Raw genomic sequence first — 115,343 nt, 5'->3', positions numbered from 1 at the left:
AGTGCCATATTGTATCTTTGCAAACTTAGAAAAACATATGCCCTCCATAGCCGAAATAAGCCCCAAAGAAAATATCATCATCAAAGGTGCAAAGCTGCACAATCTTAAAAATATTGATGTTGTCATCCCAAGAAACAAACTGGTCGTAATTACAGGATTATCCGGTTCCGGAAAATCGAGTTTGGCCTTTGACACCTTATATGCCGAGGGTCAGCGGCGTTATGTAGAAAGTCTATCGTCCTACGCACGACAGTTTTTAGGGAAATTGGACAAACCAAAAGTTGATTATATTAAAGGTATAGCACCGGCTATTGCTATAGAACAAAAAGTAAACTCTACCAATCCGCGCTCAACGGTAGGTACGACCACTGAGATATATGATTATATGAAGTTGCTTTATGCGCGCATCGGAAAGACCTTCTCACCCATTTCCGGAAAAGAGGTGAAAAAAGATACGGTTACGGATGTTGTAGCGCATATTAAATCTTTTGAGGAAAATACAAAACTGTTGCTTCTGGCGCCAATTAGCATTAGAAAAGATAGGGATGCTATAAAATCTTTACAATTATTTGCCAAACAGGGTTACGCACGTATCAAATATCAAGGCAAGGTAATTCGGATAGATCAAGCACCCGAAGACATTGGAAAGGAGTTCGATTTGGTTATTGATAGAATCATCACCAAAAATGACGAGGACTTTTATAATCGTTTGGCAAACGCAGTTGATACGGCGTTTTTTGAAGGCAAAGGACAGTGTATTATAGAATCGTTAGATAATAATCGGCAGACTCTTTTTAGTAACCAATTTGAGTTGGACGGCATGCAATTTTTGGAGCCCAACGTTCATCTGTTCAGTTTCAATAACCCATACGGAGCCTGTCCGAAATGTGAGGGATATGGGGATGTAATAGGTATTGATGAGGACTTGGTGGTTCCCAACACTGCATTGTCTATTTATGAAAATGCAGTTTTTCCTTGGCGAGGCGAGAGCATGAGCTGGTATCGTGATCAATTGGTGAATTCTGCCTATAAATTTGATTTCCCCATACATAAGCCTTGGTACGAGCTTAGCGAAGCACAACAAAAATTGGTTTGGGACGGGAACGACCATTTCATTGGACTTCATAAGTTCTTTGGAACATTGGAAGAAAAAAGTTATAAAATCCAGAATAGGGTGATGCTTTCAAGATATAGGGGCAAGACCAAATGCAATATTTGTAACGGCAAGCGTTTGCGACCGGAAACAGATTACGTAAAAGTGGGTGGAACCTCCATATCGGAATTAGTAGGATTATCCATAGAAAAGTTGATTATTTTCTTTGGACAATTGGAATTGAGCAAAAATGACGCGCACATCGCCAACCGTCTACTAAAAGAAATCAATACCCGCTTGGGCTTTTTGGATAAAGTTGGATTGAATTATTTAACCCTAAACCGGAAGTCCAACTCCTTGTCTGGAGGAGAAAGTCAGCGTATAAATCTAGCAACATCTTTGGGAAGTAGTCTGGTAGGTTCCATGTACATATTGGACGAACCTAGTATTGGGCTGCACCCTAAGGACACAGAAAATCTGATTGAAGTATTAATATCCTTAAGGAATCTGGGTAATACGGTAATCGTGGTGGAACATGATGAGGACATTATGAAAGCGGCCGACGTGGTTATTGATATAGGTCCAGAAGCCGGTACCCATGGCGGCGAGGTAGTTGCACAAGGCACCCTGTCGGAAATTTTAAAATCGACCTCCCTAACGGCTAGTTATCTTAACGGGACCTTGGAAATAGAAGTTCCAAAGGACAGAAGAACGTCTAAAAACCATATTGAAATAAAAGGTGCAAGGGAACACAACCTAAAGAATATCAATGTGACTTTTCCTCTGGACATGCTCACCGTAGTCACGGGAGTTTCCGGTAGTGGTAAGAGTACATTGGTCAAGAAGCTTTTGTACCCTATTATCTTAAAAGAAGTCGGTGGTTATGGCGAAAAGGCAGGGCAATTTACATCGGTATCGGGTAAATACAGCCATATTAAACATGTAGAATTCGTAGACCAAAATCCGATTGGCCGTTCTTCCCGGTCCAACCCTGTGACCTATATAAAGGCTTATGATGACATCCGTAACCTATATGCCAGCCAAAAACTGAGTAAGATTCGAAACTACCAAGCCAAACATTTTTCTTTTAACGTTGACGGTGGTCGTTGTGAAAAATGTAAAGGAGAAGGAGAAATTACGGTAGAGATGCAGTTCATGGCAGATGTACATTTGGAATGTGACACCTGCGGTGGAAAGCGTTTTAAGAAAGATGTCTTGGAAGTTACCTTCAACAATTGCAATATTGATGATGTCCTTAACATGACCATCGATGATGCCATTGCCTTCTTTGAAGCTGGGGAACAGAAAAAAATTGTAGGGAAACTAAAACCGCTACAAGATGTCGGTTTAGGCTACGTTACTTTAGGCCAGTCTTCCTCTACCCTTTCCGGCGGTGAAGCGCAGCGTATAAAGCTAGCCTCCTTTTTGGTGAAAGGGACTACCAAGGACAAGGCACTTTTTATTTTTGATGAACCCACTACTGGGCTTCATTTTCACGATATCCAAAAATTGTTAAAGTCTTTCAATGCCCTCATCAAAAAGGGACATTCCATTGTAGTAATTGAGCACAATATTGAATTGATCAAATGTGCCGATTACATTATTGACCTTGGTCCTGGTGGTGGCGAAAACGGCGGGCAATTATTGGCGGAAGGTACACCGGAAGAAGTTATTAAAAGTGAGAAATCTTTTACAGCGAAGTATCTCAAAGAGAAGTTGTGATTAGGTTTGAAACTTCATTTTATATCAAAAAAATGAAATGTAAAATATTTTAATTAATTGACTATCAGTTAATTATATAAATACTTCACTTTTTGGCACGCTGTTTGGTATTAGGTAAGGGAATGTAAATAGTTGCATTCGGAATCCACCTGCCGGTTGGTAGGTTTAAAACCTTATATCATGAGAAAATTAGTACTCCTTTTTACGGCGATGATTTTAGGCACTACAGGTGTCTTTGCCACAGGTACAAGCGAAGATAAGGTTGCAACACGCAATGCTTATAGATACAACGACTCATTTATTTTTGTTGAAAATGGCATTACGTTTTCAGTATATCCCGATGGTGAGTTTGATTTTTATATAGATAATCGTATTTCGGCCAGCCGAAACGGAGTGACTTTCAATTCAGGTTTTGATTATAGCCCGTATGCTCAGTACGATGATTATGGAGCTGTAATACAGGTGGAGAATGTTCCTATCTTTTACGACTTCTACGGTCGTGTAGAACAAATTGGAGATGTGAACATCAATTATAGAAATGGAAGAGTCCGAAGAGTTGGTGGCATGTACGTCTACTATAATAATAGGGGATTTTATGACTATCATACCGGTTACATCAATATATATAATAGAAATTATGTGTATCGTCCGTTTCATAGATGGTTCGCTCGACCAGCATTAGGATTTTGCTTGGTATTGAACAGACCTTACAGAAGGTTTTATTCTCCAATCAGGTATACATACTATAACCCTTATAGAAATAATTTCAGAAGGGCATATGTGCAAATTGGTAGGGAGCATAGGTACAATAAAGTACGTAGGGAAAGAGCCAATATTTACAGGAACGATAGAAGAGTTGCTGTAAGAGACAACTCTTATCGAAGCAATAGAAGTGTTGCCAAGCGAGGCAACAATTATAAAACGAACCGGAGCCTAAGCAAACGAGGTGATGTTCCTAGAACTGGAAGAAGTGTCGCATCTAACAACACCGTTCGTTCCAATAGGAACAACAATGTAGGCAGAACTTCAACCGTGAAGCGAAGTACCACAACGGTTAAAAGAGGAAACAACAGTAGTGTTCGAGGAAACAACAGTGGTGTTCGTGGAAATAAAGGTAGGACGGTTAGCAAAAGAGAGGTGACGCGTACGCCTAGAAGCACAACGGTAAAGAGAACGGCCACTACCTATAAGAAGCCTACTAATAGAAATACAAATGTTCGTAGTAGTCAAGGTAGAACGCAGCGAGCTGTTTCTAATACAAGAACGCAAAGGAGTTCGATTAGTAAAAAGGCTACTTCAACTCCAAGTAGATCTAGGTCTACAGTTAGTAGAAGCACAAGTTCTAGATCGGTGAGCAAAGCGCCATCTAGAAGTAGCAGAAATAATTCAAGGTCGGCTACCACGAGAAGTAGTAGAAGACAATAAAAATAGTTTTTAGGTTGGTTAGTTGTTTAGCCCCGTAGCCGGATTCGTCCACTACGGGGCTTTTTTTTATCACCCATAAATCTAATTATTAAACGGGGGCATATTTGTTAGGTCTTAGAAGAAAAAGAGGCCTTGCTTGCTTCGAACAATTTTCTGAATTTCTTTGGGAGTTCGTGTTCAATATGCATATTTACCTCTGTGAAAGGATGCTTAAATTGTAAAGAAGTAGCGTTAAGATAAAGCCCTTTACCCTTCAAAATTAATTTGGGATTGTTATATTTTGCATCACCTAGAATTGGATTTCCTAGCGCTGCTAAGTGTTTTCGCAACTGATGTCTTCTTCCGGTCTTAGGATTCAGTTCTACCAAATTCAAATAACCAAAGCGTTCAGAAATTAAGGTTTGTAAAACCTTAAACTCAGAAATAGCTGATTTGCCGTCAATGGATAGGGAAACCTTTCCTTTAGATTCCATTTTACCAATAGTAACGGCATGATACGTTTTGTAAATCAGTTTATTTTCAAAAAGCTGATTCAGGGCAACAATACTAGCTCTTGTCTTACCAACCAATACTAATCCTGTGGTGGGATAATCTAACCGATGAACTGGTTTAGGTGCCGCCCAATCAGATTGGTCGCTCTTTTTTAAGTTCTGTGCCAGGGCGTTCGCCACTGTTTTGAATCTATTTCCGCTTACTAGAATCCCAGCTGTTTTATTGATTATTGCCAGGTAATCATCTTCGTAGACAACTTCCAATGCTAAATCAAGATTTTTAGAAGAAATGATTTCATTTGGTGGTTTATATTCGATTCGTTCCTCACCGTGGATGTGGGTAGCTGTAGTTCCAATTTTCCCATTTACTAAAATCAACTCTTTTTTTAAAGCCTTTTTTAAAGCGGATTTTGTACAAATTGCATTAAAAACCCCTACCCCATATTCCTGAAGGCGAATAGGAGCTTCTTGCGGTAAAGCGATATGGACTTCGGTAGGAATTATTTTTTATTCTTTAAAAATTTGGAGAGCACTCCATAAACATCTTCAGATATTTTGAATCGATACAAAATACCTACGTACATGGCAACCATGAGGATACTCTTGAAAAGAATATTCAATAGGGGATGAAAAGAGAATTGAAAACTATAGAAAAGCGCACCGACCAGCAACATAAGGGCAAAAACCTTTAAAGTTTCGTTCGTAAAGGGTGAAATATGAAATTTAGATCGGACATAATAAATCTTAAGGGTGTTGTAAATAGCAAAAGCTGAAAAACTGGCAATGGCAGCTCCTTTTAGCCCGTATGCAGGTATTAGCCATAAATTAAGACCTACGGCCATTGCAGCCAATAAAACTCCGAAAAATAATATGGAGCGATAATAATCCGAGTTGTAAAGGATAGAATTATTATTTCCTAATAACGCATCGTAAACTTTGGCTAATCCTATCCAGAATACAATCATAAATCCACCGGTGTATCCTTTTGGAAGTAGTTGATATAAATCTTCCAGATTCAGAACTATCAATAAAAAAAGAAGACCAGAGATAATGAAAAGCGTTAAGGAGCTTTTTTGGTACAGACTTTTCAATCCAACGGTATCATTATGATTTAAATACTCGGCCGTCATGGGGTAAGTAATCTGATGCATGGCCCTGGATGGTACTGCTATGGTAGAAGCAATAAACCCTGCGACGGCATAGTAGGCTACATTTTCCAGTTGTAGATAGTTATTAAGCATAACTTTGTCCACTTCCATTAAAACTATAGCCGTTGAACCCCCTAAAATAATAAGTGCGCTATACTTTAAAATTTCTACCCAATTTTCGGGTGGCTTAAATTTTAATTTGGGCATCCGTAACCGATAGGCATAAATTTTCATAATCAGCGTTCTCAATAAATAAAATCCCACCAAGGCATTGATGAAAAATTTAATATCTATGAGCTCCATCCATAGCAAGACCAACAAAACCGACTGCCCTACCCTGCAAAAAAGTTCTTTCATGAAATTACCAAAGACCGACTTCATTCTAATACGGGCCCATGCATAAAAAACTTCGAAGTAAGCCATCGCCATACCTGCAAAGAAAATATGCCAAACGTATTCCCGAACTATCGGGTTCTCTTTGGACAATAGACTGCCAATGGCATCATTAGCTACATAACTTAAGACGGCAACCGGGATGATTAAAATTAAGGGTAACAAGAGCATTGACGTTAGAAAACTATCTTGCTCCGCTTTGCTTTGAAAACTACTATAGAATTTCACAAGACTGTTAGGAACACCAAATGCCAATATGGGCATTAGTACGGCTGAAACGGACAATACTACTTGCACCAATCCATAATTATCCGCTTGCATAAAATTGGTGTACAAGAATAGCGTATTGATGGCACCAATGGCAAAACCTATATAGGTGACAATGGTATTATTCAAAGACTGCTTTAGTACAATGCCCATTTAGATATATTCCGCTAGTTTTCTCGTGAGTTCCCGCCTACTGTATTGATTAATATCTACAGAAGATACTGCAAGTTGATTTTGCTGATATTGTTCAAACCAATTTAAAAGTACATTTTTCAATTGAAAATGAGCGCTGTGTTCAAATATAGCTCCAGTCTTAGTTTCACTTACTATTTTAGCCACTTCCCAATTCTCTGGTCCTATACCAAGTATAGGCCTTTCAGCGGCCATATATTCGAACAGCTTACCTGGAATTATACCCTTTGTATCCTCCACATCTATTTCGGCCAAAAGCAAAACCTGTGATTTTTGCTGGTACTTAATGGCTTCTTCATGAGAAACATAGCCAATAACTTTCATGTGCCCTTCCAATCCGAAGTGTCTAATACTTGTCATCACATCATCACTGAGAACACCTATAAACTGTAAAACCAGTGTCTCATTAAAGGATTTATTTTCTTTGATCAGTTCTCCAAGGATTTTCCAGAGATTTTTTGGGTTACGCCCAGTGAGCATGGAGCCGATATGGGAAATGGTAAACTTTTCATCCAATGCTATCTGACCTGGTCTTAAGTGATCAAAGCCATTGGTGATCACATTTATAGGTCGTTTCGTGATTCCTTCAAATTCTTCTTTTGTTGTTTGGCTGGTCACTAAAATTTTATCAGCGTTGTTCAAAACCATACGTTCTAACTCCTTGTGCCGATTTTTGGAACGTGTGGTTAGTTTCAGTTTCTTATGGTAACCAATAGAAGTCCAAGGATCCCTAAAATCCGATATCCATTTTATGCCTTTACTCTCTTTTAGGTGGTAACCTATTAGATGAACACTATGTGGCGGACCTGTAGTAATAACAGTATCAATACCTTCTTTCTCTAAAATACCAGTCAAAAATTTGACGGAAGGTTTCACCCAATATTTTCGGGCATCTGGAATAAACAGATTACCCCGAATCCAAAGCATCAGTTTTTCTAAAAGCGATTGATTTTTAGTTTGAATAATTCCGGCACTAATCCGCTTTGTCTTTTTACGAGAAAATAGGCTTGCTAATCGATACGGTTCAAAAATGGGGTGTTTATAAACGGTGATGTCCGAAGCAATTTCGTCTCTGAACGTATCGTCCAATAATGGATATTGGGGATTTTCTGGGATATAAACCACGGGTTCAATATCAAAATCCCTCAGGTATTTTACGAATTTAAGCCATCGCTGTACCCCGGGACCACCAGCTGGCGGCCAATAGTACGTGATGACCAATACCTTTTTCATTAGGATTTGTCTTCCTTTTTACCCTTCCAGAAAGAAAAACCTATTCCGCCAAGTAATATTAGTCCCAATAGCAAAGTACTCGCCAATGTAATCTTACTCCCTTGTTCAACGACTTTGGGCTCAAATTTGAATTCGACCTTATGCTTTCCTTCAGGAACCTTCAAGGCCCTTAAAACATAGTTGACACGAAAGTGGTCCGTAAGTTCTCCATCAATATAGGCGTTCCAGCCATTACCGTAATACATTTCAGAAAAGACGGCTACCCCGGCATTTGGATTGTTGGTTGTATAACTAAGATGATTGGGTTTATAATCAATAAGACTTATAGAGGCAGTGGAATCTATTTGATAATTATATCTATTAATGTTCTTAAAATCGTTCGTATTCACAACAGCGGTAACTTTGGTGTTTAAACTATCCAATGCTTGAATTTCTGCATTGGCAGAATTCACTTGTTTCAAGTTTTCTACAAACCATGCATTACCATTGGCATTTGGGTTTTCAATCGGAAAACTATTTCCTTCTTCGTCCTGTCTTACTAAGTATTTTACGTTAAGCATGTTGAATACTGAAAGATTACCATTGTAGATATGAAAATCGAAAAGGTCCTGCATACCTGCCGGTTTCGCCGCATGGTATCCGGTAATACTCTGGTGAAAATATGCGGTCTTTGCAGAGTCAAAACCATCGGTTTGGTCAAATACCCTAAAAACACCGTCATCCTCCAAAATTTGTTTATCGGCTGCTGTGGGCTGAAACGGTTCCAACATTCTTCTCTTGGACACAAAACTATCCTCGTTCACATACCTAAGGTTCACCCCTACTAAATCAAAAACTATCAAAAGCCCAATCGTCAATACCATCAAATTTGTTTTGAGCTTTCCTTTAATATAAAACCATAGTAGCACGCTTGTTATTAGCACATAGGTCATTGAACGGAGCAAATCGCTGGTATAAACAGCCTTACGATCTAAACGCAGCATCTCTGGTAATTCTTCCAGTCCGGTCATACGTAAGCGGTCATCTCCCGGACCAATAAAATCGAACATTCCCTTAAATACAAAAAGAAGAACTCCCAAGCCCAAAACAACCCCCGCGGCATATTTAAGGGAACTCAGTTTAGCAGATACATCCACCTTTGTCGAGAACATTTTTTTAAGTGCGAGAATCGCTAAAATAGGTACACAGAGTTCCAATATTACCTGTATAGAAGAAACTGCACGGAATTTGTCATAAAGCGGAAAATAATCGATCATAAAATCGGTAAGCGTACTGAAATTCTTTCCCCATGATAGCACCAATGACAGTATAGTTCCAACTACCAACCACCACTTGTGTTTACTTTTTACCAGAAACAATCCCAGAATAAACAAAAAGAAAACAATTGCACCTATGTAAGCCGGACCAGAGGTTATGGGTTGTTGTCCCCAATACAAAGGAATACCGCTAACAAAATCCAGAGCACTGGATCGGGGCAATCCCTTGTCCACCAAATAATTGAACGATTTTGAGTCCTCACCGAGATTTTCTTGACTTGCGCCTCCAAATAAACGCGGTACGAAAAGATTAAAAGATTCGGTTACACCGTAACTCCACTGGGTAATATATTCTTTACTCAATCCTCCCGTATTGTCCTTTGCGGAACCATCGGGATTTATTGTTAATTCACTTTTTCCCCGGGTACTCCAATCCGCATATTCCTTGGTTGCCATTAACCCCGTAGCATTTGTTGCGATACCAACAAGTACTGCTCCCAAAAGTAAACCAACAGAAATAAAATAGTGCTTGAGTTCCTTTTTTTGATGGCATCAATCAGAAGAACAGTGCCTAACACCAATACCAACAACATAAAGTAATAGGTCATTTGATAGTGGTTGGCAACAATTTCTAGAGCCATAGCCAAGGCAGTCAGCAGAAAGCCCCAGAGGTATTTTTTTCGGAATACTAGTACGATACCTGCAAGTAAAAATGGTAAATAACCTAAGGCATGGGCCTTGGCGTTATGACCAGCTCCGATGATGATAATGAGATAAGTGGAAAAGCCAAAAGCAAGTGCACCTACTATGGCCAACTTGTAATCTACTTTTAAACAACAGAGTAATATATAAAAACCGATAAAATATAGGAAAAGATAATCTGCAGGTCTCGGTAGAAATCTAATTAGCCTGTCCAATTTTTTAATGTAGTTATGTGGATAATTTGCACCTAATTGATAGGTTGGCATTCCTCCAAATGCACTATTGGTCCAATAAGGCTCTTCATCGGTTTTCTTTCGGAAATCGTTCTGTTTCTTTGCCATGCCCGTATATTGGGCAATATCATGCTGGTAGATGACCTTTCCCTGCAGTACGGGGTGAAAATATGCCAGTGCGGCAACTACGAAAAAAACTAGTACAAAAAAATGTGTGAAAAAGAATTGTAGACCTTTCTTCATTTGCTAAGCGGAAGTTAGTTACGCAAATATAACTATAACTAGTCTAGTTCTTCAAAATCTATATATTCCCCGACAGTTTCAGAATTGTTCTTTTCCTTTTTGGACTTTTTATTGATGATGACATCACCTACCTTTTCTTCGTGATTTTGATTTCGAGTATCAAAACCTTCAAAAGCCTGCTTAAAATGAGATTCCGTTTTCTTTGCTGCATAGCTTAGAATTTTTGGCGCGAAGAACTTGGCCAAGATTTTCAGCAGGTAGTACACCAAAAGAATTATAAGTATTGTTCTTAAAAAAACCATTTATTTAGAATCGTATATATCAAAAATACAATTCTAGCGTTGTATTACTAGTTTCAAAGTATTAAAATAATTATAAAGTCATTCCCATGGGCAGCCCTTTTGCTATCAAAAGAATATGTAGTACTCCCATTTTTTTATTATTTATTTTACCTCTCTTGGTTTCGGCGCAATACACCGATGTCATTAACTCTAATCGGCCCGGACTATCCGTAAGTGCTTACGCCGTGGGTAAAAATGTGATACAATTGGAACTCGGGGCATTCTATGAACAGAGTGACCATAACTTGTTGAACACACAATCCGATAGCTGGGGTAGTGAGATTTCCTTACGTTACGGCCTATTGTTTGAGCGCTTGGAGCTCAATTATGAAGGTACTTTTAAGGATCAAGATATTATTTACAATAATTTTGATTTAGAGGCAAAGCGCCGGGATTTCGAGAGAAATAGATTGGGACTCAAATTTCTGGTGTATGACCCATTTAAGAATCCAGAGCGAAATAAGCCAAATCTTTATAGCTGGCGCGCCAATAACAAATTTCAATTTAAGAATCTACTGCCAGCTATTTCGTTGTACGCTGGGGCCAACTTCGTACTAGGAGACAATCCTTACTACCCTGGTGAAGCTACGATATCGCCTAGAGCTATGATTGCTACACAAAGTAGACTCACGCCTAGGTTCGTAATGATTACAAACACTTCATATGACCGCATAGGGACGGAATTTCCGGAACTTGGTTATTTAATTTCCCTCTCGCATGCCTTCAGAAATCCTAAATGGAGTGCCTTTTTAGAGCACCAAGGTATCCAAAGTGACCGTTATTCAGATTTATTATTACGTGGTGGTGTGGCGCATCTTTTAAGTGAAAGGTTACAAGTAGATATGAACCTTGGGGCCAGCTTTAAGAATACTCCGTCTCGCGTTTTTGTAAGTGTAGGCGGTTCTTACCGTTTTGATTTCCATACCGATAGCCTTATCCCAATTGAAGATCAAAATGCCGATGAAAATGGAGGAGCCATTGAGAAAAATGCCATGGAGAAGGAAAAGAAGAAAAAACGTAAGAATAAGGGAAGCGGTGCAGAAGACATAGATTTAGGCCCTTCCAAGAAACAATTGAGAAAACTAAAAAAAGCAGAAAAGAACAAGAAGAAAACCAAAGATGACGACGATTGGGAGTTTTAATTTTGCCAACGATTTTCTACAACAAATACAGTCGCTTCGTTTTCAGGTTTTGATTAATATACCTAATATTGATGGCACTAATAGCCGTCGATGATTACCATTAAAGAAATAACTTCTAAAAAGGATTTAAAGAGTTTCGTAACCTTTCCTTTTTCACTCTATAAAGACTCCAAATATTGGGTGCCTCCGATCATTAAAGATGAGATGGAAACTTTTGATAAGTCTAAGAACCCAGCCTTCAAAAATGCAGAGGCATGGTTCTTCTTAGCCTATAAGGGCGATGAACTCGTGGGACGAATAGTGGCCATTATTAATAATCTGGAAGTAGAGCAACAAGGATTGAAAAAGATGCGTTTCGGTTGGTTCGATTTTATAGATGATAATGAGGTTTCAGATGCCTTATTGCAAAAAGTTGCCGAAATAGGTCAAAAAAACAATCTGGAATATATGGAAGGTCCGGTTGGTTTTTCCAACCTAGACAAAGTTGGTGTGCTGGTTGAAGGGTTTGACCATATTGGAACCATGATTACCTGGTACAATCATCCCTATTACAAAGAGCACTATGAGCGTTTGGGATTCGTAAAGGAAAAAGAGTATATGGAAAATAAGTTTCCAGCCAACAATGCGGACCCTAAACTATTCACCAAACTCAATGACCTGATCAAACGCCGGTACGGACTAAAAGAAGTCAATTTTACTAAGACAAAGGAAGTTATGCCCTTGGCGGATGAAATGTTCGACTTGTTTAACGAAACATATTCCAGCCTATCATCTTTTGTTCCCATCACAGAGGTCCAAAAAGCATACTTCAAGAAAAAATACATCAGTTTTATCAATCCCGAATATATAAAGTTTATTAAGGACAAGAACGATAAACTTATCGCTTTTGCCATAGTAATGCCCTCATTTTCCGAGGCGCTACAAAAAGCGAACGGAAAACTGTTCCCATTTGGCATTTACCATTTACTAAAAGCAAAAAAACATAGTAAGGATGTAATTTTCTACCTCATCGGTATACATCCGGAATATCAAAACAAGGGGGTGACGGCTATAATATTTAACGAATACTATAAAACCTTCCAAGAAAAGAAAATCGAGATGTGTTATCGAACGCCTGAATTGGAAGAGAACTTGGCCATTAAACAAATGTGGAAACATTTTGATCCTATCGTCTATAAAAGACGAAGAACTTATCGTAAGAATTTGATTTGATGGTCGATAGAAAATAAAAAAGTCCCAAAATACATTGGAACTTTTTCTATTTATTTAAAATTAATTCTTATTCTCCCATTGCAGCGGCAACTGCGGCGGATAAACGCTTATACGTACCATTTTCTAAACGTTCTCGAATTGCGGAGAAAGCATCCAATGTCTCAGAAATATCCTCCATAGTATGTGTTGCGGTAGGAATCATACGGAGTAGTATCAATCCTTTTGGAATAACAGGATACACCACAATGGAGCAGAAAATACCATAATTTTCACGCAAATCCTTTACCAAGGCCATTGCCTCCGGGATACTACCATTTAGATATACCGGCGTAACACAGCTAGTTGTTGTACCAATATCAAAACCTTTCTCTTTTAATCCGTTCTGTAGTGCGTTTACATTTTCCCAAAGCTTAGCTTTAAGCTCCGGTTGTGTGCGCAACATATCCAATCTTTTTAATGCTCCTTTGACATAAGTCATTGGAAGGGACTTAGCGAACATTTGTGAACGCAAATTATATTTTAGATAATCGATGATTTCCTTATCAGCAGCCAAAAAGGCTCCTATACTTGCCATTGATTTGGCAAAAGTGGCGAAGTAAACATCAATACCGTCTTGGACGCCTTGCTCCTCTCCTGCTCCCGCCCCGGTTTTACCGAGTGTACCGAAACCATGTGCATCATCGACCAAAAAGCGAAAATTATATTTTTCTTTAAGAGCAACTATTTCCTTTAGCTTTCCTTGCTGTCCCCGCATTCCAAAAACACCTTCGGAAATTACTAAGATACCGCCGCCGGTCTGCTCTGCCATTTTAGTGGCGCGATCAAGATTGGTTTCCAAACTTTCTACATCATTGTGCTTAAAGGTAAAACGCTTACCCATGTGCAAACGAACGCCATCTATGATACACGCATGACAGTCTACATCATAAACAATGATATCGTCCTTACTAACCAATGCATCAATGGCGGACATAATACCTTGGTAACCGAAATTCAGTAAATACGCAGCCTCTTTATCAACAAATGCAGCACATTCCTGTTCCAATTGCTCATGAAAATCGGTATGGCCACTCATCATACGGGCTCCCATAGGATACGCAGCCCCATATTCGGCAGCTGTTTCACCATCAATTTTTTTAATTTCAGGTAAGTTGGCAAGTCCCAAATAATCGTTGATACTCCATGTAATAACCTCCTTACCTTGAAATTTCATCCGGTTGGAAATTGGGCCTTCCAGTTTCGGAAACACAAAATATCCTTCAGCTTGCGATGCCCATTTCCCTAAAGGGCCTTTATTTTCTAGTATTCTTTCAAATAAGTCTCTCATTGCCTAAATTTGGTTCTGTCTGCAAAAGTAAATATTTTTAGCATGCATTCATAAATTATTTAGTGGGCATAAAAAACGGGCTACACGCCCGTTTTTTAAAAGAATAATCGTATGTTTTCTATTTTATGAATTGAATTTCCTGTGTTTCCTCAACTGAGTTGGTATCCAAGAAACCTTGGTCTTCCATCCATTGATCACTATATATTTTACTCATGTACCTAGAGCCGTGATCGGGAAAAATAGCTACAATGTTACTGTATTTATCAAACGTATTTAGTTCGTCCAATTGTTTTAAGGCTTGCATTACCGCACCACTAGTGTAACCGACAAAAATACCCTCTGTTTTAGAGATTTCCCTTGCTGTGTGGGCGCTTTCCTCATCTGAAACTTTGATAAACTCATCAATCATGTCAAAGTCCGTTGCTCCTGGAATCAAGTTCTTTCCTAATCCTTCAATTCTGTATGGGTAGATTTCATTCGCATCAAACTCCCTGGTTTCATGGTATTTTTTAAGAACGGAACCAAAAGCATCTACACCGATAACCTTTATATTCGGATTTTGTTCCTTAAGGTACTTGGCAGTACCTGAGATTGTTCCGCCAGTGCCACTACACGCTACGAAATGTGTTATTTGTCCATTAGTTTGATCCCAAATCTCAGGACCTGTGGATTTGTAATGGGCTTCCATATTCAATTCGTTGAAGTATTGATTAATATATATGGAACCTTTGGTTTCTTCATGCAAACGTTTAGCCACCTGATAATAAGACCTAGGATCGTCTGCGCTAACGTGGGCGGGACATACATATACCTTGGCTCCCATGGAGCGTAACATATCAATCTTATCCTTAGACGACTTTGAGCTCACCGCTAATATGCAGTCATAACCTTTGATGATGCTTACCATAGCAATACTGAAACCGGTATTACCGGATGTAGTCTCTATTATGGTACTTCCTTCGGTTAGTATTCCCCTTCTTTCCGCTTCTTCTATGATATGAATAGCGATTCTATCTTTGGAGGAATGTCCCGGGTTAAAGGATTCAACCTTGGCGTAAAAGTTACCCGTAAGATTTTTTGTAATTCGATTTAGCTTAACTAGAGGTGTATTTCCAACAAGCTCTAGAATATTATTGTAAGCCTTTATCTTATTTGCCATAAGTGGATTTTGGTTCGTTGACGTTTTCGGAAAAATGTCAAAATTCCGCTACAAAACTACTATTTTTTTTCAACTATGGGATTTTTCCTTCTAAATTCAACAAAAAAGCATATTCCTTTGTCACTTCTTTCAAAGCTTCAAAACGCCCTGATGCCCCACCATGACCAGCTTCCATATTGATATCGAACAACAACACATTCTTATCCGTTTTCATATCCCTTAACTTTGCTACCCATTTAGCAGGCTCAAAATACTGCACCTGGGAATCGTGCAAACCGGACGTAACCAACATATTAGGGTATCCTTGCTTCTTAACGTTATCATACGGAGAATATGATTTCATATACTCATAATATTCTTTTTCGTTCGGATTTCCCCACTCGTCGTATTCACCTGTAGTCAGGGGGATGGTATCGTCTAACATCGTGGTTACAACGTCCACAAAAGGAACGGCAGCCACTATACCGTTGTATAATTCAGGAGCCAAATTGATGATGACCCCCATTAATAGACCACCTGCAGATCCTCCCATAGCATACAGATGTTCTGGACTCGTAAAATTTGAATCTATTAAAAACTTTGAACAGTCTATGAAGTCTGTAAACGTATTTTTTTTATATAGTAATTTTCCGTCTTCATACCATTTACGGCCCAGATACTCCCCTCCCCTAACATGGGCAATGGCATAAACAAAGCCCCTGTCCAGAAGACTTAAGCGCACCGTGGAGAAGTAAGGGTCAATGGTAGAACCATATGACCCGTATGCATACTGCAAAACGGGGGTTGTACTATCCAAATGGGTGTCCTTATGGTACACCATAGAAATGGGAACCTGAACCCCATCTCGTGCGGTAGCCCAAATACGCTGTTCCCTATAATCCACTTTCTCGAATTTTCCTCCTAAAACTTCTTGTTCCTTTTTTACGACCTTTTCCCGGGTTAGCATGTTGAAGTCTATGACGGAACTTGGAGTGGTGAGGGAATTGTAAGCGTATCGTAACCAATCCGTTTCAAAATCGGGGTTACTACCAACGTAAGCAGTATAGGTTTCACTTTTAAAAGGAAGGTAATAACGATCACTTCCGTCCCATCTTATGATTTTAATCTGATTAAGTCCATTCTCACGTTCGGATAGTACATAATAGTCCTTAAAAATATCGATGTCTTCCAAAAGCACTTCTTCCCGGTGTGGTAAAAACTCTTGCCAGTCATCCGATAGGGTTTTTTCCTCATCGGTTTTCATCAATTTGAAATTTCTGGCACCATCCTTATTCGTGAGTATGTAGAAGGAATTTTTATAATGGAATACGGTATACTCCAAACCGCGTTTTCTAGGAGAAAACATCTTAAACGCTCCATCAGGATTAGCTGTCGGTAAAAATTGAAACTCAGAAGTCATTGTACTCACCGAGCCAATGAAAATATATTTCTTCGATTTCGTACGATAGACAAAAGTGCTAAACGTCTCATCCTTTTCATGATAAACGAGCTTGTCACTTTCCGCAGAGGTTCCTAAAATATGCTTGTAAACCTTGTCCGAGCGCAAAGTTACCGGGTCCTTTTTGGTGTAGAATAGGGTTTTATTATCATCGGCCCATACGGCACCACCTGTCGTATTCTCAATGGACTCCTCAAAGACTACCTGGGTCTCCAGATTTTTTATTCGTAAACTGTACTGCCTTCTAGATACTGTATCCACCCCAAAAGCGGCTAATTTGTTGTTAGGACTGATGGCAATTCCCCCAATTTTGAAATAATCATGTCCCTCAGCCATTTCGTTGCCGTTGAAAATGATTTCCTCTGGGGCATCAAGGATTTCCTTATGCCTACAATACAACGGATACTCTTTCCCCGTTTCATATCTGGTCCTATACCAATAACCATTTGATTTATAGGGAACCGAAGAATCATCCTCTTTAATTCTTCCTTTCATTTCATGAAAAAGTGATTCCTGGAACTTTTTAGTTGGCTCTGTTATTAAATTATAATAATCGTTTTCATGCTGTAAATAATCAATCACCTCCTTATTCTCCCTGTTATTTAACCAATAATAAGGATCCACTCTTGTATCATTATGGATAACTAGTTCCTTGGGTATTTTTTTTGCTTTAGGGGGATTAACTTTTGGCATCCTAATTCTGTTTATTTGAGAGAAATAGCCGCAAAAATAAGACTATTTTCACTAGCTTTTCCATCCTAAAGCTGCCTTTTCATTAAGCGCTGTAATGAAACAATTTCTTACTTTTACCTTAACTATAAAATAGAAGATTATGTTTGGAGATATGATGGGCATGATGGGGAAATTAAAGGAAACCCAGCAAAAAGTTGAAGCCACCAAAAAGAGAATGGATTCCGTAATGGTTGACGAATCGTCCAATGATGGTTCCTTAAAAGTGACCATAACTGCAAATAGAGAGCTGAAAAGCATACGTATTGACGACAGCCTCATGGAGGACAAGGAACAACTTGAAGACTATTTGATTATAACGCTTAATAAGGCCATTAAAAAAGCAACTGAAATTAACGAAGCAGAACTTGCAGCCGTTGCCAAAGAGGGTATGCCAAACATACCGGGCATGGACTCGCTTTTTAAGTAAGAAAAGTGACGCTATAAAAATTACCCCTTATTTCATTATCTTTAGAGAAAAGGACCAGAAGTGATAGAAATTAAGAAGGTAAAATCAACTGATTTTCAATTTGTTGTTAAATCGCAATCAGGCAAAACCTTGCTGGAGAGTATTCCTTTTGCAGACAAAAAAGCGTTGGACAAAACCTTGAAAAGTTTAAGAAAAGTAAATAGCCCAGTGACACTTTTTGAACGTAAGACTAATTTTGAAGGTAAATTTCTATTCAATCTTAAAAATGAAGAAGGCCAGACGATTGGTAGCAGTGGCCTATATTCCTCCGAAGCAGGAATGGAAAATGGAATCAAAAATTTAAAGAATAGCCTTCAACCTATTAAAACCATAGGGGAATTATAGTTGCCGCAATACTTCCCTTACACGTGTATGCATTTCATCAGAATAATCCATATGGGTGACCATTCTTAATTTTCCCTGTCCCATACTGATGATATGAATATCATGTTCCAACAATTTTGAAACAAAATCATCACTAGACATATAGTTCTCATCCATTTCAAAAATGATAATGTTGGTTTCAATCGGTTCTACTTTTTTAATAAAGCTTAATTCGCTCAGTGTTTGCCCAAGATCTTTTGCTTTTGCGTGGTCTTTTGAAAGTCTGTCAATATGATGGTCCAACGCATAAATTCCCGCAGCTGCCAAAAAACCTGCTTGGCGCATGCCGCCGCCCAACACCTTTCTGATACGAAGCGCTTTTTGAATTGCTGATTTGCTCCCAAGAAGTACGGAGCCCACGGGACAGCCGAGACCTTTACTTAAACAAACACTTATTGTGTCAAAAAGTTTTCCATATTGTTCCGGGGTCTCATTTTTAGCAATAAGCGCATTCCATATTCGCGCCCCATCCAAATGATATCCTAGGTGATGTTTTTTACAGACTTTGTCTATTCGCTCTAGTTCTGTAAAATCCCAACAAGAGCCTCCTCCCTTATTTGCGGTATTTTCCACACAGACCAATGTAGTCAACGGACTATGGTAGAAATCGGGCGGGTTAATTACCGCTTCTACCTGTTCGGCGGTCATCATTCCCCTCGTGCCATCCACGAGCCTACAGGAAACACCACTATTAAAACTTACGCCTCCCCCCTCATAATTGTAGACATGGGCATATTTATCACATATTAATTGCTCCCCTGGTTGCGTATGCAATTTAATGGCCGTTTGGTTGGTCATTGTGCCGCTAGGAAAAAACAGGGCTGCCTCCATGCCATACATTACGGCAACCTTTTCCTCCAAAGCGTTTACCGAAGGGTCTTCCTTAAATACATCATCACCGACTTCAGCAGTCATCATGGCGTCCAGCATACCAGGAGTGGGTTTAGTAACTGTATCGCTTATAAGGTTAATTTTCATGTTAAAGGTCAAGTGTCGAGTTCAAAAACAAATTCAAAATAAAATACGATTAATTACTGTCCCAGTTCAAGTAAATACGGCAATTTTCTAATGAAAACAATCCATACCAATCGGTGATCCGTCCGGAATTTCAGCAACTGGAATTACCTTGAATTCTTCGGGTTCTTCTAGGAATCCATCAATCCTTCTAACCATTTCTTTAGCTATATCGCTTTTACCAGAAGTGAGTAAGGTCGACTTAAGTTTTAAAAGCTTCTCATTTGCTATCGCGTTCACATGGGGATGTACTTCTGTGTGTGCGGCCAAATTCATCAAATGAAACAATACCCTAAAATTGATGTTGGTTTGGACTTCATTCAAATAAGTGTCCTTATAGGTTTTACCGACCGTATTTGAAACAACTTGACTTAAAACCTCTTCCAATCCTAGATTTCCTGACGCTAATGCCTTCTGCTGAATTAGTCGGGAAGCCCTTTCTGGATGCAGTAGAAATCCTAAGGTCATGTCGGCGGCGGTTTCAGGTGCCGAAAGAGCATCAAAGGAAACCCCTGTCCTACCTTTTATCGATTCCCTTGTGCGAGGATAACCAAATGCCCTTGGTGGAAATAATGGTAATTTTTCCATTGGTATTGCTATTACCAATGCATCCAAGGTCTTTAGGATACTTTTTAAAGCTGTTTCCTGAATTTTCTTATCAACAATGGTTACGGTCTCTTGACCATCACCTTTTACCGTATAATTGTATTCCAAACCACCGACAACCTTAGCAACAGCCTCTGTCTGATACCTATGGAAAAAGTACAAGGGGGCAAAAATATCTTCAAGAACCGAATTAGGTTCGTTAGCCCGGATATTATCCATAGAAAAATTGGAAATAGCAAGCTCCCTAATTTTCAGCATATCGTCCAATTCTTGACTTACGTCCTTCCCATTATCCCATAAATGGGCCAAAACATGGGCGCTTCCTTGTGGTCTTGCATCTTGGTCCGTAATAAATCGTAAACCATCATCTTGGGCCTTATCTAAAATGGTATTTAAACCTTCCCTTTCTGAGGTCCCCTCTGGAAAATCTGCATAGGAATAGGCTACCGTTATTTTATCCCAGTCCCCAATTTTTGTGTCATAAGCATTGGCAAAATCTAATGTTCCGTTTTTAATGCTGAACTGCGGATGAGGGTAGTCCATAACAGAAGCCTTACCCGTGGTACTGGCCGCATAGTTATGGGCAAAACCTAAGGTATGCCCAATCTCATGGGCCGACAATTGCCGTATCCGGGCCAAGGCCAAATCCAACATAGGTTGATAATTATCATCACGCTCTGCAAAGGGTTTATTCATTAAAGCCTGTGCTATTAGAAAATCCTGGCGAATGCGTAGACTGCCCAAGCTTACATGACCTTTAATGATTTCTCCCGTTCTAGGGTCGGTAATGCTACTACCATAGCTCCAACCTCTAGTAGAACGATGTACCCATTGGATAACGTTGTATCTTACATCCAAAGGATCTGCATCGTCAGGCAACATTTTTAATTGAAACGCATCTTTGTATCCAATGGCTTCGAAAGCTTGGTTCCACCAACGACCACCATCCAACAGTGCGGAACGAACCGGTTCTGGAGTACCATTATCCAAATAATAAATAATGGGTTCAACCGCTTCACTAACTTCGGCGGTAGGATTTTTTTCTCTAGCCGATGTCTCGTAATGAATCTTTTCAAAATTGGTTCTTGTACCGGTGTGGAGTAGTCATAGTACGAAAATGGATAAGAGCCACTTCTCGGGTCAAAAACACGTTTTTCATATCCATTATCCGGCAACGCGATGAACGAAGCATGTTGGGCGACCGTAATTAATGATGGGTCAGGTACTACGGACCTGATATAAGCACCCTCGGGTTCCCCTTTGAACGTCAAAGTCATATCGAATTCCACGTTTTGAGGAAACACCTTCGTACGGTCCAAAGCAATTGCGCTTTTAGATTTATCCAAACTGTAGGAACCCTGTTTTGCTCTTTTTAATCTACTAGAAACCCCGTGGGCATCTTGCATCAAAAAGTCAGTAATATCTATCACGTACTTTCCATTCTCCTCTTCTTCGATTTTAAAACCGTATAAAATGGATTTAGCGAACGCTTGCTCTACAGATTTTCGTTCTAGTTCATTATCGGTAAGGGCTCTAAATTTCAAATTGGGCTGAACCAGAAGTAGCTTATTGCCCGCCTTTTTAAAAAACACTACTTGCTCGTTACCCAGTTGTCCCCTATCCAATCCAATATCATTGCTTCCGATACCACTGCTCAAGGAATACACGTATAAAAATTCCTCATTCAGCTTTTGAACTTCCAAATAAATCTTATCGTTTGCTTTGTCGTAGTAGAAATCGAAAAGTCCATCATATCTTTTAAAATCCTTTTTATTTTCTGAAAATTGAGAGGTAAGAAATTGACAGGAAAGCATGCCAATAAGCAAAATCAATACGTTTTTCATTTCTTTTGGTTTAGGAGCTAAAAATACCTAAAATATGATTAACCCGAATTCTGTAAAATCAGCAATTGGAAAAAAATAGAATTATTAATAAATCGAATTGATTTTTATCAGAAACTCAAAATTCCAAAATATTAATCTTAAAATCACATTTGATATTGTAATAAAAACTAGTACCTTTTAGGAAAACCAATTTACATGGGAAACATTGAAAATCAAATATTCTCGTCCTATCAAAGAAACCCAGAATTGTACGATGAGATTTACGATAAGAACGGCAATATAAAAGATGTATATCAAAAATTATTCAATCTCTACGGGGAACACTCTATAAACGATTATGTAAGTCTAAACTCTAAGGCTAAATCTTCTTTTTTTAATCAAGGCATAACCTTTCAGGTTTATGGTGGCAACGAGACACAAGAGAAAATTTTTCCTTTTGATCTATTCCCTCGAATTATCGATGCCAACGAATGGGACATTATAGAAAAAGGTGCTATTCAGAGAAGTAAGGCACTAAACCTTTTCCTTTGGGATATCTATCACGATAAAAAAATATTGAAGGATGGTATTGTGCCCTTAGAGCTTATAAGCTCATCGGCTAATTATTTGGACCAAATGAACGGAATTAATCCTCCTGGAGGTATCTATAACCATATTTCCGGTACGGATGTCATAAAGCATAAAGATGGAGAGTATTATGTTCTTGAGGACAATATACGCTGTCCGTCTGGAGTAAGCTACGTTATCTGTAACCGTACTGCCTTGAAAAGAGCACTTTTTGGAGTATTCAACCATTATCAGACCCATACCGTAACGAATTATGCCGAGAACCTATTGGATCTTCTAGAATCGGTAAAGCCCAAAGGAGTGGACGTTCCCAATTGTGTTGTAATAACACCTGGCATGTACAATTCGGCGTTTTACGAGCATTCTTATTTGGCAAAGACCATGGGTGTTGAACTAGTTGAGGGTAGGGACCTCTTTGTAGAAAATGATTTTGTCTATATGAAAACCATCCGTGGACCGCAAAAAGTAGATGTCATTTACAGACGAATAGATGACCTTTTCATAGATCCTTTAGAATTTAAACCTGATTCAGCAATAGGAGTTCCCGGGCTTTTTGCTGCCTACAAGAAGGGGAACGTAACCCTAGCGAATGCTCCCGGTACCGGTGTAGCAGATGACAAGGCAGTGTATACCTATATGCCACAAATCATTAAATACTATTTGGATGAAGAACCTATTCTAAAAAATGTGCATACTTATCATTGCAGTAGACCGGATGAACTCAAATATGTGTTGGAACATATTGCCGAACTGGTCATTAAACCTGTGGATGAAGCAGGTGGTTACGGTATATCTATAGGAAATAAATTAACTAAGGCTGAAATTGAAACAGTAAAGAAACAAGTAAAAGAAAATCCTAGAAAGTACGTAGCTCAGCCCATTATGTCACTGTCCGTTCATCCCACTTATATTGATGATAGTGAATCCTTTGAACAAAGACATGTGGATTTAAGAACATTTACCGTTCTAGGAAAAGATAAAGAATTTGTGCTAAAAGGGGGTCTTACCCGAGTAGCGTTACAAAAAGGTAATCTAATCGTAAACTCTTCTCAAGGAGGTGGATCTAAAGACACGTGGGTCCTAAAAAATTAAAATTTATATATGTTAGCAAGAGTAGCCAATAACCTGTTTTGGATGGGACGTTATATAGAACGTTCAGAACATATTGCCCGTTATCTGAACGTAAACTATTTCTCATCTTTAGACGCACCTAATATACAGTCACAGAACAGACAGTTCGTACTTAGGTCTATGCACTTTATGGTCGGTGACCCAGTGGAGGATGAAAACGTACAATTAAATGAAGAAGAAGTTTTATATAAAATTGGACTAGACCCTGCATTCCCGTATTCCATAATAAACAATGTGAAATATGCCAGGGAAAATGCCAATAGTGCCAGAGATCTTATATCCACAGAACTATACGAGGCTATAAATAAGTTCTATCATTTTGTCCTCAAATATCCCAAGGATGTATTCGTTAAAAATGGTCTTCATGACTTTACGGTCAACGTTACTGAAATGACCGCAATCCTACGGGGCAAGATTCGAGGAACATTACTTCACGACTCCGTCTACGCCATCATTCTTATGGGAATCAATATTGAAAGAGCCACTCAAATCACCCGTATTATAAACACTAAGTATAATGATGCGATGAAAGCGCAGGGCAGTTATGGAGATAAGTTCGGTAATAGCTTTGAGTGGACAACTCTTCTTAAATGTGCGGAATCCTACGATATGATGCGTAGGTTTTACAAAAAGACACCCACAAGTATTTCGACCTTAGAGTTTTTAATTTTGAACCCTAATTCTCCGCGCTCGGTGATGAATTCTTTGAACCAAGTTTACAAAAACATTAAAATCTTGGATCCGGAAAGGAAGTATAACAAAGAATCTACCGCATTTCTTATTGGGAGGGTCCGGGCCGAATATGAGTACAAATATATAGAGGAGATAGAGAAGGACATCAAATCTTTTATTAACAATATACTCAATAGTCTTACCGAAATAAGTAACAAGGTGGAAGAGGAATTTTTTACTTATTAATCCCGCCAATTAGTTTATCTTAGTCGGCATGCCAAGAGAATATTCAATAACCTACAAAACCCATAATAAATACGAAAATTGGGTACGGGATGCCTGTTGGCAATTTCTAATCATTCCACAAGAAAATAGGACTCAGGAATATGTCACTGTAGACTTCTCAAACTCCATAAATGCTATAAACGAATTTTCCGTAAACGGTTATTGTTTCAAAACAATAAGAGTTCACCCAAAAGAGCGGTTCAAAGAGATATCTTTTGAGGCCACTTTTAAACTAATAAAGAAAGATTTTAACCCTTTTGATTTTGAACCCGAACGGGATACCAATTCCTCATATAAAAAGTTAGCAGACTTAGATTTTAAGGTTGATTTTGAACCTTTTTTAAAGAAAACCCATTTTACTGCCCTACCGACACTAGATAAACCTCTTTTCAAGTTTGATAAGACCAAATCAATATTCGATAATTTAAGGTCTCTTAACGATTGGACTTACGACCATATTTACTTTAAGGTAGGCGTTACGGACGTGAACACCGTCCTAAAAGAAGTCATTGCCAAGAGGCATGGCGTTTGCCAAGATTTCACCCATTTATTCTGTGCTTTAGCTAGACAAAATGGGGTGCCCGCAAGATATGTTTCCGGCTATTTACATCAAGGAAACGGTTATTTTGGCGATTCTCAAATGCATGCATGGGCTGAGGCATATATTCCCAAAATAGGTTGGATAGGTTTTGACCCGACCAATAATTTGCTGGTGAACGAAAATCATATCAAGGTGGCCCATGGTAAAGATTATAAGGACTGTTCTCCACTACGTGGCGTAATATACTCACAAGGTGCAAATGAAACCTCACATTCCGTCACGGTAAGCAGTCAGCAACAACAATAGTAACAACCACCTTTAATTTTTAGAAGTATAAAGGTATTGTTGGGTCGCAATACTTCGACGGCAACTTCATTTGATTTAAAACCAGACATCGAAAAAAGAGTACTATTTTTGTTTAAAATATTGAGAATATGACCATAACTACAGACCATTACAAAGGTCTTATAGATCGCCTTGGTGCGTTAAGGAGGTATCTTTGACATTGATGCCAAACTTATTGAAATAGAAAACGAACAGGAGAAAACCCTGGCACCGGACTTTTGGGACAACCCCCAAGAAGCACAACTGCATATGAAATTTATCCAATCTAAAAAGCAATGGGTAGATGATTTTAATGCAGCTAAAACCTTGGTGAACGATTTAGAAGTATTGCTCGAATTTCAAGCAGAGGGTGAAGTTTCCGAGGATGAGGTTGAACAGCAATATCAAAAAGCTATGAACAGCTTGGAGAAAATGGAGTTCAAGAATATGCTCTCCGAAGAAGGTGACGAACTGCCGGCCGTACTTCAGATTACTGCTGGAGCTGGCGGAACCGAAAGTTGCGATTGGGCGGCTATGCTGATGCGCATGTATATGATGTGGGCAGAAAAAAATGGGTATAAAGTAAAGGAACTGAATTTTCAGGAAGGTGACGTTGCCGGTATTAAAACGGTGACGTTAGAGATTGATGGAGAATACGCCTTTGGTTGGCTAAAAGGAGAAAACGGCGTGCACAGGCTCGTACGGATTTCCCCTTTTGACAGTAATGCGAAAAGACATACGTCGTTCGTATCTGTTTATGTATACCCGTTGGTAGACGATAGCATAGAGATTGATGTTAATCCGGCGGATATTACGATTACCACAGCCAGATCTAGTGGCGCTGGCGGTCAAAATGTAAATAAAGTTGAGACAAAAGTACAATTGGTACACCATCCTACAGGAATTCAAATATCTTGTTCAGACTCCCGAAGTCAGCATGACAACAGGGCAACGGCCATGAAAATGCTGAAATCGCAATTGTATGAAATAGAATTACGGAAAAAGATGGAAGCCAGGCAAGAAATAGAGTCTTCTAAAATGAAGATAGAATGGGGCTCTCAAATTCGTAACTATGTCATGCATCCGTATAAGCTGGTAAAGGATGTAAGATCAGGAGAGGAAACAGGTAACGTAGACGCGGTAATGGATGGTGATATCGATGCTTTCTTAAAATCCTATCTAATGATGATGGGACAAAAAGATGAGGACTAGTATTTCCACGAATTTGAAATTTTTTATTAAAAATCTTTAACCCATGATTAAAATATACCACAATCCACGATGTAGAAAATCTAGGGAGGGATTGGAACTGTTAGAAAACTCTGGCAAGGAGTTTGAAGTAATAAAATATTTGGAACAAGTTCCTACAAAGAAGGAATTGAGAGATGTCCTAAATTGTTTGGGAATTACCCCAGAGAATTTGGTCAGAAAAAATGAGGCCATTTGGAAAGAAAAATTTAGAGGTAGATTATTATCCGATGAAGAGATATTGGACGCTATGATTAGCTACCCTAAATTAATCGAAAGGCCCATTGTGGTTAATGGAAACAAAGCTGTTATCGGTAGACCACCAGAAAAAATAAATACAATACTTTAATTTTTGTTTAAGTATAATTAAAATACATTAAACGTTTTAACGAAGTTTTAACCAATACTGGTTAAACCAAAGTCTAATTTTACAATCTAAGGTCATGAAAGTTTTATTGAAATCAAGTTATTTAAGGTACTTACTGTTAACTGCGCTATTAATAGTCAGTTCAGAAGGTTTTGCTCAATTTGGGCGTGGTCAACAAGGTTTCGGAGGAAGAGGAGCCTATGGATATGGCAGGCAGCGTAGTACTATACCACAAGCGACTGAAACACCTAAGAAAGAAGAACCGAAAACAGCAGCGGAGCTTGTAGATGGGGAAATGCCGGCCATTGCAGAGGCATTGGAACTTAATGATTTTGAAGTTGCCGTTTTAAGTTCTGTACTAAAAAAATACGTACAAGAAAGAATTGAAGCTCAAATTTTAAAGCTCCCTCCGGAAAAGATGAGGGAGGTTTATGAAAAAATAACCGAAAGGCAGGACGAAGAATTAAAAGCCGGACTCCCCTTGGAAAAATATGAGGCTTTCGTTGAACTCCAAAAAAACGGAGTTGCGAAGACAATCAAGAATAATAAAAAGAAGAAAAAGAAACGTAAAAAAGACAAAGGCTAACCTTATGAAAAAAATTTTCCTGTTACTCCTAACCCTTTCACTAACCACGATAAATAGTCAAAGACCGGCAGGAGGAGGTCCAGAGCAAGGACCAAAACCGATTACGATAACAGGAAAGGTTATTGATCAAGAAACAAACCAACCTTTAGAGTATGCCACGCTTGTGGTACAGAGTGTTAGCGACCCCAATAAGATAACTGGCGGAATCACTGATGTAAATGGAATTTTTAGTGTCGATGCCTCACCAGGAAACTACAATTTAAGTATCGAATTTATTGGATACAAAAGCTTCAAAAGCAATAACCGTAATTTAACGGAAGATATAGACCTTGGCACTGTTAAGCTAGAAATCTCTGCTGCCCAACTAGAGAGCGTGGAAGTTGTTGCTGAGAAGACCACGGTAGAAGTCCGTTTAGACAAGAAAGTGTACAACGTAGGTAAAGACCTTACCAATAGTGGTGCCACCATTAGTGATGCGTTGGGTAATATTCCTTCGGTTACGGTAGATGTGGATGGTGCTATTGCGCTCAGAGGTAATGGGAACGTAAGAATTCTTATTAATGGTAGACCCTCGGCGTTGGCTGGATTCGGCTCCACGGATGCCTTAAGACAACTTCCTGCCGATGCTATCGAGAAAGTTGAAGTAATTACAAGCCCATCGGCCCGTTACGATGCGGAAGGAACGGCTGGTATTTTGAATATCGTATTGAAAAAGGAAAAAACCCGTGGGTTCAACGGTACTATCAATACAAGTATTGGTTATCCAAATGCGGCTTCTGTAGCTGCCAACCTAAACCTCAGAAAAGAGAAATTCAATATCTTCAATACCATTGGTTATTCATTTCGGGAACCACCCGGAAATGGCTTTTTTGACAATACCTTTGCTGAAGGTGAGGGCACGTTTGACAGAATTATCGAGGATCGTGATATAAATAGGAGAAACAGTGGGTTCAACGCAAACCTGGGAATAGAATATTTTTTGACAGAATCTTCATCATTAACCGCTAGCGCATTTGGTCGGATAAACGATGGAAAGGACGTAACCGAGAATAAGACCACTAGATTCATTTCTGACGATATTGATAGCCGAACTTTACGGGTGGAGGATGAGAGAGAAGACGAAAAAAGCTACCAGCTGTCATTAAATTATAATAATAATTTCAATGATGAGGGACATAAGCTTACTGCGGATATGCAATATTCTTATGATAGAGAAATTAAACCAACTTTCATTTTAGAAGACAACACTTTTCCCGATACAGAAATTATTGCTAGCGAAAATATTGAGGAAATAGAAATCCAAAATGAATTTTTAGTACAAGTTGACTACGTACTACCATTAGGCGATGCACAATTCGAAGCGGGATATAGGGGTAATTGGGAGGAGAACGATAACGACTTTAGTTTAGAGGAACTGGATTTAGAAAGTGGTGAATTTGTTCCTAACCTAGGCCTTACAAATAGGTTCGTCTACAATCAAAATGTAAATGCAATTTATACCCAGTACGGTGATAAATTTGGAGATTTTTCCTTTTTACTAGGCTTACGCTTAGAAAACACTCAACTTAAAGGATCTGTTAGTGGAGTTGATCCCGCTGTTTTACAAGAGGCCTTAGGTTCTGATATAGATTTGGATTTCGACGAAAACTTCTTGGGACTTTTTCCCACCCTTAACCTAATTTATGAACTTGCAGAAAATGAAAATATTACCCTTGGTTATAACCGTAGAATAAATAGACCTAGGGGCTACTTTATAAACCCCTTCCCATCAAGGTCAAGCCGTACCAATATATTTCAGGGTAATCCAGATTTAGACCCCGCTTTTGCCAATGCGTACGATTTAGGATATCTAAAGAGGTGGGAAAAACTTACCTTAACTTCTTCCGTATACTTTCAAAAAGAAACTAATTCTTTTGAGAGAATACAAGAGGAAACAGGGCAGGTTACCTCAGATGGTATTGTCATCATTCGTTCTATTCCTATAAATCTTTCTACTAATGAGCGTATTGGTGCAGAGCTTGGGCTATTGTACAATCCTGAAAAGTGGTTGCGTCTAAATGGAAGTTTTAATTTCTTTCAATTTAATTCAGAAGGTATATTTAATGGAGTTGATTTTGGTGCTAAAAACACGAGTTGGTTTTCTCGTTTCAGCTCAAAAGTAACGCTTCCGGGCAAAATAGATTGGCAGACAAACGCCTCCTATAGGGGTCCAACACAAAATGCACAAACACGAAACGAAGGTATTTTCACCCTAGACTTAGCCCTAAGTAAAGATATTTGGGGAGATAAGGCGACAATAGCTTTCAGCGCACGGGACTTATTCAATTCCAGAAAAAGAATATCATTTACACAAACCCCATTTTTCACTTCGGATAGCGAATTTCAATGGAGAGAAAGACAACTTACATTTTCCTTTGTATACCGCATAAATCAGAAAAAACAACCAGAAAGAGGGGGACGTAACCGTGGAGATGACGATGAAGAATATCAAGGATAAAAAAAATGACTACTGAAATAAAAAAGAAGCCGATTGGCTTCTTTTTTTATGCGTTACGTTTGGCCCGTTTGGCCTCACGTCTTTCTTTCAAGAGCTCAACAATATTTCCACCCAACCAATAAGGTACTACAAAAAGTAATAAGAATATCATTAACCAAAAACCAATCATCAAAATGGTTAAAAAAGCTAAAAACCCTAAATATTGATCGAATTCCATATCTAATTTTCTTAAATCAGTACAAAGATACCATAATCGATTTATTTTTTGCAAGCCATCTTCGAAATTAATTTAGACAACCCCATTAGATTCTTCAAATAAAATACGAACCTTTATTTTTAGCTTCCGAGGTATATCTTAACTTTATAATCTAACAAATGACCACAATGGAATATAGAATAGAAAAGGACACCATGGGCAAGGTTGAAGTGCCCAGTGATAAATATTGGGGCGCACAAACGGAACGTTCCAGAAACAATTTCAAAATCGGTCCGGCGGCATCAATGCCTTTGGACATTGTATACGGTTTTGCCTATCTCAAAAAGGCGGCAGCTTATGCCAATTGTGAACTTGGTGTACTTGCCGCAGAGAAACGAGATTTAATAGCGCAGGTTTGCGATGAAATTTTAGAGGGCAAACATGACGACCAATTTCCTTTGGTCATATGGCAAACCGGTTCCGGCACGCAGAGTAATATGAACGTAAATGAGGTAATTGCCAACAGGGCCCATGAAATAGCCGGACACAAAATTGGGGAAGGCGAGAAAACGATACAACCGAACGACGATGTGAACAAATCTCAATCCTCCAATGACACGTTCCCTACCGGTATGCACATTGCGGCCTACAAGAAGATAGTGGATGTAACCATTCCTGGGGTGACACAGTTAAGAAATACATTGGACAAAAAGGCAAAAGACTTCCAAAAAGTCGTTAAAATAGGAAGAACCCATTTAATGGATGCCACTCCCCTAACCCTTGGACAAGAATTTTCAGGCTACGTTTCTCAATTAGACCACGGCCTCATAGCTTTGAAAAATACACTGGACCATCTAAGCGAACTTGCTCTTGGAGGAACAGCAGTGGGAACAGGTCTTAATACACCTCAGGGTTACGACGTTTTGGTCGCTAAATATATTGCTGACTTTACGGGCTACCCATTTAAGACAGCAGACAACAAATTTGAGGCACTTGCGGCACACGATGCTATCGTTGAATCTCATGGAGCGCTAAAACAATTAGCGGTGTCCTTGAATAAAATTGCTAACGATATTAGGATGATGGCTTCAGGTCCGCGTTCTGGAATAGGTGAAATTATAATTCCCGCAAACGAACCTGGCAGCTCTATAATGCCCGGAAAAGTGAATCCTACCCAATGTGAGGCATTAACCATGGTCTGCGCACAGGTAATGGGTAATGATGTCGCCATTAGTGTTGGTGGAACACAAGGCCATTATGAACTCAACGTCTTCAAACCTATTATGGCCGCCAACATACTACAATCCGCCGAGTTATTGGGAGATGCCTGTATTAGCTTTGAGGAGAATTGCGCTGCAGGAATAGAACCAAATCATGAGGTTATAAAAGAACTGCTTAACAATTCGCTTATGCTGGTAACAGCACTAAATACAAAGATTGGTTACTACAAAGCTGCGGAGATTGCAAATACTGCTCATAAAAATGGCACTACACTAAAAGAGGAGGCGATTAACTTAGGTTATGTGACTGCAGCCGATTATGATGATTGGGTTAGGCCGGAAAAAATGGTCGGAAGTTTGAAATAAAAAAAGGGCCGCCAATTGGCCGCCCTTTCATATTAATGGATAGTGTACCTTATTTTAAGGTGAACTGTGAAGTTCCTAATAATTTCAAATTATTGTCGTACACATTTACCATGTACTGTCCTTTTTGAAAATCACCCGCTGGCTTGTTGATATAATCACAAATATCCAAGGACTTATTCTCGTAATAGAACCCGGTTCCTTTACTGTAAGTAATCGATGCACCGTTATCATTTGATTTCGAGTAGCTTTCACCCAAAACATTTCCTTGGGGGTCCAAAGTTTCAATATAGAACTCTCTATCCCCAGCCTCTGCAATTACATTATCAGCAACCGTAAAACAGATTTTAAATTTATCCGTAGATCTAGCTCTTTGCGTTGAAACCAATTTTCCACTGTTGCGCTCTCTTACAGCATCTACATTGATTTTGGAAAGATTAAGAGCAGAACCTTTTTCAACAGCATCCGCCAATTGTGTGTTCTGTACCACTAAAGAGTCATTAAAGACAGTTTGCTTTTCTAACTCAACATAAGTACTATCACGTTGCATAGCAATCATGGTATTGGAACGCGTAAGCGAATCCACTTGTTTCAATAATTGCTCTCTTTCCGCTTTTAAGACACCAACTTGTCTTCTGTAACGAGCCAAAGAAGAAATATCAGCTTTCATAGTTTGAACAGAATCGATGTATTTTGCGATATTATCCCTTGCAGAAACTAATTCCTCATTAGTAGCATTACTTTCCAAGATAGCCTTGTCATATTCTGATTTTAAGCTATTTAAATCCGCAACGACCAATTCTTTTTCTTGTGTAAGAACAGTTTCCGTTTTCTTTTTGTCCTGATAAAGACTTACGGTGTAAATAATGGTACCCAAAAGCACTACTCCAAGTAACGCAGCCAATACCTTTAATCCATTGTTATTTTTTGTTTCAGTCATAATGTAATCTTTAATTAATCTTGTTGATTTTTTTGATATACGTGTTTGTTTGTATCATTCTATATACGAGTAGAATTATTTTTTAGATGTTGTAAGTGTTAAATTTTTTAAAATTAAAGTTTTGGAAGTCTTAACTTTAAGCATCGAACCAACATACACCACATTGATTAAAATAGTTCCTTTCATATCTGAATATGCCATAGCTTTTAAGGAATTAAATACGGCCTGGTTGGAAAAGTATTTTTATGTGGAAGCTAAGGACATTTCTTTACTAGAAAACAGTAAGGAAAATATTTTAGACAAAGGCGGATATATTTTCATGGCACTATATAATAGTACTCCCGTAGGCTGTTTCAGTTTTATACCGCTGAGCAAGAATATTTATGAACTGGGAAAAATGGCCGTTTCCAATGAATATCAGGGAAAAAAATCGGTCAGCGCCTTATTGACTTTGCTATTTATTTTGCCAAACAGCACAGTTGGGATAAAATAGTGCTTTATTCAAGCACAAAATTACCTACGGCACTTTATATTTATAGAAAATATGGATTCGTTGAAGTTGAGTTAGAAAACAATCTGCCTTATACACGAAGTGATATAAAAATGGAATTAACGCTTAAATAACTCTAAAAATGATAAAAAAAACGACATTATGCTATCTCTCCTTTATTCTTGTTTTAGCACTGGCCTGTAAGGATAAAGCAAAACAGGACAAAGATTTAAACGCAGAACCGGAGTACGCCACAACTTCTACACCAGAAACTGATCAAAAAACAAATGAGGCTATAGAAATAACACCAATTCAACATGCTACCACGGTTCTGGAATGGAACGATATAGTCATTTATGTAGACCCTGTAGGTGGCGCTGAGGCTTTTAAGGGACAAAAAGAACCGGATTTAATTTTGGTTACGGACATTCATGGAGATCATTTTAGTCTAGAAACACTACAAGCCCTAAGTACGGCCAAGGCAAAAATAATAGTTCCACAAGCCGTGGCAGAAAAAATACCTGAGGAATTTACTCCACAATTGGATATCCTAAACAATGGTGACTCCAAAGAACGTTTTGGCATCAACGTGGAGGCTATTCCCATGTACAACCTTAGAGAAGAAGCTCTAAAATTTCATGAAAAAGGACGCGGCAATGGATATGTTTTAAATATGGGAGGCCAACATATATATTTTTCGGGAGATACGGAGGATATTCCCGAGATGCGCTCTTTAGAGAATATTGACAAAGCCTTTGTTTGTATGAATCTACCCTATACGATGACGGTAGAGAGTGCAGCTTCCGCCGTTCTTGACTTTAAACCGAAAAAGGTTTACCCATACCATTACCGAGGGAATCCGGATGTCAGCGATGTCGCCAAGTTTAAGGAGATCGTTAATGCTGGAAATTCAAACATTGAGGTAGTCCAATTGGATTGGTATCCCGATGAAGATTACTAGAACCAGTTAACCAAAAGATAAAAAAGCCCCTGAAAATTTCAGGGGCTTTTTTATCTCAACCTTATTTATTTATTTATCTGATTAGCTTTTTATATTTAAGGCGTTTGGGCATAATATCCGCACCCAATCGTTTTTGACGATTCTCTTCATATTCGGAGAAGGAACCTTCAAAGAAGTAGACCTGTGAGTTCCCTTCAAAGGCCAAAATATGGGTACATATCCTATCTAGAAACCATCTATCGTGAGAAATGACCACTGCACAACCGGCAAAGTTTTCAAGACCTTCTTCAAGAGCTCTTAAGGTGTTCACATCCAAATCGTTAGTAGGCTCGTCTAAAAGCAGCACATTACCTTCTTCTTTTAACGTCATTGCCAAATGGAGTCGGTTGCGTTCTCCACCGGAAAGCATACTCACCTTTTTATTTTGTTCACTGCCGGAAAAATTAAACCTACTCAAATAGGCTCTTGAATTTACCTGTCTACCCCCCATCATTATGAGCTCTTGCTCATCGCTGAAATTTTGCCAAATCGTTTTTTCCGGATCAATATTGGAATGACTCTGATCTACATAGGCAATTTTTGCAGAATCACCCACAATGAATTCTCCCGAATCCGGTGCTTCCTCCCCCATTATCATTCGAAATATTGTGGTTTTACCAGCGCCGTTGGGACCAATTATTCCGACTATACCGGCCTGAGGTAATTTGAAGTTCAAATCTTCATACAGTAACTTATCACCGTAAGCCTTGCTAACCCCTTTAGCTTCAATAACATTCGTGCCTAATCTGGGGCCGTTCGGGATATAAATTTCCAGTTTTTCGTCCAATTGCTTCTGGTCTTGACTCATCAACTTGTCGTAATTCTTCAAACGGGCCTTCTGTTTGGTCTGGCGCCCCTTGGCCCCTTGTCGCACCCATTCCAATTCACGTTCCAACGTTTTCTGTCTTTTGGATGCGGTTTTACTTTCTTGAGCCAAACGCTTGGACTTTTGCTCCAACCATGAGGAATAGTTTCCTTTCCAAGGAATACCTTCTCCCCTATCCAATTCTAAAATCCATCCGGCCACATTATCTAGAAAATATCTGTCGTGGGTTACAGCAATCACCGTCCCTTTATACTGTGCCAAGTGATGTTCCAACCAATGTACCGATTCTGCATCCAAATGGTTGGTTGGTTCATCCAAAAGCAAAATTTCGGGTTCCTGAAGCAGTAATCTACATAACGCTACACGCCTTCTTTCTCCTCCAGAAAGCACCGCAATCTTCTTATCCGGTTCTGGGGTACGCAGCGCATCCATGGCAATTTCTAGCTTGGTATCCAATTCCCAAGCATTGGATGCATCTATTTTATCCTGCAGAACGGCTTGCTTGTCCATTAATTTCTGCATCTTGTCCGCATCTTCGTAAACCTCCGGCAGACCGAACATGTCATTGATTTCATTGTACTCGTCCAAAATTGCTACGGTCTCCGCAACGCCTTCCTTAACGACCTCCAATACGGTTTTATCCTCGTCCAACTGCGGTTCCTGCTCTAGATAACCTACATTATAACCGGGTGAAAAGACAACATCGCCTTGAAAATTTTTATCCACTCCTGCAATAATTTTAAGTAGCGTGGACTTACCCGATCCGTTCAGACCAAGGATTCCAATTTTAGCCCCATAAAAGAAGCTTAAATAAATATTCTTTAATACCGGGGTATTCGCAGTTTTATAGGTCTTTGTAACCCCTGACATGGAAAAAATGACTTTCTTATCGTCGGACATCTCTAAATTTTATTTGTTACACGTTGAAGAGTAGTTCAATCTGGATACAACACTTCACTCTTTTAAATCTCTTTTTAATGAATTTTAGCGCTGTATGGTGAGAGAGTATTTAAACCCTACCCTTTAAGGCATTAAAAACCCAAGCGATGGCAAAGAACCCAATTCCTACAGAAGCAAAACCCCATCCCGCTACGTCATCATATCTAAACGCACCTAGCGCAATAAGGGCTACGCCTACTACAATCATAATAAAAGTGGCCCACGCCAATACCGTATTCTTATTCATTCCCATCTGTAAATATATTTGGTTTGTGGTAACCTCAAATATCGGTAAATTTTCAAAACTTTGACCGACATTTTCTAAGCTTTTATGATTCAAAAGGAAACCTAATACCCACTTCCTTGCGTACGGAGTCCATAAGTGAACAAAGGTCTACGGTATTTTGATGACTCCATAAATCGCTTTCCAATTGTCCGTTTTCCAGACAACGTTGTACTTCTTCGATTTCATAGGTGTAGCCCTTTCCTAACTTTCCTACTTCCACATCACTTACTTCTTCTCCTTTTTCCAAAATATATCCCGTAGTTTCATGCCATCTTGGCTTAATAAATATAGAGCCCAAACTCCCGGCAATTTCGGCTTTCATCTCAGAATTAGAACTCAACCCACTGTACAGCATACTTAGGGCATTTTCATATTCAAAAATCATTGCAGTTTGGATTTCTACTCCGGTCTTGTAAAATTTAGAATGTGCAGTCATTGCCTTGGGCATGCCTAGCAAGAGATAGGACAGAAAAATAGGATAGATTCCAATGTCCAAGATTGAACCACCTGCTAAGTCAGGATTTAAAATTCGACCTTGCTCGTCCCTATCTAATCCGTAAAAAGCAAAATCAGCTTTTAAATAGCCTACTTCTCCTATCGCATTGTTATCCACCAGCTTCTTGACCTCCCTTATGGTAGGGTTGAACCTACTCCATAAAGCTTCCATTAAGAAAACCTTTTTTTCCTTTGCCTTATCAAGCATTTCTTGGACCTGACCAAGATTCACGCCCATTGGTTTTTCACAAAGTACATTTTTGTTGTAATCCATTGCTAATAAACTCACCTCGGCGTGAGACGTATGTGGCGTAGCAATATATACTACATCAACCGTATCACTCTTAAACATTTCTTCATAACTCCCAAATGAATTTGGGGCGCCATAAGTATATGCAAATTCTTTGGCCTTTTCCAAACTCCTGGAGGCTACCGCATTCAATTTATTATTTTTCACCAGTGCCAAATCTTTTGCAAAAGTATGTGCAATGTTTCCGGCCCCTACTATTCCCCACCTAATCATAAGCTAATATTACATTTTAGATTTATCCAAATGTACTCAATTTTACTCCTTATCTTTAACGTATAATTAGAAAACGAAGGAATGGATATCAAGTTCAACCAAAATGAAGACGTAAATAAATTGCAACTTTCCGAGTTGAGAAAAAACTCGCCGAAGTCAGCTTAGGCGGCGGAAAAGCCGGAATAGAGAAGCAACATGCAAAAGGGAAAATGACTGCCCGCGAACGAATAGATTACCTGTTGGACCCCAAATCTAATCGCATTGAAATCGGCGCTTTTGTTGGTGAAGGAATGTACGAAGAACACGGTGGCTGCCCTTCTGGCGGAGTTGTTATAAAAATGGGCTATGTCTCCGGTAAACAATGCCTGGTGGTTGCCAATGATGCCACGGTAAAAGCCGGCGCCTGGTTCCCGATTACCGCCAAGAAAAATTTAAGGGCCCAAGAAATAGGGATTGAAAACAAATTACCCATTATTTATTTGGTGGACAGTGCCGGAGTTTACCTTCCATTGCAAGATCAAATATTCCCCGATAAAGAACATTTTGGACGTATTTTCCGAAATAATGCGATTATGAGCAGTATGGGTATCACACAAATTTCTGCCGTTATGGGGAGCTGTGTGGCAGGGGGTGCCTATTTACCCATTATGAGTGATGAAGCCTTAATCGTAGACAAAACAGGAAGTATATTCCTAGCGGGAAGTTACCTCGTGAAAGCTGCTATAGGCGAAAGTATTGACAACGAGACACTTGGTGGGGCCTCTACCCATTGTGAAATTAGCGGAGTAACCGATTATAAGGCTAAGGACGATACCGATGCCTTGGACACCATCAAGAATATAATGGATAAAATCGGGGATTTTGCCAAGGCGGGATTCAATCGCGCTGATCCAGCCAAACCAAAGGAAAAACAAGAAGATATTTATGGAATTCTTCCAAGTTCAAGGTCTGAGCAATATGACATGATGGAAATCATTAAAAGATTGGTGGACGATTCAGAATTTGAAGCTTATAAAGATGGTTACGGACAGACTATTCTAACCGGTTATGCGCGGATTGATGGTTGGGCCGTGGGTATTGTAGCCAACCAACGTAAGGTGGTGAAGACCAAAAAAGGTGAAATGCAATTTGGCGGAGTCATCTATTCCGATTCCGCAGATAAGGCCACCCGATTCATCGCCAACTGTAACCAAAAGAAAATACCGTTAGTTTTTCTTCAAGATGTGACGGGCTTTATGGTAGGCAGCAAAAGTGAACATGGAGGAATTATAAAAGATGGTGCGAAAATGGTTAATGCGGTAAGTAATTCCGTAGTTCCCAAGTTTACGGTCGTCATTGGCAATAGTTATGGGGCCGGTAATTACGCCATGTGCGGTAAGGCCTACGACCCACGATTGATTGTAGCCTGGCCAAGTGCCGAGCTGGCAGTAATGAGCGGTAATTCCGCCGCCAAGGTATTGTTGCAAATTGAAACCGCCTCTTTAAAAAAGAAAGGCGAAACGATAACTGAGAAAAAGGAAAAGGAATTATATGACCGTATTAAAGAAAGGTACGACCGTCAAGTGTCTCCTTACTTTGCTGCTTCCCGATTATGGACTGATGCTATCATAGACCCTCTGGATACTAGAAAATGGATATCTATGGGGATTGAGGCGGCAAACCACGCTCCTATTGAAAAGAAGTTCAACATGGGGATACTGCAGGTATAAATCATCTATCAGATTCATTTTCCAATTGCATAGGTACATTAACGAAATCCTTTTTATCAATTTCGACATAAAACCTTTTGTAGCCTGTTTTACTGAAAAAGAGCACATCATTTTTATCGGCATGAATGGAGTATCTTCCATCCTTATCAGACGTAACCGATTCTTTTGTACGATTGTTCAAAATAGTAACATCAGGTAACATACGTCCAGAAAATATAGTGAATCCCGAGATTTTTCTTTGTTCCAATTTGGCCTCGGCCAACTTCGCTTCCATTTTTCTAGCTTTTTTCTGTGAAACCAATTTTGAGGTTTCTAGGTAGTAAGCCATATTGGTATCGGAAATTTTATGCCATTTATCTTGACTCGCGTACTTTCTATACGAACCCTCATCGCTGTCCGAAGCAGCTAGGACCAGGGCAAGTTCCTGATCTCCATATAATTTCAGCAGCTCTAAGGACACATAAAAGTCACCTTCTACCTCTATATCATAAGGAGTCAAATCGATTTTTACTAATGTATTTTCCCTTTTTAAGGTGTATAGTATATTTTTTTGAGATGTGTTTAAATTGGTTTTTGGTCTACCCAAAACCCCGTCATTATCATAAATATTTATACGTAGTAATAAGCTGTCCGATTTATTCTCCCACACTTCAAATTCTAAATTATTCAGTTGACGCCTTCCTTTTCCGGCCCTTATTTTTGTACTTAATTCTGCTCCTAAAGCCATATTTTCCTTCCAGTAACCAAATATTTTCTGGCCATTATTTCGATAACCGATATAATCCGCCACAGGAACTAAGGACCCATTTGAGACTACTACCTCGTTCAAAAGAATATCGGCTGGCCGCATTTGTATATTTGGAGATTCTTTTAAAATATAAGCTGCGTTAGCTACGGAAATATTTAAGGTTTGGTACCCTAGCGAAGAAAAGTGAATGAGCTCTTCATCCCCAATTTCGGTTCGATCAATAAATAAACGAAAAAAACCGTCTTCATCTGAAACAGTACCAATGCCTTTATCTACAATACCTATATTAACATAAGGAATAGGCTCATTGGTTACGGCATCTATAACTTTTCCCTTATAAATTTCTTGAGCAGCTATCCCAGTGGCAAACAGTGAGAGCATCATAAGTAAAACTGTAGTATGCCTTATCATATTCATAATGTTTTAATTTAATCCCAATATTTAGTAGTATTATGAAAGTCAAAATGTGATTTTATAAATTGAATTTCATTTTAGTCAATACTCTATTCCATCAGTTACAATAAGTGGACTCCATTGTGATGGTTTTGGACCAGGTTTTTGAGCTGATGGGGAAGCCCTAAAATCTCCTTGAATGCGATTTGCAAAATCCCGTTCAAACGAAAAAGGACGTTTGTTCTTTCTTCCAACAGAACTATATCTTTCTATTCGCTTAGGAAGCGACAAATGAAATACAATATGGTATGTCAGTTTTACATTTTTAACAGACTCGGCTAAAATTTCAACTTTTCTATCCTGAAGTTCTCTATGGTTCTCTTGTGCGTTACTAAAAGTAACGATGAAGAGAGCTACGAACCATATGTAATTTTTCATCATCCTATAATTTAATTATAAACCATCCCAGCTGTATTCGAAACTTTGAATAATTGCTGTTTTACATCTTTTGTATACAATTTAAAAACTTTGATTTCCTTTCGTTGATTTGCACGGCCGTAGTTGTGGTAGATATTTGCCTTCAAATATGTGGGGGTAAGACTTTTATTACCTAAATATTCCGCATTAACTCGCCAAACACCGCTGATGGGAGCGTATATTAAATACTCTTCACAAGAAAAGCCAGAAATCTTTTCTTCCTGTATGCGATCGGCATTGGCCATTAACGAGTGTTCCGAAACATAATAGTTGCCACCAGGATTTACGAACTGTAATTTGAATTCAGCCTCACTATCGTTCCATTCAAAGGTTATACGAGTACCTTCGAACTCATCGTTCCACATAAGTTTTTTTCGTTCTTTTTCAGCTAATAATTTATCGCCTTGGAGTGTGACAAGGTTATTCAGTTCACGTACCATGATGGTACCCAAATCGCCTTCGGTACGGAGAAAGCCTTCCTCAACGAGATAAGCATAACGTGCGTACAGGACAGCGGCCTTTTGGTATTCTTCAATTTCGCGGTAACTATTGGCCAAATCCATGTAGGATTGAGCGTAGTTGGGTCGTAGCAGAAAAATTTCTTTGTAAATTTCATTTGCCTTTTTAAGTCTCCCCTCAGCTTGAAAGATATACGCCAAAGCTTTAAGTGCATGGGAATTATTCTCAAGAATCGTTTTGTTCTGTTCAATGACGGAGTCGGCAAACTCCCTATTCTTCCAACGATTGGAAAAATAATCGTAGGCATCTAGAACATAATATGGTGAGCTGCCATGCATAGTTCGTTGATTTTCATAAATCTCTTTTGCCTCCGTTTCGCTTTTACTTTCCAATAGGCGAATTAAATAAGTAGGATTAGTTCCTTCTACATTTTTTGATACCAAAGAGAGACTATGGAGTTCAGCCCCTAAACGTGTTAGATTTAAGGGAGTTTGAATGGCGTCATTCTCATACGTATTATTACGAAGTTTTGCCTGGTCGTAATTAGTAATTCCATTAGAACCCGGAGAAAAATTACCGGTTTTGGTATTGATGATTATCAAACCTCCATTCGCGACAGTACCATATTTTGAAAGTGCAGCACGACTAGAAGTCGTGGCTATTCGTTCTATATTAGATACATCCAAAAATACCGGAGCATCACTACTGTAAAGCATTCCATCAATTTCTATCATTGGAAGCTGCTCATTTTTAAAGGAATATGAAGGCCTAAATCCAGGAAGTTTATTCAATAACTGACCTAAATAAATGGCACCTGGTGGAAAATCTTTTTCGTCAAGTATATACAAACTGGTTGCTATATTTTCCTTATCCAAAATCCCAAACATGGTCTTTATTAGATTGGGATTGGTGTTATATTCTTGAAAAAGTTCCTTTTGGGTCTTCCTTGGCCTTGATTTGGTCACCGTTACATTATCCAGTCGGTTGACCTTAGGAACCATGATGATGTTCAAGGTCCTACCGATATCCTCCGTGACTATCTCAACTGTCTCGTAACCTACATGGCTATAGTTCAAAATAGCTCCCTCGCTTACCGTAATCCTGTAGAATCCCTTGGCATCGGTCCTGGTCTCAGTTTCGGAATCGGCAACGGTAATATTTACGTCGGGAATCGGGTTTTTACCGTCGCTCACCTTTCCACTTACGGTAATTTCGTTTTGCTGCCCCCAAATCGAAGTACTGAGGAGTAGTAATATGAGGCAGCATCTGTTCATAGGGTTAAGGTTGGTATGTTAATTAGAAACTACACTGGCCAAATTGGTTACGGTGAACAACTGTTGGTTCACGTTCCTTAGGCTTAATTTAAACAGTTTGGTCTCCTTTCGTTGTGATGCGCTACCGTAGTTATGGTAAACAGTTGCTTTCAAATACGTAGGCGTAAGGCTCTTGTTCCCAAAATATTTCGCGTTCACCTGCCACACCCCCCTAATCGAATCATCAATGTGGTACTCCTCACTGGAGAACCCGGATATTTTTTCATCCTTGATGCGGTCCGCATCCGCCAGTAGGGAATGTTCCGACTTGAAATAGTTCCCCTCCGGATTCACGAACTGCAGCTCGAACTCGGCCTCGCTGTCGTTCCATTCGAAGACGAGGCGTGTACCGTCGAACTCGTCGTCCAAGACCAGTTTCTTCAGTTCACGCTTGGACAGCAGTTCCCTTCCTTTTAGCGCTATAAGGTTGTTCAGTTCACGTTCCATGATGATGCCCAGATCGCCTTCTGCCCTTAGGAAGCCTTCTTCCAGTAGATAACCGTAACGTGCATAGATTGCGGCCGCCTTCTGGTATTCCCCAAGCTCGCGGTAGCTGTTGGCGATATCCATATAGGATTGCGCATAGTTGGGGCGGAGCGTAAAGATTTCTTTATAGACGTCGTTCGCTTCTTCCAGCCGCCCCTCCGCTTGATACGTATAAGCTAGAACCTTAAGTGCGATAGGATTGTCCTTAAGAATGGCATTGTTCTCTTCTATAATCTTATCCGCAAACTCTTTGTTATTCCAACGGTTGGAAAAATAATCATAGGCATCAAGGACATAGTAGAACGAGCTTCCGTAAATCTTGATTTGTTCTCGATACGTATTTTTTGCCTCTTCTTCCGTTTCACTAGCCAATAAACGGGTCAAATAACTGGGTTTATCTCCCTCTAATTTCTCGGAAGCCAAAGCGCCTCCATCGTAAATATTACCCTTAAGGCGAGCTAGGTCATTTGGCACTTGAGTATTGTTATTGTAATAGTTTGCTCCCTTGGTATTAATCACAATAACACCCCCATTGGCAGCTCCTCCATATTTGACTACTGCCCCCAGTCCCCTAAGGACCGCAACTCTTTCAATGTTTTCCACTTGTAAGAAAAATGGAAATTCCCTCATTACCAAACCATCTACATCGTAGATGGCCGGAAACATTCCCATGGAAGCACCTCTCAAATATATAGTGGCAACAGGGTTTATAGGAGGTATCCTTTCGACCTTAATACTCGGTATAGCATATTGCAAGGACGTTGCAATATCAATTCCAATCGGATTCAAATCTTTGCCTTCTACTATACTAATTGAAAAATTGGTCGTTTCCTTATCGATAAAGCCAAAAGCAGTATTTATAATATTTTTATTCAAGGCGTATTCCTCACGCATTTCCTTTTGCGATTTTAAAACAGTTTTAGAGACCACAACCTCATCCAACTGATTTACTTCTGGTGTAAGCTCAACATTTAAAATTCTGGTAACGTCCTCAACCACAATCTCCATGGACCGCATGCTTGGATAACTATACGTAATTATCTGCCCTGGGGCCGCTGCTACAGCATATTTTCCTTCGGTATCCGTTTTAACGGTCTCTCCTGACGTACTCACCCTAACCTCCGCATTTACCAATGGAGTATCTAAATAAGTAACCTTTCCTTTAATATTATTTGTTTTGTCTTGAGCTAAACCAAGTGTTCCTGACAGTACTACTAGAAGTAAGAGAAGATTTTTCATAGTCTATAATTTTTTTAGAAGATAGGTAAAAGACTACAAATATTACGCCAAATTAAGAATTTGTTAACTAAATCTTCACTTCAACAATCCTTTTCTTAGTGCCTTGATTATCAAGATACAACCAAACCAATTTCTTCTTTTGAGACGGATATCCGAAGTTTTCATATACAGAACATAAAAGGACTAAAGGGTCATCGTTTTCCGGTTCTAAATTACCTTTATAAATAGCATTTATTTTCCAATCTCCCTTTAAATCATCATAAATTTCAAACTCTTCCATAGCATATCCCAATGTCACCTCTTCCTGAATTCGGTTTTGGTTGGCACCCGTAGTATGTTCCCAGTTGAAGAATCTGTTTTGTGGATTTACAAATTGAATTTCAAATTCGGCCTTAGGGTTGCTCCATTCTACCAATAGCCGAACGTTCATTTGCGTGTTCTTGAAATAAGCTTCTTTAACCCTAGTAACATCTAAACTGCTTCTTTTTTGAAATACCAAGTTTTTTAACTCGCGCTCCAAAGACTTACTTATTGGTGTTACGTTCATAGTACCATAGGCGCCTCCTTTTTCCAAGACGGACAAACTATTTAACGCCTCTTGATAATCTCCTTTTGCCAACTGTAACTTGGCTTCTGTAAAGAACGGCTGAATAGCCGTGGGTCTGGACCTGTTCAGTTCATTGTTAATGATTGCAGATAAACTATTGTTACCCAAATACCTAGACGATAGTTCTACTAATTTCATGTAAGTTTCATCTTTAGGGTTCAGCTCCCAAAGATTAGAAATAATTATTGCCGCCAGTTTGTGGTCCTTATCCTTAAAATGGGCAAAGGCATCCAAATAGAACGGTACATTTTTTTCATTAAAATTTCTAAGTGTTAAGTATTTCGAATAAGCCTCCTCTGTTGTTCCAGTATTCTCCAGGGCTTTTGTTAGGGCCGACTGATTTAAATTCATTTCCGTATCGGACTCATAAACATTGTCCTGCACCAAGGCTGAATTTGCCAAAGCACCACTTCCTTTACCTGCTAGAGCTGTTTTGGTGGTAATGAGTAAAACTCCATTATTGCCCAGCGTACCGTACCTATTAGTGGCCGCAAATCCTTTAAGAACTGTTATATCCGCTACGTTAGCCGGATTAATAAAAGAGGCATCTCCCAAAAACCCAGTGGACGAATCCGATTGCTGTATAGGAACACCATCAACCACTACAAGACCATAATTATTTCCCAACAATGTATTATTACTTCTTCCTTTAAACTGTGTCAAATCCTGGTCGCCACCGAGGGTGACGTTGGAAAATTTCCCTTGTAAAGATTGACTTAAATCCGTTTGGATAGGTGTGATTTCCTCCTCACCTATGGATTGAACGGCATACCCTAACTCTTCCTTACTCTTCAATCCATTTCCTGTATTTACCAAATCTTTTGAAATGGCCTCCACCCTTTTTTCGGTAACAACGACTTCGTCCAAAGTAGTCACATTGGCTTCCAAGAAAATATCCACATTTGAATCAAAATAACCAATGGGTACCGTCTTCATAGTTCTATTTGACCGACTTGAAATTAATATGGAATCTCCAGGAACTGCCGGAAGGGAGAATTTACCACTGTCGTCCGTCTTGTAGACCGTTTCAGTTCCTTTAATTCGAACTTCGATTTCATCAGCAGGGACATTGTCAATATAAACCGTTCCTGCAATAGCCTTTGGTTGTTCGTTAGCTCCTCCAGTTACTGTAGATTGTATATTATCGGGCAAAATGGCGGCAAAGTCCATCAATCTACCCCTTCCCAGTAAAGCCGACTGTTTCAAAAAATTTTCATTTCTATCCGGCAGACTATTGATTAAAAAATTTCCCTTTTTTATAGGAATGTTATCATCTGCTATCAAGGCGTTACCATCTGTGAAAAAATACACTTGGTCGTTTTTAATCAGGTCTGCCAATCCATCATATATAGTAGCGCCATCTGCTTTCGATTGTATTAAGACATCTTTTAACTCGCTCCAGTCCCCATCTGTAATCTGGAACTCTTTTTCTTCGGTTATAATATTGAATAGAATCAATTGTACTTTTTGATTTGGAGACCTTTGAAAAACTTTATCCAATAGGTCGAACTCTTTTTCCAAATCCCTATCAAGCATAGAAAAAGAGGTATCCCAACAGATGGTAATATCCTTATTTTCCATATTCTGTGCTGAAACTAGACTGACCAGCAAAATAAGTAGTAGGGTTATCCGCTTCATTTGTTAATTCCCTTGATGTGATTTTATTCTGGGTATCAATAAAAGCTCCGTCTGTCTACCGTTCACATATCTGAACCCGTTTTCACCAAAAAACCCTGCCTCTTCTAGCATAATTCTAATATCCCTATTCCATTCTGGAACAGTTACCGTGGTATTCAGCTCAATAGCATAAACGGTATTTGGGTTTAAGGGATAATTTTCTCCATCGTCCTTCATAACCCCTCCTTGAGAGTCCCACATGCCTATAGTGGTTCCTGCAGAGTGCCCATATAATCCAAGTGGATGCGTATAAATAGAAGGTCTTAGGCCTGCGGCTTTTGCCTCTGACAAAGCTTTTGCCAAAATCTCGTTTCCCGTTCTACCCTCTATCATGTTGGTGGTTAGAAAATCCTGAACTTGATTTCCCGCCTTTAGACCATCGATTAAAAACTGAGGCGCTCCCTTTTCTTCAGGTTTTAATACATAGGCCAATTCTTGACAATCCGTATTTAATCTCAAGTAGGTTATACCAAAATCACAATGCAACAAATCACCCGGAAGAATGGTCATATCATCAGGACGACCGGAAAACGAATACAGGTGGCTTTCCAATTCTTCTTTGGAGCGTTGTACGTCCACTGTTGGATGAAACCAGGTTTCCAGACCTAAATCGGTTACTTTTTGCCGCATCCACCATTCCACTTCCGTGGTGGTCGTAATACCTGGTGTAATTACTTTTTCAGAAAAAGCCTCGGCTATAATGTCGTGCGTGATATCTACCAGTTGATCATAGATAACCATTTCCCTTTCCGTACGGGTTTCTATCCATCTCACGGCTAGTTGTTCTGCAGAAACTACTTTTCCGTGGTGTTTTCTAGGTAGATTGGCCATGAACTCATCGTAATCCGTTTTATCCAGCCCATCCGCTATATTGTGGTCCTTAGAAAAGTTTAACCCTATTTTTTTAGGATTACGTTCTTCTATCAATTGCATCAAACGTTTCCATTGGTCCGGTTCCTTTTCCTTATCCCAAGAAGAAACGATACTTTCCCCAACATTGTAGCGGGCCACGGCTAATTTTTCAATGGTATTTTTTGACTTGTCCCTGTAAAACAGAAGAATGGTTCTTCTTCTAGCATTTAGCCAAGTTGCTGGCAGCATGGTTCTGATTACTGGGTCCTCATTATATTCTCGGGAAATCACAATCCACATGTCAATTCCGGCGGTGTCCATTAACTCTGGAAGTGAGTTGTTAAAACGGTCTGCCAAAATCTCATCGATTACCTTGGCTCGTTGCCATTCCGGTAAAATTTGTTGGGCAGAAGTCTGGATAAATAAAAAAACTGAAAATAAAAAAAGGAGTAAGCGCATCATCGTGATTATTTGTCCTTGAAAATACGTTTTTTTTGAATCTAGAGAAATAGCTTCACCATATTTAATTACACTGTGAAAATAATGATGGTTTAAGCGGCCTTAATACGAGCTAAGGTTTCTTTACGATTCAACTTACCGTTGCTTGTTCTACTAAATTGGGTCACCGAGTAGATTTCCTTTGGGACTTGAAACTTATTCAGTTCATCACAGTTTTTGATGATATCCATAAGTTGCATTTTATCTATATCCCCTTCTATGACCAGCACTAGTTTTTGCCCCAAACTTGAATCGGGTAAGCCGGCTACAAAAAATGGCCTTTCTACAATCAGTTCTAATTTTTTCTCTATTTGTTCGGGAACCAGTTTTACACCACCTGAATTAATTACGGAATCATACCTGCCTAGCCACTCAAACTCCGTGTTGGAGACTAAATTCACGATATCGTTAGTAATCACTACACTATCTGAAATATTGGGGGCTTCAATTACAAGACAATCCCTTGCATCAGTTTTGATAAAAACGTTAGGCAACGTTTGGAATGGCCTGGATTCCATTTCCCTGTTCTGCTCATTTTTAGGGTTAACGAGTCTGGCTGCAATATGGGTAATGGTTTCCGTCATCCCATATGTTTCAAAAACCTTTGTTTCTTTTCCCTGTAGCATTTGACGCAGCCTATTGGAAACTGGTGCGCCACCAACTATAATTTGCTCGATACTATCAATTTCATGAGTTGAATTCTCCAGCTGTAGAGGAACCATAGCTGCAAAGTCATAGTGCTTATTGCTATTGATTAAAGGACTGGAGGATGGGGCGATACAATCCATTTCAAGTCCAAGAACCATAGCCCTTACCAACATCATTTTTCCCGCAATAAATTCTGTAGGTAAACAATGAAGCGCTGAATTACCGGGTTCTAAATGGAAGAAGTTTCCTGTGGCCCTCGCAGAATTAAACATATGTTCTTTTCGGAGCAAAATGGTCTTTGGTTTTCCCGTAGAGCCTGAAGTGTTTACTTGGATAGTGTCATTTTCCGATAACCAATTCATAATGAACTGACCGATTTCTTTTTCAAAAGATTCACCTTCTTTAATAAAATCACTCGCGAAATCTGTTAAGGTTTTCTTTTGAAAAGAATGTCCATTTAAAGAAAATTGGGGATGTATATCAGCGTGTTTCAACATCCAATGAATTAGCTGCAATAAATTCTTCTTTTGAAAGTACTTTCCCGGTCAAGCGTTCTTTCCAATTGGTCCATTTATACTTTTTGGAAAAAATTAGCAAGAGAATCGGAAAAACGACGAACACTGGCACCAGTACATCCCAGCCCAAAACAGGTTCCGAAACATCCCTGTATATAGAATTTGTTTGAAAAGCAGTCCAATCAGCTGTAACAAGTAATGCAGCCGTTAAATTGTTGGCGGCATGAAAACCTAATGCAAGTTCGAGACCTTTATCCATAAGGGTGATTATTCCTAAAAAGAATCCAGTACCTATATAAAACACGAGTATCCCGTAGCCAAGTTTTTGAACCTCCGGATTGAAGATGTGCATCAACCCAAACAATAGGGATGTAAAGACCAGTGGAAATAGTCTATTTTTCGTCATAAGCCCCAGTCCTTGCATCATGTAGCCACGCATATAGTACTCCTCCATACTGGTCTGAAGGGGAATCATAATAATGGAAATTACAGCCAAAATAAGAAAAGGAACTAAGTCAAAATTAAATTTGTAGTCCTCTGGTGAAAGATAAATATCTAGAAAAATAAAAAGTATTGAAACTATACTCCATATCCCAAATGCAAATAAAATCCTTTTCCAATCTATTTTTATTCGGGAAGTAGTTAAGGACTTTATCGTCTGTTTATGAATAAACTTGACGAATAAAAATAAAAAGACCAAACCAATAACAAACGTAAGAAGCATTAAAAATAAAAAAGTGTTGGATCCAAGAATCTCCGCCATTACTCCCAAATCGCCTTCTGCTAAAACCCCTATAGAATCCGATTTTAAAATTAACGCAATTACTAAGGGAATCGCTCCAAAGAACTGCCAAGCAATAAATACTCCAAAAATGCCTAAAATATACCTCCAACTATCACTCAAACCCTTATACGCTTGTTCTATATACATAGTTCCTTAATTAAATTTTCTTTCCAATTTTTATTTTTATCGTAATACAGGCCTCCATTCCTTACAGTTAGGGGACTTTCTAAATTATTAGTAAATAGTGATCCCGTGCCTAGACCTTGGTGCATTTCATTGTTCAAAGTTGCGGTCCATTGGGCAATGGCATTTAACCCAATGTTACTCTCCAAAGCGCTTGTAATCCACCAGCCTATCCCATATTTGTCAGCCAGTGTAATCCATTCCCCGCTACCCTTAAAACCGCCTACAAGACTTGGTTTTAATATTATGTACTGTGGTCTTATGGTTTGTAGTAATTTTTCCTTTTCCGTTACATGCAACACACCTATTAATTCTTCATCCAAAGCAATAGGTAATGGGGTTTGCTCACATAATTTCTTCATTTCATGAATGAACCCCTGTCTTATGGGCTGTTCTATGGAATGTAAATCCAGTTCGGCAAGCCTCTTTAACTTCTCCAGAGCAAGCTCTGGAGAAAAAGCACCGTTGGCATCGACTCGTAATTCTATATCTTCTTTGGAATAATTTTTTCGGATAAAATGAAGCAGCTTCAATTCCTTTTCAAAATCAAGTGCCCCGATTTTCATTTTTATACAAGTAAAACCGGTTTTAATTTTTTCTTGTATTTGACGATGCATAAAAGCTTCATCACCCATCCAAACCAATCCGTTGATTAAAATAGGACGTTCTTGGTTCAAAAAGGGTGAATCAAAAAATTCAAAAGGATTTTTGGATTTTATAGACAGTAAAGCCTGTTCCAATCCAAACTGAATACTTGGGTAATTTCTTAATTCCTCCAACAGCCAATCTGTATCAGAGTCAATATGTTCTAAGAGCCACTTGAGTTTTTTCTCATAATCAGGAACGTCGTCATAACTTAGCCCTTTGAACATTCCACATTCTCCAATGCCATATTTTCCTTTCTCCTCCAGTATCAAAAACCAAGTTTCCTTTGTTACCAAGGTGCCGCGGGAAGTACCGCTCGGGTTTTTAAAATTGAGTATGTATTTTTTGTAACTGGCCTTCATATAAACGCATAAATTTAGGTATATTTTCAGTGTTAAACCGAAACCTACAGGAAGTATGAGCGGAAAAGTTATTTGGATAACCGGGGCATCTTCCGGCATTGGGGAGGCACTTACCTATCAATTGAACAAGAGGGGTCACAAACTCATTATTTCCGCCCGAAGGGCTGAAATATTGGAACAGGTTAAACGTAATTGTTCGGAGCCAGATAAAATTGCAATCTTACCCCTGGACCTTTCCAATTTTGATAATCTATCCAATATAGTTCAAACGGCCATTAAAAAACATGGAAAAATTGATATGTTAATCAACAACGGAGGTATAAGTCAACGATCGCTTATCATAGATACAAAACTTGAAGTTTTTAAAAAGATGATAGATGTTAACTATATGGGTACTATAAGTTTAACAAAATCATTACTCCCTGAATTTATAAAGAATCAAGGCGGTCATTTTGTTACGGTAACGAGTCTTATGGGCAAGTTTGGGTCACCATACCGATCTGGATATTGTGGTGCTAAACACGCCCTTCACGGTTTCTTCGATGTCCTAAGGATGGAACACGAAAAAGATAATATTAAAGTAACCCTAATTTGTCCTGGTTTTATTCAAACCGATGTGGCGAAAAATGCGTTAACAGGTGATGGAAGTGCACAAAAAAAAGAGGACGATGCAACTCAAAACGGCATGTCCGTAGAAGTTTGTGCCAAAAAAATAATTAGAGCGATTAAAAAAAATAAGATCGAGGCCTACATTGGAGGCAAAGAAACAATGGGTGTTTACTTAAAACGTTTCTTTCCTAAACTACTGCATAAAATGGTTTTAAGAAGTGACGTTACCTAATACCTATTTAAAATTAAACCAGAAACGTACTCCGTCCGAAGTTTCATCAGTATTTAAACTGGTCTGTAATTGATTGGCCAATCTGTTCATTAGACGTATACCCATGGAGGAATTGGCTCGTTCTTCCGTATCTTTTGGTAACCCGACACCATTGTCAGTATACTCAAAGAAGCCTTCCTGTCCCATTATTTTTCTCAAATGGATATATATTTTGCCGTTGTCCTCGTCATGAGGAAATGCATATTTAAAGGAATTGGAAACAAGTTCGTTCAAAATGAGGCCAAAAGGGATAGCCCTATCAATATCGAGCTCCACTCCTTCCGCATCTATGGTTATGTTGATGTTATGTCCACCTTTTTTATAGACTGATTGCACACTATTAATCAGACTCTCTATATAACCTTGCATCTCTATCACAGAAAGGTCATCATTTTGATATAATTTTTGATGAATAAGAGCCATTGCCTTTACCCTACTCTTACCTTCTTCCAAGGCTTCTATCGCAGCCTTGCTCCTAGTATTCTTTGTTTGTAAACTAAGTAAACTAGATACCATTTGAAGATTGTTCTTCACCCTATGATGAATCTCCTTCAACAATGAATCTTTTTCAACCAACGAGTTTTCTATAATATGTTTTTGCTCCGCAATTAAACGCTGGTTTTTTATACTTTTTAAATAGGCATAGACCAAGCCGGCGAAACCTAACAAGGTGAATATTAAGGAAATAAAAACAAGGCTAATCCGCTCATCTTTGGCAATGATATCATTTCTTGACTTTTCCAAGGCTTCTTTTTGCTCCTCCATCATTTTTCTAGAGTATTCCAAATCTTGACTGACTACTGAGGTCAACTGCTGATTTTTAATATTGGCCTCGGTTAAATCTATGGAATCCCTAATTCTAATGTTCCTTTTTAGATAGGCGGTTGAACTTTTATAGTCACCCGTTCTATCGTAATAAGCTGCATAAAGCCTGTTCTTCTTTAAAATATTCTTGATTTTAATGGGGTTCATTCCATCACTCAAATAATCCGTAGCCTTAGCATAGTTATCCATTTGAAGATAACATTCGGCGATTTCTAAAGTATTTTCAACAAGATCAGAAGAAAATTTACCGGTGCTGTATTTCTTAATTATCTCGATACTATTCTCCAAATAAGGAATGGCATCCTCATATTCTTTAGATTGTACATAGCATTTACCAATGTTACCTTGTATGACACCTTTTAGAAGATTGGCTTCCACAAGTTCGCTATCTGACTTAACTCTTAAAACATCACTGAAATAAACGTCTAAAAGCGCATCGGCTTTCCTAAAGTAACTAAGTGCGGTTGGAGTAGATTTATCTAGTCTAAGATAATTACCAATATTGTTGTTATATATGGCCTGAGCATAAAAATCATCCTCCTTAATTTCTTTTTTTTCTTCGGCCATGTAGTCTCTCATAGCCTTCCTATGCTGACCAAGACTTGAATATATATCATAAAACGCAACATTTTTGGTATATCCCAATTCTCGCTTTCTTCTTCTTATTTCTATTTGCTTATCGTATAATTCCAATTTTGAATAATTGGTATCCATCAGCTCCAAAATTAACGCCTTGGTATCCATAGATAATGAATCCATAGCGTCATATAGCGACTTTGATATTGCCAAACTTTTCTCATAGTCCCCTAAATCGTAATAAATCTGGGATTGAATTAATTGGTAGTTTACTACAGCGGTAGAGTCATTGGTTTTTTGGGAACTGTTCAGGTATACGTTTACGGTATCCAGCCAGTCGTAGGCCGAATTTTGATTATATCTGTTGGGGGTAGAAAAGAAAAATACAGAGCGCTCGTCGGCGCCGGGTAAATCTTGGAATTCCTTAAAAAAATTATTTTCCCGGGACGATGGTTCCTGTGCATTTCCAATCAATGGAAAGCATTGCATGAAAACTAATAGAACAAAGTTATAAAAAAGGACTTTTTTCATATCATATTAAGATACTGATCTAAACATAGTATAAATCAGTGGTTCTACTAAATTTTTGTTGTGAAGTACATTTTCCTTAGCATATAAAAAGTCCTAAGAAATTGCCTTCATAACAAACGGGTAGTGTTCTCCCATCACCCTATATTAGAATTATACTCTTATTATATCAATCAAATAAGCCTTGTGTCTGTAAATTAGGCGCAAAGTCTTAATGATTTTAAACAATTTTATCTGATGCTACAAAAATATCAATTGGATCAGTGTCTTTGGTAATATTGTTGTGTAACCGTTATATTTTGTGGTGTAAGTACCTATGGAAGTCAAAAAATGTATTTCATCGGATTTTTGGGTATTTCATGGATGAAACGGAGCAAGTTATCCCTTAACATTCGACAAAAAGAAATGACAACTTTAAACTATGTAACCCCAGAAAAAATATGAAGCCAATTAGATTAATTAGGAATTCATGGCTGAAATGATAAACTCCTTAAAATCTTTAGAAATCGGAATTAAAGTGTTGTTAATCATGATGTCTTTAGAGTTGATTGCATCAATATGATCAACATTTACGATGTAGGACTTATGAGCCCTGTAAAACTTGTTTTTGGGAAGTTTCTCTAAATAATCTTTAAGAGGACTTCTAACCAAGAATTTTTTATCAACGGTATTCACCTCTAGATAAACATTATCAGCCTTTATGAATTGAATATCCCCAAATTGAATCCTATAATATAAGTGCTGTTTTTTAACGAATATTGAATCCTTTAGAATGGAATTGGACATTGGAACGTCCTCGTTAACATCTTCGCTTAAGCTACCCCCATTGTTTTGCTTACCATAAATAAAATTGGAGAGGGCAATTTCAATAGAAGTATACAAATCTTGTTGCTCAAAAGGCTTTACCAAATAACCATTAGGCTTTACAGTCTTAGCGTTCTCTACAGTAGCCCTGTCCGAGTTTGAGGTTACAAAAATGAACGGAATATCGTAATTTTCCCTTATATGTTTTCCTAAATCGATACCGGTCTTATCGGATGCTAAAATAATATCTATGAGCACAAGATCTACCTGTTGGGATTTAAGGACCTCAACCGCTTGTTCATAGACGATTACATTGTCAACAATTTCATAACCGATTTCCTCTAACATGGACTGCATATCATCCGCAATAATGACATTGTCCTCAACAATAAGAATTTTTATGGGCTGCTCCAAGTTCGTGTAGGGTTTAAATGGTTGATAATCAAAATTACAAAAAATAATTATAACTAAAATAAAATAGCAATGCCATGAGAAAGGTGCTCAACGCTAATTTTTTAAGTTCAGGGTCTAAGAATAATGGGCTTTGTATGCTTTTAACTTTCAATAGATGAACTACAATAGGAACATAGGCCAATAGACTTATAAATTGAACCCAGTTTTCCTTGGTCAACATAATAAATACGACCAAGAAGAGAAAAGAGGCGCTTAAAAGCAAGTAGTGATAAATTTTACCCCTTTTAAAACCTAATTTAACAACCACCGTATTTTTACCTGATAATTTGTCCGATTTTAAATCCCTAAGATTATTTAAGTTAAGCACTCCTACACTTAGCAAGCCTATACTCAAGGCCGGAAGCACGGAAAGCAAGGGAATGGTTTTGATGTAAAGAAACATCGCACCAAGCACCCCCGCCAAACCAAAAAAAACGAAAACAGAAAGATCCCCAAAACCTCGGTAACCATATGGCGTATTACCCATGGTGTACTTTATAGCCGCCCATATACTTGAAATAGCCAATAGCAGGAAAATCAAAATATACCCTACTCCTTCAATACCAAAGGCAGCAAATAAAAGAACCAATACAAAAATCATTGTGATTCCTATGGAGATAAATATACCCTGTTTCAGGGCTTTAGGACTTAAGAGTCCACTTTGTAAAGCCCGCGCCGGACCAATTCTCCCCTCGTTATCAGTACCCTTAATACCGTCACCGTAGTCATTTGCAAAGTTGGAAGTGACCTGAAATCCTACAGTGGTTAAAAGTGCGAGAACAAAAATTAAACTGTTTTGTGTACCGTAGAAACCTGCCATGCCTGTCCCTACTAAAATACCTGATATTGATAAAGGAAGAGTTCTGAGTCTAGCGGCATTGACCCATGCGCCTATTTTCGACACTAATACGGATCTTCGATTTGAATTCTTTTACCATCCTTATAAGAAGCTACAAAAGCATCTTGAAATCCAATGTCCACAAGCTGCTTTCTGAAGGATTGTGCTTCTTGCAAAGTTTCAAAATTGCCCAGGGAATAAGAATAGAACGGATTTGTCTTAACAAACAGCGTATTAGTTAGAGCCTCTGAGGCTAAAGTAATATTATTATCTACGAATGATTTGACTTGAACGGAATATATCTTTTCCTTTTGAAGAAACTCTTTTGCAAGATAAAACTCTTTTACAAGGCTTAATTCTTCATTCTGTAATTTAAGATTATCAATTCTAGTTTTAATGGCATCTAAACTATCAATGGAAACCAGAAGGTTATTGTTCTGTTTGTCGAAACTACTGGAGCTACTCAAACCGGCCGTGAAAGACGTAAAGGCCAATCCACCTATTAGAAAAAAAGCGGTAATACCTGCAAGTACATTTCGCTGGATTTTACTCTTTTTAAGTTCCTTGTTCTTAAATTTTATTTGATCTAGAAGTCGCTCGTTTATGATCTGAGCTTTGTCAATATCTTTATGCAGTTCTAATAAATCACTTTCTTCAATAAAAGGCATAATTCTAATTTTTATGGGGTACTATGGACTAAAAGTAGGTAAAAATTTAGCTTAATTTTAGGTATTTCTACAATATCCACAAAAATAACGTTTAAATTAAATCTTTCCAATAAAAACAGGTCTTATCCAGTACATAAATTTGAAAACCAGTCTTTTAAGAAAAAACTGACATTTGCTATTCTTCAGCAACCATGGCTATACCATCCTCTTTGAAAGTGATTTTTCTTGCCTTATACAAAGTTCCCAATCCTTTTTTAAAGGTCTTTTTACTCATTTGCATGATATCCCTTATAGTTTCTGGGTCAGATTTGTCATGCAATGCCAAAAACCCATCGTTTTCTTTCAACACTTCATAAATCTTATTTGCAGCCGGTTCTAAAACCCTACTACCTAAAGGTTGCAGAGAAATATCAATTTTACCATCTTTCCGAATTGTTTTTACACATCCCGGAATTACATCGCCTATGTTGATAGATTTAAACACTTCGTTAAAATAGACCAACCCCTTGTGCTTTTCGTTCACGATAACTTCCCAACCCAAGTCCGTTTGCCGGGTCACCACCAAATCTACTTCCTCCCACTCTTTGAGTTGTACGTTGTCGTTATTCAAGAATTTATCCAACTTATTGGACGCTACCAGCCTTCCCGTACGTTCGTCCAGATAACAACGCACTACATACCATTGTCCCTCCTTCATCTTAATTCTCTGTTCCCTGAACGGTACAAGTAGATGCTTCTCCAAACCCCATTCCATAAAGGCTCCATAAGCATTTATCTCCGCAACTTGGAGTAAGCGGAACTCACCCAACATTATATAGGGTTCCAGTGTTGTTGCCACTGGTCTTTCATCATAGTCCAAATAGCAAAAGACTTCGATTTTGTCCCCGATTTCATAAGATTCCGGTACGTATTTATTAGGTAAAAGAACGTCGTTACCTTCCTCGTCTCCAAGAAATAGCCCTACGCTGGTATCCCTTAAAATCTCAAGTTTATTTATTCTTCCCAAGTCTATCATACCACAAAATTACGTTTAAATATTTGAAGCTCATCCTACAAACGAAAAAGGGCTATTCCGTTTGGAATAGCCCTTTTAAAATATTTGATTATGTTTCTATTTATAAACAGATTCCTTATTGAAATGCTTGCACAGCATATAATAAACTACTGCTCTGTGTTTGTTCTTATTGGATGAACCATATTTATCCATAACGCTTTTAATTGCGGTCATCAACTCCGGACCATCTTTTAGCCCTAATTTTTTAACAAGGTAATTATTTTTAACTGTCTCCAATTCTTTTTCATCACCTCCAGAAACCTTAGAGGCATCTAGATTGTAAATGGAAGGTCCAAGACCAACAGTCACTTTTGTAAGTAGGTCCATATCCGCACTTGTACCAAATTTATCTTTGATATCGGCGGCATATTTTTCGATAAGTTCATCTCTTTTACTCATAATACGTAGTGTCTTAAATTTGTAGTTAATAGTTCTCTAAGATATAAAATGAAAGTAATCCATCAAAATTTTATTGTTCAATAGTCGTGGCGTAAAAATTTCAAGTAGTTTAGGATCATCCGATACCTCGTAGAAAGATTGTAGTTCTTTCCGAAGGGATTGCTCATCCGTGGCCTCGTTATAAATCAACCCGTACATCGCGCACAATGATCGTGCATTGAGGTCATGTTTGGTCTCAAAATACCTTTCAAAATTATCAGAATCCTCCTTGCCCGGTAATATTCTAAATATACCTCCTCCACCGTTGTTTATCAGAATGATTCTAAAATCTTTTCTTATATAGTTGTTCCAAAGGGCATTACTATCGTAAAAAAAACTTAGGTCTCCCGTAATTAGGAGCGTAGGAGCATCATCCTGCAAAGAAGCTCCAATAGCTGTAGAAGTGCTACCATCGATACCACTTGTGCCCCTATTACAAAAAACTCTCAATGTAGGCTCTAAATCGAATAATTGAGCATATCTCACAGTGGAGCTGTTAGAAAGTTGCAATTGATGTCCTTTTGGTATCTTCTTGAGGATGATATCATAAACCAAAAAATCAGAAAAGGGTATTTGGGCAAGATATTCCTCTCTCTTTTCCTTATGGTGGTTTTTTAGTTTATCCCATCGTTCAAAATAGTTACTTGAAACGTTATTCTGGTTCGCGTACAGCCTTGTTATAAACTCGTTGACCGATAACTTGAAATGCCTTTTTAAACAAAAGAAAGTGTCATTTGCCTTGACCCCTCCTACATGCCAATGTTGGTCTGGTGCGTATGTTCGGAGAAAAGCCTTTATTTTTTTTGAAACAATAAGACCTCCAAAGGTCAATACAATTTCAGGTTTTAATTCTTCAAAAAGATTTTCTTTGTCGTCGGATAGTTCTATTGGGGCCAAGATGGTGTCTATACTCGCGAAAAAATTGGGGTGGTATAAATTAGAGGTGGTTTCTGTAAAAACTAGGACCGTAGGATCATTTCCTAACTTATCCAATAATTGCGAATCCACGTTATTAGGTGAATTTACCCCAACAAGAACAATTTTACGTTTCGCCTCGTGCCAAATTTTTATGAACTCATCTAACGGACCAACGGCTTCTTGGTTAGGCTTGTGAAATTTTATCGCAGTCTTCGTATTAGAAGCAGTAAGAAAGTCGTACAAGGGCTCCTCAAAAGGGGCGTTGATGTGGACCGGCGTATTTTGCTTGATGCAAAGGTTAATGGCGCTGTTGAGTTCATCATCGTTAAAAGATTGAACCTCTGTCTGAATTCCATACACATTCCCCATGGTAATCCATTGTGGACTATACCGTTCAATTTTTGATGTAGCGTGAGTAACATCCTGTTTCAAATTTGCAGAATATCCAATGTGTCTGTCAAAAACATTGTCCTGACGGATGGTCTGTCCGTCACCAATGTCTATTTTATAAGCTGGTCTATCCGCTGAGATTATGACTAACGGTATCTGACTATAAAAGGCTTCCGCGATTGCTGGATAATAATTGAGTAACGCACTACCAGAAGTACATACGAGCGCAACAGGTTTGCAAAGTTGTTGTGCCATGCCCAAGGCGAAAAATGCGGCACAGCGCTCATCAACAATACTAAAACAGTTAAAAAAAGGGTTTTCCGTAAATGAAATGGTCAAGGGTGCATTCCTTGATCCCGGTGAGATTACTATATTGGAAATATCCTTGGCCTGGCAATGCTGAACAATCGTTTGGGCCAAAGGAATTGAGGAGTATTTCATGCTTTACAAAAATACAATCTGTATTGTCTAAACCCAATAGTTTAACCTACTATTTGGCATATAAAACCTTAAGCATTGTACGGCTTTTGTTCACCGTTTCCTCCCACTCACTTTCCGGATCGGATTCTCTGGTAACCCCTCCCCCAACGTATACAATAGCCTTTTTATCAACTATCTGCAAACATCGCAAGTTCACGAATAGTTCCGTAGATTTTTTTACTGAGCGATAGGCCCCGTTTTCAATATTCTTCTTGTTGGAATTTCTTTTCGTTTCAGAAGTATGATTAAGTTCCCCAAGAAAACCGGTATAAAACTTCCTGTCATAGTTTTCATTTTCCAGAATAAAATTTCGACTACTTTCCTTGGGCAATCCGCCCACAGCAGGTGTTGGATGTAATTGCCGGATAACCTCTGGAAGTAAATCGGGACGCATCCTTCCAGTTATACTGGTTTTTAAATGCAGCAAATTTCCGGCCTTTATGGTGGACACCTCAGAAACCGCGATATCGAAAACGATATTTTTCAGGGCATCATGAATATAATCCGTAACTAATTGTTGCTCTTCCTTTTCCTTATTTTCCCAATGGGGATTTAAATTTCCCGTATAGGCCTGTGTACCTGCTAAGGAGTTGGTCGTTAGTTGACCGTTTTCCAGCTTTAAGAATTTTTCTGGTGTTGCACCCAACCATAAGCCGACTTTTGGGTGAAACCATATGTAACAGAATGCACTGGAATAATTGGCCAACAGCCTTTCAAAAACCGATGTCGGGTGAATGTCATCTTTGCTTTTTATTGCTCTTGAAAGCACTACTTTTTTTAGACGCCCCCTCTCTATTTCCCTAATCCCTTTTTTTACCAAATTCGTATGGTATATTTTTTCGACTTCAGAAATATTGGGTTCAATTCCATCATTCTTTAAAGAATTTGCAGTGCTGAGAAAAGTCGCCTTATCAATTCTATCTGGTTTCAGAAGTATAGCTGGAGTGTTACTATCAAAAGGTGCAAATACAAAACCTTCTTCCGTAAAATTCTTAGCGTAGTATAGCGCCATGTCATCTTGGAACAAAGCCTTTACAGAATCTTCATTAGGTTTTCTATATGCCACAAAGGGGAGTCCAGCTTGGTAATGCTGTTTTATATTTTCTAAAAAATCAGAAAACATAATTAAGTTCTAGGTAATGAAATGGTCGTTAGCTTACATAGTGAAATAAGCGTGTCCTCAGCATCCGTTATTCGTATATGCCATAACTGGGTTGTCCTACCCTTATGAACTATATTGGCTTTAGCATATACAAAACCTTCTCGAATACTCTTTACATGATTGGCAGAAATCTCCAATCCGCGGACAAAGAATTTTTTCCCATCCAAAAAAATAAAGGATGCCATACTGCCCACACTTTCCGCAAGGGCTACGGAAGCTCCCCCATGCAAAACCCCATCCGGCTGATGTACTTTGGGAGTAACCGGCATTTTAGCCACTAAATAATTCTCACCTACATCTATGTACTCTATTTCTAAAGTTTCCATCATCGTATTCTTAGATGATGCGTTGCATACTTTTAGAATTTTATCTTTGTAATCGTCCATTAGCAAATTTTTGTAAAATTACGGAATAGGAGACCAAGTACCTCAAAGGAGGCGATTAGAATTTATATGAAAGAAAGAACTAAAAGTGTTACCTATAAAAGCACCAACACTTACGAAACACTGAACGAATTCACAGAGAAAACCAAGAATGTCTGGATTGTTTTTCATGGTATTGGCTATTTGAGTCGCTATTTCTTAACTTATTTTGATGAACTTCCACGAGAGGAAAATTACATCATAGCGCCCCAAGCCCCCTCTAAATACTATTTAAAAAATGAATATAAATACGTAGGCGCCAGTTGGCTTACCAAGGAAAACACCAATTTAGAAATTGAAAATGTGCTATCCTATTTAAACAGTGTTCTGAAGGCTGAACAAATTCCGGCAACGAGTAATTTGATAGTTTTTGGGTTCTCCCAGGGTGTTTCCATAGCTACGCGATGGTTATCGAAAACAAAGTTGAATTGCTCCAAATTGATTCTTTATGCAGGTGGGATTCCCAATGAACTCACTGCCTCGGATTTTAAATATCTTATCGAAAACAAAACTGAAGTACAAATAGTTGTAGGCAGAAACGACGAATATCTTACCCCGAAAAGAATGGAAATTGAATCAAGGAAAATAGAGTCTCTTTTCAACGGTAAAGCCAAGCAGCTTGTTTTTGAAGGTGGACATGAAATAAAAAAGGAAATTATAAACGCTTTGGTATAGCAGAAAAAAGATGGTTTTAGAAAATTACAGGGTAAAATTGATGCCCTTAACTTTGGACAACTTTCATCATTTGATTCCAGTGGCATCAGAAGAAAACCTTGTGCAGTACTCTCCTTCATCTATTGAAACACCCGAAAAATTAAAAGAATACGTACAAACCGCCTTAGAACAACAGCAGCTGCAAACAAGCTTACCTTATATCATATATGACAAGCAAAATGCTTCTTTCGCGGGAAGCACTAGATACATGAATATTCATTGGAAAAATAAAGTATTGCATATTGGCTCTACATGGATAGGAAAAGCTTTCCAAGGAACTGGACTAAATTCACAGATGAAATATTTGATGTTGGAAAACGCTTTCCATCAAATGGATTTTGAAAAGGTTGAATTTAGAATCGACGAACGTAACATCAAATCCAGAAAGGCTGTAGAAAAACTTGGTGCCGTATTAGAGGGAATCTTACGACAAGATGTCTATTTGACGGACGGTTTTAAAAGAAATACCTGCTGTTATGGTCTATTGAAGCAAGAGTGGGAAGCGGTAAAGTCTAAGAATTTTCCTAATGTATAAAGTAGTGAAATACGCTTAAATTACTTTTCAAAAAAAACCTCAGTCTTTGTTTTCTACTACCGATTCAGACTCGTAATATGTAATTCTTCTGGTCTTATACGTATTATCTGGAGTAATGATTTGCTTGATCCAATTTCCGCCTTCCCCTTTGTCGTACTGGTAGATATATTCTTTCTTTTCAATGAGATCTCCTGTCTTTGAAATCTCTTCAATCAGCATTCCGTTCGCATCATATTTAAAAGTTGTCCTCGTGGTAGGAACGAAGCTTTTTTCTTCCTTATTAAACTCAAATTCTTGCTGTGCCAATAGTTTACCTTCTGGGCCAAAAACCTCTTCGAACGCCATATTCTCCTCTCCTTTTAAAAACTCCTTGGTCAGAACTACCTTTTTCATAACACCGTCCTTCCCCTTACGAGAGGACGTCCTTACGGATTTTAAAGGAACGTTATTCAATAAATAGGTTGTTGTTGTTTCTCCTTTGTATTTTTTATAATCTACCAAAGTCATATCTGTTCCATCATTGTTACTTCTGGTCATTTTCACCAATTTCCCATTATGATTAAATTCATATACGTACTGGTCTAAAAATTCCTTTTCATACGAAACTATTTTCTCAGTGATCCTACGATTAGGTACGGAATCAATTTCATAGAAATTTGCTATTGAAGTACTTGGGTCAAAGGTATTATCCCTGTATGACTCCGACCTTTTTTCTAGAAGCTCATCGCCATCATATTTATAATACGTAACATCATAGTCATTGTCATTATATCGTGTTACAGATTTTGTAAGGAGACCTTTTTTATTGAAGTCATATTCTTCCTTACCATAGTTGGTGATAACAAGGCAAGTTTTTACACTATCCTTTAAATCAAAATCAGACAAAGAAAAAATCCTGAATTCCTGAGCATTACTTTCAACAAAGAAACTGAGCAGAAAGAAGGTGAAAATGTGGCGGTAGTTGTTTGTCATAAATCAAAATTACTTTATATTCCTACAACGAAAAACAAAAGGTATACCAAAAAATAAAAAGGAGCGGTGATTACCGCTCCTTTTTCGATGTTATGTTTATTAAAATTATTTAACTTCCTCGAAGTCTACGTCTTCTACGTTGTCACCCTCTGGTGAAGTAGCGTCAGCGGTTGCTTCTCCTTCAGGAGCTCCTCCACCTGCTTGTTGCGCTTCCGCTTGAGCTTTGTACATCTCTTCGGATGCTACTTTCCAAGCTTCGTTTATTTTATCCAAAGCTGGGGTAATTTGGGCCAAGTCCTTCGATTCATACGCTTTCTTCAGTTCCTCCAAAGCTTCTTCGATAGGTTTTTTCTTATCGTCCGATAATTTATCCCCAAATTCCGTCAATTGCTTTTCGGTTTGGAAAATCATAGCATCGGCTTCGTTCAGCTTATCCGCAGTTTCTTTCGCTTTTTTATCAGCATCGGCATTCGCTTCTGCCTCCGCTTTCATCTTTTTAATTTCCTCTTCGGTCAATCCAGAAGAAGCTTCGATACGAATATCTTGGGTCTTATTGGTAGCCTTATCGGTAGCGGATACTTTTATAATTCCGTTTGCATCGATATCGAAAGTCACTTCAATCTGCGGGGTTCCTCTTTGTGCGGGTGGAATACCATCTAAGTGAAAACGTCCAATCGTCTTGTTATCGGCCGCCATAGGTCTTTCTCCTTGTAACACATGGATCTCAACAGAAGGCTGATTATCAGCCGCAGTAGAGAACACTTGTGATTTCTTGGTAGGAATCGTTGTGTTTGCATCAATTAACTTGGTCATAACACCCCCCATAGTTTCGATACCTAAGGAAAGAGGCGTAACATCCAATAACAATACATCCTTAACGTCTCCAGTAAGAACACCACCTTGTATGGCAGCACCTACAGCAACTACCTCATCCGGATTTACTCCTTTCGAAGGTTTTTTACCGAAGAACTTCTCGACTGCTTCCTGTACGGCAGGTATTCTGGTAGAACCACCTACAAGAATAATCTCATCGATATCGCTTTTAGAAAGTCCGGCAGCTTTTAATGCTGTCTTACAGGGCTCAATAGTCCTTTTTACCAAATCATCTATCAATTGATTGAATTTGGCCAAGGTCAATGTGCGCACCAAGTGCTTAGGTCCTGTTGCGGTCGCCGTTACATATGGCAAATTGATTTCGGTCTGTGCAGAGGAAGACAATTCTATTTTTGCCTTTTCAGCTGCCTCACGCAATCTTTGTAACGCCATGGCATCATCACGCAAATCGATGCTTTCATCTTTCTTGAACTCATCGGCCAACCAATCGATAATCTTTTGGTCTACGTCATCACCACCTAAGTGCGTATCTCCATCCGTTGCCAATACTTCGAAAACTCCATCACCCAACTCCAAGATAGAGACATCATGTGTTCCTCCACCAAAGTCAAAAACGACTATCTTCTGGTCGGTATCTTTTTTGTCCATACCGTAGGCCAAAGAAGCAGCAGTCGGCTCGTTGATAATTCGCTCAACGGTTAATCCTGCAATCTCACCAGCTTCCTTTGTAGCTTGTCTTTGCGCATCGTTAAAATAGGCAGGCACAGTAATAACTGCTCTAGTTACATCCTGTCCTAAATAATCCTCGGCCGTTTTCTTCATTTTTTGAAGGATCATGGCCGATAGTTCTTGAGGCGTGTACAAACGTCCGTCGATATCTACACGTGGGGTATCATTATCCCCCTTAACTACTTTATAAGGTACCCTTTCCGCTTCTTTCTTGGATTCGGAATACTTATTCCCCATGAATCGTTTGATAGAATATATCGTATTGTTAGGGTTAGTAACCGCCTGACGCTTTGCAGGATCACCGACCTTAATTTCACCACCTTCTACAAATGCGATAACCGATGGAGTAGTTCTTTTTCCTTCCGCGTTGGGAATCACTACCGGCTCGTTACCTTCCATTACGGAAACACAGGAGTTGGTAGTACCCAAATCTATTCCTATAATTTTACTCATTCTATATGTTTTAAATATTAGTGCTTGTTTTATTAAATCGTTTTGTAAATGTCAAACAATATGCCAAGCGTTGGCAACCTGACATGATGTCATTTAGTATTGATTTAATGGCCTCATAAGCAACGGAGCAAAATTGATTTCAACCACCTATGGACTTTAGAATTACAAGACATAAAATAGCATAAACTCCCTGCGGAACTTCGTACCTTAGTCAAACAATAAAACCAATAATGCTTCAAATTGAATGTATCAGCATATTTGATATGCTTAAAATAGGGGTTGGTCCATCAAGTTCTCATACTTTGGGTCCATGGCGCGCTGCCGAAAAATGGATAAAGGAGCTTAAATCCTTGGGTGTTTTTGAACAGGTAAAAGAGGTCAACGCACACATTTATGGATCTTTGGCATTAACCGGTAAGGGCCATGCCACTGATTACGCAATCATACTTGGACTATCAGGTGCCGATCCAGAATATGTACCTATAGAAGATATTCATGCTTCGGTATCATCGGTTAAAGAAGGGCGAACGCTCAAATTGGGAGCTGAGATGACTATTCCATTTGACCCCCAAACGAATATAATCTTTCATAGAAAATTCCTTCCTTTTCACGCTAATGGAATCAAATTTGAAGCTTTACTTAACACCGGACAAAAGAAGTCTAAAACTTATTATTCTATTGGAGGTGGATTTGTGGTTACTGAAGAACGTAAAAATGCCCGTAAAAAAGTCGCCGCTTTTAATTCCTTTCCATACCCTCTTCAAAAGGGTACTGAATTGTTGGAATTTTGTAAGACAGAAAATAAGAGCATCTCTGAAATTGTTCTGGAAAATGAGCGTTCCCTTAGGACGGATTCTGAAATAGACAAAGAACTACACCGCATTTGGGACACCATGTTGGAATGTATGTATACGGGTTGCCATACCGAGGGTAAGCTACCTGGTGGCCTTAATGTGAAGCGCAGGGCGTTTGAAATGCATAAAAATTTAAATGGAGGTTTGCCGTACTCCAATCCGGAGGAATGGCTAATGACCATCCGACAGACGGAAGTGAAATTCCGTCAAATCCTACAATGGGTAAGTTGCTTTGCACTTAGTGTAAACGAGGTTAACGCTTCCTTGGGAAGGGTCGTTACGGCACCTACAAACGGAAGTGCAGGAGTAATCCCTGCCGTACTTATGTATTATATGGTGATTGAGAACCATGCCGGAAATTTTGACCATATCAAGCAATTTCTATTGGTTGCCGGTGAGATTGGCAGTATATTCAAAAAAGGGGCGACAATATCCGCAGCAATGGGTGGTTGCCAAGCTGAAATAGGCGTTTCATCAGCAATGGCGGCGGGTGCATTGACCGAGCTTTTGGGAGGATCTCCGGAACAAGTATTGATGGCAGCTGAGATAGCCATGGAACATCATCTGGGACTTACGTGCGATCCTATTGGTGGGTTGGTTCAAATTCCATGTATAGAACGTAACTCCATGGGAGCTATAAAAGCAATTAATGCCGCCGAACTTGCGCTGGGCTCTGACCCTTTGGAAGCTAAGGTCCCATTAGACAAAGTAGTACAGACGATGTGGGAAACAGCTAAAGATATGAGTTCAAAGTACAAGGAAACTTCTGAGGGTGGTCTAGCTGTAGGCGTATTTTTGAGTGATTGCTAAGAGACTTTCTTTAAATACTCCAGCACATTTTTGGCTATTCGCTCCTGAATATTGGAAATATCCGCTTTCAAGAACTTTTCTCCAGTTATTTTTTCATAAAGTTCAATATACCTTTCAGAAACCGAGTTAATATAATCGTCGGTCATATGGGGTACAGTTTGACCTTCTAGTCCCTGAAAATTATTGGCGATTAACCATTGTCTAACGAATTCTTTTGAAAGTTGTTTTTGGGCTTCTCCCCTATCCTGCCGCTCTTGATATCCCTCCTTGTAGAAATATCGGGAAGAGTCTGGTGTATGTATCTCGTCAATCAATACAATTTTCCCCTCTTTAGTTTTTCCGAATTCATATTTCGTATCCACTAAAATCAATCCCCTTTCATCTGCAAGTTCAGTTCCTCTTTTAAACAAATCTTTTGTGTAATTTTCCAGAAACTCGTAATCCTCTTTGGACACGATTCCCCTTTTTAAAATTTCCGCTTTAGAAATATCCTCGTCATGATCACCTTTTTCGGCCTTGGTTGCAGGGGTAATGATGGGTTCTGGAAATTTGTCATTCTCTTTCATCCCATCCTGCATATAAACACCACAAATTAGACGCTTTCCCGCTTTGTACTCCCTTGCCGCGTGTCCGGAAAGATAGCCGCGTATCACCATCTCAACTTTAAAGGGTTCGCATGCGTAACCCACAGCCACGTTTGGGTCTGGAGTCGCTATAAGCCAGTTAGGAACAATATCCTTGGTAGCTTCCATCATTTGTGTGGCAATCTGGTTCAGAATCTGCCCTTTATAGGGTATTCCTTTGGGCATTACCACGTCAAAGGCAGATAGTCTATCAGTAGCCACCATGACCAAAATATTATTTTCCAGCGTATATACTTCCCTAACTTTTCCCTTGTAGACGTTCTTTTGACCTGGAAAATTGAAGTTGGTATCGATAATGGTATTGGACATAAATAACTATTTAGTTTTGATGCTCAATGTTTTTATATGCATCAATCACCTTTTTAACTAGTTTATGACGAATAACATCCTTATCATCAAGATATATCATATCTATTCCTTCTACGTCTTTAAGTATGAGTAGTACTTCTTTCAGGCCGGAAATGGTTCTTCGTGGCAGATCTATTTGACCAGGATCTCCGGTAATTAGGAACTTTGCATTCCTACCCATCCTCGTAAGAAACATCTTCATCTGCGCATGCGTCGTATTCTGGGCCTCGTCGAGGATAACAAATGCGTTGTCCAAAGTTCTTCCTCGCATGAATGCCATGGGGGCAATCTCTATGGTTCTGTTCTCAATGAAATGCGTCAATTTTTCTGCCGGAATCATATCACGCAAGGCATCGTATAAAGGTTGCATGTAGGGATCTAATTTTTCTTTCAAATCTCCTGGAAGAAATCCCAAGTTTTCTCCTGCTTCTACGGCGGGTCTGGTAAGAATAATTTTCCGTACCTGTTTTTCCTTTAACGCCTTCACCGCTAAGGCGACACCCGTATAAGTTTTACCTGTTCCCGCTGGGCCAATGGCAAAAACCATATCGTTCTTTTTAGCGGCATCCACCAATCGTCGCTGATTTACCGTCTGCGCCTTTATAAGGCGACCGCTTACCCCGTGAACCAGAGTTTCCCCACTGTTCTCGGAGGATTGATAATCGGTACTACCATTACTCGAAAGTACGCGCTCAATAGCATTTTCGTCAAGTTTGTTGTACTTAACAAAATGTGCCGTAAGCATATCAAACCGTTTATCAAATTCCTCAAGAAGGTCTTCGTCCCCGTAAGCCTTTATTTTATTTCCTCTTGCTACAATTTTTAGTTTTGGAAAATATTTCTTTAGAAGATCAATGTGTTCGTTCTGTTGTCCAAAAAACTCTCTTGGACTAATTTCGGTAAGTTCTAAAACCAGTTCGTTCAAATAGTGGGATTTAGTAAGATTGTAACCATTCGAAGTTTAATTTCGCTTGGCTGTTTTTTTGTTTAATTTTGTGAATCAAATTTAAGTAAAATTAAGTTTTACTAACCAAAAACATATCAACATTGCTGCATGGCAATAATAACATTAACTACAGATTTTGGGCTCAAAGATCACTTCGTTGCGGTTCTCAAAGGTTCCATTTATACAGAATTACCCGATGCTAAAATTGTTGATATTTCCCATGACATATCCCCCTTTAACATTCAAGAGTGCGCTTATATCCTAGAAAATAGTTATCACAGTTTTCCCAAGGGAACCATACATATCGTAGGGGTGGATTCCGAAGCTACCAGCGAGAACAAACATATTGCCGTTCTAGTCAACGGACACTATTTTATTAGTGCAAATACCGGTGTTGTTGGGCTTATCACCTCCAAAATGAAACCGGATAAAGTGGTGGAAATCAGTATTCCAAATCCCTTATACGGATCATTTCCCGTCATGAGCGTGTTCATTCAAGTTGCCTGCCATATTGCTAGGGGTGGAACCCTGGAGGTCGTAGGCAAACCTTTTGGAGATCTTAAAGAGTTGAGGGAATTTTCACCTAGAATTGCCGAAGACGGTAAAAAGATTATTGGAAGTGTTATCTATATTGATAACTATGGCAATGTAGTCACCAACATTGAAAAGCTCCTCTTCGATGCCTATAGAAATGGAAGGGAATTTGAGCTCCACGCTAGAAACTATAAAATTAAGACTATTCATAAAGCGTACAGTGATATTATCGATTTTACTTTGGATAAAAATCAAAGAAAAGGTGATGGTGACCTGCTGGCACTTTTTAATTCCTCCAATTACATTGAATTGGCCATTTATAAAAGTAACTTGAATACCGTTGGTGGAGCTTCTACCCTACTTGGTCTTGGGTATAGGGATACTATTATCATCGATTTTCTTTAGAGAAGAAAAATACCACCTTTTAAACACCCCTGCTATTCTCCCTTTTTCAATGATTGGTATTCGGTCGCCATGGTTAATAACTATTGCTTAAACTCTTCCCTGGTTTTTTAAAAGTTGGTATGGCGGTGCTTCGGGCCTTATAATACGTTGCTCGTACTGTTGATAAGTTTGTTTCCTATAAAAGACCAATTAAAATATCTTTGTTTGGAATGACCCATCTATAAACGATTGATAAAAAGGTATTGAAAACGGTGTGTCATCACTAACAAAACAAAGTGCAAAGAATGAAATTTATAGTATCAAGTACGTACTTATTAAAACAACTTCAGATATTGGGGGAGTGATTAACAATAGTAATACACTTCCTATTTTAGATAATTTTCTATTCGATTTAAACAAGAACAAGCTAACGGTTTCCGCTTCGGACCTTGAGACCACCATGAGTTCTGTTTTGAATGTGGACTCCGACAATGAAGGCGTCATTGCAGTACCCGCCCGATTACTTCTGGAAACCCTGAAAACATTTCCTGAACAGCCGTTGACTTTCATAATAGAGGACAATAATACGGTAGAGATCAGCTCCAATCACGGTAAGTACGCCTTGGCCTACGCAGATGGTGCAGAATTCCCTAAGGCCGTTGAGTTATCAAGTCCCAGCTCTACAACTTTATTGGGAGATATTTTGGCAACAGCTATAAACAAGACCATTTTCGCCGCTGGGAATGATGATTTAAGACCTGTCATGAGCGGAGTCTTTTTTCAGTTTTCTACAGAAAACTTAACTTTTGTCGCCACCGATGCTCATAAATTGGTGAAATATCAGCGAACGGATGTTGTAGCCTCTCAAGTGGCAGAATTTATTATGCCCAAAAAACCATTGACACTTTTAAAAGGAATACTGGCCGGAAGTGAATCCGATGTTCTCATTGAATATAACGATAGTAACGCTAAATTTACCTTTGATGACACCGAACTGATATGTAGACTTATCGATGGGAAATATCCCAATTACGAAGCGGTGATACCAAAGGAGAACCCCAATAGATTGACTATAGCTAGAAATCAATTTCTAAGCTCCGTCAAAAGGGTTTCTATATTTTCCAATAAAACCACCCACCAAATACGACTTAAAATTGCTGGGGCGGAACTTAATATTTCCGCAGAGGACATAGACTACTCTAACAAGGCCGAAGAACGGTTAACCTGTTCCTACCAAGGTGATGATATGCAGATTGGTTTTAACTCAAGGTTTTTAACCGAAATGCTTAACAATCTTACGTCTGACGAAGTTTCCCTGGAAATGAGCCTTCCAAATCGCGCTGGTATATTAACCCCGATAGATGGGTTAGATGAAGGTGAAAACATTACCATGTTGGTGATGCCGGTGATGTTGAATAATTAGAAAAATATAGTCGGTATTCATAAAAAAATAAGGGCAGATTAAACTCCGCCCTTTTTTATTATTATGAAATGTCTATGCGATAAATTTAATGGTCCCAAAATAGCTGGGAGATTCTCCGTTGCTAGCTTTAACTGCATTTACAATGGGTATAAGTAGGGATAGCATTCCAGTAAAAATTAAGAGTAAAATGCCAAGACCAAAGAGTAAAATTGCAGGTATACCTATAATAATGTAAAGTATCAGGCTGAGTTGAAAATTAACGATAGCCTTCCCATGTTCATCCATTCCAATAACGGAATCTTTCGTAGTAAGCCATAGCACTAGCGGCACTATGAGGCCTCCAAATCCAGTAATAAAATCCAAGTATTGGGAGAGATGGGCAATTACGATTAATTTTCTATCCTCCCTTAATGCGATGTTTTGATTTACAATTTCCATTTTTTGATTGATTTATGATGAATAACTACCATATACGTCTCAAAAAAAGAGCAATTGTTACAGAAAACATTTGAAATGTAATAAATTATTGTTTCCTTTTTAACTTATCCAATTTCCCTTTATTCTTTAAAATCTTAGCATTCAGGTCCAAAATTTTTTCTTCCATCTTTTGGATATCCACTGGCGCCAGAGTGCCTTTAATCTTTCCCTTTTCTATTTTATTTTGAAGTCTTATCGCTTTTTTAGCGTCTTTATCAATGGATTTTTCTCTAGACTTAATTTCCTTTTTTAATTTTTCTACCTTCTTAGCTTCTTTTTCCTTTTTATCTAAAAGGCGCGCTTCTTTTTCGGCTTTTTCTACTTTTCGCTTAACTTCTTTTGCCTCTTCTTGTTCATCAACTACCACAACTTTGTCAGCGGGTAAATTATCCTCTTGTGCTGTCACCATCACGGGAGCAACTGTGAAAAATATGAAAATAAGCAGTTGTAAGAAATATTTCATGAGTTGCATTAAAATTTTATCGAATACTAAATTACCAAATAATCAATGAATAAAATTTTAAATCTTAAATACACCTATGTATTTACTTGAGGCAATATTGTAAATTCAAGAGAAGCACTAGACCTCATGAATTTTAATCTAACAAATCTGAAAGTGTAAGGTGAATTAAAGGTCTATTTGCTTTCCATTTTAATGCTACGTTCCACGTCCAAGGCGGGCATCAAAACCGTGGGATCCACAGAAACATCCTTTGACTGTATGACACGTAAAACGGTGAGCAGAAGAATTTTCATATCCAACCAAAAAGATAGGTTCTCAACATATTCTATGTCCAATTTAAGTCTATCGTCCCATTTAACCGTATTTCTTCCAGAAACCTGAGCAAGACCCGATATACCCGGCCTTACCGTATGCCTTAGCTCTTCCTCCTTGGTATAGAAAGGTAGATAGCGTACCAACAGTGGCCTTGGGCCAACAAAACTCATATCTCCTTTAAGTACATTGAAAAGTTGAGGCAACTCATCTAAGGATGTTTTTCTAATAATAATGCCGATTGGTGTTAGACGTTTACCATCTGGCAAAAGCTTTCCCGAAGCATCTTTTTTATCGTTCATGGTCTTGAACTTATTTATGGTAAATACTTTCTTATGGCGACCAGGCCGTTGCTGTTGAAAAAAAGGTTTCCCCTCATTAGCAAAAAGGAGCATTACAAAAATCAGTAAAATAATAGGTGAAAAAACTACTAATACTAATAGAGCAGTAAAAAAATCAAGACTACGTTTTACAATTGGATAGATACGGGGCATAATTTTTATGTTGCAAACATACTATTGTTAAAAAAATAATAAGCTAGACTACTTTTTTATAATTATTTACGGTTAACCTTCTTTTTCCTGAAGCAAGCTGAGGAAAGGCTTTCACATATTCAAATTTAATGACTGCATCTTTACCAAGATATTTTTTGAGCCTTTTAATTAATCCTTCTTCGTTCATAAAAACTCCGTCCAAATTTAATTTAGCAGTATATTCTTTTTCTGATTCCTGAATGAGTTGAAATTGCTTCAATTCTGTAAAGTATTCCATTTCAAAGGCAACGTATGGAGAAAGCGGTTCGCCTTTAGTACTATAAAGAACATCCATACGGCGACCTTCAATTTTAGTCAACAAAGGCGCACAATCCTTATCTCTCTTCTCCATCACTCCTAAATCTCCCGTATCATATCTAATCATTGGCATACAATAATTAAATAAATCAGTAATTACAATTCTGCCCATTTGCCCTTCAGATACGGGATTATCATTGTCCAATTGTAATATTTCAACGTAATAGCTGGCCCAATTGATATGATAATCATCCCCGGTTTCATTGCTCTGTTGAGCGAATATTCCATTTTCAGAATTTGAATACCTTGTTACTACAGGACAACCAAAAAAAGTTTCCATAGACTTTTTTGTGTTTGGGCTAAGTGCTTCAGCAACAGCTATAATAGATTTGAAATTTCTTTCAAGAGGAGTCCTATTCTCAGATTCTAAATGTCTACAGATATCCGTAAATGCTGAAGAATAACCTATAAGCGCTTTATTAGAAACATCCAGCTCCATTCTCGATATCAACTTATCTAAATACGATTTGGAAAAATCAGTGACATTTACTTCTACCATATTAATAAGAAAATTTCCAAAAGCTGTCCTACTTGTTTCTGGCACCCATTTTCTTACATAATAGAGCCTATCCCCTAATACATAACCTCCTTTTTTACCAAAGTAAAGAGTGTCAGCTAAATTGCGGTTTTTCTTAATTTTATCTTGCCTTACTCGAAAAGGAATCCCAGTTGTACCGCTTGTTGCTATTTCAGTAAATGGTTTATCTCTGTAAGATAATGATAACATGTCCTCGTAGGCTTCTCGAATATCGATTTTCGAAATTACCGGAAAATCTGAAATATCTTTAAAACCCTTAAATTTGAAATACCAAGGCGTACTATCTACTGCATGTTTTAAATAATTATATAAAATACTATCTCTCCTTTGTTTTGACTTTTCTGAAGTAAAATTTTCCAAAATAAATGAGATATCTTCCAAATGACTCTTAATACTATTATCTTTAAAATTGTCCAAAGACCAAAAAAGTAATCTTCTAATTTGTTCAAGTATTCTCATATATCGAATTTCAGATTTAAACGCATTTACCAATGTTATGTCTAATTCACCAATAGCTAATCCCAAATAAACCTCGTTTCTGAATCAATGTTTTTTTAACAATTAGTAAACTAATAATGATTTCTTTGGCAATATGCGAAAGAAAAAAAATCATTAAATTTAAATCGTTCAAAAGCAATTTAGCTTCGTAGAGTCGTTGGCCGCGGATATTAATTCTATTTAACCACACAGATTTATTCTGGGCGTATTGCCATTTTTGAATCTAAAAACCCCAACAAAAAAAGATTTATATTATGACGTAATATTAAAATTTATATAACATTTTTTCCGACAATTATAAATTTTAAATCTCAAAAAATAAAATTCGCTATTGACCTTCCAGATACTGATACTCATTCAATACTAAATCCCAAATCATCTTTCTTTCAAATCTTTTGGTAATGGATTCTCTTATTTGGATTGAATCGTATATACTATCATTTTCATGAAACTTTGAAATCATTTTCTCCATTGCTTCAGTTAATTTTTGAACGTTTTTAACAGGAATTATTACACCGTTCTCGTTTTCCTTTATTATTTCATTACATCCATTGATGTTAGAAACAATACTTGGAATACCCATAGCACCAGATTGCATTACTACATTTGGGAAACCTTCACGATAACTAGGAAATACTAAAACATTACTTATTGCAAAATATGGACGAGGGTCATCCACCCAACCCGTTAGAACAATATTCTTATTTGTTTTAATAATCCTTTCTGTTTCTAATAATAGTGGGTCTAAATCATTTTCAAAGGGACCAACCAACAATAACTTGGCATTTATATATGTATGACTAACTTTTAGGAATGCAAGAATTAATTCATTTACTCCTTTATCACCAACTAACCTTCCTACATAAACAAAAACGAAATCAGAATCCTTAAAACCTAATTTTTTTAAAACTTATTATTTCTTTTTGATTAAACAATTCTGGATTAAAATAGTTTAAATCTATACCATTTGAGCTACCATTACCAATAACTTTAAGTTTACTATCCTCGGTATATCTATTCTCCAAAATAATATCTAAGAGCCCGAAAGAATTGGGATATATTTTGGTAGCACAACGATAGGTTATATTTTCAACAAAATCCAAAACAAATCTTTTAAATCCTTTAGTTTCAACCAAAGGTAAGCCTGCAATAGTATGCAATCTATGAGGTACCCTAGCTAAGTAGGCAGCCAACATTCCTAAAGTACCAGCTTTTGGAGTATGAGTATGTACTATAAATGGTTTTTCTCTTTTAAAAATTGTATAAAGCTTATAAGCTGCTTTTAAATCTTTAAAAGGAGTGATTTTTCTTGTCATTTCTACGGGGATAACCCTTACTCCCTCCTCTATTCCCACCAACGCTAACTTGTCCCCATCAGAAGATGATATGCCTAAGACTTCAAAATGTTTGGACATATACTTCATTTGTCCATGTAGAAGACCGCTTAACGACCCCGGAATTGTAGTTATCCTAATTAACTTCTTTTTTTCTTCCCGTTAGTCTTCATAAGTATTGTAATACCATTTTTGGAAGCAATAAAAAGTCCATACTTTAAAAGTATTATCCTCTTTGCCCGTAAGGTGATTGTTAATTAATTTTTTAATGTTATTTGAATTAAATATCCCTTGCTTCTGAATTCTCTCATGCTCAACATAACTTATTAGTTCTAGTTTTAAAGAAGACCTAAGCCAGTCGCCAACAGGAACACCAAAACCACTTTTACTCTTTTCCAAAAAATCCTTCGGGAACTGGTTTTCAAAAGACTTTTTAAGAATATATTTCTTGTTCCAGCCTTTAAGTAAATATTTCTCAGGAATTGAGTTTGTGTAATTCCATATTTTTTTATTTAAAAAAGGGGCTCTACACTCAAGTGAATTAAGCATGCTGGTTCTATCCACTTTAACCAACATGTCTCCTTCAAGACTTATATTCTTATCAATAATCCTAAAATCAGTCAGGCTATTTGGTTTGTATATTTTGGTTTTTTCCTTGTACCATTCAAAAATATCTTCTTGCCAATGCTCTTTCAATAGATAACGATCTAAAGAATTGTTCGAAAATCCCAATGAAATTATATCCCAATAATAGTTGCCATCATAATCAATAGACGTCAAAAGACGATTTATCTTATACCTTAACCCCCTATTATCATTAGAAACTTTAAGAAGAGGTGATGAGATGCGTTTCAATGTATTGTGTAGAGGCTTTGGTATAATTCTAGAATAATTGTGGTTCATTTTACCAACATAATACTTATTATATCCTCCAAAGACTTCATCTCCTCCATCGCCCGTTAAAGCTACTTTAACGTACTTTCTTGTCTTATTTGAAACTAAATAGGTTGGTAAGCTAGAAGAATCGGCAAAAGGTTCATCAAAATTTTGAAGTATTTCATGAACATTTTCATGAAGATCTTTTTCACCAATAATAAATTCATGGTGATTACTTCCTATTAAATTGGCAACCACACGAGACTTGTCCGTTTCATCAAAAGACTTTTTCTCGAATCCTATTGAAAATGTATCTATAGGTTTGGATTTGGCTTGCGATAAACATAGCGAGACCACTGAAGAATCTACTCCTCCTGAAAGAAAGGTCCCAATTGGGACATCCGAAACAGATCGACTAAGAACACTATCATAAACTAAATTTCTCACATTCTCTTTAGCCTCCTTAAAAGAGACATCATTTTTCTTCCTGGGAATTGACTCTTCCTCAATCTGGGAAATTTTAAAAGTTTTGTCGACTAAATCGTAAGAAATGTATGAATTAGGCTCTAACTTATAAACATCCTTATAAATAGTATAAGGACAGGGGGTGTAGGTAAGCCTAAAATATAAATTTAAGCCAATAGTAGAAATATCAGGCTTATAACCAATTCTATTTATGACGGATTTTAATTCTGACCCCCATATAAATTGATTTCCGGATTCACAATAATATAAAGGCTTTTCACCGAAAAAATCTCTAGCAATAAAGACTTTGTTCTTTATTTTATCATAAATACTGAAAGCAAACATTCCATCCAGTTTCTTAAATGAATTGGCACCCTCTTTTTCATAAAGTCTTAGGATAACTTCAGTATCACTTTGTGTCTTAAAAACAACTCCACTATTCTCAAGACTTCTTTTTAGTTCCAAGTAATTATATATTTCTCCATTAAAAACTATAATTATCTTACCGTCATCTGAGATAATAGGTTGCTTCCCTGAATTCAGGTCAATGATAGCAAGTCTTTGCATTCCCATTGCAAGACCATTATGTTGATCTGTAAATATCCCGTTATCATCTGGGCCTCTATGATAAATGAGATTGTTCATCTCATAAATATGAGAAGTCAAAGTCTCTTTCGTTGAACTCCTATTTGTTATAAATCCGTTTATTCCGCACATAAATATTATTGAAATATATGATTTGTATACCTTTTTAAAATCTGGCTCTTTTCGAAATCCATAACTCTTTTCTTAACATTTATTTTGCACAAACTCATGTATTTAGGATTCTTTGTAAAATAGTCAATAGCCTCTTTCATTAATTCTGTATTAGAGACGGGGACTAATAAACCAAAATCTGTAATCATGATAGAATTTTCTTTGGGCTTCTTAAGTTGTAAAATCTCCTCAGGGCCAGATTTGCAATTGGTAGATAAAATTGGCAATCCGCAAGCCATCGCTTCCAGTAGTACGTTTGGAAATCCTTCATGGCTAGATCCAAAAATAAAAAGATCAGCAGATTTTAGATATTTGAAGGGGTCTTTTTGGTGACCTAATAAAAAAACTCTGTCTCCAAGTTTGCAATGGTTAATTAGACTTTGTAATTCATTCTTTAATTCACCTATTCCAATAATGTAGAGTCTGATATTTGTAAAATCATTTATTGCCTTTATTAACATCCTGTGATTTTTACCAACATCCAGTCTTCCTATAGTTATTAAATTGAAAAAATCTTTATCGAAAAACCCATCTATTGGTTCTACAATATCAATAGCATCAATATCTACCGGGTTTGGAATTGTGATTATTTTTTTCTTTTTTATGTTAAAATTTTCTATTAGGTCATTGGAGTTTCCTACCGAGTTACCAATAATTAAATTTGATTTATCATAAAATGATGAAATTAAAATTTTGTTTATTTTAGAGTGTAAATTATTGTAGCCATATTGCAAACTTGGATACGCTCTTTCACTTATTATTACCTTTGACTCATTTCCAAAAAAAACTTTAGATAGAACATTAATTAAATTTGGTCTAGTGAGAAGACTAAATGAATAATTAATTTCTAATTCTTTATTCATTTTCGCATACTTGTATGCATAAATGGGTAGCTTAAGGAATTTAATTATTCCGATATCTGAATTTTTGGATTTACCTAAAAATTTTATTTTTACTTTACTAGGAATTGAATATTTTATGTTATTCTCCATTAATATAAGAGTAACATCTATTTCTTTCTCAATAAAATAAGCCATCAAATAAGAAGTAAATCTTTCCGCTCCTCCACTTGCCAGACTATAAATTAATATAGAAACGGACTTTTTATTTAATTGTAAGTCCCTCGCTATTTTCATTCATCCATTGTTTTAGCACTAATAAACGCCATATTAAACTATCTCGGTTCCAACTTCCTTTCATATGTTGCTGAATTTTCTTCTGAATCTCCAAGGCATCAATATTCGGTAAAGCTTTTAATCCATTAAAATCCAATTCATCCAAAACATATCCTTTTAAATCCTCGCGAAACCACTCTTTTAGTGGTATAGCAAATCCTGCTTTAGGCCTGTCAAAAATCTTCTTAGGCACATTGTCATAAAGAATATCCTTAAGAATACGCTTCTGATTCCCTTTTGTAAATTTAAAAGAGGTTGGTATAGATCTTGCAAATTCTACAACTCTATAGTCCATAAAAGGGGATCGTGCTTCTAAGGAATATGCCATTGTGGCCCTATCAACCTTAGTATTAATGTCCCCATTTAAATAAGTTTTGATATCGAAATCGGATATCCTTTCATAAATATTCTTATTATTATGATACAAGTACTGTGCGTAAAAATCAGAAATATCCTTATTATTTAAGTTCCGAATTTCATCAACGGCCCCGGTTATCATGCTTAAATATGCATCGTTAATATTTGCATTTTTTAGAACTTCTGCAATTACTTTACTCCTATAGTGTGGAAACATAAAAAGTATTTTAACAAAAACAGGTCTTAGAAATTCAGGCAGTTGATAAAAAACTTTTGCAACTCTAACCCAATTATACCTATGATAACCTAAAAAACTTTCGTCTCCACCATCACCTGAAAGAGCAACTGTAACATGCTTTCGAGTATATTTAGCCAAAAGCATAGAAGGAATAGCCGAAGAATCCGAAAAGGGTTCGTCATAATAATGGCTAAAATTTTGAATCAAATCAAGACCTTCCTTGTAATTACATTCAATAGTATGATGATCCGTTTTAAGATGATTAGCAACGTCCTGAGCAAATCCACTTTCGTCATAACCTTTTGTGTTAAATTTTATCGAAAAAGTCCTAATCTTTGTGCTGTTTCCCTTCTGTGCTAGTGCTGCAACTAATGAAGAATCTACACCTCCCGATAAAAAAACACCTAACGGAACATCAGCAATCATACGTTTACGTACTGCGTCATCCAATAAGGTAGATAAGTCTCGTTTTGCATCTTGATAACTACCTTCAAACTTGCTTAGACCCTTAATGTCTAAATCCCAATATGCTTTTTGATTATATACCCCACTACTCAGATTATAATTAAATGCATGACCAGGCGGTAGTTTCTTTATTTCATTATAAATAGATTGTGGGTCGGGGATGTAACCCCACCTTAAATAATTCTGAATAGCAGAATTGGAAATACTTAAGTTATTATGACCAATTTGTATAGAAGAAAGTTGACTAGAAAATTCGAATTCTGTCTTATTATGATAATAATAAAAAGGTTTCTGTCCTAAACGATCTCTAGCTCCAAATAAAATTTTATGTTTTTTATCAAAGATTACAAAAGCAAACATCCCGTTTAAATATTTAGGACATTCTTCTCCGTATTCTAGATATGCCGCACAAATGACTTCTGTATCTCCTTTAGTTTTAAATGTATAGCCTTTTTGTAATAAGGTGTTTCTCAAATCTTGGAAATTATAAATTTCCCCATTAAATACAATATAAATCAGATTCATATAATTGAATGGTTGATTTGAACGAGAATCTAAATCGATAATAGCTAAACGATTATGACCTAGCGTCAATTGGTAATTTTCCTCAACAAAAATTTCAGATTCCGAATAGTCCGGCCCTCTAAAAGAAGTTCGATGAAGTTTTGAAGCTACTTCACTTTCAGCGTATGGAATCGTTGATCCGTAAATACCGCACATAAATTTTATTTAATTATTTTAATTATACAATAAGCGTTTTAAATCTTCTTCCGAAGAATTGAAATTCTTGTCACAGTCGTTTTGAAAATGATATAACTCTTAAACCTTAAAAATATAAACCTAATTGTCAAGATATACGTCTAAAAGTTATAGTAATTTTAAGTCTTATGGCTTACTATTTCTAGCATCTATTTGACAAAATTTTGCAATTCTTTTTTATAATTTTTAAAATAAAAGTAATTTTTAGAAGATTCAATTGCGTTAGGAATTATGTGTTTGTTTAGAACGGATAAATTTTCATATATATATATTAATTTATTTGACATTTCAAGCTCATTATCCGGAGGAACAATAAACCCATTGAATCCATCTTTGATATATAATTTGTTGTCGCTTATGTCAGTCAATAATATTATTTTCTTGTGATTTAAATAGTCTGAGAGTTTTGTTGAAAAACCATACTTATTTTGTAAACTAAATCCTCTAGGAATCACAAGAATATCTTGTTGGCTCAAAAATGTAGAAAATTCCTTAGGATTTAAGTTCCCGTAATAATTGATTTCATCTCTCAATCGGCATATTTCAACAAAATCATTACGATAATTTTCAAATATTGTACCGCATAAATTAAAAGATAATTTATAGCCTTTTTTTCTTAAGTCAGTAATTATATTTATAAAACTATCAAGATTCTCTTTTGTAGGATGAATACTTCCAGAAAACCCTATATTAGTTAGATTTTCTTTTGCATATAGATTACTTGACTTTTTAATATTTTTATAGGGATCGGTGAGAATAGGTATTCTCAAAATATTCTTATTATACCTTTTACCATAATTAACCATAGCAGTTGAGATACATATCAATCCGTCGTAAAAAATAAGAAATGGCTCCATAACTGTAAATACAGTTTTGAACACTATTCTTTTTATCGAATATTTTAACGCTCTAAAAGAGCCGGGAGCATGAAAAGAAGATGTGTATTTTGGAATTTCATTTAACTCATAGTAAACAGGCTTTCTTTTGATGTACTTGAAGAAAATAAGTGCTAAAATTTCTAAAGATACTAAAGGGTATGGGTAATAAATGTATACTTTTTTTCCAGAATGGCTATTTGAAAAAGAGGATAATTCCTTGAGGAAAAAAATTGTTTTAAAAAAGTTTTTGGTTAGTTTTTTCTTTTCTAAAACGAAAATATTAGGTTCCATTTCTTTAAAACATTCGTTATCTATTTTTGTGGAGCAACAACTTACTAAAAAAACTTTATGATTTATGTCGGCTAAAGCTTTAGCATAATATATCATTCTAGTGGCACCGGCACTTGTCTGAGTAAAATCAAAATTACTGTATATATAGTAATAAGTAAATTCCATTTCTATTTATCACTTTCCTTAGACCAAACAACCCTATTAACATAGTCTACATAGGACAATATTATCCGCACTACCTTTTCGCTTACATTGGGCATGGAGTAATCTGCAACTGGTCTAAAGTTCCGCTCTGGATTTCTTTCCTGCACCTCTAAAGCCGCTAAAGCCTGTAGAATTCTTTCAGGATTCAAACCAACCATCATAACGGAAGCTTCTTCCATCGCCTCAGGCCGTTCATGAGCCTCCCTAATATTAAGTGCTCTAAAATTTAATATAGAAGATTCCTCAGATATAGTGCCACTATCCGATAACACGGCAAAAGAATGGTATTGTAAAGCATTATAATCTGAAAAACCAAGGGGTTTTAAAAATTGTATGTTTTTGTGTGCCTTAATTTTTTTTGCGTCTAGCATATTTCTGGTTCTTGGATGGGTTGATACTATAACCGGATAGTCGTACTTCTCGGCAATCAGGTTCAATGAGGCTATGAGCCCTTCAAAGTTTTTTGGATTACTTATGTTCTCCTCCCTGTGCGAGGATACGACAAAGAATTTTCCTTTTTCCAATTGTAAAGTCTTCAGTACATCCGATGCCTCTATTTTTGATCTAAATTTGTTTAGCACCTCAAACATTGGGCTGCCTGTCTTGATGACCCTATCTGGAGACAGTCCTTCGCGAAGTAAATATTCACGGGCTATGTCGGAATAGGTTAAATTTATGTCGGATACGTGATCTACAATTTTCCTATTCGTTTCTTCGGGCACGCGCTGATCGAAACATCTATTTCCGGCTTCCATATGAAAGACCGGTATTTTTCTTTTTTTTAGCCGGTATAGCACATAAACATGAATTGGTATCACCTAGCACCAAAAAGGCATCCGGGGCCATATCCTCTAAAATGGGGTCGATTTTTATCAAAATGTTCCCTACCGTCTCCGTAGCATTCTTTCCTGCTGCGTTTAGGAATATGTCCGGAGTTCGAATACCCAAATCTTCAAAGAAAATCCCATTGAGTTCATGATCATAATTTTGACCTGTATGAACCAAGGTGTGTTCAATGGCCTCGTTGGCATCAAGGGCATTTAATACGCAAGAAAGTCTAATGATTTCAGGCCTCGTGCCCACTACGGTAAGTACTTTTAGTTTCTTCAAGATATAGTTTTAAATTATACGTTTTCGAAATATGTATCGGCGTCCTCGGAATTATAAGGCTCGTTGATCCAGAACAAGGTAATAAGTTCTGTATCTCCAATATTCTTAATATTATGTGTATGCCAAATAGGCATATCCACATAGGCAGGCTCATCTCCGTCCAAATAGTAATCGACTACCTCAGAAGTTCCAATTTTACGCAATTGAATCAGTGCCTTGCCACTAATTACAGCAAAACGTTCTGCTTTTCTGGTGTGGTAGTGGTTTCCTCTAGTAATAGAAGGAACGGTGGTTGAGAATGAAAATTGTCCGCTGGTCTCCGTTCTCGCTATTTCAACAAAACTACCCCTTTTATCCGTGTGTTTTACATATTTTACTGGATAATGATTTACAGGAACGTAGCAGCGAAAAGTATTGAAAAGTGCCTTTTCAAAAGGTTTCTCAAGATTTGGAAATACTCCGTTACCCATGTAATCCTCTTTGTACTGTTTAAGGAGTTTTAAAATAGTGGAGACTTTAATAAACGTATTTGGCTCAATAACCATTTCATAGCTATTTTGCCCTATGGATGCGGTTTTTATTTTTTCATCGATGACCGAAATAAACAAGGCTACTAGATCATTAATATAAATCAATCCCACCTCTCCGTCATTTATAATCGTGGGCTCCTCACCATGAGCGATCTTATAGCAAAAAGTGGCTACTACGGAGTTGTAGTTTGGTTTGCCAAAAGGTCCAAAAACGTTTGGAATCGTTAAACTGGTCACTTTACCACCATTATCCTTGGCCCAATCAATAAATTTCAACTTCCCATCCTTCTTGGATTTACCGTATAAATTGTCTTTCTCTTCCTGTGAGGAGGAGGAAAAGAGAATATGTGGCCGGGCATTTCTGGAGGTACAGGCTGCAATAAGATTGGAAACCAATCGTAGATTGGTGTCATATATGACCTGTGGGTCTTCATGCCTGTTCATTGCCGCAAGATGTACGATTACATCACATTTTTCTACAAAATCCCCAAGGCGTTGCTGATGCTCGAAATAATTACGTTCAAAAGGAATGAGTTCAATATCATCTCTTAAGAATAGTGTTCTGAATAGATGATATCCAACAAATCCGGCTTGCCCGGTTACTCCTACTTTTAATTTCATACTTGCTCCTTATATATTATGCTACTATTTAGGATTTCCAGTCTCCCTGCCAGAAGTTTAAGTCAAAACGATAATCATCTTCTTTGGATTGTTCCATAGAAAAATCTGAAAAAACCAACAGCTTTGATTGTGATTTTACAGCTTTGATTCCAGAGGCAACGCCTCCGGGTAATTCCAATATAAATGGTTTCTTTTCGCTTAGAATTATCTTTTTTGGCTTGGTAGTAGCCGAAGGATTGTGAAAATTATCTACCGTAACGATGTTAATGATAAATTCACCCTGTATACAATAAAACCATTTTCTTTCCAACCTGTGACCTTGCCAAGCTCTAATGACCTCCGTGTCCATTGGTGCTATTTCATACATTCTTACAACAGGGGACATATGAAACCCGTTGAAAAACTTTAATGTTCCCCTCGGGTCAGAAAATGTACCTCCTTTAATAAGCTGAAGATGGTTCACTACAGTAAGTCCTTTATATAATCAAGGTTCAATAAGGTGTTTTTAAGCTCGTCGTTGGTGAGTTGAACCGTATTGTGCGAGTGATAATCTTCAATTTCGCTGATGTTGGTCTCCCCCTCGGAGAAATACCTACTATAATTCAAGTCGCGATTATCGGCAGGGATTCGGTAAAAATCTCCCATATCCTGGGCCTTTTGCATCTCCTCTCGCGTACACAGGGTTTCGTATAGTTTTTCGCCATGCCTAGTACCGATTACTTTTATCTCGTTATCGGCATTAAAAATATCCTTTACGGCATTGGCTAGATCACCGATGGTACTTGCAGGCGCCTTGTTAACGAATAGATCTCCTTGGTTCCCATGTTCAAAGGCAAATAACACCAAATCTACGGCGTCTTCCAAGGACATTAAAAAGCGCGTCATTTTAGGGTCGGTAACCGTTAACGGTATTTTTTCCTCAATCTGCTTTACAAATAAAGGTATTACAGAACCTCTAGAAGCCATTACATTACCATAACGAGTAAGACAAACAATAGTATCGTCGTTTTGAATGTTTCTGGAGGCTGCCACGGCCACTTTTTCCATTAAGGCTTTACTAATACCCATGGCGTTTATAGGATATGCGGCTTTATCCGTGCTTAAGCAGATAATTCGTTTTACTTTATTAGCAACGGCGGCATCAATGGTATTTTGTGTACCGAAAACATTGGTTTTTGCTGCTTCTAATGGAAAAAATTCGCAGGACGGCACCTGTTTTAAAGCAGCGGCGTGAAATACATAATCTACACCTCGCATGGCCTTGTCAATACTAGAGTAATTACGTACGTCACCTATATAGAATTTTACCTTGTTATTCTTTAACTGGTTCCGCATATCATCTTGTTTCTTCTCGTCTCGCGAGAAAATACGAATCTCTTTTATGTCTGTTTCTAAAAATCGATTTAGTACAGCGTTCCCAAAAGATCCAGTTCCTCCAGTAATTAGAAGTGTCTTATTTTTGAACATTTTTTGAATTTCTAATAAAATTTTTATAGTATAACCACATTAATAATAGGTATGTCAAACTCCCTAAAACTCTCGTTAATACAACGCCGTTCATTCCAAAAAAATTTGCTAGGAGAGTATAACCTATGATATTTACTGCCCCCACTATGAAAGCAGCGTTTCTTAATATTTTTCCTTTTCCTTTGGCACCCAAAAAGCGATTAATCAAATCTCCTAATCCATGGAAAAGAAAAGAAATAATTAAAATCTTTGCAATCCCACTTACGGGAAGATAACGCTCTGTATAAAAATAAATTATAACATCTTCGATAATAAATAGGAATATGAAAATAGCTAATAAACTTATAATTAGCGTTAATAATATTATTTTTACAGGTATTTTTCTTATCACGGCAAACTGTTTGAAATAGGCAGTTCCCAAAACTGAAGGTATTACAAGAAGCGGGGAACACATGGTGAGGGCAAGCATATAAAACCCAACTTGAGTATTGTCCAGATAATATGAGATAGAAAACCCAGCAAGATGAGTAGTAGCAACTCCTGCAAGACCTCCAAAGTAGATTGGACGTCCATTTGTCTTATTTTCTAAAAAGACTTCTTTCGAAATTTTAGAATCATATTTTAGTATAGGTTTTAGTTTTATAATTACTAATAATGGTATAAGAAATAGCAATCCATATTGTAAAGCAATAATATTCTCAAGGCTAATTTCATAGTTTAAATTTAAAGGATAAACAAATGCTACATATAGAATTGCTGGTGTGACACTCAGAAATACCAACGTGTATATGTAATTAAGTCCTCTTAATATATCTGCTAATGCAGAGCTAACTAAAATTGCGGCTACAATAAAGGAAAATTTCCTTAATAAGTGCCCTGTTCCATTATTAAAATAAACTGGTTCAACATAAGAAAATATAAATACTAAAGCAGTCGCAATCACAATCATTATCAAAAGAACAATAACAAAAAAACCCAGCATTTTTTTTGATAGGATTTATTATTGTTGATGGCAATCAATCTTGTAATCGAAACAAAAAATCCCGCCGTTGTTACACTTGCAAAGAAACGAACAATTGTCTCTATAAATTTTAAATCTCCAAAGCTGGCCGTGCCTAATATTCTAGTGTTCAAGATACTTGTCAAAACACCAAGAACCATGTTTATAAATGAAGAACCATACAGAGCAATTATTTTATATACATCACTTTTTTTTACCGTCATTTTATTAAGCTGTATTTGTGAAGTAACCTTCCTTGAATGAGGCATATTACAAAAAAGTAAAATTCGACTGACATAGTAGAAAAGATTGCCATCCCGCCACAAGCGAGTGTCCAAAGAATCAAAATAAACGATTCTACTTTAGTCTCATAGTCATCGGTTTTCAAGAACATTTTTACGGGAATAAAAGCTGTAAGATAAAAATACATTAGAAAAGGTATAAGGCCACCCCACCATAGCAAAAGCATCCATTGATTGTCCAAATGTTGGTATGCAAATCCGGAAAAACTCCATGTTGCGTCTGGACCTTTACCGACAACTAATTCAATTATATTTATTTGATCTGTAAATTGAACTAACTGACTAGTCCTGCTATCCTCCAATCCTCTTTTACCTAATAATTTGTAAGAACTGCTTAGAGCTTCTGAGGATAGCAACAGAGCCATAAAGCCAAAGGCTAAAATACTCCCAAATAATATGTATAAAGTCTTCTTTTTGGTATGAAAAAAATCAAATAATAAAACCAAAAAATAAATCAATAAAAATGACCTTGTCTGGGTAATAAGTGCAAGGAAAACCCCTGGTAAAAGAACTAAAAATCTAAATTTGGCAAATTTTACCTTATTCTTGAGAATAAGGAAAACGTATGGAGCTATCCATACCATATTTACAGCATAGACCAAATATTTTGCTATTGCTTCTCCGCGATAAGCCCCAACACCATAATCTATAAAATTATATACTGAAAGTGCAAAAATCACGAAAACAGTTATAAAAAGGAAAATTTTGATATTTTTAAAAATCCCGTCATTTTGTGAAACAAAAATTAAGCCCATACAAATCCAAGGTCCAATTCCTTTTGTGTCCATCAATTTGGTAGTGTCAAAAATATCAGCACCGTAGAGAACATAATTTAATGTAATATATCCAAGAAGCACTACATAAGCTGCATAAACATTTAAAGTGTAACGAGACTTTGACCGAAAAATAGCCAAAACAGATACCAAAAACACAAGCATTACGCATAGAATTCTCAAATATCTTTCCGTTCCAAGTAATAAATTACCGTAAACTAATGTATTATAGTGACGTTCCTGAGCAAAGTAGATAAAAATCAATCCAAAGGTTAGCCCTAGAAATAGCAAAAAAGAGATAAGTCTATCTATAAAAGGGGTTTTATTCTTCACAAATGTAACTTATTGAAAATAATGAGTTATTTAGCTTCAAATATGGCTTTTTAAAAAATGTTTTAATTATAATCTAATATTCTCTTCTAGCTCCTTTTAAAGATATTTCGTGATATCAAAACGCTATTTTAGTTTGTTAAAAAAACTGTGATTAGATAAATAGAAAAAGAGATTGTTTCAAACCCATAGAAGTCTAGCAAATATCTAAAAAAAATAATAATTTACGCTGGTTTAATATATGAACGTATAATTATATTCGATTAAATCCAATTATAATTATTATTAGATGAATAATGTAAAAAAACGGTTGTAGGTTTAAAAATTAGTAGAGTTTTAGGTTTTACCGAATGTTTTAGATTATTGGTTTTTAACATTTTAGTTTTGAATTAAAAACTTAAGATTGAACTTTATTTTAAATTAATTATGTAAGTTAAAGCTTGGGGCAGCAATAATTCTTCTTTCAGTTTTAAGAATAATTCTAAACACTTTCAAGTATCTCTAATTTAATCGCAAGAATCAGAGGCTAATATCGTTTAATCATTAAGTAAAATTATATATTACGATAATTTATAGGTTAAAAATTTAGAAAGACTTTTAGTTCGGACACTAATTTCATAATGAACAATCAAGCTTATTAATGACTAAACTAAATAATTCTGATACTAATTCGAAAGCAAAAAAAATGCCTGATTTGTTTTTTACAATATTTACCCCAGTCTATAATCGCAAGCACACCATATATAGAGTGTGGGATAGTTTAAATAATCAGACTTATAAAAATTTTGAATGGATTATTATTAATGATGGCTCGCAGGATGGTATTGAATCGTTACTTGATTCTTATAAAGAAAATGCTGATTTTCCAGTACACATATTTCACCAAAAGAATAGTGGTAAACATATTGCTTTTAACAAAGCTATAGAAGAAGCTAAAGGAGAGCTATTGGTCCCTGCTGATTCGGATGATAGTTTTATTCCCACATCTCTAGAGATTTTTAAGAACAAATGGTCTAAATATAAAGGTGATGATATATCTGGTATTTCAGTTCTATGTGTAGATGAAGATGATATGATAGTTGGGGATAAATTTCCTTTAGAAGGCATATCTAATTATTTTGAAATTATTTATAAAAAGAAAGTGAATGGGGAAAAATGGGGATGTACTAGAGTTGATATTCTCAAAAAATATAAATTTCCAATACTTAAGGGCGCTAAGTTTTTTCCGGAAAGTTATATTTGGTCACAAATTGGTTTAAATTATCAGACAGTTTATTTAAATGAACCTCTAAGAAAGTATTATCAAGATGCCGGTAATCAATTAATGAAAGATACTGATTTATCTATCAAGGCTTTAGAGGTAAGAAGCTATTTTTACATTTGGTTTATAAACAATATAATTCCAAAAGCTGGGAAAATAATGGGGCCTAAAGAGTATCTAAAACAATTTTTTTCTCTTTGGAAATACTCAATACTTTCTAAGAAATCATTTAATAATACAATCCTTGAAATTAAAAGGCCATTTCATAAATTAATTATGGTATTAACTTTTATTCCCTCTATTCTAATATTTAAAGTACTAGAAAAAAATAGTAGTGAAATTAAATCAAAATCTTAGTTATATATTTATATCAAGAACCGTGTTACGTAAAAACTTTAAAAGTATTTTAAAAAAGAAATAAAACCTTTAAATTAAAAATCTACTTGATTCAAATAGTCTTCTAAATTTGTATAACCGTCTCCATTAATATCCTCTGATCCATCAATACTATTATTTGGGTCTAAACCTTGTAAAATTTCCCAAGAATCTGGCATACCATCATTGTCGCTATCAAAATTTGATTCACGTTTGTTGATGGGAATATTGCTCACTTTAGAATGAAAAGAAATATAATGTGGGTATCCAATAGGGTTTATTGGATAACTGTAACTTGTATAAGTATTGTTTTTTACATCAAATCTATATAGGTCATCTATGAAATCCCACTCAATTCTTACATTTCCTACTTCATCCAAAGAAGCGTTAGCTCCAGCACTGTTCTCTACATTCTCTTTTGCTTCAATAGGATTTAAAAGTGGAATACCCTTTCCTAAAAGAGGAAATTGATTTTCACTTTTAAAACTTATAGGAGAAGTTATTGCTGAAGACATCTGCAAAGCATAATTAAATGACGGACTGCTATTGGACCCCCATCTATGAACCCATACAGTGCTATAGTCATTTTGATTTAGAGTTGTTGTCACATCATTTATATAATTGTTATAACTATAAATCAATGGGAATGGTTGCCCAGCACCAGTTACGTCTATCCAGTTGACCCTTTCGGCTACAGCCAGAGGAACTTGCCCTCTTTGCCAATAATTGCCTATAACATTGTGCTTTACATTGTTATTATTCGCTGAAATGATTAGCCTACTGTACCAATTGTGAACGACATTATTAATGATGTCAACTTGATTATCAGGACTACATGCCGGAAATCTATGGCTAATATTTGTATACAAATTGCGCAAATATGAAAAACTTGATCCGTTACTGTATGTATCTCCTGCCGTAGTGCCAGTAGAACTTTCTGCCATTATACAGTATTGAAGCGTAAGATTATTTGGCGCTCCTGGGAAATCAATGGCTTCATCACCTCCCCAGCTAAAGGAACAATGATCCACTATTATATTATCACAATTATTACATTGGAAGGCATCAGAGTTTCCACCTTGATAATATTTCGGCCTTACCCTTATAAATCTAAATATAACATTATTTAAGTTCGCTAATTCAAATAAAGGTCTGTTAGTCAAACCTCCCGTAAAGGTTATACCTCCTGTCGGAGCAGTTTGACCTGCCACAGTGACATTATTAACACTACCTGATAATGGTGAATAAAGCTCAATCGTTCCAGATACATCAAAGATTATAACCCTATTACTACCCCATGCGGCCCTGAAAGAACCTGCACCATTATCTTCTAAATTAGTCACCCTAAATACTTTCTGTCCACGACCGCCAGTTATATTAGAAGCTGCACCATAAGCTCCTGGAAAAGCCTTAAGCTCTCCGTAACTTCTATTGGCGGTACCAACCACAACCGTCACATTACCTTCTTCAGTAGTAATAGTTTCATCCTCGTTAATTATATCTGTAGAATAAGTAAAAGTATCAACAATAGTACCCTCATCGTTACTATTCGCCGACATTTCATAAGTCAATGTATTATCATTATTTATTGAAACTGTTCCATAATTTGGAGAAGTGGTACCTGAAATTATAATTTCTTCTGGATTTTCAAATGAGTCGTTTGCGAGAACATCTAAGGTTACGTTACTTTCAGGACTTACTTTATAAAAGTCATCTGACACATAAGTATTTAAATTTATACTATTTAGTGGATCTGTAATCACATAATCAGATAACAAATCAGAATCTTTACTACAAGAAGTTAATAAAACAATAATAACAAAAAACAATGACGCCGGGGCAGCGTAATTTAGGTTAAGTTTCATACGTACTTTTTAAACATTAATATTTGGGTTTTCCAAATCTATTTTAAATTTTCATTTCATCGATGAAATTTGAGTTTTTTTCGACAAAATGCATTTTACTTACCAGAGTATTACGTGAAACATGACACTTTTAGTTTTTTGAAAATCACTTATTCGATGAACGCACCTTTTTTTTAACAAATTTAACATCGGTACTAAAAAATATATAGGAAGGACTGACAATAAGAATTTTCTTAAACAACTAATTCCATTTGCGTTTAGTGGTATCCGGATGTAAAGTGAGCATCTTAGATGCAAAGCTTTTTTACTTCTTTGCAAAGTGTTGTTTTAAAATAAAATCTTAAGAGTAGAATTTTTAGACTATCAAGAATAAAATAGTCATGGAAATTGTCATGTACAAACTAATACATAATATCTAAAAGTAAATCAAATTATTCTTAATTCGCTTACTGAAGAAACTAATCTACATGGAGATTAGTAATGTATATAAAAAACCCAGTATAATATACTGGGTATCAACAATGGTTCAAAAAATGAAAATCACGTCTTAAAGTCTACCATCCACCTTCTCCTCTAAAATGCCTTTTACATCATAAATAATACCATCAGTACTCAGTAATTTTCTCAACTTTAATTTCAAGAACTCCTTGTGTGCAACAGTTAAGACTATAGCATCAAATTTTTCTTCTGGAACATCTACTATAGTAGAAAGGGAATATTCTTTTTCAACTTCTAGAGGTGAAGCCCAAGGGTCATATACCGTCAATTCAGCTCCATAACTTTGCAGGTTAGAGATAACATCCACAGCTTTTGTATTTCGGACATCTGGACAATTTTCTTTAAAAGTGATTCCCAATATTAATATCTTAGCCCCTTTAATTTTCAACTCCTTTTGGACCATTATTTTTACGACCTCAGAAGCCACATACTTACCCATGGTATCATTCATTCTTCTTCCCGCCAGGATTATTTCAGGGTGGTAGCCATACTCCTGTGCTTTTTGAGCAAGGTAATAGGGGTCCACGCCAATGCAATGGCCACCAACTAAACCAGGCTTAAATGGTAAGAAATTCCATTTGGTTCCTGCTGCCTCTAATACTTGATTAGTGTCTATTCCCATTAAGTTGAATATTTTGGCCAATTCATTAACAAAGGCAATATTTATATCACGTTGTGAGTTCTCTATAACTTTTGCTGCCTCTGCAACCCTAATAGTTGGTGCCAAATGAGTTCCCGCAGATATAACAGAAGCATAAAGCTCATCAACTTTTTTACCTATTTTTGGCGTAGAACCAGAAGTAACCTTCAGAATTTTATCAACAGTATGTTCCTTATCTCCAGGATTGATTCGTTCTGGGGAATAACCTACGAAAAAATCCTTATTAAATTTTAATCCGCTAATTTTTTCTAGAACAGGGACACATTCTTCCTCAGTTACACCGGGATACACAGTAGATTCATAAATGACAATATCTCCTGATTTTAATACTTCGCCAACGGTCTCACTTGCCTTATAAAGTGGAGTTAATATTGGTCTATTAGTTTTATCAACCGGTGTGGGAACAGTAACGATATAGTAATTACATTTGGAAATATTATTTAAATCATCAGTACAAAACAAACCTTTCGTCTCATTACAAGAACTCTTTAGCACAGAGTGTAAAGTGTCATTATCAACTTCTAAGGTGGTGTCAATTCCCGAATTTAATTCTTCAACTCTTTTTTTATTTATGTCAAAACCAACTACAGCATATTTTGTTGCGAACAATCTGGCTAAAGGCAAACCAACATAACCAAGACCTATTACGGCAATATTTTTATTCATTTTTTTAAATATTTAATATTAGAAAAGTCATGTTAAACTATTTTCTTAAATTATCCCAATACCACTTAGTAGCTTCCTTTAACCCCTTAATGATATCGAATTGAGGATTGTAACCAAGTAATTTTTTAGCCTTTTCTATAGAGGCCAAGGAATGAGGAACATCTCCCTTTCTAATATCCCCGTATTTTACCTCAATAGACTTAATATTCGAATCAAACTCACTCAAAAATATCTTTAGATGCTCAATAAGTTGATTTAAATTAGTACGTTCTCCAAAAGCAACATTATATATGGTATTGATAGCGTCTGGATTAGTTGTCAAAATTGATCTTATATTCATTTCAATAACATTATCAATGTAAGTAAAATCTCTCGAAAAACTCCCATCTCCATTTATCATTGGGGATTCATGATTCATTAACTGCGTGGTAAATTTAGGTATTACAGCGGCATACGCTCCATTAGGATCTTGTTTACGCCCAAATACATTGAAATAGCGCAAACCTATTGTTTCCAAACCATAAGTTTTCGAAAAAACATCAGCATAGAGTTCATTAACATATTTTGTTATTGCATAAGGTGACAAGGGTTTTCCAATTCGATCTTCTACTTTAGGCATTATTTTGGAATCTCCGTAAGTAGAGGAGCTTGCTGCATAAATAAATCGTTTTACGTCAGAATCCTTCGCCGCTACTAGCATATTTAAGAATCCAGATACATTCACACTATTACTGGTGACAGGGTCATTTATTGACCTTGGCACCGAACCAAGTGCAGCTTGGTGCAAAACATAGTTGACATCAATACAAGCTTGTTTACAAGTATCCAGATTTCTGATATCTCCCTCTAAAAGTGTAAAATTATTATTATCGATTAATTTCGAAATATTAGTTTTCTTACCAGTAGCAAAGTTATCTAAGCATGTAACTTTATTCCCATTTTTTATTAATGCCTCGCAAATATTTGAACCAATAAAACCAGCACCCCCAGTGACTAAAATTTTAAGATTCGGATTAAGGTTAAAATGCTCAATATCCATAATTGATTATTAGTTTTTGATTTAGCTCCAAAAGTGAGAAAAGATTTTAAGACATTAAACAATTTAATTCAAAGGGGATATATTTCCGATGAATGGTTATTGATTGAAATATTAATAATTATTGAAGATTTGTATAGTTTCATAAAAAAAGATCAAGCAATCTTTTATCATGGAAATTAGAATAGTCATATTAAAAGAATATTTCTAATTATATATTTTTCAAGAGTTGAAATATAAGATTTTATACGGATAAAAAATTAATTATTCTTTTTTGATTTAGATAATAAAGAATAAAATGTTCAAATTGAGCTAAAATATCGAATCAATTTAGTCATCAAAGACTTAGTGATGTTTTACCTATTTGATGATACTCCAAACCAAGTTTTTTAAGAAACTCATCCTTAAACTGATTTCTACCATCAAATATAATAGGATGCTTCATTTGTTTTTTTAACTCATCAAAATCGGGGGAACGAAATTCTTTCCATTCCGTCAAAAGTATCATTGCATCGGCATTACGTAAGGTTTCATATTTGGATTGAAAATAAGAAATGCCCTCAACATCTTTTAAGTAGAAATGCTCAGCCTCTTCCATAGCTTTTGGATCATAGGCATTAACTTTTGCTCCTCGATTTACTAACTCTTTAATTACATATATAGCAGGAGCTTCTCGCATATCATCAGTTTCTGGTTTAAAAGCCAGTCCCCACACGGCGAATGTTTTACCTTTTAAATTTTCGCCAAACCTTTTCACTACTTTTTTGCCAATCACAAATTTCTGATCATTATTAACGTCTTCAACAGCGCCTATCAATCTAGTAGTATAGCCATGTTCCAATGCAGTTTTTTTTAGCGCTTTTATATCTTTGGGGAAACAGGAGCCGCCATAACCGCTTCCTGGATATATAAAACTATAACCTATTCTACTGTCAGAGCCAATACCAATACGTATTTTATTAACATCCGCTCCCACCAATTCACAAATATTTGCAACTTCGTTCATAAATGAAATTTTAGTCGCCAACATTGCATTTGCTACGTATTTGGTCATCTCCGCAGATCGCACGTCCATTACAATAAATCGATCCAAACTACTTCTAAAAAAGGAGAATAGAGTACCCGCATTGTTTCCACAGCCTCTTCATTATCAGCTCCAATAATCACCCTATCCGGTTTCATAAAATCATTAATTGCATCTCCTTCCTTTAGAAATTCCGGATTTGATACTACATGGAAAGCAATATTAACTTTTCGGTGCTGTAATTCTTTTACAATAGTGGCACGTACTTTATCTGCCGTACCTACCGGAACCGTGGATTTATCTACCACAACCAAAGAATGGGTCATATACCGTCCAATTTCTTTAGCTACTTGTAAAACATATTGTAAATCCGCGGAACCATCATCTCCCATGGGAGTGCCAACGGCTATAAAAGCCACATCGCATTTCTCCAGATGGTCTGACAAAACAGTACTAAAATGTAGCGTTTTATTCGAGATATTACGCTTAACTATAGCCTCGAGACCAGGCTCATATATCGGTATGATACCCTTTTTGAGGTTCTCAACCTTTGTCTTGTCAATATCAATGCAGGTAACCGTATTCCCCATTTCTGCAAAACACGCACCACTAACCAAACCTACATATCCAGTTCCAATAATTGTAAGATTCATATTTCTCTAATTGTCAAAAATTGGTTTAAATTTAAAATGAATGCAAAGATGTAGAAAACATTTAGAAAAAGAAAACTTTGAAAGTTCCAAGCCATATTTACTTTTTAAGAAACCAATGTCCTCAAAAATATACACTGATCATATCCTCTATATTCTACAAACCGCAAATTTCAATCATTCAATGTTGAACAGAATATAAAAATTCAGCATCGTCTTAACAAAAGAGATTAAAAAGCTAGTTTACAAATTATTTTTCATAGGGTCTATATTTTTACATTTTTGCTATTTTATAACTTTAATCACGTGCGAGCTTTGAAAATAAATAGATAATCAATGAAGTTCAAAAGAATATTGAGTTTCACTATCCTCAAATCGTCCAATGTCTTATGTTGAAGGATATGTATGATAAGGTAAAATAGGTGTTTTCTTAGCCAAAAAAAACCTGTAATAAGCTTATATCCGATTTTTTCACACCTTTGGCGAAATATGTTCTAATATTTAACCGCTGACCGTAATAAATATTAAATTTGTCTCTTAGTCTATTATGTCTTGATTTGTTGAATTACGATTTTGTACTGTATTTCTTTCTGTCAACATAAGAGCCTAAGGATGTTAGAAGTTTCACTAAAAATGGTCGAGAAAATTTGGAAACGAAAATAGCGGATAAAATATGGCTTTCATCTCCCCACATGGGCAATGCCGAGAGAGTTTTTGTTGAAGAAGCGTTCAAAACAAATTGGATAGCGCCGTTAGGCCCTAATGTTACCGGTTTTGAAAATGATATCAAAAGTTATTTAGGTGAGGATGTACATATAGGAGCATTAAGTTCTGGAACTGGGGCTATACATTTAGGACTCGAAATATTGGGTGTCTCCCCTGGCGATGAGGTCCTTTGCCAAAGTTTTACATTTTCTGCTTCAGCCAATCCCATAGTCTATCTTGGTGCGAAACCTATTTTTATTGATAGTGAATCCAATACTTGGAACCTATCTCCAATTCTTTTAGAAAAGGCAATTAAAGATCGAATAGAAAACTATAAAAAGCCAAAAGCTATCATTGCAGTGCACTTGTACGGAATGCCTTACGATACTGACGCCGTACATGAAGTGGCTCAAAAATATGACATTCCCATTTTGGAGGATAGTGCGGAAGCATTGGGTAGCAGCTATAAAGGAAAAAAGTGTGGGACCTTCGGTGCCATTGGTATTCTTTCCTTTAATGGCAATAAGATTATAACCACCTCGGGTGGTGGGGCTATAACGAGCCCTAATAAGAAATATATTGAAAAGGCCATTCATTTGGCCACCCAAGCTAGGGATGCCGCTCCCCATTACCAACATTCCAATATTGGATATAATTATCGCATGAGCAACGTTCTTGCCGGTATAGGTCGCGGACAGATGCAGGTCTTACAGGATAGGGTAAATACCAGACGAGCAAACCATGAGTTTTATTTGAAAAATTTAGACGGTTTTGAAGGTATTGATTTCTTGAAGGAGCCCAAGGATTACTTTTCCAATAGATGGCTAACTTGTATACTCACGCCTTCTTATGAAGCACGAGAAACGATACGACTGGCCTTACAGAATGAAAATATAGAATCCCGACCACTGTGGAAGCCTATGCATTTACAGCCTGTTTTTAAAAGCAATCCCAATTATATGGACGGAACTTCCGAGGATTTGTTTCTTAGAGGATTGTGTCTGCCAAGTGGTTCCAATTTATCAGAGATAGATTTGGAACGTGTTGTGGGCATAATTAAAAATAACCTACCATGATGATTCAAGATTATTTCACTTTCAATGCCCAACGCTATGCTTCTAAATGGTTGGTTTTAGGTATTGATATTGCAATTGTAAGTTTATCTTTTGTACTATCCTATCTCATAAGGTTTAATCTCACCTTAGATTTTGAGGTAGAAAAACTAATATTACAATTGCCCATAATAATGATTGCCTCTGCCCTCGCTTTTATAATCGTGGGCTCTTACAAAGGCGTAGTAAGGCACACTGGGGTGAGGGATGTCTATAACATTTTCAACGCCATTTGTTTGTCCAGTATCCTTATTATTTTCCTAGTACTGGCAAACAGGCAGTTTGGAATGTTTTATAATTTCACTATTCCATTGTCCATTATAATAATTAATAGTTTAATAAGCTTTGTTACCCTCACAGCGTCCAGATATGTTTTTAAAGCCATGTTCCATCAAATGTCGGGTGAGGCAAGAGCAATGAAAAATGTTTTGATTTATGGAGCAGGAGATTCAGGAATACTTACTTACAACGCAATTACCAATCATATAAGAAGTAACGCACGAGTAATTGGATATATTGATAACGATAATAAAAAAGTAGGGAAAAATATTAATGGAGTTCCTGTTTTTAACAAAAGCATCTTAAATGAGCACTTTATTCTGAAGAATAATGTGTCAGAAATAATATTTTCCATTCAAAATATAGATTCTAAACATTTACGGACCTTGGTAGAAGGCCTCGTAGATTTTCCAGTCTCCGTTAAAATTGTTCCACCAATAGAGGATTGGATCAATGGGGAACTCAAGGTGTCTCAAATAAAGCAGGTACAAATTGAAGACTTGTTGGATCGTGCCCCTATACAAATAAAAAATAGTAAAATCGCGTCGGAGTTATTGAATAAGAGTATCTTGGTGACCGGTGGGGCCGGCTCCATTGGAAGTGAAATCGTAAGACAAATTTGTACGTATAATTACAAATCCTTGATAATAGTAGATCAAGCAGAATCTGCGTTATACGACCTACAACAGGAATTGAAACAGAATGGATTCCACAATTTTATTCCGTTGGTTAGTGATGTACGGGATAAAAATAGACTAAACGCCATTTTCGATGAATATAAGCCAACCATGGTCTTTCATGCAGCGGCTTATAAACATGTACCCCTTATGGAATATAATTCATATGAAGCCATTAAAATCAATATAGCCGGCACAAAAACTGTTGCGGATTTGTCTGTTTTACATGGTGTTGATAAGTTTGTATTCGTTTCTACCGACAAAGCTGTGAACCCAACGAATGTTATGGGTGCTAGTAAGCGTATTGCCGAAATGTACATAGGTTGTATGCAAAAGGAAAATAAAACCAGGTTCATTACCACGCGATTTGGAAATGTACTGGGATCCAACGGTTCGGTAATTCCTCTTTTTAGAAAACAGATTGAAAAAGGAGGTCCTTTAACCCTGACTCACAAGGACATTACACGATATTTTATGACCATACCTGAAGCCTCCCAATTAGTTTTAGAAGCAGGCGCTATGGGTACGGGTGGTGAAATTTTTATATTTGATATGGGGGAATCCGTTAAAATATATGATCTCGCAAGGAATATGATAAAACTATCAGGTTTAAGATATCCTGAAGATATTGATATTAAAATAACCGGATTACGCCCAGGGGAAAAATTATATGAGGAACTCTTAGCAAATGGTGAGAATACACTACCCACTTACCATAAAAAAATAAAAATTAGCAAGGTCCGAGAATTGGATTATGCAAAGACAAGGTCTAAAATTGATGAGCTTTGCATTACAAATATGTTTTTTAACGGGAATACAGTCAAGTTAATGAAAGAAATTGTTCCGGAGTATATATCTAAAAACTCTGATTTGTGCGAATTGGATAAAAAAGAAGATAAAACTGAGGGTCTAAGTAAACCCAATTTAAAGATTGTTCAGTCATAATTTTTCATTATTCTTGCAGGAAACAAAATAGAATAACATGCTAGAAAAAATAAAATCTCTACGTCTCAGTTCCATAGTTATCATAATGTGTATTATTACCTTTTCATGTACTAGTAAAAAGGAAATCGTTTACTTTCAAAATGCCCAAGACTACGAGACTATAATAAGTGATAATTCTCATACTCAGAAATTTAAAATTGATGATGTTATAAGTGTACATGTATCGACCCTTGATCCTGAAGCGAGCCTTCCTTTTAATTTACTTAAAGGTTCTGAGGAGGGTGGAATAAGAGCCGAACAAATAGATTATATCATAGACAAGAATGGCGAAATAGATTTTCCAGTCATCGGAAATGTCAGAATTGTCGGAATGTCTCCGGAGGAAACCAAAGAATTATTAAAGGAAAAATTGGAACCATATCTTAAAAACCCTATAATAAATCTTCGTTTGAAGAACTTTACTGTAACTATACTAGGTGAAGTTAGAAGCCCAGGCACTTACTTAGTAAATGGTGAACAAATAACTGTTTTAGAAGCATTGGGTCTAGCAAATGATTTGACAATAAAAGGTATGAGAGATAACGTGTTGGTTATTAGAGATTTTAATGGAACTAAAGTTTACACTAGAATTGATTTAACCAAAAAGGAATCCTTGAATTCTCCTGTTTACTACCTTACACAAAATGATGTGGTTTATGTTGAACCTAATAAATCAGCGGTCTCTTCCTCTTCCTTAGATACAAGAGCATCAATTTGGGTATCAATTGCATCAGTTGTAATAACCTCATCGGTTTTTATTATAACCAGTAGTAATTAAACTTCTTTTAGTTCACACAAAACTCCCTTTGACGGTTGCAGATCTAATTCTTTCTAATATATGGAATCAAAAGACTTAATCAATTCTAATATGAACTTAGCCGAAGTATTAAAAGGCTATATCAGACATTGGAAATGGTTTCTACTTTGCTGTGGAATAGGGATTTTCATTGCAATGATCTATCTTAGGTATACGACACCTGAATTCGCCGTTCAGGCAAAATTACATATTCTAGAAGAAAAAAATTCTTCATCTGAATTGGCTGCTTTTAGTGATTTAGAGTTTTTGAGCGAAGGTGTAAATAAAATTGAGGATGAAATAGAGATATTAAATTCTCGATCTAATTTTATCCAAGTTGTCAAAGACCTGCAACTGAATGTTAAATATACTGTTCTTGGCAATGTAAAAAATTCGGAAATATATAACAGAAGGCCATTCAAAATTAACTTTATAGCTACTGATTCAATCATTAACAGTTCAGATTTCACCTTTTTCAGCAAGCTTTCTTCAAGTAGTTCTTTTGGTTACAGTCTAGATTTGGATAGTCCCTCTAAGATTTTCTCCTACGGAGAAAATATATCAACGCCTTTGGGTGATATCGTTATTACGCCAAACTTAGATTATCTAAAGGATTATATTGGACAAAAAATCAGAATAAATATTACACCTGTGGTTTCGGTTGCCGAATCTTATCAGCAGAAAGTAGCAATTGGTGCTACAGATGAACTTTCAAATATTATTACCATATCTCTTACCGACCCTATACCTCAAAAAGGTTTGGACATTTTAAATAAGTTAGTGGAAGTTTATAATTCAAATGCTGTAGAAGATAAGAAAATTATTGCTGATAGAACTTCTAATTTTATTGATGAAAGGATAAGGGAAATTTCTAAAGAATTAACATCTGTAGACCAAAGTGCGCAAGAGTTTAAAACCGAAAAAGGAGTGACAGATATTGCAAATGAATCCAATATCGCCTTAAATGTAAGTGCCTCCAATAGACAGGAGTTGGAAAACGCACGTACCCAATTGAATATAGCTTCCAGCATGAACAGTTATTTATCAGAAGAAAACGGATTTGAAGTCCTTCCTTCCAACGTAGGTCTTTCCGATGGTAGTATAGCTAACACAACGGCTCGCTATAATGAATTAGTCCTCGAAAGAAAAAGACTTCTAAAAAGTGCAGATGAAAAAAATCCTATAATAGTCAATTTAGACCAGCAGTTAGTCGGTTTAAAGCAAAGTATAAGTTCCAGTCTGAGCGGAATGGAGAGAAATCTAGGACTACAAGTAAATAATCTATCTGGTCAGTTATCGCGAATTAATTCTAAAATTTATTCAGCTCCCAAAAATTCCCGAGAATTGAGGGATATAGAGAGACAACAGCAAACAACAGAATCACTTTTCCTCTACTTACTACAAAAAAGAGAAGAATCACAAATAACCATGGCTTCCAGTTCACCAAAATCCAAAATTATTGATTATGCATATTTGATTCAGCAGGGACCAGTTAAGCCAAAAAAAACAATTGTCTATTTAGCTTCACTAATTCTAGGACTCTTAGTTCCATTTTCCATTATTTATGTGAACCAGTTGCTAGATAATAAAATAAATAATAAGAATGAGTTAGAGAACTTGGTTAAAGGAATCAATGTTATTGGTGAAATTCCAAGTGTAGGGAGAAAAGACGATTTATTGGTAAAAAAAGATGATCGTTCTGTACTAAGCGAGTCCATGAGAATTCTAAGAACGAATCTGGACTATATAATAAAATCAAAAAAGAACGGACGCAACAATATTATTTTCGTTACCTCCACCGTTCCTGGGGAGGGAAAAACGTTTATCTCTTCAAATTTGGCCATGATTTTGGCAAGCACGGAAAAAAAAGTACTACTTATTGGAGCGGATATTCGTAATCCTAAACTTCATAATTTTTTTGCGGGAAAGAACGTGGATAAACTAAAAGTATCGAAAAAAACTGGTGACGAAGGTTTAACAGAATACTTATTTAACCATAGCCTATCAAGTCAAGATATCATTAAATCCCTGCTTGTACATACTAGTACTATAGATATTATATATTCAGGTAAAGTACCTCCAAACCCGTCTGAATTATTGATGGGGGATAGAATGAAACAACTTTTTGAGGAAACATCGCAGCATTATGACTATGTAATTGTTGATACCGCTCCGCTAATGGTCGTGACAGACACTCTTTTATTAACTGAGTACGCCGATCAAATTCTGTATGTAACAAGGGCGGGGAATACAGAGAAAAAAGTCATTGAATTTCCTATGAAACTAAAGGAAGAAGGAAAATTACCAGGTTTATCGTTCATCGTAAATGATGTGAAAGAGTCCAACTTAGGCTACGGCGGAAAGTATGGTTATCATTATGGGAAGGGCACTACAAAATGGTGGAAATTCTGAGCGACCAGAATAGTCTAAGGGTTGAAATTGTATTTGGTCCTTTCAATTACTGGACGTACCAGTTCTAGTAAGTTTTTGCTTAGAGTGAGTTCTTTCAAATATATAAACTGTCTTTCATTATGAACATCAGAAGCAATAAAATCTATTTGATTGGATTTTAGAAGTTGAACCGTAGCTTTTTTAACCTCCCCACCATAATAATCTCCCAAAGACAACATATTCAATTGAAATAAAACTCCTTGCTCTTTTATTTTTTGATAGTTAGACATACTACCGTGCATATAAACGTAGCGTTCCGGATGAGCCAAAATTGGAAAAAGTCGCTTTTCTTTAACTTTTCCAACCGCTTGTTTGAAATTGATTGACTTTTGCAAATAGGACATTTCCATTAATAGATAATTTTCATCTAGAGTAAGCACCTTATTCTCTTGCACTAAATTCTCAAAATTTGCATCGATCATATGTTCTGCGGAAGCCCTAAGTGTGACATCCTTCAATCCTATTCTTTCTAATTCAATATGAAGTAGGTCTAATGCTTCAAAAATACTATTGCTATCATTTGGATAATAATTAGACATGATATGAGGAGTACATATGAAATTTTCAACACCTATAGCACCAAAAGCTTTAATTAAAGAAACTGATTCTTGAACATTTTTTGCTCCATCGTCAATTCCTGGAATGATATGGTTGTGTATATCGACGAATCCATCTAATTCATCTACTAAATAATATTTCTTTGAAAAAAAATCAAACATGAATATGCAATGTAAAATCTAAATTAGACTTATTTCCCGATGCAGAAATTGGCGAATATATTTCCTAAAAGATCGTCGGATGTAATTTCACCGGTTATTTCCCCTAGATAATAAAGTGCTTGTCGTATGTCAACAGCCAAAAGGTCACCTGAAACATCTTCCTCTAGGCCTAATTTTATTTTATCAACTTCTTCCAATGACTTCAGTAAAGCATTATAATGTCTTGTATTGGTAATAATGGTCTCCTGACTATGAATGGCCCCGGCATTTATAAGTTCTAATAACCTTATTTTCAAGTCTTCTACCCCTTTACCATCCCTAGCTGATAATAAATGCACATTATTAATTTGAGATTGAATATGCGCCCTCTCTTCATCACCTACCATATCTAACTTATTGGCAATAATTATTAACGGCGTCTTGGGATATTTAGCAGAAATGTTATCGATCTCTGCTTTATATCGCTCAATCTCATTTCTGACTTTTTGAGCCTCTATGAGATAGATAATAACCCGGGCGCTGGCAATTTTCTCAAAAGTTCGCTGTATACCCATCCCCTCAACTACGTCAACAGTTTCTCGGATTCCGGCCGTATCAATAAAACGGAAACCAAATCCTCCAATGGAGATCTCATCTTCTACAGTATCCCTTGTAGTTCCAGCAATTTCTGAAACTAATGCCCGGTCCTCATTTAAAAGAGCGTTCAACAAAGTTGATTTTCCTACGTTGGGTTCGCCAACAATAGCTACTGGAATACCACTTTTTATTACATTTCCAATGGCAAAAGAATCTATCAATCTTTTTAAAATATTTCCTACTTTATCCAATAAAACCTCAAACTGCTCTCGATTGGCAAATTCTACATCCTCCTCCGCAAAATCCAGTTCCAGTTCAATAAGGGAGGCAAATTGTATTAATTCGTCCCTTAGTTTTTTTATCTGATTACTAAATCCACCACGCATTTGTTGTAATGCAACTTGATGACTGGCTTCTGTTTCGGAAGCAATGAGATCAGCGACAGCCTCTGCCTGACTCAAATCCATTTTTCCATTTAAGAATGCCCTAAGGGTAAATTCACCAGCTTTTGCAGTGCGACAGCCCCTTCGTAAAAATAATTGGATAATCTCTTGTTGAATGAACAATGAGCCATGACAAGAAATTTCTACTACATTTTCTCCAGTATAAGAATTTGGACTTTTAAATACCGAAATCAGGACTTCATCCAACAACCGATCGCCATCCATAATATGACCAAGGTGTATGGTATGGCTTTTTTGTTGATTCAGTATCTTTCCAGAAATAGATTTAAAAGCCGCTGATGCTATTTCTATTGCCTCATTTCCTGAAATACGAATTACGGCTATTGCTCCAGAACCTGAAGGAGTGGCAAGCGCAATTATAGGTTTATCTCTTCTCATGGGTATCTAAACAAAAATAACTAATCTTAATTAGTAAGGTTGGTAGAATGCTTGAGTTAATCTTAAATCTTACCCAAAATCTGAAATTAAAAATTTATTATCCATAATTTTTAAGTTTTCTAATATCTTTTTTAAAAGTTAATAAGGTTATTTTATGAAATTCTAATAAATTAAAGTATTATTACAATTGGACTATTATTTTTTGTTTTTTATCTAGTTTACTAGCTTTTGTTAGTAGTATCGTCCTATTGCTTAATATATTAGCTGTCAAAGCAGTTCCCCCAGAAATTTTCTATTAATACTAAATCTGTCATACATCGTATGACATATGGATTGTATGAATAAAAGAACATTTAAAATGGACAAAGGGGTAATGTTAGCCTTTGCATCCTTGATTGTGGTATTAATTATTATTGGTTACACAGCGTTTAAATCTCATCCAGATGAACTTTTAAATGAGGATTTGGTAATGCTCAATGTCAATGATGTAATTAATGGTGTTGATTTTGACTCAAATCGATTCTCCCTTATTTATAATTCTGTTTCCAAAGAAAATTTAAAAGGTTCAATCAAACAAAAAGACATTTTAAAAAAGTCACCAAAGATACCTTATGATGAGCATATATTCTCTTCAGCCTTTGCACCCTTAATTCCGATCAGTGCAGACTTACCATCATTGGTCACATGGATTACTGGGGAAGAGCAATTAGGCAACGATGGAGACCTGGTTATTTCTGTGACAGACCAAAAATCCGTTGCCACTATTACGGCAGTAGATGTTACTGTGAATATTGCATCCAATGGAGATAAGGAATTGGATTTTTCGGCACCCACCGCTTTACTGAATTTAGGTAAGATTACGAATGCACTAAATTTTGTAGGTGGCACGGATAATTTTTCGCTGGTATACGTAGTTGGTGAAAGGCGCTCAACCTCTAGTTGTTGGCTATTTTCCAAAGGATACCATTACAACCAGGGGCAATTCGGACTCAATTATTCCAATTCAGGTATTTTTAGCGTAATTGGAAATCGATTTAGTGGGAATACCCCAGCAACCATACAGGAAGGAGATGTAATTGCACTAACCGTCAATGGTAATATTCACAAGAAATACCACAATGGTATTGAAATCTATTCCGGCACAACAGTGGGTACAACGAGTCACCCAGATTTAGATATTTTGATTAATGGGTTAAGAAGTTCCCCAAGCAATACCGGATTAAAAGAATATGGTAATGGCACAATGAAAGCGGCTGGATTTTACAATGCTGCTCTAACACCCTCTGAACTTACGGCCATTTACAATGAATTTAATAATATAAATACCGGTGGTAATGGAGCCATCGGCAAGTTCCTTAACGGGAACCTCCCGGTGGGTACACCGGACGACGTTAGCGGTCCCTTCGCCCCCGCCCTGTTATCGGAGACGGGCGCCTTCTCGGACCTGGCCGCCCTCACGGCCAGCGACGGGGTGGTCCCCTACGAGATGGTGGAGCCCTTCTGGTCGGACGGCGCCTCCAAGTCCAGGTGGATGGCCGTGCCCAACGACGGCACCCACGATACCGCGGAGGAGCAGATCGTGTTCTCCGACACCGATGCATGGGACTTCCCCAGGGGGTCCGTGCTGATCAAGCACTTCGAGCTCGGCGGAAAGCGCTTGGAGACACGCTTCGAGGTCAAGGGGGACGACGACGTCTACTACTACCTCACCTACAAGTGGAACGCCGCGCAGACCGATGCCGAACTGTTGGTGGGGTCCCTGGACGAGGACGTGGACGTCGACGGTACTGTGCAGAGCTGGCACTATCCCAGTAGGGCCGAGTGCGTGGCCTGCCACTTCCCGCAGAACGGTAGCGTACTGGGGCCCAAGACCAGGAACCTGAACAAGACCATCACCTATCCCGGGGGGGTGTCGGCCAACCAGCTGGCCAACCTGAGCGAGATGGGCATCATCGCCGAGAACATCACCGAAGCCAATGCGGGGAACTACATGGCCGTGGCGGCAAAGGACGACCTCTCCAGGTCCCTCGAGGACAGGGCGAGGAGCTACATAGACGTGAACTGCGCCAGCTGCCACAACCCCACCGTGGACAACATCGCACAGTTCGACGCGCGCTACACCACCCCGCTCGTGGACCAGAACATCGTGTACGGGGACGTGGCCTACGACCTGGGACTCCCCGATGGTAAAGTGGTCGTGCCCCAACAGACCGGGAGCTCCCTGATGCACCACAGGATGAACTCCCTGCAGCAGAACGTGGAGATGCCCCCCATTGCCAAGGACGTCGTGGACGCCGCAGGCGTGCAGCTCATCGCCGATTGGATAAACTCCCTGACGCCCATCGCCAACAACCCGCCACAGGCCGTGATCACCGCATCGGTCACCAACGGTACCGCACCCCTGCCCGTGGACTTCGACGCCTCCGCCTCCTCCGACGCCGACGGGGACGCCCTCACCTATGACTGGGACCTCGGGGACGGCACCACGGCTCAAGGGGAGACCGTGGCCCACACCTACGACGCACCGGGCGACTATACCGTGACCCTGACCGTGGACGACGGGCAGGACACCGGAGAGGACACCACAGTGATCACCGTAAGCATGAGCACGGACGCTTCGGCAGTGGCCTTCACCGAGGCCACCTCCCTCTTGCAGGGGGACAACTACAGCGGCCTGGTCATGGCCGTCGCGGACATGAACGGCGACGGAAGGGACGACATCGTACAGCTGGACAACGGAAGGAACCTCTCCGTACAGTACCAGAACGCACCCGGACAGCCCTTCGACAAGTACAACTTCGGGCCCGTGCCCAACATCCTCAACGACGGTAGGATACAGTGGAGCGTCACCGTCGCGGACATGGACCACAACGGTTACAACGACATACTCTCCGGAGGTTACTACGACGGGGTAAAGGTCATCGCCAACAACAACGGCAACGACTCCTATACCTCCCAATACCTGCCGGGACCGCTACTGTTCATACAGGGCAGCAACTTCGCCGACATCGACAACGACGGGTGGGCCGACATATTCGCCTGTAACGACGACGCGGAGTCCAACATATACATCAACGACCGCGACGGCACCTTTAGCGTCAACGAGACCATACTCGACACCGAGACCGTGCCCGCGAGCGACAACTCCGGGAACTACGCCAGCATGTGGGTCGACTACGACAACGACCGCCACCTGGACCTCTACATCTCCAAGTGCCGAGGGGGCGTCACCGACCCCACAGACCCCAGGAGGATCAACATGCTCATGCGCAACAACGGCGACGGCACCTTTACAGAGGACGCCGCGGCGGCCAACCTCAAGAACGGAGAGCAGACGTGGCTCACCGATTTCGGGGACATCGACAACGACGGCGACATGGACGCCATCATCATCAACCACGGGAGCGGGCCCAACCTGATGCGCAACAACGGGAACGGGACCTTCACCGAGGTCACCGCATCGAGCGGACTCCTGCCCACACTGGCACCGGAGAACCTCTACGGCGTACAGGGGTTCTTTAAGGACTTCAACAACGACGGGTTCCTGGACCTGATGGTCTCCGGGGACAACCACTTCCTGTTCTACAACAACGGGAACGGCACCTTCGCGCTCGCCGACAACCCCTTCAACTCCAATACCGTACAGTCCTTTACCGTGGGCGACCTGAACCATGACGGGTTCCTGGACATATACGCCGGGTACGCCACAGGGCTCAACACCCCCACCACCGTCAAGGACAGGCTCTGGCTCAACCAGGGCAACGCCAACAACTTCCTCAACGTACAGCTAACAGGCGTACAGAGCAACGTCAACGGCATAGGCGCCAGAGTCGAGCTCCACGGTCCGTGGGGAACGCAGATCAGGGAGGTCAGGTCCGGGGAGGGCTACGGCGTGTTCAACTCCTTCACCCAGCACTTCGGAATCGGGAGCGCCACCACAATAGACAGGATAGTGGTCCGATGGCCCTCAGGCATAGTCGACGAGGTAACAGCACCCAACCCAAACCAGTTCGTCACCATTACCGAGGGAGCCGACAACTGCCCCGACTCCGACAACGACGGGGTGTGCGACGATGACGACATCTGCCCGCTAGGGGACGATTCCATCGACGTGGACGCAAACGGCATACCCGATGCATGCGAGGGTTGTCCGGCAACAAACTTCAACGACTACCAGATAACGGCCTTTCCGGGACAGGACAACGGCACCTATGCCCTACAGGACGGGGGAAGCACCATCTATATGACCGGTAACGCCTGAAAGGTGATCGAGATAGATTACGACTTTACGCCCAATACAGTGCTGACCTTCGACTTCAGGAGCGATACCGAAGGGGAGATACACGAGGTCGCCTTCAACCAGAACACCTTGGACCTCAACCAGAGGACCGGGGCCGTGGTGTACGGGAACCAAGGGTACGCAGGTGACTTTACGGCAGCCCCCTACCCAGGGGACGGAACATGGCAGAGCTACAGCGTGCCCATAGGAACACGCATTAACGGGACCTTCCGGTACATGGTACTGATAACGGACGACGATGCCAGCGCGGAAGGAGATTCCTATTTCAGGAACATAACCCTGTTCGAGGACACCAACGGCAACGGAACGCCCGACGAATGCGGGACCCCGGAACCCTGTACCGGCACCGATGTCCCCACGGCAACCGTAGCCGGTACGGACGAAACGGTGACGGGCGCCAGCGACGGCTCCATCACCTTCACCTTCCAGGAAGATGCGGTGAACGGTGGAACGAGGACTGCCATGGAGTTCAGTATCGACGGCGGGGCCACCTGGCCCCAGGCTTACAGCGTACCGGACGACAGTGGCTCCTTCACCGTGCAGGACCTTGCACCTGGGGACTACCGTATATTTACACGATGGGGAGAAGGAGACTGCGAACAGGACCTGGGAACAACGACCATAGCCGAAGGAGGCACGTGCCCCGACTCCGACAACGACGGGGTGTGCGACGATGACGACATCTGCGAAGGAAGTGATGATTCGATAGATAGCGACAATGATGGCATTCCGGACGGATGTGATTCCGATACATGTGAAGAAGTTACCGTATCTATTCTATTTGACGATTATGCCAGAGAGACCTCTTGGGAGCTTTTAAATTCGAATGGTGTAGCGGTCTTATCGGGATCTGGGTATACAAATGCCGATGACTTTACAACACTGACCGAAAGTGTATGTTTGGAACAGGGTTGTTATGATTTCGTAATCTATGATAGCTATGGAGATGGCATATGCTGTGGGCAATATGGCGACGGAAATTACAGCGTAACAAAATCCGATGGAACCATTTTAGCATCAGGAGGCACTTTTACTACATCAGAGTCTACCAACTTTTGTATTGGCTCCACTCCTTTGACAGCGCGACTGCCGGTTTTAGGCAGTAATATTGACAAGAACCACCTTATTCTTTCGCCGGTCCCTGCAAATTCCCATATAAATTTAGAATTTGAATTTAAGTCACAGAATGTTGAGTTATTAGTAATCGAAATTTTTGATTTTTCCGGAAAACTAGTGATTTCTCAAAATATTAATTCTGAAGGTTTTAATGGAAGATTGGATATTTCCCAACTATCAAACGGCACTTACCTACTTAAATTAAAAGGGGAAAATCAAATTTTGAGCAAACAGTTTATAGTCAAACACTAACAACTTTCTGAGAATAAATTCTTACAGTGAGCTAAAAGAAGTCCTGAAATACCGATAATATCCTATGGTAGTCTTTGAACTTCAATTGACTTCTACCAATAGTTATTCAGATTAAATTCTATAAATGATATAGTGGTATGTTATCATAAAAAATAATAGGGTTGTACATTATCAATACATGAAGTTAATCCAATAATGTATCAAATTCAACCAATAATTAGGACAACAACAAACGAAAATGATAAGAATGCGTATTTTTATAATGTGCAAGGAACACCTAGTATGATAATCTATAATATTTGGAATACCTTAGACAAAGTCCTTTAGCAAATTTTAGAAATGAGCATATTATTGAAAACTTTGGAGGTACATGAAATTTCATCAAAAGTTGGCGTAGAGAGGTATAAGCATCACCTTAATATGGTTGACCCAGAAAATCCTTATTATAAATATGAACTACTAAATGTAGACTATCAAAAAAACAATAATCTCATGTATTTTGTGTTTTTTGTTGAAAATAGTCCTAAGGTTTTAATGCCTTTCTATCTCAATCCAATAATAACCAAGGGAAGGAAGACAACATATAAGGATGTTTCTAGTCCATGGGGATATACGGGACCACTTTTGGAAAAAAATTGTAAAGTAGATATTCTTCGTGATTTTTGGAAAGAAGTTGATGACTGGTATATGGCCGAAAATATTATCTCCGAATTTATCCGATTTAATTTCTCAGGAAATCATAGAAACTATTCCGGGAAGGTTGTTCACACGCTTTCTAATGTTAGAGGCAATATTCTAGATGAGCAAGTCTTATGGAACAATTTTAATAGGTCTGTTAGGAAAAATTATAATAATGCCCAGAAGTATGATTTAGAATTTCAATTATGGCACGATGAAATCCAATCAACTCAAATTGAAGAGTTCTATTCTATTTACATAGGTACTATGGATAGACATGATGCTAAAGACAATTTCTATCACACTTTAGAGTATTTTTCAAATTTCATTCTAAAAAATAAAGGACGATGTTCACTTGCTATTGTGTATCTGGGGGAAATAGCAGTTTCAACTGAATTGGTACTTTTATCTAATGACACCATGTATTCCTTTTTGGGCGGAACCAATTCTGAATATTTTCATGTAAGGCCTAATGATTTTTTGAAAATTAATATGCTTAATTGGGCAAGAAAAAAAGGCTTAAAGTATTACATTATAGGAGGTGGACTTTCAGATGGTGACAGTCTTTACAAGTACAAAAAAAGTTTTTTCCAAAAGATGAGGATTTAAGTTTCTATACGGGAAGAAAAGTTCTAAACACGGAAATTTACCATGAACTTGTTAAAAGTAACAGTGTTGGGGAGAAGCAAGATAATGGAGAAATCAATTTAGATTCTGGATATTTTCCTTTATATAGAAAAAATTAGGTTGAACTCTGCGTTCTAAATGAAATTTAAATATGGACCTTACACTTACTTAGATTGATGAAAAAGAAATCCTTTATTATTGCTAATTGCAACAACTATGATTAATTTAAATTTTCCTAAGGAAGTTAAAGTGGAATTACGATTAGGACAACAAAATTCGATTGAAACTTCGCATGTTTTTTAAAATTCCAACATCACTGCATTTGAGTTAAAAACATGACTAATTCTATAGAATTGAAAAAAGAGAATATAACATTTATTGGAGCTGGGATTGCCACCGCTTATGCGTTGTTGAGAATTACGCAAATTCTCACGGAACAACCAATAAATATACCATTTAGGGTAAGAATAATTGATAAATCACCGGATTTCTTTGCGGGTATACCTTATGGTGATAGATCTGGAAAGGCGGTTTTGCTTATTAATGCCCTAAATAATTTTCTTCCGCCTGATGAGCGTCTATTATTTGTCCAATGGTTAGATGAAAGGAAAGAGTCTTTATTGGATGAGTTTTTAGAGCATGGCGGGGAGCAAGCAAAAATCTGGGTAGAAAACAATAGACCTTTTATAGATTCAAATAATTGGAACGAACTTTATATTCCAAGATTTTTCTTTGGAAGATTTATTAGAGAAAAAACTGTCAGTGAACTCAGTAGATGTGAAAATGCTGGACTAATTGAGATGACATACACAAATGGCGAGGTTTTAGATGTTAACAAAGAAACCAACTTGTTCAAAGTAATCCTAAAAAATGAGATTTCTATTTACAGCGAAAACATAGTCCTGTCTATAGGATCATTGCCTACAAGAAAAATTTTCAAAGAAGAATTAATTATTAAAGGTCATGGATATCTTGTACTTAATGATATTTACAATAAAAATCTTTCATTCAATATAGGTTTAATTAAAGAATTCCTTAGGTCAAGAAATGGCAAAGCGACAAATGTTCTAGTAATTGGTGCTAACGCCAGTGGCTTGGAGACACTATATAGTTTTGTGGACCACATTGACTTAAACGACAAGATTACCAGCTATACCGTTTTGTCATCCCATGGTTTAATGCCAGATTCGGACATTGACTATGAAAAAGAAAGGACTTTAAGCCAAAATCTCTAACTGCCCTTAAAAGCAAAAAAGTCATTACTGCCAATGACATAGCCAAGGCAGCATATGAAGATTTAGACAGAGCACATGAAATGAGTCTAGGGGCCGCATCTACTGTTGATACAATTTCTGGTGAAATTGGAGGTCTTCTAGGGTTATTGCACTATGATGAATTGGAAAATTTTGCATGTTTTCACGGTAACGATATTGGTAGAAAACAACGATGCGCTGGGTCTCACTATACTAGTGTAGTCAAAGAATTAAAACAGCGAGATAAATTAAATCATATTGCAGGACGATTCTATAAGATTCATGAAATTGAAGATATGGATGGTCTAAGGGTAACCTACGTAGATACGGCATCTCAGCAGAAAATAGATATTGACAAGGACATTCACTTAATAATCAATTGTATGGGCGCTACTACGCTTGAAAGTAGTGATGCCCCTGAATTTCTTAAGAAATTAATATCAAAATCCCTAGTCGTACCGAATAAGTCAAAAATAGGTTTTAAGATAAATAGTGATTTTGAATCAAGTGATAATTTTTTTATTGCCGGGCCTTTGCTTGCAGGCAATGTAATTGACAACAAAGCAATGTGGCATTTAGAACATTGTGGGAGGATTATCTGGAGTAGTGGCTTGTTAGCAGATAAAATAATGTATGATATCGTTCATTCGGAAAATAGCGTAAACCTAAAAGCGGATAAAAACTAGAATATGAGCATTCAGGCTTAAATTATTTTTCAGTATTTAGATTCTTTAGCTTTGGAAAAAGACACACATTGATATTCGTTGAAAAATCTTAAATTGATTGAATGAAAATTAGTCCCCTACAAATTCATAATCTTTCTACTCAACAAGACTATCCAAAATACAAAGATTATTTAAAACAAATCAATACCGCAAATCCCTTTTACCGGCTAGAGATATTATTGAATCCTTTAGTTGACTCTGAAGGCCTTAAATACTTTGTGTTTAGCACAGATGATAATCCAAGGATTTTAATGTTGTTCTATCTCCGTACTATCATTTGCCCAATAACCAAGAAAAAGTTTTATGACGTCATTAGCCCTTATAGCTACAGCGGTCCTATATTCAATAAAGATATTGAACCGAATATCATCATTC

The 115,343-nt window shown here is 37.7% G+C and carries 90 protein-coding genes and 6 pseudogenes (1 of these 96 cut by a window edge); 34 read left to right on the top strand and 62 right to left on the bottom strand.

Annotated features, from left to right (window positions below; genetic code table 11):
- Nucleotides 1-37 precede the first annotated feature (37 nt).
- A complete protein-coding gene (uvrA, locus tag N8A89_RS15455) occupies nucleotides 38-2,815 on the top strand; it encodes an excinuclease ABC subunit UvrA (protein ID WP_281543036.1) in 2,778 nt (925 codons plus the stop codon).
- Nucleotides 2,816-2,995: 180 nt separating this feature from the next.
- A complete protein-coding gene (locus N8A89_RS15450) occupies nucleotides 2,996-4,240 on the top strand; it encodes a hypothetical protein (RefSeq protein ID WP_281543035.1) in 1,245 nt (414 codons plus the stop codon).
- A gap of 107 nt (nucleotides 4,241-4,347) precedes the next feature.
- On the opposite strand, the gene N8A89_RS15445 is transcribed toward N8A89_RS15450, so the two are convergent.
- The 6 genes from N8A89_RS15445 to N8A89_RS15425 all read right to left on the bottom strand — a co-directional run bounded on the left by N8A89_RS15445 (nucleotide 4,348) and on the right by N8A89_RS15425 (nucleotide 10,700).
- Nucleotides 4,348-5,109 (bottom strand): RluA family pseudouridine synthase, encoded by a 762-nt coding sequence (locus N8A89_RS15445; protein WP_347343939.1) that lies wholly within the window; start codon nucleotides 5,107-5,109, stop codon nucleotides 4,348-4,350.
- Between the two features lie 122 nt (nucleotides 5,110-5,231).
- Entirely contained in the window at nucleotides 5,232-6,692 is a 1,461-nt protein-coding gene (locus N8A89_RS15440) for an oligosaccharide flippase family protein (RefSeq protein ID WP_289644568.1), read from the bottom strand.
- On the bottom strand, nucleotides 6,693-7,964 hold the full coding sequence (locus N8A89_RS15435) for a glycosyltransferase family 4 protein (protein WP_281543034.1): 1,272 nt from the start codon (nucleotides 7,962-7,964) through the stop codon (nucleotides 6,693-6,695). It lies immediately after the preceding gene.
- Complete coding sequence (locus N8A89_RS15430; RefSeq protein WP_347343938.1) at nucleotides 7,964-9,676, bottom strand: YfhO family protein; 1,713 nt, start codon at nucleotides 9,674-9,676, stop codon at nucleotides 7,964-7,966. Before N8A89_RS15430 ends, N8A89_RS15435 begins: the two co-directional genes overlap by 1 nt.
- Nucleotides 9,676-10,398, bottom strand: coding sequence for a hypothetical protein (locus tag N8A89_RS17750; RefSeq protein ID WP_347343937.1), 723 nt, complete (start codon nucleotides 10,396-10,398; stop codon nucleotides 9,676-9,678). Before N8A89_RS17750 ends, N8A89_RS15430 begins: the two co-directional genes overlap by 1 nt.
- Before the next feature lie 38 nt (nucleotides 10,399-10,436).
- Nucleotides 10,437-10,700 (bottom strand): DUF4834 family protein, encoded by a 264-nt coding sequence (locus N8A89_RS15425; protein WP_281543033.1) that lies wholly within the window; start codon nucleotides 10,698-10,700, stop codon nucleotides 10,437-10,439.
- A gap of 155 nt (nucleotides 10,701-10,855) precedes the next feature.
- On the opposite strand from N8A89_RS15425, the gene N8A89_RS15420 reads away from it, so the two are divergent.
- Both N8A89_RS15420 and N8A89_RS15415 read left to right on the top strand, forming a co-directional pair.
- Nucleotides 10,856-11,881 (top strand): transporter, encoded by a 1,026-nt coding sequence (locus N8A89_RS15420; protein WP_347343936.1) that lies wholly within the window; start codon nucleotides 10,856-10,858, stop codon nucleotides 11,879-11,881.
- 90 nt (nucleotides 11,882-11,971) lie between these two features.
- Complete coding sequence (locus tag N8A89_RS15415) at nucleotides 11,972-13,093, top strand: GTP cyclohydrolase (protein WP_281543031.1); 1,122 nt, start codon at nucleotides 11,972-11,974, stop codon at nucleotides 13,091-13,093.
- A gap of 67 nt (nucleotides 13,094-13,160) precedes the next feature.
- Here N8A89_RS15415 and capB read toward each other — a convergent pair whose 3' ends face one another.
- From capB to N8A89_RS15400, 3 genes are all read right to left on the bottom strand, one after another.
- On the bottom strand, nucleotides 13,161-14,420 hold the full coding sequence (gene capB / locus N8A89_RS15410; RefSeq protein ID WP_281543030.1) for a cysteate-C-fatty acyltransferase: 1,260 nt from the start codon (nucleotides 14,418-14,420) through the stop codon (nucleotides 13,161-13,163).
- Between the two features lie 118 nt (nucleotides 14,421-14,538).
- The gene (gene capA, locus N8A89_RS15405; protein WP_281543029.1) at nucleotides 14,539-15,579 is read right to left on the bottom strand and encodes a cysteate synthase; all 1,041 of its coding nucleotides are present in this window, start codon (nucleotides 15,577-15,579) and stop codon (nucleotides 14,539-14,541) included.
- A 73-nt stretch (nucleotides 15,580-15,652) separates the two neighbouring features.
- Complete coding sequence (locus N8A89_RS15400; protein ID WP_289644567.1) at nucleotides 15,653-17,710, bottom strand: S9 family peptidase; 2,058 nt, start codon at nucleotides 17,708-17,710, stop codon at nucleotides 15,653-15,655.
- 139 nt (nucleotides 17,711-17,849) lie between these two features.
- Between N8A89_RS15400 and N8A89_RS15395 the strand changes: the two genes are divergently transcribed.
- The gene (locus tag N8A89_RS15395) at nucleotides 17,850-18,176 is read left to right on the top strand and encodes a YbaB/EbfC family nucleoid-associated protein (protein ID WP_281543028.1); all 327 of its coding nucleotides are present in this window, start codon (nucleotides 17,850-17,852) and stop codon (nucleotides 18,174-18,176) included.
- Nucleotides 18,177-18,236: 60 nt separating this feature from the next.
- Complete coding sequence (locus N8A89_RS15390; protein WP_281543027.1) at nucleotides 18,237-18,560, top strand: YegP family protein; 324 nt, start codon at nucleotides 18,237-18,239, stop codon at nucleotides 18,558-18,560.
- Here N8A89_RS15390 and N8A89_RS15385 read toward each other — a convergent pair.
- Together N8A89_RS15385 and N8A89_RS15380 are read right to left on the bottom strand one after the other, a co-directional pair.
- On the bottom strand, nucleotides 18,555-19,577 hold the full coding sequence (locus N8A89_RS15385; protein ID WP_289644566.1) for a threonine aldolase family protein: 1,023 nt from the start codon (nucleotides 19,575-19,577) through the stop codon (nucleotides 18,555-18,557). The two genes, N8A89_RS15390 and N8A89_RS15385, sit on opposite strands and share 6 nt — an antisense overlap.
- Nucleotides 19,578-19,664: 87 nt before the next feature.
- Nucleotides 19,665-22,063, bottom strand: a pseudogene (locus tag N8A89_RS15380) (zinc-dependent metalloprotease).
- Between the two features lie 195 nt (nucleotides 22,064-22,258).
- Between N8A89_RS15380 and N8A89_RS15375 the strand changes: the two are divergent.
- The 7 genes from N8A89_RS15375 (at nucleotide 22,259) to N8A89_RS15345 (ending at nucleotide 30,281) form a co-directional block, all read left to right on the top strand.
- The gene (locus N8A89_RS15375; protein WP_289644565.1) at nucleotides 22,259-23,722 is read left to right on the top strand and encodes a circularly permuted type 2 ATP-grasp protein; all 1,464 of its coding nucleotides are present in this window, start codon (nucleotides 22,259-22,261) and stop codon (nucleotides 23,720-23,722) included.
- Nucleotides 23,723-23,731: 9 nt separating this feature from the next.
- The gene (locus tag N8A89_RS15370; RefSeq protein WP_281543026.1) at nucleotides 23,732-24,679 is read left to right on the top strand and encodes an alpha-E domain-containing protein; all 948 of its coding nucleotides are present in this window, start codon (nucleotides 23,732-23,734) and stop codon (nucleotides 24,677-24,679) included.
- A gap of 28 nt (nucleotides 24,680-24,707) precedes the next feature.
- Nucleotides 24,708-25,565 carry a transglutaminase-like domain-containing protein gene (locus N8A89_RS15365; RefSeq protein WP_281543025.1) on the top strand — a complete coding sequence of 286 codons (858 nt, stop codon included), beginning with the start codon at nucleotides 24,708-24,710 and terminating at the stop codon, nucleotides 25,563-25,565.
- A gap of 128 nt (nucleotides 25,566-25,693) precedes the next feature.
- Nucleotides 25,694-26,795, top strand: a protein-coding gene (gene prfB, locus N8A89_RS15360) for a peptide chain release factor 2 (protein ID WP_289644564.1) whose coding sequence is annotated in 2 segments (ribosomal slippage) — nucleotides 25,694-25,759 and nucleotides 25,761-26,795 — 1,101 coding nt in all. Because the reading frame shifts where the segments join, the coding sequence is not laid out codon by codon here.
- A gap of 43 nt (nucleotides 26,796-26,838) precedes the next feature.
- Nucleotides 26,839-27,180: an arsenate reductase (glutaredoxin) gene (gene arsC, locus N8A89_RS15355; RefSeq protein ID WP_281543024.1), complete on the top strand. Its 342-nt coding sequence runs from the start codon at nucleotides 26,839-26,841 to the stop codon at nucleotides 27,178-27,180.
- 94 nt (nucleotides 27,181-27,274) lie between these two features.
- Complete coding sequence (locus N8A89_RS15350) at nucleotides 27,275-27,784, top strand: hypothetical protein (protein WP_281543023.1); 510 nt, start codon at nucleotides 27,275-27,277, stop codon at nucleotides 27,782-27,784.
- A 4-nt stretch (nucleotides 27,785-27,788) separates the two neighbouring features.
- Nucleotides 27,789-30,281: a TonB-dependent receptor gene (locus N8A89_RS15345; protein WP_281543022.1), complete on the top strand. Its 2,493-nt coding sequence runs from the start codon at nucleotides 27,789-27,791 to the stop codon at nucleotides 30,279-30,281.
- Between the two features lie 46 nt (nucleotides 30,282-30,327).
- Here the strand turns inward: N8A89_RS15345 and N8A89_RS15340 are convergent, their stop codons facing one another.
- Nucleotides 30,328-30,498, bottom strand: coding sequence for a hypothetical protein (locus N8A89_RS15340; RefSeq protein WP_281543021.1), 171 nt, complete (start codon nucleotides 30,496-30,498; stop codon nucleotides 30,328-30,330).
- A 167-nt stretch (nucleotides 30,499-30,665) separates the two neighbouring features.
- Between N8A89_RS15340 and fumC the strand changes: the two genes are divergently transcribed.
- Complete coding sequence (gene fumC / locus N8A89_RS15335; protein WP_281543020.1) at nucleotides 30,666-32,063, top strand: class II fumarate hydratase; 1,398 nt, start codon at nucleotides 30,666-30,668, stop codon at nucleotides 32,061-32,063.
- A 49-nt stretch (nucleotides 32,064-32,112) separates the two neighbouring features.
- On the opposite strand, the gene N8A89_RS15330 is transcribed toward fumC, so the two are convergent.
- Complete coding sequence (locus N8A89_RS15330) at nucleotides 32,113-33,000, bottom strand: hypothetical protein (RefSeq protein ID WP_281543019.1); 888 nt, start codon at nucleotides 32,998-33,000, stop codon at nucleotides 32,113-32,115.
- A gap of 121 nt (nucleotides 33,001-33,121) precedes the next feature.
- Here N8A89_RS15330 and N8A89_RS15325 point away from each other — a divergent pair, with 121 nt between their 5' ends.
- On the top strand, nucleotides 33,122-33,493 hold the full coding sequence (locus N8A89_RS15325; RefSeq protein WP_347343935.1) for a GNAT family N-acetyltransferase: 372 nt from the start codon (nucleotides 33,122-33,124) through the stop codon (nucleotides 33,491-33,493).
- Nucleotides 33,494-33,632: 139 nt separating this feature from the next.
- The gene (locus N8A89_RS15320; RefSeq protein ID WP_281543018.1) at nucleotides 33,633-34,451 is read left to right on the top strand and encodes an MBL fold metallo-hydrolase; all 819 of its coding nucleotides are present in this window, start codon (nucleotides 33,633-33,635) and stop codon (nucleotides 34,449-34,451) included.
- Nucleotides 34,452-34,524: 73 nt separating this feature from the next.
- Here the strand turns inward: N8A89_RS15320 and ettA are convergent, their stop codons facing one another.
- From ettA to N8A89_RS15305, 3 genes are all read right to left on the bottom strand, one after another.
- Nucleotides 34,525-36,216, bottom strand: a complete 1,692-nt coding sequence (gene ettA, locus N8A89_RS15315; RefSeq protein WP_281543017.1) for an energy-dependent translational throttle protein EttA — start codon at nucleotides 36,214-36,216, stop codon at nucleotides 34,525-34,527.
- 109 nt (nucleotides 36,217-36,325) lie between these two features.
- Complete coding sequence (locus tag N8A89_RS15310; RefSeq protein ID WP_281543016.1) at nucleotides 36,326-36,508, bottom strand: CAL67264 family membrane protein; 183 nt, start codon at nucleotides 36,506-36,508, stop codon at nucleotides 36,326-36,328.
- Nucleotides 36,509-36,584: 76 nt separating this feature from the next.
- Entirely contained in the window at nucleotides 36,585-37,559 is a 975-nt protein-coding gene (locus tag N8A89_RS15305) for a Gfo/Idh/MocA family protein (RefSeq protein WP_281543015.1), read from the bottom strand.
- 81 nt (nucleotides 37,560-37,640) lie between these two features.
- On the opposite strand from N8A89_RS15305, the pseudogene N8A89_RS15300 reads away from it, so the two are divergent.
- Nucleotides 37,641-39,268, top strand: a pseudogene (locus N8A89_RS15300) (acyl-CoA carboxylase subunit beta).
- A 1-nt stretch (nucleotide 39,269) separates the two neighbouring features.
- On the opposite strand, the gene N8A89_RS15295 reads toward N8A89_RS15300, so the two are convergent.
- The 9 genes from N8A89_RS15295 to N8A89_RS15255 form a co-directional block, all read right to left on the bottom strand.
- Nucleotides 39,270-40,433, bottom strand: a complete 1,164-nt coding sequence (locus N8A89_RS15295) for a carboxypeptidase-like regulatory domain-containing protein (RefSeq protein WP_281543013.1) — start codon at nucleotides 40,431-40,433, stop codon at nucleotides 39,270-39,272.
- Nucleotides 40,434-40,511: 78 nt separating this feature from the next.
- The gene (locus N8A89_RS15290; RefSeq protein ID WP_281543012.1) at nucleotides 40,512-40,850 is read right to left on the bottom strand and encodes a hypothetical protein; all 339 of its coding nucleotides are present in this window, start codon (nucleotides 40,848-40,850) and stop codon (nucleotides 40,512-40,514) included.
- Nucleotides 40,851-40,858: 8 nt separating this feature from the next.
- Entirely contained in the window at nucleotides 40,859-42,619 is a 1,761-nt protein-coding gene (locus N8A89_RS15285; RefSeq protein ID WP_281543011.1) for a DUF2135 domain-containing protein, read from the bottom strand.
- Between the two features lie 18 nt (nucleotides 42,620-42,637).
- Nucleotides 42,638-44,383: a DUF2135 domain-containing protein gene (locus N8A89_RS15280; RefSeq protein ID WP_289644563.1), complete on the bottom strand. Its 1,746-nt coding sequence runs from the start codon at nucleotides 44,381-44,383 to the stop codon at nucleotides 42,638-42,640.
- Nucleotides 44,384-44,450: 67 nt separating this feature from the next.
- Nucleotides 44,451-46,628, bottom strand: coding sequence for a YfaP family protein (locus tag N8A89_RS15275; protein WP_289644562.1), 2,178 nt, complete (start codon nucleotides 46,626-46,628; stop codon nucleotides 44,451-44,453).
- A 3-nt stretch (nucleotides 46,629-46,631) separates the two neighbouring features.
- On the bottom strand, nucleotides 46,632-47,978 hold the full coding sequence (locus tag N8A89_RS15270; protein WP_289645569.1) for a M24 family metallopeptidase: 1,347 nt from the start codon (nucleotides 47,976-47,978) through the stop codon (nucleotides 46,632-46,634).
- A 92-nt stretch (nucleotides 47,979-48,070) separates the two neighbouring features.
- Complete coding sequence (locus tag N8A89_RS15265; RefSeq protein ID WP_289644561.1) at nucleotides 48,071-49,162, bottom strand: AMP-binding protein; 1,092 nt, start codon at nucleotides 49,160-49,162, stop codon at nucleotides 48,071-48,073.
- The gene (locus N8A89_RS15260) at nucleotides 49,146-50,111 is read right to left on the bottom strand and encodes a CPBP family intramembrane glutamic endopeptidase (protein ID WP_281543005.1); all 966 of its coding nucleotides are present in this window, start codon (nucleotides 50,109-50,111) and stop codon (nucleotides 49,146-49,148) included. The genes N8A89_RS15265 and N8A89_RS15260 overlap by 17 nt, the downstream gene beginning before the upstream one ends.
- Nucleotides 50,102-51,154: an o-succinylbenzoate synthase gene (locus tag N8A89_RS15255; protein WP_281543004.1), complete on the bottom strand. Its 1,053-nt coding sequence runs from the start codon at nucleotides 51,152-51,154 to the stop codon at nucleotides 50,102-50,104. The genes N8A89_RS15260 and N8A89_RS15255 overlap by 10 nt, the downstream gene beginning before the upstream one ends.
- A 55-nt stretch (nucleotides 51,155-51,209) precedes the next feature.
- On the opposite strand from N8A89_RS15255, the gene N8A89_RS15250 reads away from it, so the two are divergent.
- Nucleotides 51,210-51,995 carry an SDR family oxidoreductase gene (locus tag N8A89_RS15250; protein ID WP_289644560.1) on the top strand — a complete coding sequence of 262 codons (786 nt, stop codon included), beginning with the start codon at nucleotides 51,210-51,212 and terminating at the stop codon, nucleotides 51,993-51,995.
- 3 nt (nucleotides 51,996-51,998) lie between these two features.
- Here the strand turns inward: N8A89_RS15250 and N8A89_RS15245 are convergent, their stop codons facing one another.
- The 9 genes from N8A89_RS15245 to N8A89_RS15205 all read right to left on the bottom strand — a co-directional run bounded on the left by N8A89_RS15245 (nucleotide 51,999) and on the right by N8A89_RS15205 (nucleotide 61,554).
- Complete coding sequence (locus N8A89_RS15245) at nucleotides 51,999-53,966, bottom strand: tetratricopeptide repeat-containing sensor histidine kinase (protein WP_289644559.1); 1,968 nt, start codon at nucleotides 53,964-53,966, stop codon at nucleotides 51,999-52,001.
- A 456-nt stretch (nucleotides 53,967-54,422) separates the two neighbouring features.
- On the bottom strand, nucleotides 54,423-55,181 hold the full coding sequence (locus tag N8A89_RS15240; RefSeq protein ID WP_281543000.1) for a LytR/AlgR family response regulator transcription factor: 759 nt from the start codon (nucleotides 55,179-55,181) through the stop codon (nucleotides 54,423-54,425).
- Nucleotides 55,182-55,215: 34 nt separating this feature from the next.
- Nucleotides 55,216-56,124 carry a 1,4-dihydroxy-2-naphthoate octaprenyltransferase gene (gene menA / locus N8A89_RS15235; RefSeq protein ID WP_289644558.1) on the bottom strand — a complete coding sequence of 303 codons (909 nt, stop codon included), beginning with the start codon at nucleotides 56,122-56,124 and terminating at the stop codon, nucleotides 55,216-55,218.
- On the bottom strand, nucleotides 56,124-56,726 hold the full coding sequence (locus N8A89_RS15230; RefSeq protein WP_281542999.1) for an SPOR domain-containing protein: 603 nt from the start codon (nucleotides 56,724-56,726) through the stop codon (nucleotides 56,124-56,126). Before N8A89_RS15230 ends, menA begins: the two co-directional genes overlap by 1 nt.
- Before the next feature lie 175 nt (nucleotides 56,727-56,901).
- Nucleotides 56,902-57,741: a CvfB family protein gene (locus N8A89_RS15225; RefSeq protein WP_281542998.1), complete on the bottom strand. Its 840-nt coding sequence runs from the start codon at nucleotides 57,739-57,741 to the stop codon at nucleotides 56,902-56,904.
- 96 nt (nucleotides 57,742-57,837) lie between these two features.
- On the bottom strand, nucleotides 57,838-58,179 hold the full coding sequence (locus N8A89_RS15220) for a DUF2853 family protein (protein WP_281542997.1): 342 nt from the start codon (nucleotides 58,177-58,179) through the stop codon (nucleotides 57,838-57,840).
- 36 nt (nucleotides 58,180-58,215) lie between these two features.
- Complete coding sequence (gene menD / locus N8A89_RS15215) at nucleotides 58,216-59,967, bottom strand: 2-succinyl-5-enolpyruvyl-6-hydroxy-3-cyclohexene-1-carboxylic-acid synthase (RefSeq protein WP_289644557.1); 1,752 nt, start codon at nucleotides 59,965-59,967, stop codon at nucleotides 58,216-58,218.
- A gap of 49 nt (nucleotides 59,968-60,016) precedes the next feature.
- On the bottom strand, nucleotides 60,017-61,129 hold the full coding sequence (locus N8A89_RS15210) for a chorismate-binding protein (protein ID WP_281542996.1): 1,113 nt from the start codon (nucleotides 61,127-61,129) through the stop codon (nucleotides 60,017-60,019).
- A gap of 2 nt (nucleotides 61,130-61,131) precedes the next feature.
- Nucleotides 61,132-61,554, bottom strand: a complete 423-nt coding sequence (locus N8A89_RS15205) for a hotdog fold thioesterase (protein ID WP_281542995.1) — start codon at nucleotides 61,552-61,554, stop codon at nucleotides 61,132-61,134.
- A gap of 66 nt (nucleotides 61,555-61,620) precedes the next feature.
- Between N8A89_RS15205 and N8A89_RS15200 the strand changes: the two genes are divergently transcribed.
- Nucleotides 61,621-62,265 (top strand): alpha/beta hydrolase, encoded by a 645-nt coding sequence (locus N8A89_RS15200; RefSeq protein WP_289644556.1) that lies wholly within the window; start codon nucleotides 61,621-61,623, stop codon nucleotides 62,263-62,265.
- 10 nt (nucleotides 62,266-62,275) lie between these two features.
- On the top strand, nucleotides 62,276-62,839 hold the full coding sequence (locus tag N8A89_RS15195; protein ID WP_281542994.1) for a GNAT family N-acetyltransferase: 564 nt from the start codon (nucleotides 62,276-62,278) through the stop codon (nucleotides 62,837-62,839).
- A gap of 39 nt (nucleotides 62,840-62,878) precedes the next feature.
- On the opposite strand, the gene N8A89_RS15190 is transcribed toward N8A89_RS15195, so the two are convergent.
- Both N8A89_RS15190 and dnaK read right to left on the bottom strand, forming a co-directional pair.
- Nucleotides 62,879-63,811, bottom strand: a complete 933-nt coding sequence (locus tag N8A89_RS15190) for a hypothetical protein (RefSeq protein WP_289644555.1) — start codon at nucleotides 63,809-63,811, stop codon at nucleotides 62,879-62,881.
- Nucleotides 63,812-63,916: 105 nt separating this feature from the next.
- On the bottom strand, nucleotides 63,917-65,827 hold the full coding sequence (gene dnaK / locus N8A89_RS15185) for a molecular chaperone DnaK (RefSeq protein ID WP_281542991.1): 1,911 nt from the start codon (nucleotides 65,825-65,827) through the stop codon (nucleotides 63,917-63,919).
- 239 nt (nucleotides 65,828-66,066) lie between these two features.
- Between dnaK and N8A89_RS15180 the strand changes: the two genes are divergently transcribed.
- Nucleotides 66,067-67,491, top strand: coding sequence for an L-serine ammonia-lyase (locus tag N8A89_RS15180; RefSeq protein WP_281543297.1), 1,425 nt, complete (start codon nucleotides 66,067-66,069; stop codon nucleotides 67,489-67,491).
- Here the strand turns inward: N8A89_RS15180 and N8A89_RS15175 are convergent.
- A complete protein-coding gene (locus N8A89_RS15175; protein ID WP_281542990.1) occupies nucleotides 67,488-68,444 on the bottom strand; it encodes a phosphoribosylaminoimidazolesuccinocarboxamide synthase in 957 nt (318 codons plus the stop codon). The genes N8A89_RS15180 and N8A89_RS15175 overlap by 4 nt on opposite strands.
- 10 nt (nucleotides 68,445-68,454) lie before the next feature.
- The gene (locus N8A89_RS15170; protein ID WP_281542989.1) at nucleotides 68,455-69,408 is read right to left on the bottom strand and encodes a PhoH family protein; all 954 of its coding nucleotides are present in this window, start codon (nucleotides 69,406-69,408) and stop codon (nucleotides 68,455-68,457) included.
- 129 nt (nucleotides 69,409-69,537) lie between these two features.
- On the opposite strand from N8A89_RS15170, the gene N8A89_RS15165 reads away from it, so the two are divergent.
- Entirely contained in the window at nucleotides 69,538-70,368 is an 831-nt protein-coding gene (locus N8A89_RS15165; protein WP_281542988.1) for an SAM hydrolase/SAM-dependent halogenase family protein, read from the top strand.
- A gap of 284 nt (nucleotides 70,369-70,652) precedes the next feature.
- Nucleotides 70,653-71,770, top strand: a pseudogene (gene dnaN / locus N8A89_RS15160) (DNA polymerase III subunit beta).
- A gap of 72 nt (nucleotides 71,771-71,842) precedes the next feature.
- On the opposite strand, the gene N8A89_RS15155 reads toward dnaN, so the two are convergent.
- The 17 genes and pseudogenes from N8A89_RS15155 to N8A89_RS15080 all read right to left on the bottom strand — a co-directional run bounded on the left by N8A89_RS15155 (nucleotide 71,843) and on the right by N8A89_RS15080 (nucleotide 88,843).
- Complete coding sequence (locus N8A89_RS15155; protein WP_281542987.1) at nucleotides 71,843-72,208, bottom strand: DUF4870 domain-containing protein; 366 nt, start codon at nucleotides 72,206-72,208, stop codon at nucleotides 71,843-71,845.
- Between the two features lie 85 nt (nucleotides 72,209-72,293).
- Nucleotides 72,294-72,710, bottom strand: a complete 417-nt coding sequence (locus N8A89_RS15150) for a hypothetical protein (RefSeq protein WP_281542986.1) — start codon at nucleotides 72,708-72,710, stop codon at nucleotides 72,294-72,296.
- A gap of 173 nt (nucleotides 72,711-72,883) precedes the next feature.
- A complete protein-coding gene (locus N8A89_RS15145) occupies nucleotides 72,884-73,516 on the bottom strand; it encodes a sugar transferase (RefSeq protein WP_281542985.1) in 633 nt (210 codons plus the stop codon).
- 43 nt (nucleotides 73,517-73,559) lie between these two features.
- Nucleotides 73,560-74,870: a phenylacetate--CoA ligase family protein gene (locus N8A89_RS15140; RefSeq protein ID WP_281542984.1), complete on the bottom strand. Its 1,311-nt coding sequence runs from the start codon at nucleotides 74,868-74,870 to the stop codon at nucleotides 73,560-73,562.
- Nucleotides 74,871-75,237: 367 nt separating this feature from the next.
- Nucleotides 75,238-75,753: pseudogene (locus N8A89_RS17745) on the bottom strand (glycosyltransferase); the annotation flags it as partial.
- 43 nt (nucleotides 75,754-75,796) lie between these two features.
- A complete protein-coding gene (locus N8A89_RS17740) occupies nucleotides 75,797-76,324 on the bottom strand; it encodes a glycosyltransferase (protein WP_347343934.1) in 528 nt (175 codons plus the stop codon).
- An 81-nt stretch (nucleotides 76,325-76,405) separates the two neighbouring features.
- On the bottom strand, nucleotides 76,406-78,301 hold the full coding sequence (asnB, locus tag N8A89_RS15130; RefSeq protein WP_289644553.1) for an asparagine synthase (glutamine-hydrolyzing): 1,896 nt from the start codon (nucleotides 78,299-78,301) through the stop codon (nucleotides 76,406-76,408).
- 5 nt (nucleotides 78,302-78,306) lie between these two features.
- Nucleotides 78,307-79,476 (bottom strand): glycosyltransferase, encoded by a 1,170-nt coding sequence (locus N8A89_RS15125; protein ID WP_289644551.1) that lies wholly within the window; start codon nucleotides 79,474-79,476, stop codon nucleotides 78,307-78,309.
- The gene (gene asnB / locus N8A89_RS15120) at nucleotides 79,445-81,295 is read right to left on the bottom strand and encodes an asparagine synthase (glutamine-hydrolyzing) (RefSeq protein ID WP_281542981.1); all 1,851 of its coding nucleotides are present in this window, start codon (nucleotides 81,293-81,295) and stop codon (nucleotides 79,445-79,447) included. The genes N8A89_RS15125 and asnB (N8A89_RS15120) overlap by 32 nt, the downstream gene beginning before the upstream one ends.
- A gap of 188 nt (nucleotides 81,296-81,483) precedes the next feature.
- Nucleotides 81,484-82,668, bottom strand: a complete 1,185-nt coding sequence (locus N8A89_RS15115) for a glycosyltransferase family 4 protein (protein ID WP_281542980.1) — start codon at nucleotides 82,666-82,668, stop codon at nucleotides 81,484-81,486.
- 2 nt (nucleotides 82,669-82,670) lie between these two features.
- Nucleotides 82,671-83,817: pseudogene (gene wecB / locus N8A89_RS15110) on the bottom strand (non-hydrolyzing UDP-N-acetylglucosamine 2-epimerase).
- Nucleotides 83,818-83,831: 14 nt separating this feature from the next.
- Nucleotides 83,832-84,968, bottom strand: coding sequence for a polysaccharide biosynthesis C-terminal domain-containing protein (locus tag N8A89_RS15105; RefSeq protein WP_281542979.1), 1,137 nt, complete (start codon nucleotides 84,966-84,968; stop codon nucleotides 83,832-83,834).
- A 28-nt stretch (nucleotides 84,969-84,996) separates the two neighbouring features.
- Nucleotides 84,997-85,353, bottom strand: coding sequence for a dTDP-6-deoxy-3,4-keto-hexulose isomerase (locus tag N8A89_RS15100; RefSeq protein WP_289644550.1), 357 nt, complete (start codon nucleotides 85,351-85,353; stop codon nucleotides 84,997-84,999).
- Nucleotides 85,354-85,430: 77 nt separating this feature from the next.
- A complete protein-coding gene (locus N8A89_RS15095) occupies nucleotides 85,431-86,435 on the bottom strand; it encodes a polysaccharide biosynthesis protein (RefSeq protein ID WP_281542977.1) in 1,005 nt (334 codons plus the stop codon).
- The gene (locus N8A89_RS15090; protein WP_281542976.1) at nucleotides 86,422-87,417 is read right to left on the bottom strand and encodes an MATE family efflux transporter; all 996 of its coding nucleotides are present in this window, start codon (nucleotides 87,415-87,417) and stop codon (nucleotides 86,422-86,424) included. The genes N8A89_RS15095 and N8A89_RS15090 overlap by 14 nt, the downstream gene beginning before the upstream one ends.
- Entirely contained in the window at nucleotides 87,387-87,659 is a 273-nt protein-coding gene (locus tag N8A89_RS15085; protein ID WP_289644549.1) for an oligosaccharide flippase family protein, read from the bottom strand. Before N8A89_RS15085 ends, N8A89_RS15090 begins: the two co-directional genes overlap by 31 nt.
- The gene (locus N8A89_RS15080) at nucleotides 87,656-88,843 is read right to left on the bottom strand and encodes a hypothetical protein (protein WP_281542975.1); all 1,188 of its coding nucleotides are present in this window, start codon (nucleotides 88,841-88,843) and stop codon (nucleotides 87,656-87,658) included. Before N8A89_RS15080 ends, N8A89_RS15085 begins: the two co-directional genes overlap by 4 nt.
- A 637-nt stretch (nucleotides 88,844-89,480) precedes the next feature.
- On the opposite strand from N8A89_RS15080, the gene N8A89_RS15075 reads away from it, so the two are divergent.
- A complete protein-coding gene (locus N8A89_RS15075; RefSeq protein WP_289644548.1) occupies nucleotides 89,481-90,458 on the top strand; it encodes a glycosyltransferase family A protein in 978 nt (325 codons plus the stop codon).
- Nucleotides 90,459-90,532: 74 nt separating this feature from the next.
- On the opposite strand, the gene N8A89_RS15070 is transcribed toward N8A89_RS15075, so the two are convergent.
- The 4 genes and pseudogenes from N8A89_RS15070 to N8A89_RS15055 all read right to left on the bottom strand — a co-directional run bounded on the left by N8A89_RS15070 (nucleotide 90,533) and on the right by N8A89_RS15055 (nucleotide 96,879).
- Nucleotides 90,533-92,341: an Ig-like domain-containing protein gene (locus tag N8A89_RS15070; protein WP_281542973.1), complete on the bottom strand. Its 1,809-nt coding sequence runs from the start codon at nucleotides 92,339-92,341 to the stop codon at nucleotides 90,533-90,535.
- Between the two features lie 547 nt (nucleotides 92,342-92,888).
- Nucleotides 92,889-94,166 carry a nucleotide sugar dehydrogenase gene (locus N8A89_RS15065; protein WP_281542972.1) on the bottom strand — a complete coding sequence of 426 codons (1,278 nt, stop codon included), beginning with the start codon at nucleotides 94,164-94,166 and terminating at the stop codon, nucleotides 92,889-92,891.
- A gap of 37 nt (nucleotides 94,167-94,203) precedes the next feature.
- Nucleotides 94,204-95,205: an SDR family oxidoreductase gene (locus tag N8A89_RS15060; protein ID WP_281542971.1), complete on the bottom strand. Its 1,002-nt coding sequence runs from the start codon at nucleotides 95,203-95,205 to the stop codon at nucleotides 94,204-94,206.
- A gap of 334 nt (nucleotides 95,206-95,539) precedes the next feature.
- Nucleotides 95,540-96,879: pseudogene (locus tag N8A89_RS15055) on the bottom strand (UDP-glucose dehydrogenase family protein).
- A gap of 689 nt (nucleotides 96,880-97,568) precedes the next feature.
- On the opposite strand from N8A89_RS15055, the gene N8A89_RS15050 reads away from it, so the two are divergent.
- From N8A89_RS15050 to N8A89_RS15035, 4 genes are read left to right on the top strand one after another with little or no spacing between them, the layout of a single operon-like run.
- Nucleotides 97,569-98,657 carry a DegT/DnrJ/EryC1/StrS family aminotransferase gene (locus N8A89_RS15050; RefSeq protein ID WP_289645568.1) on the top strand — a complete coding sequence of 363 codons (1,089 nt, stop codon included), beginning with the start codon at nucleotides 97,569-97,571 and terminating at the stop codon, nucleotides 98,655-98,657.
- Complete coding sequence (locus N8A89_RS15045; protein ID WP_281543295.1) at nucleotides 98,657-100,594, top strand: polysaccharide biosynthesis protein; 1,938 nt, start codon at nucleotides 98,657-98,659, stop codon at nucleotides 100,592-100,594. The genes N8A89_RS15050 and N8A89_RS15045 overlap by 1 nt, the downstream gene beginning before the upstream one ends.
- Before the next feature lie 37 nt (nucleotides 100,595-100,631).
- On the top strand, nucleotides 100,632-101,411 hold the full coding sequence (locus tag N8A89_RS15040) for a polysaccharide biosynthesis/export family protein (protein WP_281542970.1): 780 nt from the start codon (nucleotides 100,632-100,634) through the stop codon (nucleotides 101,409-101,411).
- Between the two features lie 60 nt (nucleotides 101,412-101,471).
- Nucleotides 101,472-103,841, top strand: coding sequence for a GumC family protein (locus N8A89_RS15035; RefSeq protein ID WP_289644547.1), 2,370 nt, complete (start codon nucleotides 101,472-101,474; stop codon nucleotides 103,839-103,841).
- A gap of 14 nt (nucleotides 103,842-103,855) precedes the next feature.
- Here the strand turns inward: N8A89_RS15035 and N8A89_RS15030 are convergent, their stop codons facing one another.
- The 3 genes from N8A89_RS15030 to N8A89_RS15020 form a co-directional block, all read right to left on the bottom strand.
- A complete protein-coding gene (locus tag N8A89_RS15030; RefSeq protein WP_289644546.1) occupies nucleotides 103,856-104,599 on the bottom strand; it encodes a tyrosine-protein phosphatase in 744 nt (247 codons plus the stop codon).
- 29 nt (nucleotides 104,600-104,628) lie between these two features.
- Nucleotides 104,629-106,017 carry a tRNA uridine-5-carboxymethylaminomethyl(34) synthesis GTPase MnmE gene (mnmE, locus tag N8A89_RS15025; protein ID WP_281542969.1) on the bottom strand — a complete coding sequence of 463 codons (1,389 nt, stop codon included), beginning with the start codon at nucleotides 106,015-106,017 and terminating at the stop codon, nucleotides 104,629-104,631.
- Nucleotides 106,018-106,626: 609 nt separating this feature from the next.
- On the bottom strand, nucleotides 106,627-106,974 hold the full coding sequence (locus N8A89_RS15020) for a hypothetical protein (protein ID WP_289644545.1): 348 nt from the start codon (nucleotides 106,972-106,974) through the stop codon (nucleotides 106,627-106,629).
- Between the two features lie 286 nt (nucleotides 106,975-107,260).
- On the opposite strand from N8A89_RS15020, the gene N8A89_RS15015 reads away from it, so the two are divergent.
- The 6 genes from N8A89_RS15015 to N8A89_RS14990 all read left to right on the top strand — a co-directional run.
- Complete coding sequence (locus N8A89_RS15015) at nucleotides 107,261-110,278, top strand: FG-GAP-like repeat-containing protein (RefSeq protein WP_289644544.1); 3,018 nt, start codon at nucleotides 107,261-107,263, stop codon at nucleotides 110,276-110,278.
- A gap of 3 nt (nucleotides 110,279-110,281) precedes the next feature.
- On the top strand, nucleotides 110,282-111,685 hold the full coding sequence (locus N8A89_RS15010; protein WP_281542966.1) for a T9SS type A sorting domain-containing protein: 1,404 nt from the start codon (nucleotides 110,282-110,284) through the stop codon (nucleotides 111,683-111,685).
- A gap of 339 nt (nucleotides 111,686-112,024) precedes the next feature.
- Nucleotides 112,025-112,972 carry a GNAT family N-acetyltransferase gene (locus tag N8A89_RS15005; RefSeq protein ID WP_281542965.1) on the top strand — a complete coding sequence of 316 codons (948 nt, stop codon included), beginning with the start codon at nucleotides 112,025-112,027 and terminating at the stop codon, nucleotides 112,970-112,972.
- Nucleotides 112,973-113,343: 371 nt separating this feature from the next.
- Entirely contained in the window at nucleotides 113,344-114,225 is an 882-nt protein-coding gene (locus tag N8A89_RS15000) for an FAD/NAD(P)-binding protein (protein WP_281542964.1), read from the top strand.
- An 80-nt stretch (nucleotides 114,226-114,305) separates the two neighbouring features.
- Nucleotides 114,306-114,929 (top strand): hypothetical protein, encoded by a 624-nt coding sequence (locus tag N8A89_RS14995; protein ID WP_281542963.1) that lies wholly within the window; start codon nucleotides 114,306-114,308, stop codon nucleotides 114,927-114,929.
- Nucleotides 114,930-115,030: 101 nt separating this feature from the next.
- Nucleotides 115,031-115,343, top strand: partial view of a GNAT family N-acetyltransferase gene (locus N8A89_RS14990; RefSeq protein ID WP_281542962.1) — the beginning only. Its footprint extends 761 nt past the window's final position; 313 of the gene's 1,074 nt are visible here — the first part of the coding sequence; the start codon lies at nucleotides 115,031-115,033; the stop codon falls past the right edge of the window.

This window comes from Maribacter aestuarii (assembly GCF_027474845.2).
GTDB lineage: Bacteria > Bacteroidota > Bacteroidia > Flavobacteriales > Flavobacteriaceae > Maribacter > Maribacter aestuarii.
The sequence above is the reverse complement of the archived record's forward strand: the minus strand, read 5'-3'. Positions and strand labels throughout refer to the sequence as shown.

Bases quoted from the DNA above. Each gene is read 5' to 3' on its own strand.
- uvrA (WP_281543036.1), top strand. From the start codon at position 38: ATGCCCTCCATAGCCGAAATAAGCCCCAAAGAAAATATCATCATCAAA.
- N8A89_RS15450 (WP_281543035.1), top strand. From the start codon at position 2,996: ATGAGAAAATTAGTACTCCTTTTTACGGCGATGATTTTAGGCACTACA.
- N8A89_RS15440 (WP_289644568.1), bottom strand. From the start codon at position 6,692: ATGGGCATTGTACTAAAGCAGTCTTTGAATAATACCATTGTCACCTAT.
- N8A89_RS15435 (WP_281543034.1), bottom strand. From the start codon at position 7,964: ATGAAAAAGGTATTGGTCATCACGTACTATTGGCCGCCAGCTGGTGGT.
- N8A89_RS15430 (WP_347343938.1), bottom strand. From the start codon at position 9,676: ATGGCAACCAAGGAATATGCGGATTGGAGTACCCGGGGAAAAAGTGAA.
- N8A89_RS17750 (WP_347343937.1), bottom strand. From the start codon at position 10,398: ATGAAGAAAGGTCTACAATTCTTTTTCACACATTTTTTTGTACTAGTT.
- N8A89_RS15425 (WP_281543033.1), bottom strand. From the start codon at position 10,700: ATGGTTTTTTTAAGAACAATACTTATAATTCTTTTGGTGTACTACCTG.
- N8A89_RS15415 (WP_281543031.1), top strand. From the start codon at position 11,972: ATGATTACCATTAAAGAAATAACTTCTAAAAAGGATTTAAAGAGTTTC.
- capB (WP_281543030.1), bottom strand. From the start codon at position 14,420: ATGAGAGACTTATTTGAAAGAATACTAGAAAATAAAGGCCCTTTAGGG.
- capA (WP_281543029.1), bottom strand. From the start codon at position 15,579: ATGGCAAATAAGATAAAGGCTTACAATAATATTCTAGAGCTTGTTGGA.
- N8A89_RS15400 (WP_289644567.1), bottom strand. From the start codon at position 17,710: ATGCCAAAAGTTAATCCCCCTAAAGCAAAAAAAATACCCAAGGAACTA.
- N8A89_RS15395 (WP_281543028.1), top strand. From the start codon at position 17,850: ATGTTTGGAGATATGATGGGCATGATGGGGAAATTAAAGGAAACCCAG.
- N8A89_RS15385 (WP_289644566.1), bottom strand. From the start codon at position 19,577: ATGAAAATTAACCTTATAAGCGATACAGTTACTAAACCCACTCCTGGT.
- N8A89_RS15375 (WP_289644565.1), top strand. From the start codon at position 22,259: ATGGGAAACATTGAAAATCAAATATTCTCGTCCTATCAAAGAAACCCA.
- N8A89_RS15370 (WP_281543026.1), top strand. From the start codon at position 23,732: ATGTTAGCAAGAGTAGCCAATAACCTGTTTTGGATGGGACGTTATATA.
- N8A89_RS15365 (WP_281543025.1), top strand. From the start codon at position 24,708: ATGCCAAGAGAATATTCAATAACCTACAAAACCCATAATAAATACGAA.
- arsC (WP_281543024.1), top strand. From the start codon at position 26,839: ATGATTAAAATATACCACAATCCACGATGTAGAAAATCTAGGGAGGGA.
- N8A89_RS15350 (WP_281543023.1), top strand. From the start codon at position 27,275: ATGAAAGTTTTATTGAAATCAAGTTATTTAAGGTACTTACTGTTAACT.
- N8A89_RS15345 (WP_281543022.1), top strand. From the start codon at position 27,789: ATGAAAAAAATTTTCCTGTTACTCCTAACCCTTTCACTAACCACGATA.
- N8A89_RS15340 (WP_281543021.1), bottom strand. From the start codon at position 30,498: ATGGAATTCGATCAATATTTAGGGTTTTTAGCTTTTTTAACCATTTTG.
- fumC (WP_281543020.1), top strand. From the start codon at position 30,666: ATGGAATATAGAATAGAAAAGGACACCATGGGCAAGGTTGAAGTGCCC.
- N8A89_RS15330 (WP_281543019.1), bottom strand. From the start codon at position 33,000: ATGACTGAAACAAAAAATAACAATGGATTAAAGGTATTGGCTGCGTTA.
- N8A89_RS15320 (WP_281543018.1), top strand. From the start codon at position 33,633: ATGATAAAAAAAACGACATTATGCTATCTCTCCTTTATTCTTGTTTTA.
- ettA (WP_281543017.1), bottom strand. From the start codon at position 36,216: ATGTCCGACGATAAGAAAGTCATTTTTTCCATGTCAGGGGTTACAAAG.
- N8A89_RS15310 (WP_281543016.1), bottom strand. From the start codon at position 36,508: ATGGGAATGAATAAGAATACGGTATTGGCGTGGGCCACTTTTATTATG.
- N8A89_RS15305 (WP_281543015.1), bottom strand. From the start codon at position 37,559: ATGATTAGGTGGGGAATAGTAGGGGCCGGAAACATTGCACATACTTTT.
- N8A89_RS15295 (WP_281543013.1), bottom strand. From the start codon at position 40,433: ATGAATATGATAAGGCATACTACAGTTTTACTTATGATGCTCTCACTG.
- N8A89_RS15290 (WP_281543012.1), bottom strand. From the start codon at position 40,850: ATGATGAAAAATTACATATGGTTCGTAGCTCTCTTCATCGTTACTTTT.
- N8A89_RS15285 (WP_281543011.1), bottom strand. From the start codon at position 42,619: ATGAACAGATGCTGCCTCATATTACTACTCCTCAGTACTTCGATTTGG.
- N8A89_RS15280 (WP_289644563.1), bottom strand. From the start codon at position 44,383: ATGAAAAATCTTCTCTTACTTCTAGTAGTACTGTCAGGAACACTTGGT.
- N8A89_RS15275 (WP_289644562.1), bottom strand. From the start codon at position 46,628: ATGAAGCGGATAACCCTACTACTTATTTTGCTGGTCAGTCTAGTTTCA.
- N8A89_RS15270 (WP_289645569.1), bottom strand. From the start codon at position 47,978: ATGCGCTTACTCCTTTTTTTATTTTCAGTTTTTTTATTTATCCAGACT.
- N8A89_RS15265 (WP_289644561.1), bottom strand. From the start codon at position 49,162: ATGTTGAAACACGCTGATATACATCCCCAATTTTCTTTAAATGGACAT.
- N8A89_RS15260 (WP_281543005.1), bottom strand. From the start codon at position 50,111: ATGTATATAGAACAAGCGTATAAGGGTTTGAGTGATAGTTGGAGGTAT.
- N8A89_RS15255 (WP_281543004.1), bottom strand. From the start codon at position 51,154: ATGAAGGCCAGTTACAAAAAATACATACTCAATTTTAAAAACCCGAGC.
- N8A89_RS15250 (WP_289644560.1), top strand. From the start codon at position 51,210: ATGAGCGGAAAAGTTATTTGGATAACCGGGGCATCTTCCGGCATTGGG.
- N8A89_RS15245 (WP_289644559.1), bottom strand. From the start codon at position 53,966: ATGAAAAAAGTCCTTTTTTATAACTTTGTTCTATTAGTTTTCATGCAA.
- N8A89_RS15230 (WP_281542999.1), bottom strand. From the start codon at position 56,726: ATGCCTTTTATTGAAGAAAGTGATTTATTAGAACTGCATAAAGATATT.
- N8A89_RS15225 (WP_281542998.1), bottom strand. From the start codon at position 57,741: ATGATAGACTTGGGAAGAATAAATAAACTTGAGATTTTAAGGGATACC.
- N8A89_RS15220 (WP_281542997.1), bottom strand. From the start codon at position 58,179: ATGAGTAAAAGAGATGAACTTATCGAAAAATATGCCGCCGATATCAAA.
- menD (WP_289644557.1), bottom strand. From the start codon at position 59,967: ATGAAATACTCCTCAATTCCTTTGGCCCAAACGATTGTTCAGCATTGC.
- N8A89_RS15210 (WP_281542996.1), bottom strand. From the start codon at position 61,129: ATGTTTTCTGATTTTTTAGAAAATATAAAACAGCATTACCAAGCTGGA.
- N8A89_RS15205 (WP_281542995.1), bottom strand. From the start codon at position 61,554: ATGGACGATTACAAAGATAAAATTCTAAAAGTATGCAACGCATCATCT.
- N8A89_RS15200 (WP_289644556.1), top strand. From the start codon at position 61,621: ATGAAAGAAAGAACTAAAAGTGTTACCTATAAAAGCACCAACACTTAC.
- N8A89_RS15195 (WP_281542994.1), top strand. From the start codon at position 62,276: ATGGTTTTAGAAAATTACAGGGTAAAATTGATGCCCTTAACTTTGGAC.
- N8A89_RS15190 (WP_289644555.1), bottom strand. From the start codon at position 63,811: ATGACAAACAACTACCGCCACATTTTCACCTTCTTTCTGCTCAGTTTC.
- dnaK (WP_281542991.1), bottom strand. From the start codon at position 65,827: ATGAGTAAAATTATAGGAATAGATTTGGGTACTACCAACTCCTGTGTT.
- N8A89_RS15175 (WP_281542990.1), bottom strand. From the start codon at position 68,444: ATGTCCAATACCATTATCGATACCAACTTCAATTTTCCAGGTCAAAAG.
- N8A89_RS15165 (WP_281542988.1), top strand. From the start codon at position 69,538: ATGGCAATAATAACATTAACTACAGATTTTGGGCTCAAAGATCACTTC.
- N8A89_RS15155 (WP_281542987.1), bottom strand. From the start codon at position 72,208: ATGGAAATTGTAAATCAAAACATCGCATTAAGGGAGGATAGAAAATTA.
- N8A89_RS15150 (WP_281542986.1), bottom strand. From the start codon at position 72,710: ATGAAATATTTCTTACAACTGCTTATTTTCATATTTTTCACAGTTGCT.
- N8A89_RS15145 (WP_281542985.1), bottom strand. From the start codon at position 73,516: ATGCCCCGTATCTATCCAATTGTAAAACGTAGTCTTGATTTTTTTACT.
- N8A89_RS15140 (WP_281542984.1), bottom strand. From the start codon at position 74,870: ATGAGAATACTTGAACAAATTAGAAGATTACTTTTTTGGTCTTTGGAC.
- N8A89_RS17740 (WP_347343934.1), bottom strand. From the start codon at position 76,324: ATGTCCAAACATTTTGAAGTCTTAGGCATATCATCTTCTGATGGGGAC.
- asnB (WP_289644553.1), bottom strand. From the start codon at position 78,301: ATGTGCGGAATAAACGGATTTATAACAAATAGGAGTTCAACGAAAGAG.
- N8A89_RS15125 (WP_289644551.1), bottom strand. From the start codon at position 79,476: ATGAAAATAGCGAGGGACTTACAATTAAATAAAAAGTCCGTTTCTATA.
- asnB (WP_281542981.1), bottom strand. From the start codon at position 81,295: ATGTGCGGTATTTACGGATCAACGATTCCATACGCTGAAAGTGAAGTA.
- N8A89_RS15115 (WP_281542980.1), bottom strand. From the start codon at position 82,668: ATGGAATTTACTTATTACTATATATACAGTAATTTTGATTTTACTCAG.
- N8A89_RS15105 (WP_281542979.1), bottom strand. From the start codon at position 84,968: ATGAAATTAAAAGTAGGAGTAACCGGGCAAGCCGGATTTGTTGGATAT.
- N8A89_RS15100 (WP_289644550.1), bottom strand. From the start codon at position 85,353: ATGTCCCCTGTTGTAAGAATGTATGAAATAGCACCAATGGACACGGAG.
- N8A89_RS15095 (WP_281542977.1), bottom strand. From the start codon at position 86,435: ATGTTCAAAAATAAGACACTTCTAATTACTGGAGGAACTGGATCTTTT.
- N8A89_RS15090 (WP_281542976.1), bottom strand. From the start codon at position 87,417: ATGCTGGGTTTTTTTGTTATTGTTCTTTTGATAATGATTGTGATTGCG.
- N8A89_RS15085 (WP_289644549.1), bottom strand. From the start codon at position 87,659: ATGACGGTAAAAAAAAGTGATGTATATAAAATAATTGCTCTGTATGGT.
- N8A89_RS15075 (WP_289644548.1), top strand. From the start codon at position 89,481: ATGACTAAACTAAATAATTCTGATACTAATTCGAAAGCAAAAAAAATG.
- N8A89_RS15070 (WP_281542973.1), bottom strand. From the start codon at position 92,341: ATGAAACTTAACCTAAATTACGCTGCCCCGGCGTCATTGTTTTTTGTT.
- N8A89_RS15065 (WP_281542972.1), bottom strand. From the start codon at position 94,166: ATGAATAAAAATATTGCCGTAATAGGTCTTGGTTATGTTGGTTTGCCT.
- N8A89_RS15060 (WP_281542971.1), bottom strand. From the start codon at position 95,205: ATGGATATTGAGCATTTTAACCTTAATCCGAATCTTAAAATTTTAGTC.
- N8A89_RS15050 (WP_289645568.1), top strand. From the start codon at position 97,569: ATGGGCAATGCCGAGAGAGTTTTTGTTGAAGAAGCGTTCAAAACAAAT.
- N8A89_RS15045 (WP_281543295.1), top strand. From the start codon at position 98,657: ATGATTCAAGATTATTTCACTTTCAATGCCCAACGCTATGCTTCTAAA.
- N8A89_RS15040 (WP_281542970.1), top strand. From the start codon at position 100,632: ATGCTAGAAAAAATAAAATCTCTACGTCTCAGTTCCATAGTTATCATA.
- N8A89_RS15035 (WP_289644547.1), top strand. From the start codon at position 101,472: ATGGAATCAAAAGACTTAATCAATTCTAATATGAACTTAGCCGAAGTA.
- N8A89_RS15030 (WP_289644546.1), bottom strand. From the start codon at position 104,599: ATGTTTGATTTTTTTTCAAAGAAATATTATTTAGTAGATGAATTAGAT.
- mnmE (WP_281542969.1), bottom strand. From the start codon at position 106,017: ATGAGAAGAGATAAACCTATAATTGCGCTTGCCACTCCTTCAGGTTCT.
- N8A89_RS15015 (WP_289644544.1), top strand. From the start codon at position 107,261: ATGAAAGCGGCTGGATTTTACAATGCTGCTCTAACACCCTCTGAACTT.
- N8A89_RS15005 (WP_281542965.1), top strand. From the start codon at position 112,025: ATGAGCATATTATTGAAAACTTTGGAGGTACATGAAATTTCATCAAAA.
- N8A89_RS14995 (WP_281542963.1), top strand. From the start codon at position 114,306: ATGAGTCTAGGGGCCGCATCTACTGTTGATACAATTTCTGGTGAAATT.